General features: G+C 63.0%; 96 protein-coding genes, 1 tRNA gene and 2 rRNA genes (2 of these 99 cut by a window edge). 53 read left to right on the top strand and 46 right to left on the bottom strand.

Going from position 1 to position 115,343, the window contains the following annotated elements; genetic code table 11:
* Positions 1-465 carry the 5' end (the start) of a M20/M25/M40 family metallo-hydrolase gene (locus NKI46_RS16615; RefSeq protein ID WP_023686593.1) on the bottom strand. The gene continues 921 nt to the left of window position 1, outside the view, so 465 of the gene's 1,386 nt are visible here — the first part of the coding sequence; its start codon is at positions 463-465; its stop codon lies beyond the left edge, outside the window.
* Positions 466-909: 444 nt separating this feature from the next.
* Between NKI46_RS16615 and polA the strand changes: the two genes are divergently transcribed.
* Together polA and NKI46_RS16605 are read left to right on the top strand one after the other, a co-directional pair.
* On the top strand, positions 910-3,837 hold the full coding sequence (polA, locus tag NKI46_RS16610; protein ID WP_352747068.1) for a DNA polymerase I: 2,928 nt from the start codon (positions 910-912) through the stop codon (positions 3,835-3,837).
* A 7-nt stretch (positions 3,838-3,844) separates the two neighbouring features.
* Complete coding sequence (locus NKI46_RS16605) at positions 3,845-4,333, top strand: macro domain-containing protein (protein WP_352747009.1); 489 nt, start codon at positions 3,845-3,847, stop codon at positions 4,331-4,333.
* Positions 4,334-4,341: 8 nt separating this feature from the next.
* Here NKI46_RS16605 and NKI46_RS16600 read toward each other — a convergent pair whose 3' ends face one another.
* The gene (locus tag NKI46_RS16600) at positions 4,342-4,746 is read right to left on the bottom strand and encodes a Fur family transcriptional regulator (RefSeq protein WP_023669789.1); all 405 of its coding nucleotides are present in this window, start codon (positions 4,744-4,746) and stop codon (positions 4,342-4,344) included.
* A 295-nt stretch (positions 4,747-5,041) separates the two neighbouring features.
* On the opposite strand from NKI46_RS16600, the gene NKI46_RS16595 reads away from it, so the two are divergent.
* The 5 genes from NKI46_RS16595 to amrB all read left to right on the top strand — a co-directional run bounded on the left by NKI46_RS16595 (position 5,042) and on the right by amrB (position 13,357).
* Complete coding sequence (locus tag NKI46_RS16595) at positions 5,042-7,261, top strand: caspase family protein (RefSeq protein ID WP_023747030.1); 2,220 nt, start codon at positions 5,042-5,044, stop codon at positions 7,259-7,261.
* A gap of 101 nt (positions 7,262-7,362) precedes the next feature.
* Positions 7,363-7,743, top strand: coding sequence for a hypothetical protein (locus NKI46_RS16590; protein ID WP_352747006.1), 381 nt, complete (start codon positions 7,363-7,365; stop codon positions 7,741-7,743).
* Positions 7,740-8,453 carry a DUF4760 domain-containing protein gene (locus NKI46_RS16585; RefSeq protein WP_023700125.1) on the top strand — a complete coding sequence of 238 codons (714 nt, stop codon included), beginning with the start codon at positions 7,740-7,742 and terminating at the stop codon, positions 8,451-8,453. Before NKI46_RS16590 ends, NKI46_RS16585 begins: the two co-directional genes overlap by 4 nt.
* Before the next feature lie 33 nt (positions 8,454-8,486).
* On the top strand, positions 8,487-11,489 hold the full coding sequence (locus tag NKI46_RS16580) for a caspase family protein (protein ID WP_023704225.1): 3,003 nt from the start codon (positions 8,487-8,489) through the stop codon (positions 11,487-11,489).
* 149 nt (positions 11,490-11,638) lie between these two features.
* A complete protein-coding gene (gene amrB, locus NKI46_RS16575; protein WP_352747003.1) occupies positions 11,639-13,357 on the top strand; it encodes an AmmeMemoRadiSam system protein B in 1,719 nt (572 codons plus the stop codon).
* Between the two features lie 29 nt (positions 13,358-13,386).
* On the opposite strand, the gene NKI46_RS16570 is transcribed toward amrB, so the two are convergent.
* Together NKI46_RS16570 and NKI46_RS16565 are read right to left on the bottom strand one after the other, a co-directional pair.
* Complete coding sequence (locus tag NKI46_RS16570; RefSeq protein ID WP_352747001.1) at positions 13,387-15,225, bottom strand: MORN repeat-containing protein; 1,839 nt, start codon at positions 15,223-15,225, stop codon at positions 13,387-13,389.
* A gap of 151 nt (positions 15,226-15,376) precedes the next feature.
* Positions 15,377-16,456 (bottom strand): trypsin-like serine peptidase, encoded by a 1,080-nt coding sequence (locus NKI46_RS16565; protein WP_023691993.1) that lies wholly within the window; start codon positions 16,454-16,456, stop codon positions 15,377-15,379.
* A 402-nt stretch (positions 16,457-16,858) separates the two neighbouring features.
* Between NKI46_RS16565 and NKI46_RS16560 the strand changes: the two genes are divergently transcribed.
* On the top strand, positions 16,859-17,950 hold the full coding sequence (locus NKI46_RS16560) for a S1 family serine peptidase (RefSeq protein ID WP_352746999.1): 1,092 nt from the start codon (positions 16,859-16,861) through the stop codon (positions 17,948-17,950).
* Positions 17,951-18,034: 84 nt separating this feature from the next.
* On the opposite strand, the gene mgrA is transcribed toward NKI46_RS16560, so the two are convergent.
* The 7 genes from mgrA to NKI46_RS16525 all read right to left on the bottom strand — a co-directional run bounded on the left by mgrA (position 18,035) and on the right by NKI46_RS16525 (position 25,386).
* Positions 18,035-19,081 (bottom strand): L-glyceraldehyde 3-phosphate reductase, encoded by a 1,047-nt coding sequence (mgrA, locus tag NKI46_RS16555; RefSeq protein WP_352746996.1) that lies wholly within the window; start codon positions 19,079-19,081, stop codon positions 18,035-18,037.
* 57 nt (positions 19,082-19,138) lie between these two features.
* Positions 19,139-20,281 (bottom strand): Gfo/Idh/MocA family protein, encoded by a 1,143-nt coding sequence (locus tag NKI46_RS16550; RefSeq protein WP_023669799.1) that lies wholly within the window; start codon positions 20,279-20,281, stop codon positions 19,139-19,141.
* An 11-nt stretch (positions 20,282-20,292) separates the two neighbouring features.
* Positions 20,293-21,039 carry a sugar phosphate isomerase/epimerase family protein gene (locus tag NKI46_RS16545; RefSeq protein WP_023669800.1) on the bottom strand — a complete coding sequence of 249 codons (747 nt, stop codon included), beginning with the start codon at positions 21,037-21,039 and terminating at the stop codon, positions 20,293-20,295.
* A gap of 99 nt (positions 21,040-21,138) precedes the next feature.
* On the bottom strand, positions 21,139-22,239 hold the full coding sequence (locus tag NKI46_RS16540) for an ABC transporter ATP-binding protein (protein WP_023686606.1): 1,101 nt from the start codon (positions 22,237-22,239) through the stop codon (positions 21,139-21,141).
* A 5-nt stretch (positions 22,240-22,244) separates the two neighbouring features.
* Entirely contained in the window at positions 22,245-23,180 is a 936-nt protein-coding gene (locus NKI46_RS16535) for a carbohydrate ABC transporter permease (protein ID WP_023669802.1), read from the bottom strand.
* Complete coding sequence (locus tag NKI46_RS16530) at positions 23,173-24,066, bottom strand: carbohydrate ABC transporter permease (protein WP_023683029.1); 894 nt, start codon at positions 24,064-24,066, stop codon at positions 23,173-23,175. The genes NKI46_RS16535 and NKI46_RS16530 overlap by 8 nt, the downstream gene beginning before the upstream one ends.
* Before the next feature lie 81 nt (positions 24,067-24,147).
* Positions 24,148-25,386 carry an ABC transporter substrate-binding protein gene (locus NKI46_RS16525; RefSeq protein ID WP_023683028.1) on the bottom strand — a complete coding sequence of 413 codons (1,239 nt, stop codon included), beginning with the start codon at positions 25,384-25,386 and terminating at the stop codon, positions 24,148-24,150.
* 392 nt (positions 25,387-25,778) lie between these two features.
* Here NKI46_RS16525 and NKI46_RS16520 point away from each other — a divergent pair, with 392 nt between their 5' ends.
* Positions 25,779-26,822, top strand: a complete 1,044-nt coding sequence (locus tag NKI46_RS16520) for a LacI family transcriptional regulator (protein ID WP_023683027.1) — start codon at positions 25,779-25,781, stop codon at positions 26,820-26,822.
* A 33-nt stretch (positions 26,823-26,855) separates the two neighbouring features.
* On the opposite strand, the gene gnd is transcribed toward NKI46_RS16520, so the two are convergent.
* Positions 26,856-28,283 carry an NADP-dependent phosphogluconate dehydrogenase gene (gene gnd, locus NKI46_RS16515; RefSeq protein WP_031355663.1) on the bottom strand — a complete coding sequence of 476 codons (1,428 nt, stop codon included), beginning with the start codon at positions 28,281-28,283 and terminating at the stop codon, positions 26,856-26,858.
* 206 nt (positions 28,284-28,489) lie between these two features.
* Here gnd and NKI46_RS16510 point away from each other — a divergent pair, with 206 nt between their 5' ends.
* Positions 28,490-28,927, top strand: coding sequence for a VOC family protein (locus NKI46_RS16510; protein ID WP_023692002.1), 438 nt, complete (start codon positions 28,490-28,492; stop codon positions 28,925-28,927).
* A 25-nt stretch (positions 28,928-28,952) separates the two neighbouring features.
* Here the strand turns inward: NKI46_RS16510 and NKI46_RS16505 are convergent, their stop codons facing one another.
* The 5 genes from NKI46_RS16505 to NKI46_RS16485 all read right to left on the bottom strand — a co-directional run bounded on the left by NKI46_RS16505 (position 28,953) and on the right by NKI46_RS16485 (position 33,307).
* The gene (locus NKI46_RS16505; protein WP_050589048.1) at positions 28,953-30,578 is read right to left on the bottom strand and encodes a copper resistance CopC/CopD family protein; all 1,626 of its coding nucleotides are present in this window, start codon (positions 30,576-30,578) and stop codon (positions 28,953-28,955) included.
* Between the two features lie 53 nt (positions 30,579-30,631).
* Positions 30,632-31,150, bottom strand: coding sequence for a YcnI family copper-binding membrane protein (locus NKI46_RS16500; RefSeq protein WP_023683022.1), 519 nt, complete (start codon positions 31,148-31,150; stop codon positions 30,632-30,634).
* Between the two features lie 39 nt (positions 31,151-31,189).
* Positions 31,190-31,729, bottom strand: a complete 540-nt coding sequence (locus NKI46_RS16495; RefSeq protein WP_023698175.1) for a copper chaperone PCu(A)C — start codon at positions 31,727-31,729, stop codon at positions 31,190-31,192.
* Positions 31,730-31,833: 104 nt separating this feature from the next.
* The gene (locus NKI46_RS16490) at positions 31,834-32,190 is read right to left on the bottom strand and encodes a DUF2946 family protein (protein WP_023683020.1); all 357 of its coding nucleotides are present in this window, start codon (positions 32,188-32,190) and stop codon (positions 31,834-31,836) included.
* 214 nt (positions 32,191-32,404) lie between these two features.
* A complete protein-coding gene (locus NKI46_RS16485) occupies positions 32,405-33,307 on the bottom strand; it encodes a GntR family transcriptional regulator (protein ID WP_023686615.1) in 903 nt (300 codons plus the stop codon).
* A gap of 257 nt (positions 33,308-33,564) precedes the next feature.
* Between NKI46_RS16485 and NKI46_RS16480 the strand changes: the two genes are divergently transcribed.
* The 7 genes from NKI46_RS16480 (at position 33,565) to NKI46_RS16450 (ending at position 41,178) form a co-directional block, all read left to right on the top strand.
* The gene (locus NKI46_RS16480; RefSeq protein WP_023728563.1) at positions 33,565-35,070 is read left to right on the top strand and encodes a UxaA family hydrolase; all 1,506 of its coding nucleotides are present in this window, start codon (positions 33,565-33,567) and stop codon (positions 35,068-35,070) included.
* Between the two features lie 53 nt (positions 35,071-35,123).
* Positions 35,124-36,122 carry an aldo/keto reductase gene (locus NKI46_RS16475; RefSeq protein WP_352746990.1) on the top strand — a complete coding sequence of 333 codons (999 nt, stop codon included), beginning with the start codon at positions 35,124-35,126 and terminating at the stop codon, positions 36,120-36,122.
* 73 nt (positions 36,123-36,195) lie between these two features.
* Entirely contained in the window at positions 36,196-36,411 is a 216-nt protein-coding gene (locus NKI46_RS16470) for a hypothetical protein (protein WP_023824647.1), read from the top strand.
* 12 nt (positions 36,412-36,423) lie between these two features.
* Positions 36,424-37,416, top strand: a complete 993-nt coding sequence (locus NKI46_RS16465) for an ABC transporter substrate-binding protein (RefSeq protein ID WP_023728566.1) — start codon at positions 36,424-36,426, stop codon at positions 37,414-37,416.
* A gap of 147 nt (positions 37,417-37,563) precedes the next feature.
* Positions 37,564-39,087 (top strand): sugar ABC transporter ATP-binding protein, encoded by a 1,524-nt coding sequence (locus NKI46_RS16460; RefSeq protein ID WP_023828310.1) that lies wholly within the window; start codon positions 37,564-37,566, stop codon positions 39,085-39,087.
* Positions 39,088-39,122: 35 nt separating this feature from the next.
* Complete coding sequence (locus NKI46_RS16455) at positions 39,123-40,088, top strand: ABC transporter permease (protein WP_023669818.1); 966 nt, start codon at positions 39,123-39,125, stop codon at positions 40,086-40,088.
* A gap of 73 nt (positions 40,089-40,161) precedes the next feature.
* Positions 40,162-41,178 carry a zinc-binding alcohol dehydrogenase family protein gene (locus NKI46_RS16450; protein ID WP_023733621.1) on the top strand — a complete coding sequence of 339 codons (1,017 nt, stop codon included), beginning with the start codon at positions 40,162-40,164 and terminating at the stop codon, positions 41,176-41,178.
* Between the two features lie 288 nt (positions 41,179-41,466).
* On the opposite strand, the gene NKI46_RS16445 is transcribed toward NKI46_RS16450, so the two are convergent.
* The 3 genes from NKI46_RS16445 to NKI46_RS16435 form a co-directional block, all read right to left on the bottom strand.
* Positions 41,467-42,318: a sugar phosphate isomerase/epimerase family protein gene (locus NKI46_RS16445; protein ID WP_023737513.1), complete on the bottom strand. Its 852-nt coding sequence runs from the start codon at positions 42,316-42,318 to the stop codon at positions 41,467-41,469.
* Positions 42,319-42,443: 125 nt separating this feature from the next.
* Positions 42,444-43,631, bottom strand: a complete 1,188-nt coding sequence (locus NKI46_RS16440; RefSeq protein WP_023737512.1) for a Gfo/Idh/MocA family protein — start codon at positions 43,629-43,631, stop codon at positions 42,444-42,446.
* 18 nt (positions 43,632-43,649) lie between these two features.
* Positions 43,650-44,705, bottom strand: a complete 1,056-nt coding sequence (locus NKI46_RS16435; protein WP_023726430.1) for a sugar phosphate isomerase/epimerase family protein — start codon at positions 44,703-44,705, stop codon at positions 43,650-43,652.
* A 399-nt stretch (positions 44,706-45,104) separates the two neighbouring features.
* On the opposite strand from NKI46_RS16435, the gene NKI46_RS16430 reads away from it, so the two are divergent.
* From NKI46_RS16430 to NKI46_RS16410, 5 genes are all read left to right on the top strand, one after another.
* Entirely contained in the window at positions 45,105-45,992 is an 888-nt protein-coding gene (locus tag NKI46_RS16430) for a sugar phosphate isomerase/epimerase family protein (RefSeq protein ID WP_023669836.1), read from the top strand.
* 9 nt (positions 45,993-46,001) lie between these two features.
* Complete coding sequence (locus NKI46_RS16425) at positions 46,002-47,171, top strand: mandelate racemase/muconate lactonizing enzyme family protein (protein WP_023700157.1); 1,170 nt, start codon at positions 46,002-46,004, stop codon at positions 47,169-47,171.
* A 2-nt stretch (positions 47,172-47,173) separates the two neighbouring features.
* The gene (locus tag NKI46_RS16420; protein WP_023683008.1) at positions 47,174-47,890 is read left to right on the top strand and encodes a FadR/GntR family transcriptional regulator; all 717 of its coding nucleotides are present in this window, start codon (positions 47,174-47,176) and stop codon (positions 47,888-47,890) included.
* Between the two features lie 79 nt (positions 47,891-47,969).
* Positions 47,970-48,947 (top strand): NAD(P)-dependent oxidoreductase, encoded by a 978-nt coding sequence (locus tag NKI46_RS16415; RefSeq protein WP_352746986.1) that lies wholly within the window; start codon positions 47,970-47,972, stop codon positions 48,945-48,947.
* Positions 48,948-49,015: 68 nt separating this feature from the next.
* Complete coding sequence (locus NKI46_RS16410) at positions 49,016-49,384, top strand: PQQ-binding-like beta-propeller repeat protein (RefSeq protein ID WP_245263082.1); 369 nt, start codon at positions 49,016-49,018, stop codon at positions 49,382-49,384.
* Between the two features lie 3 nt (positions 49,385-49,387).
* On the opposite strand, the gene NKI46_RS16405 is transcribed toward NKI46_RS16410, so the two are convergent.
* Positions 49,388-50,686, bottom strand: a complete 1,299-nt coding sequence (locus tag NKI46_RS16405; protein WP_352746982.1) for an amidase — start codon at positions 50,684-50,686, stop codon at positions 49,388-49,390.
* Positions 50,687-50,802: 116 nt separating this feature from the next.
* Between NKI46_RS16405 and NKI46_RS16400 the strand changes: the two genes are divergently transcribed.
* On the top strand, positions 50,803-51,150 hold the full coding sequence (locus NKI46_RS16400) for a GFA family protein (RefSeq protein ID WP_023747011.1): 348 nt from the start codon (positions 50,803-50,805) through the stop codon (positions 51,148-51,150).
* A gap of 2 nt (positions 51,151-51,152) precedes the next feature.
* On the opposite strand, the gene NKI46_RS16395 is transcribed toward NKI46_RS16400, so the two are convergent.
* Positions 51,153-52,061 carry an SDR family oxidoreductase gene (locus NKI46_RS16395; RefSeq protein ID WP_352746979.1) on the bottom strand — a complete coding sequence of 303 codons (909 nt, stop codon included), beginning with the start codon at positions 52,059-52,061 and terminating at the stop codon, positions 51,153-51,155.
* 93 nt (positions 52,062-52,154) lie between these two features.
* On the opposite strand from NKI46_RS16395, the gene NKI46_RS16390 reads away from it, so the two are divergent.
* A complete protein-coding gene (locus tag NKI46_RS16390) occupies positions 52,155-52,733 on the top strand; it encodes a TetR/AcrR family transcriptional regulator (protein ID WP_352624931.1) in 579 nt (192 codons plus the stop codon).
* A gap of 38 nt (positions 52,734-52,771) precedes the next feature.
* On the opposite strand, the gene NKI46_RS16385 is transcribed toward NKI46_RS16390, so the two are convergent.
* From NKI46_RS16385 to NKI46_RS16355, 7 genes are all read right to left on the bottom strand, one after another.
* The gene (locus tag NKI46_RS16385; RefSeq protein WP_023740794.1) at positions 52,772-53,857 is read right to left on the bottom strand and encodes an ABC transporter ATP-binding protein; all 1,086 of its coding nucleotides are present in this window, start codon (positions 53,855-53,857) and stop codon (positions 52,772-52,774) included.
* Positions 53,857-54,960, bottom strand: a complete 1,104-nt coding sequence (locus NKI46_RS16380) for an ABC transporter ATP-binding protein (protein WP_023683000.1) — start codon at positions 54,958-54,960, stop codon at positions 53,857-53,859. Before NKI46_RS16380 ends, NKI46_RS16385 begins: the two co-directional genes overlap by 1 nt.
* The gene (locus tag NKI46_RS16375) at positions 54,957-55,178 is read right to left on the bottom strand and encodes a hypothetical protein (RefSeq protein WP_023669846.1); all 222 of its coding nucleotides are present in this window, start codon (positions 55,176-55,178) and stop codon (positions 54,957-54,959) included. The genes NKI46_RS16380 and NKI46_RS16375 overlap by 4 nt, the downstream gene beginning before the upstream one ends.
* Positions 55,175-56,134 (bottom strand): carbohydrate ABC transporter permease, encoded by a 960-nt coding sequence (locus NKI46_RS16370; protein ID WP_023682998.1) that lies wholly within the window; start codon positions 56,132-56,134, stop codon positions 55,175-55,177. Before NKI46_RS16370 ends, NKI46_RS16375 begins: the two co-directional genes overlap by 4 nt.
* A gap of 1 nt (position 56,135) precedes the next feature.
* Positions 56,136-57,041, bottom strand: coding sequence for a carbohydrate ABC transporter permease (locus NKI46_RS16365; protein ID WP_352746977.1), 906 nt, complete (start codon positions 57,039-57,041; stop codon positions 56,136-56,138).
* A 67-nt stretch (positions 57,042-57,108) separates the two neighbouring features.
* Positions 57,109-58,425 (bottom strand): ABC transporter substrate-binding protein, encoded by a 1,317-nt coding sequence (locus NKI46_RS16360; RefSeq protein WP_023669849.1) that lies wholly within the window; start codon positions 58,423-58,425, stop codon positions 57,109-57,111.
* Positions 58,426-58,782: 357 nt separating this feature from the next.
* Entirely contained in the window at positions 58,783-59,466 is a 684-nt protein-coding gene (locus NKI46_RS16355; RefSeq protein ID WP_023754224.1) for a TetR/AcrR family transcriptional regulator, read from the bottom strand.
* Positions 59,467-59,577: 111 nt separating this feature from the next.
* Between NKI46_RS16355 and NKI46_RS16350 the strand changes: the two genes are divergently transcribed.
* The 3 genes from NKI46_RS16350 to NKI46_RS16340 are packed head-to-tail and all read left to right on the top strand — an operon-like array spanning position 59,578 to position 62,060.
* Positions 59,578-60,771 carry a Tm-1-like ATP-binding domain-containing protein gene (locus NKI46_RS16350; protein ID WP_352746973.1) on the top strand — a complete coding sequence of 398 codons (1,194 nt, stop codon included), beginning with the start codon at positions 59,578-59,580 and terminating at the stop codon, positions 60,769-60,771.
* Between the two features lie 13 nt (positions 60,772-60,784).
* The gene (locus NKI46_RS16345; protein WP_023712290.1) at positions 60,785-61,639 is read left to right on the top strand and encodes a phosphoenolpyruvate hydrolase family protein; all 855 of its coding nucleotides are present in this window, start codon (positions 60,785-60,787) and stop codon (positions 61,637-61,639) included.
* A 4-nt stretch (positions 61,640-61,643) separates the two neighbouring features.
* A complete protein-coding gene (locus tag NKI46_RS16340; RefSeq protein ID WP_352746970.1) occupies positions 61,644-62,060 on the top strand; it encodes a cupin domain-containing protein in 417 nt (138 codons plus the stop codon).
* 170 nt (positions 62,061-62,230) lie between these two features.
* Here the strand turns inward: NKI46_RS16340 and NKI46_RS16335 are convergent, their stop codons facing one another.
* A complete protein-coding gene (locus tag NKI46_RS16335) occupies positions 62,231-63,421 on the bottom strand; it encodes a M24 family metallopeptidase (RefSeq protein WP_352746967.1) in 1,191 nt (396 codons plus the stop codon).
* 363 nt (positions 63,422-63,784) lie between these two features.
* Between NKI46_RS16335 and NKI46_RS16330 the strand changes: the two genes are divergently transcribed.
* From NKI46_RS16330 to NKI46_RS16305, 6 genes are all read left to right on the top strand, one after another.
* The gene (locus NKI46_RS16330) at positions 63,785-65,389 is read left to right on the top strand and encodes an ABC transporter substrate-binding protein (RefSeq protein WP_031253183.1); all 1,605 of its coding nucleotides are present in this window, start codon (positions 63,785-63,787) and stop codon (positions 65,387-65,389) included.
* A 270-nt stretch (positions 65,390-65,659) separates the two neighbouring features.
* Entirely contained in the window at positions 65,660-66,646 is a 987-nt protein-coding gene (locus NKI46_RS16325) for an ABC transporter permease (RefSeq protein WP_023804581.1), read from the top strand.
* On the top strand, positions 66,643-67,473 hold the full coding sequence (locus NKI46_RS16320) for an ABC transporter permease (protein ID WP_023735154.1): 831 nt from the start codon (positions 66,643-66,645) through the stop codon (positions 67,471-67,473). The genes NKI46_RS16325 and NKI46_RS16320 overlap by 4 nt, the downstream gene beginning before the upstream one ends.
* Entirely contained in the window at positions 67,470-68,480 is a 1,011-nt protein-coding gene (locus tag NKI46_RS16315; protein ID WP_023749076.1) for an ABC transporter ATP-binding protein, read from the top strand. The genes NKI46_RS16320 and NKI46_RS16315 overlap by 4 nt, the downstream gene beginning before the upstream one ends.
* The gene (locus NKI46_RS16310; protein ID WP_023737499.1) at positions 68,477-69,262 is read left to right on the top strand and encodes an ATP-binding cassette domain-containing protein; all 786 of its coding nucleotides are present in this window, start codon (positions 68,477-68,479) and stop codon (positions 69,260-69,262) included. The genes NKI46_RS16315 and NKI46_RS16310 overlap by 4 nt, the downstream gene beginning before the upstream one ends.
* Positions 69,259-69,768 (top strand): L-2-amino-thiazoline-4-carboxylic acid hydrolase, encoded by a 510-nt coding sequence (locus NKI46_RS16305; RefSeq protein ID WP_023701464.1) that lies wholly within the window; start codon positions 69,259-69,261, stop codon positions 69,766-69,768. Before NKI46_RS16310 ends, NKI46_RS16305 begins: the two co-directional genes overlap by 4 nt.
* 11 nt (positions 69,769-69,779) lie before the next feature.
* Here the strand turns inward: NKI46_RS16305 and NKI46_RS16300 are convergent, their stop codons facing one another.
* Genes NKI46_RS16300 through NKI46_RS16280 form a run of 5 tightly spaced genes read right to left on the bottom strand, consistent with a single transcriptional unit; the run spans position 69,780 to position 74,817 of the window.
* Positions 69,780-70,562 (bottom strand): DeoR/GlpR family DNA-binding transcription regulator, encoded by a 783-nt coding sequence (locus NKI46_RS16300; protein ID WP_023672930.1) that lies wholly within the window; start codon positions 70,560-70,562, stop codon positions 69,780-69,782.
* A gap of 2 nt (positions 70,563-70,564) precedes the next feature.
* Entirely contained in the window at positions 70,565-71,368 is an 804-nt protein-coding gene (locus NKI46_RS16295) for an HAD-IIB family hydrolase (protein WP_023737498.1), read from the bottom strand.
* A gap of 7 nt (positions 71,369-71,375) precedes the next feature.
* Positions 71,376-72,668 (bottom strand): iron-containing alcohol dehydrogenase, encoded by a 1,293-nt coding sequence (locus tag NKI46_RS16290; protein ID WP_352746961.1) that lies wholly within the window; start codon positions 72,666-72,668, stop codon positions 71,376-71,378.
* A 14-nt stretch (positions 72,669-72,682) separates the two neighbouring features.
* Complete coding sequence (locus NKI46_RS16285) at positions 72,683-74,140, bottom strand: xylulokinase (protein WP_352746959.1); 1,458 nt, start codon at positions 74,138-74,140, stop codon at positions 72,683-72,685.
* Positions 74,140-74,817 carry a beta/alpha barrel domain-containing protein gene (locus NKI46_RS16280; protein ID WP_352746956.1) on the bottom strand — a complete coding sequence of 226 codons (678 nt, stop codon included), beginning with the start codon at positions 74,815-74,817 and terminating at the stop codon, positions 74,140-74,142. Before NKI46_RS16280 ends, NKI46_RS16285 begins: the two co-directional genes overlap by 1 nt.
* Positions 74,818-74,979: 162 nt before the next feature.
* On the opposite strand from NKI46_RS16280, the gene NKI46_RS16275 reads away from it, so the two are divergent.
* The 5 genes from NKI46_RS16275 to NKI46_RS16255 all read left to right on the top strand — a co-directional run bounded on the left by NKI46_RS16275 (position 74,980) and on the right by NKI46_RS16255 (position 79,438).
* Complete coding sequence (locus NKI46_RS16275) at positions 74,980-76,368, top strand: ABC transporter substrate-binding protein (protein ID WP_352746953.1); 1,389 nt, start codon at positions 74,980-74,982, stop codon at positions 76,366-76,368.
* Between the two features lie 67 nt (positions 76,369-76,435).
* The gene (locus NKI46_RS16270; protein WP_155921510.1) at positions 76,436-77,365 is read left to right on the top strand and encodes a carbohydrate ABC transporter permease; all 930 of its coding nucleotides are present in this window, start codon (positions 76,436-76,438) and stop codon (positions 77,363-77,365) included.
* Between the two features lie 10 nt (positions 77,366-77,375).
* The gene (locus NKI46_RS16265; RefSeq protein ID WP_352746951.1) at positions 77,376-78,209 is read left to right on the top strand and encodes a carbohydrate ABC transporter permease; all 834 of its coding nucleotides are present in this window, start codon (positions 77,376-77,378) and stop codon (positions 78,207-78,209) included.
* Between the two features lie 12 nt (positions 78,210-78,221).
* Complete coding sequence (locus tag NKI46_RS16260; RefSeq protein WP_352459785.1) at positions 78,222-79,277, top strand: ABC transporter ATP-binding protein; 1,056 nt, start codon at positions 78,222-78,224, stop codon at positions 79,275-79,277.
* Complete coding sequence (locus NKI46_RS16255; RefSeq protein ID WP_023685717.1) at positions 79,274-79,438, top strand: hypothetical protein; 165 nt, start codon at positions 79,274-79,276, stop codon at positions 79,436-79,438. Before NKI46_RS16260 ends, NKI46_RS16255 begins: the two co-directional genes overlap by 4 nt.
* A 22-nt stretch (positions 79,439-79,460) precedes the next feature.
* Here the strand turns inward: NKI46_RS16255 and ggt are convergent, their stop codons facing one another.
* The 5 genes from ggt to NKI46_RS16230 are packed head-to-tail and all read right to left on the bottom strand — an operon-like array spanning position 79,461 to position 86,013.
* A complete protein-coding gene (gene ggt / locus NKI46_RS16250) occupies positions 79,461-81,047 on the bottom strand; it encodes a gamma-glutamyltransferase (RefSeq protein WP_352459784.1) in 1,587 nt (528 codons plus the stop codon).
* A gap of 40 nt (positions 81,048-81,087) precedes the next feature.
* Positions 81,088-82,389: an NAD(P)/FAD-dependent oxidoreductase gene (locus tag NKI46_RS16245; protein WP_352459783.1), complete on the bottom strand. Its 1,302-nt coding sequence runs from the start codon at positions 82,387-82,389 to the stop codon at positions 81,088-81,090.
* A gap of 2 nt (positions 82,390-82,391) precedes the next feature.
* Positions 82,392-83,774 (bottom strand): glutamine synthetase family protein, encoded by a 1,383-nt coding sequence (locus tag NKI46_RS16240; RefSeq protein WP_352746947.1) that lies wholly within the window; start codon positions 83,772-83,774, stop codon positions 82,392-82,394.
* Between the two features lie 6 nt (positions 83,775-83,780).
* Positions 83,781-85,064, bottom strand: coding sequence for a glycosyltransferase (locus NKI46_RS16235; protein ID WP_352459781.1), 1,284 nt, complete (start codon positions 85,062-85,064; stop codon positions 83,781-83,783).
* A gap of 10 nt (positions 85,065-85,074) precedes the next feature.
* Positions 85,075-86,013: a GntR family transcriptional regulator gene (locus NKI46_RS16230; RefSeq protein ID WP_023685712.1), complete on the bottom strand. Its 939-nt coding sequence runs from the start codon at positions 86,011-86,013 to the stop codon at positions 85,075-85,077.
* Between the two features lie 235 nt (positions 86,014-86,248).
* On the opposite strand from NKI46_RS16230, the gene NKI46_RS16225 reads away from it, so the two are divergent.
* The 9 genes from NKI46_RS16225 (at position 86,249) to NKI46_RS16185 (ending at position 94,330) form a co-directional block, all read left to right on the top strand.
* Positions 86,249-87,313, top strand: a complete 1,065-nt coding sequence (locus NKI46_RS16225; RefSeq protein ID WP_352459780.1) for a polyamine ABC transporter substrate-binding protein — start codon at positions 86,249-86,251, stop codon at positions 87,311-87,313.
* Between the two features lie 235 nt (positions 87,314-87,548).
* Entirely contained in the window at positions 87,549-88,391 is an 843-nt protein-coding gene (locus tag NKI46_RS16220) for an ABC transporter permease (protein ID WP_352459794.1), read from the top strand.
* A gap of 186 nt (positions 88,392-88,577) precedes the next feature.
* A complete protein-coding gene (locus NKI46_RS16215) occupies positions 88,578-89,369 on the top strand; it encodes an ABC transporter permease (protein WP_352459779.1) in 792 nt (263 codons plus the stop codon).
* Positions 89,366-90,439, top strand: coding sequence for an ABC transporter ATP-binding protein (locus NKI46_RS16210; RefSeq protein ID WP_352459778.1), 1,074 nt, complete (start codon positions 89,366-89,368; stop codon positions 90,437-90,439). The genes NKI46_RS16215 and NKI46_RS16210 overlap by 4 nt, the downstream gene beginning before the upstream one ends.
* A 9-nt stretch (positions 90,440-90,448) precedes the next feature.
* Positions 90,449-91,723, top strand: a complete 1,275-nt coding sequence (locus tag NKI46_RS16205) for a glycosyltransferase (protein WP_352746943.1) — start codon at positions 90,449-90,451, stop codon at positions 91,721-91,723.
* Complete coding sequence (locus NKI46_RS16200) at positions 91,720-92,070, top strand: cupin domain-containing protein (RefSeq protein ID WP_352746940.1); 351 nt, start codon at positions 91,720-91,722, stop codon at positions 92,068-92,070. Before NKI46_RS16205 ends, NKI46_RS16200 begins: the two co-directional genes overlap by 4 nt.
* 21 nt (positions 92,071-92,091) lie before the next feature.
* Entirely contained in the window at positions 92,092-92,433 is a 342-nt protein-coding gene (locus NKI46_RS16195; RefSeq protein ID WP_352459775.1) for a cupin domain-containing protein, read from the top strand.
* Positions 92,434-92,456: 23 nt separating this feature from the next.
* Entirely contained in the window at positions 92,457-92,801 is a 345-nt protein-coding gene (locus NKI46_RS16190; protein ID WP_027059488.1) for a cupin domain-containing protein, read from the top strand.
* Positions 92,802-92,821: 20 nt separating this feature from the next.
* Positions 92,822-94,330, top strand: a complete 1,509-nt coding sequence (locus NKI46_RS16185; RefSeq protein WP_352746936.1) for an aldehyde dehydrogenase family protein — start codon at positions 92,822-92,824, stop codon at positions 94,328-94,330.
* Between the two features lie 55 nt (positions 94,331-94,385).
* Here the strand turns inward: NKI46_RS16185 and NKI46_RS16180 are convergent, their stop codons facing one another.
* Entirely contained in the window at positions 94,386-94,934 is a 549-nt protein-coding gene (locus NKI46_RS16180; RefSeq protein WP_352746933.1) for an invasion associated locus B family protein, read from the bottom strand.
* 261 nt (positions 94,935-95,195) lie between these two features.
* Between NKI46_RS16180 and NKI46_RS16175 the strand changes: the two genes are divergently transcribed.
* The 5 genes from NKI46_RS16175 to NKI46_RS16155 all read left to right on the top strand — a co-directional run bounded on the left by NKI46_RS16175 (position 95,196) and on the right by NKI46_RS16155 (position 109,765).
* Positions 95,196-107,531 carry a beta strand repeat-containing protein gene (locus NKI46_RS16175; protein WP_352746930.1) on the top strand — a complete coding sequence of 4,112 codons (12,336 nt, stop codon included), beginning with the start codon at positions 95,196-95,198 and terminating at the stop codon, positions 107,529-107,531.
* A gap of 118 nt (positions 107,532-107,649) precedes the next feature.
* Positions 107,650-108,156 carry a phage tail protein gene (locus NKI46_RS16170; RefSeq protein WP_023672955.1) on the top strand — a complete coding sequence of 169 codons (507 nt, stop codon included), beginning with the start codon at positions 107,650-107,652 and terminating at the stop codon, positions 108,154-108,156.
* 12 nt (positions 108,157-108,168) lie between these two features.
* Positions 108,169-108,690 carry a phage tail protein gene (locus NKI46_RS16165; RefSeq protein WP_023672956.1) on the top strand — a complete coding sequence of 174 codons (522 nt, stop codon included), beginning with the start codon at positions 108,169-108,171 and terminating at the stop codon, positions 108,688-108,690.
* A 9-nt stretch (positions 108,691-108,699) separates the two neighbouring features.
* A complete protein-coding gene (locus NKI46_RS16160; protein WP_023672957.1) occupies positions 108,700-109,227 on the top strand; it encodes a phage tail protein in 528 nt (175 codons plus the stop codon).
* A gap of 10 nt (positions 109,228-109,237) precedes the next feature.
* Positions 109,238-109,765 carry a GNAT family N-acetyltransferase gene (locus tag NKI46_RS16155; protein WP_031203583.1) on the top strand — a complete coding sequence of 176 codons (528 nt, stop codon included), beginning with the start codon at positions 109,238-109,240 and terminating at the stop codon, positions 109,763-109,765.
* A 15-nt stretch (positions 109,766-109,780) separates the two neighbouring features.
* Here the strand turns inward: NKI46_RS16155 and NKI46_RS16150 are convergent, their stop codons facing one another.
* Both NKI46_RS16150 and NKI46_RS16145 read right to left on the bottom strand, forming a co-directional pair.
* Positions 109,781-110,359 (bottom strand): 2OG-Fe(II) oxygenase, encoded by a 579-nt coding sequence (locus NKI46_RS16150; RefSeq protein WP_023672959.1) that lies wholly within the window; start codon positions 110,357-110,359, stop codon positions 109,781-109,783.
* A 72-nt stretch (positions 110,360-110,431) separates the two neighbouring features.
* Positions 110,432-110,701 (bottom strand): DUF6916 family protein, encoded by a 270-nt coding sequence (locus tag NKI46_RS16145; protein WP_023672960.1) that lies wholly within the window; start codon positions 110,699-110,701, stop codon positions 110,432-110,434.
* Positions 110,702-110,939: 238 nt separating this feature from the next.
* Between NKI46_RS16145 and NKI46_RS16140 the strand changes: the two genes are divergently transcribed.
* Positions 110,940-111,734 carry a SapC family protein gene (locus NKI46_RS16140; RefSeq protein WP_023737477.1) on the top strand — a complete coding sequence of 265 codons (795 nt, stop codon included), beginning with the start codon at positions 110,940-110,942 and terminating at the stop codon, positions 111,732-111,734.
* Positions 111,735-112,056: 322 nt separating this feature from the next.
* Here NKI46_RS16140 and NKI46_RS16135 read toward each other — a convergent pair.
* From NKI46_RS16135 to NKI46_RS16125, 3 genes are all read right to left on the bottom strand, one after another.
* Positions 112,057-112,133, bottom strand: a tRNA-Met gene (locus NKI46_RS16135).
* Between the two features lie 252 nt (positions 112,134-112,385).
* A 5S ribosomal RNA gene (rrf, locus tag NKI46_RS16130) occupies positions 112,386-112,500 on the bottom strand.
* A gap of 200 nt (positions 112,501-112,700) precedes the next feature.
* Positions 112,701-115,343 (bottom strand): 23S ribosomal RNA (locus NKI46_RS16125) (it continues 159 nt past the right edge of the window).

Raw genomic sequence — 115,343 nt, 5'->3', positions numbered from 1 at the left:
CAGGATGGTGATGCGGCAGGGCAGATTGCCATGCACCTGCTTCCAGGCGCGGCAGGCCTCGACGAAGGTCATCAGCTGCCCCTTGTCGTCGGCCGAGCCACGGCCGGTGATTACCTTGTGACCGGGCTCGATCTCCTTGACCGCCGGCGCAAACGGGTCGTTCTCCCAAAGCTCGATCGGATCGACCGGCTGCACGTCGTAATGGCCATAAAACAGCACATGCGGCGAACCGGCGGGGCCTTCATGGTGCGCAACCACCATCGGGTGTCCCGGCGTGTCGCGCACCGAAGCGTCGAAGCCGATCAGCTTGAGGTCCGCCACCAGCCATTCGGCGGCCTTGCGGCAGTCGGCGGCATAGTCTGAATCGGTGGAGATCGACTTGATGCGGAGCAGGCCGAACAGGCGCTCCAGGCTCTGGTCGAGATTTTTGTCGAGACGGTCGAGGACGGAGGAAATGGTGGACATTACTGCGGGCCTTTCTTTTCGGTGCCGGGACCGTAAAGGCAGCGCATCAAAACGAAAAGCCCGCGATCGTTGGACCACGGACCGTAAACACTTGTCAGAAGGCAAAAAAGAACCGCCGTGGTGGAGGGGAACCACGGCGGTCTTTTACTCGAAACGATGCGGCAGCCCGGAGAGGGGGGATAGGCTGCCGCAATTGTCCGGGATAGGCGGGGGACGGGCCTTGCTCCGGACTCGGCGAAAACTGCCGATGACCTTTATTTGTGTCTCGGATCGTGGCGTTTCAAGGGCACAAAAATTACACTTTTGTAACATAGCCGTGAGCGCCGAGGCAAACAGCAGCAGGACCTATCGGCAGGCAGGCTCTGTCAGCATGTCGCCGCAACACCTGTTGGAAGCCCGCCTTTGCCATGGACCGCGCCGTCCTGCCGCGCTATCCCTGCCGGCATGAAAAAAGGCGACCATCTCTTCCTTATCGACGGCTCCGGCTACATCTTTCGCGCCTATCATGCGCTGCCGCCGCTGACCCGCAAATCCGATGGGCTGCCGGTCGGCGCGGTCTCCGGCTTCTGCAACATGTTGTGGAAGCTGATGCAGGACGCCCGCAACACCGATGTAGGCATCGTGCCGACGCATTTAGCGGTCATTTTCGATTATTCGTCGAAAACCTTCCGCAATGATCTTTACCCGGAATACAAGGCCAACCGCAACGCACCGCCCGAAGACCTGATCCCGCAATTCGGTCTGATCCGCCAGGCAACCGTGGCCTTCAACCTGCCTTGCATCGAGATCGAAGGCTACGAGGCCGACGACCTCATCGCCACTTATGCCAGGCTGGCGTGCGAGGCCGGCGGCGACACCACTATCATCTCCTCTGACAAGGATCTGATGCAGCTGGTCGGACCCACGGTCGGCATGTACGACCCGATGAAGGACCGCCAGATCGGCATCCCCGAAGTCATCGAGAAATGGGGCGTGCCGCCGGAAAAGATGATAGACCTGCAGGCGCTGACCGGCGACTCCGTCGACAATGTGCCGGGCGTACCCGGCATCGGGCCGAAAACGGCGGCGCAGCTTCTGGAACAGTTCGGCGACCTTGACGGGCTGCTCGTCCGGGCCAGCGAGATCAAGCAGGACAAGAGGCGCGAATCCATCATCGCCAATGCCGACAAGGCGCGCATATCGCGCCAGCTGGTGACGCTGAAGAACGACGTGCCGGTGACCGACGGGCTCGACGATTTCGTGCTGCATGCGCCGGATGGGCCGAAGCTGATCGGCTTTCTCAAAACCATGGAATTCACCTCGCTGACCCGGCGCGTTGCTGAAGCGACCAGCACCGAAGCCGGCGATGTGCAGGCTGTCGCCGTCACCGTCGAGCGCGCCGACACCGCGCACGGCCCCGATGTCGGTTCCGGCATAGCGGCGCCTGCGGCAACACAGGATGAAGCCAAAACCGAAACCGCCAGGGCCGGCGACGCCCCTTCGCTGCTTGCCGCACTTCGCCTGGAAACGGCCGCTGCGGCCAAAATCGATCCCGCCGCCTATGTCGCCATCCGCGACACGGCGACGCTCAAGACCTGGCTGGCCCAAGCCAAGGAGACCGGGATCGTCGCCTTCGACACCGAAACCACGTCTTCCGATCCGATGCTGGCCGACCTCATCGGTTTCTCCCTGGCGATCGGCCCCGGCCGCGCCGCCTATGTGCCGCTCGCCCACAAGAGCGGCGCCGGCGACCTGCTCGGCGGCGGCACGCTGGAGAACCAGATTCCGGTCCGCGAGGCGCTGGCGCTGCTGAAGCCGCTGCTGGAAGACAAATCGGTGCTCAAGATCGCCCAGGACGCCAAATACGACATCGTCGTCATGAGCCGCCACGGCATCGATATCGCACCCTTCGACGACACGATGTTGATTTCCTATGTGCTCGACGCCGGCACCGGCCACCACACTTTGTCCTCGCTTGCCGACAAATGGCTCGGCCATGCCACGACGCCGCTCAAGGATCTCGCCGGTTCCGGCAGAAGCTCGGTCGGGTTCGAGCAGGTCGACATCGACCGGGCGACCGCCTACGCCGCCGGCCATGCCGACGTAGCGCTGCGGCTATGGCAGGTGCTGAAGCCGCGGCTGGCCGCCAAGGGCCTGGTCTCGGTCTATGAGCGGCTGGAGCGTCCGCTGGTGCCGGTTCTGGCGCGTATGGAGCAGCGCGGCATCTCCGTCGACCGCCAGATTCTGTCGCGGCTCTCCGGCGAGCTGGCGCAAGGCGCGGCACGGCTGGAAGAGGAAATCTACGGCCTTGTCGGCGAGCGCATCAACATCGGGTCGCCAAAGCAACTCGGCGACATCCTGTTCGGCCGCATGGGCCTGCCCGGCGGCTCCAAGACCAAGACCGGGCAATGGTCGACCTCCGCGCAGCTTCTGGAAGACCTCGCCGCCGAAGGCCACGAACTGCCGCGCAAGATCGTCGACTGGCGTCAGCTGACCAAGCTGAAATCGACCTACACCGACGCGCTGCCCGGTTTCATCCATCCCGACACCAGGCGCGTGCACACATCTTATGCGCTGGCCGCAACGACGACGGGCCGGCTGTCCTCCTCCGATCCCAATCTGCAGAACATCCCGGTGCGCACCGCGGAGGGACGCAAGATCAGGACGGCCTTCATCGCCGACAAGGGCCAGAAACTGGTCTCGGCCGACTACAGCCAGATCGAACTGCGCGTGCTTGCCCACGTCGCCGAGATCCCGCAGTTGAAGCAGGCCTTCGCCGATGGCGCCGACATCCACGCCATCACCGCCTCGGAAATGTTCAACGTGCCGGTCGAAGGCATGCCGTCCGAAGTGCGCCGCCGCGCCAAGGCGATCAATTTCGGCATCATCTACGGCATCTCGGCCTTTGGGCTCGCCAACCAGCTGTCGATCCCGCGCGAGGAGGCCGGCGCCTACATCAAGAAGTATTTCGAGCGTTTCCCCGGCATCCGCGACTATATCGAGGCAACAAAGGCCTATGCGCGCGAACATGGCTTCGTCGAAACCATCTTCGGCCGCCGCATCCACTATCCTGAGATCCGGTCGTCAAACCCGTCGATCCGTGCCTTCAACGAGCGCGCCTCGATCAACGCCAGGCTGCAAGGCACCGCTGCCGATATCATCCGCCGCGCCATGGTGCATATGGACGAGGCGCTGGAAAAGGCCGGCCTGTCCGCCCGCATGCTCTTGCAGGTGCATGACGAATTGATCTTCGAGACGGTTGAAGCGGAAGTCGAGGCGACGATCCCCGTGGTGCGCAGGGTGATGGAGAACGCGCCGATGCCGGCCATCTCGATGTCGGTGCCGCTGCATGTCGATGCGCGGGCGGCGAACAACTGGGACGAGGCGCATTGAAGGTGCGATGATTGTCTTTGTCACGGGAGACCTGCTGGCCGCCAAGGAAAGCTATATCGCTCAAGGCGTGGCAGAGGGCAATCAAGAGGGCCTTGGCACCGGACTTGCGCTGAAGATTTCGAAAAAGTGGCCGAATGTGCAGGCTGCGTTCAAGAAATATGCTCGGACCGGCAGGTTTATTGGCGGTCATATCTGGACATTGGAGCCAGACGGCAATCGGCCGGGCTTCATTTATCTGGCAACCCAGCCAGATATGTATCACGCCACGCTTCCCTATTTACGGAAAGCAGTTCGCGGGCTTGTGAAATGGGCCGACAAAAACCGGGTAGAATCCATCGCCTTGCCAAAAATCGGGTCTGGCCTTGGCAAATTATCTTGGCTCGACGAGGTGAAACCCCTGCTTATGGAGCAGCTAACACCTGGGCCTACGCGGTGCGTCGTCTATGAGACATTCTTGAACGAATTCGAGAATAGCGCACCGCCTCGGCTCAAGTAGGAAGCAAGCTAAGCCGCCTCAGCCAGGCACTTGGCACACGTCCCTCGAAACTCGATCACCGCCTTCTTCGCAGCAAACCCGGTCGAGCGCACCCATTCGTCCAGCCGATGGTCGACGTCATGGTCGGACATCTCCATCACCTGCCCGCATGTGTCGCAGATAGCGAAGGCTGTCATCGAATGCGTATGGTCGTGCGGTTCGGCGCAGGCGACGAAGGAGTTGAGGCTTTCCAACCGGTGCACGAAGCCTGACTTCACCAGGCTGTCGAGCGCCCGGTAAACCTGTAGCGGCGCGCGGAAACCGCGCTCGCGCAGCTGGTCGAGAAGCGTATAGGCGCTGAGCGGTCCGCTGGCGGCCTCGAGCTTTTCGAGCACGCTCAGCTGATTCTTCGTCAGCACATCCCTTGCCGCCATGATCCCGTTTTCCGATCGTTTAGAGCATGATGCCGAAAAGTGTGGAGCGGTTCTCGGACGACATCACGTTCCATCTGTTTGATCCAGCGCCGCTCGCAAATCATTTCTGCCATGCGACGGTCTCAATTCTCTTGAGATAGCGATGAAGCAGGCTTTTTGCCACTGTTTCCGTTATCGCCATCGACACCATGACCACCACCGCCGATTGACGGCACCGACCACATTCAAAATACTGACAAAATTCGCGACGAAAGGTGCCGCACTTGCAAATTCGATCGGGCTTGGGGAAGCAATTATGATCAAACTGACACGACGGACGCTGCTCGTCGGCACGTCGGCGCTTGTGGCTGCCGGTACGGTTTCGTTCCGCGCTCTCGCCGCCTCGCGCACCTATCACGCGCTGCTGGTTGCCTGCACCGACTATCCGAACCTGCCGCAGAAGAACTGGCTGATCGGGCCGAAGAACGATGCCGGCCTGGTGCGCGACTATCTCCTGAAGAACACGCCCGATCCGGTGAAGTTCTCGGCCGAGAATGTGATCCTGCTCGCCAAGGACGTCGAAGGCGCCAACGGCCCGCCGACGCATGCGGCGATCAAGGCCGCCCTTGCCGACCTCGCCGGCAAGGTGCAACGCGACGATTTCGTCTATCTGCATCTGTCGGGCCACGGCGCCCAGCAGCCGCAAGCCAAGGCCGGTGACGAGACCGACGGCCTCGACGAGATTTTCCTGCCGTCCGATATCGACAAATGGATCAACCGCGAAGAGGGCGTGCCGAACGCGCTGGTCGACAACGAGGTCGGCGCCGCACTCGACGCCATCCGCGACAAGGGCGCCTTTGTCTGGGTGGTGTTCGACTGCTGCCATTCGGGCACCGCGACGCGCGCCGCGGAAGTCGATGACGAACTGGAGCGCAAGGTCGAGTTCGCCGACCTCGTCGGCGGCGACAACGCGGCGAGAGCAGCGGCGGTGAAGGCCTATGACGACATCTCGGCAAGCGCATCGCGCGGTTTCGACGAGAATGGCGGCCGCAAGCCGGCCTTCAACCTGACGCCGACCGGCGCAGAGCCGATCGCCAGGGGCAAGCTGGTCGCCTTCTATGCCGCGCAGACGGTCGAGACGACGCCGGAAATGCCGCTGCCCAAGGGCACGCCCGACGCGCCGCGCTTCGGCCTGTTCACCTTCACCATCCTGTCGAAATTGGCCGAGAACCCCAACGTCACCTATCGCCAGCTCGGCCAGGCCGTGCTGCAGCAATATTCGGCCGACGGCCGCACAAGGCCGACGCCCCTGTTCGAGGGCGAACTGGACGCCCGCGTGTTCGGCACCGACAAGACCGACGCCGTCATGCAATGGCCGATTGCCGTCAAGGACGGCGATGTCGCGATCGGCGCCGGGCTGCTGCAGGGTCTGACCCCCGGCAGCAAGCTCGCCATTTTGCCTTCGGCGCTGTCGAAGCTCTCCGACGCCGTCGGCTATCTCGAAGTGAAATTGGCAAAAAACCTCGAAAGCCAGCTCGCACCGGTCGAATTCGACGGCAAGCCGGCGCTTGCGCCGACGGCGGTGCCCGCCGGCGCCTATGCGCGCGTTGCCGAACTCGCAGTCGACTACAAGCTGCTGGTGGCAAAGCCGGCGCCGACCGCAGGGCTCGATAAAGAAACCGAGCTGGTCAATTCGGTTCTGGACGAATTGGTGGCGAAGCCGAAGTCCGGCTTCCACATCGCGCTGGTCGAGCCCGGCAAGAGCGCCGATCTGCGGCTTGCGGTGCTGCGCGAAAAATCCATGGACGGCGCTGCCGCCAACGCCAGCGACGAACCGGCGCTGTGGTTCCTGCCGGCGTCCGGCGACATCAGCTTGAAGGACGGCAGCAAGCCGCCGCGCATCGTCATCCACCAGAATGGCCGCGACAAGCTTGCGGAAAACACAGCCAAGAACCTGACCACGATCTTCCGCGCCACCGGCCTGTCGCGGCTCGCCGCGGCGTCCGACTACCGGCCGGACGAGGTCAGCGTCCAGTTCCTGATCAAGCGCCAGGACAGCGATGTGCTGGAGCCGATCGAATCCTCGACGGTGCCGCGCGTTTCGCCGGGCGATCAGGTACACATTGCGGCCAAGAACGGGTCCGACGAGTTCGTCGACATCAACGTGCTCTACATCGGCAGCGACTATTCGATCACCCATATCGTCGCCGAGCGGCTGGCGCCGATCAACCAGCAGGCCGATCAGGGCCTGAAGGAAGGGCTGCTCGCCTTCACCGACACCAGCTTCGGCATGGAGCGCATGATTGCCGTGCTGACCGAGGCGCCGCCGCAGAGCGAGAAAGAGGATCTGAGCTTTCTTGCCCAGGAAGGCGTGCGCGCCGTGACGCGTGCCGCATCGGGAACGCCTGGTTTTTCCGACATGCTGGCCGACATCGGCATGGCGCCGGTGACGCGCTCGGTGATGCGGCTTGCCGACAAGAGCGGTCCCAAAGGCGCGGTGATGATCTTCCCGATGGAGACGGTGCCCCGCGCCTGACCTGACATCGCTTCGCCGGCTCTTGCCGGCGTGATATATGAACATTCCCGGCTCGCGACACTTCTATGCGCCGCGGCTGAATGCAACAGATGAGGACATCAGTGACTATCCCCGTGCTCTCCTGGCGTGCAGCGACGGCCGGCCTTGCCGGAAGCCTGTTGCTGGTTGCCAGCGCCTCGGCGGACGGGAATTGCGGCCTGTGCGCCAAGCAGATCGTCACCAACTCCGAGCTCGCCACCTGCTTTCTCGACCAGTACGACCAGATCGCCAAGACCGGCAACACGGCCGTTGTCGTCGATCTCTCCAGCTGCGCCTCGCGCGGCGTGGTCGAGCCCTTGCCGTCACCCAGCAAGGCGGCTGCCGAACCGGACGTGCAGTTCATGATTTCGCGCACGCAGCTCGATTGCCTGAAAAAGAAGCTGGAGACACCCGGCATCGTGCTCGATCCCACCGCCATTATCCAACTGGACAGCTGCGGATGAAAAAGCCGGGGGGCACTGCAACGCAAAAATCGCCAGCCACATCGGCGCCGGCACCGGCCAAGAAGCCGGCGACCTTGCCCGAAACCACCGAAGGCTTTCCGTGGCCGAGCAGTCACGAGATCAAGAAGGAAGCCAACCCGTTCACCGACCGCGACTGGCGCATGCTGATCTATGCCTGGTCGGGTCTCGCCGTGCGCCTGGCGATCGTCTTCACCTTGGGCTTCTCGGTCTTCCAGTTTCTGGCAAACCAGGAACAGAAGCGCGTCGAGCAGACGATGTCGCTGGTCGAGCTTTGGGAAAGCAAGGATTTTCAGCAGGCGCAGCGCGCGCTCAAGGAGCGCCTCTCGTCGCTCAACGCCAAATACGACAATCTGCTCAGCGCCACGCCGTCGCCGACCGAGGAACGGGTCTTCCGGCAACGCATTGGCATTGAGGCGATGACTGCCGGCGGCGGCACCATGCCGATCGCCGATTTCAACGACAATTTTGATCGCATCGTCTATTTCCTCAATCGTCTCTCCATCTGCGTTGAGGGCAAGCTCTGTTCGCGCGATGTCGCCGATGCCTATTTCCGCGACTATGCGGTGTCGTTCTGGAGCTATTTTGCCGGCTACATCGAAAAAGAGCGCAAGGCCGGTTCCGCCAGTTATGCCCAGGCGATCGAGAATTATGTGCGTCACGGGTCGGCGCCGCCCGCCGACTCCAAATAGCGGCGCAACAAGGTGCCGGGCAGCTCCCATCCCTTGCGTGCTATCCGGTGGCTAATCCTGGTCGGTCTTCTGGCGTTAACGTCAACCGCCGGTGCCGAGGACCTCGATTTCCACCTCGATCTCAACACCGGCGGCCACAGCGCCAGGGTCACCGACCTTGCCTTCACGCCGGACGGCGAGGAACTGGTCTCCGCATCTGACGACAAGACCATCCGCATCTGGGACTGGCAGAGCGGGGTGACGCTGCGCACCATTCGCGGCTATCTTGGCAATGGCAATGACGGCAAGGTCTTTGCGATTGCCGTGTCGCCGGATGGCAAGACGATCGCCGCCGGCGGTTATTTCGGCGCCGGCATCGGCGACAAGGCCCCTTATGGCGATATCAGGCTGTTCGATTTCGCCACCGGCAAGATCAAAACCGTGCTCAAGGCCGCCGACTATGCCATCTATGATGTCGCCTTTTCACCCGACGGAAACACGCTCGCCGCCGGCGGTGGCGATGGTTTCGTCTACCTCTGGCGGGCGGACGACAAATCCGCGTCGGGCTGGACGCTGGCGGAAAAACTCGATGCCGATTCCTGGCGTGTGGAAAAGCTCGCCTTCGCCGCTGCGGGAACCCGGCTGGTGGCGACGACCACCGACAACGGCATAAGGCTCTGGGATGTGGCCAAGGCTGAGGAAATCGCCTTGCCGACCGAGGCCGAACCGCTGCGGGATGTCGGCGTCGCCGCACTCGCCGTGTCATTGGATGGCAGCCTGTTTGCCACTGGCAGCAAGGACGGTGACGTCCAGCTCTGGCGGGCCAGCGACGGCAAATTCGTCCGCGCCATGCCGAAGCAGGATTTCCAGATCGGCGCTCTGAGCTTCGCCACGGGTTCGCGGCTTGTTGCGTCATGCAGCTATCGCTGCGCCGACAAGCATCGCTCGGCGGTCTGGAATATCGACAGCGGCGAGCAACTGCTCGACTATAACGGCCATGACGGCACGGTCTTTGCTGGCGCCGGCAATGCCGACGGCTCGCTGGTGGCGACAGCCGGCGGCACCCGCAACGCCATCCAGGTCTGGAACCCCATGACCGGCGAGCGCAAGGCGCTGCTGCAAGGGGTCGGCGAACCGGTGACGGCGATCGGGATCGATGCGGCGAGCAGCTCCATCGCTTGGGGCAACACCAACCCCTGCCCTGAACGCGTGTCCTGTCCCGAGCTGCAGGGCACGCTGGACAAGGTGCTGGCGCTACCGACGGCCGAGCGGTTCTTCGAGGACCCGGTGGCGTTTGCGGAACAGGGCGCCTATGCCCGCGCGGCACTCGCAGAGGGTGAGTGGTCGCTCCGTGCTGCCCCCGGCGGCAAGGACGGCCTGGAGAATGCCGTGCTCGAAATCGCGAGCGGCGGAAAGGTGATGCACAGCATCGAGAATTCCGCCACCAATGGCTTCGTCCATTCGGCTTACACGCTGATCGGCAATGGGCTTGGCCTGATCACCGGCGGCAGCGACGGCACGCTGTTGGAATACAAAACCGCGACCGCCGATGTATCGGGTGAATTCACCGGCCACACCGGCGAGATCAACGCCATGGTTGCCGCCGAGAAGGAAGGGCTGTTGGTCACCGGCAGCGCCGACCAGACCGTGCGGTTGTGGAATTTGAAGAGCCACAAACTGATAGTGTCGATGTTCTTCGCCGGCTCCGAATGGATCGCCTGGATGCCGCAGGGCTACTATTATTCCTCCGCCGATGGCGACAAGTTGATCGGCTGGCACGTCAATCAGGGCCGCGACCACGAAGGGCGTTTCATCAGCGCCGGCCAGCTGAAGAAATATCTCTGGAGCCCGGAAATGGTGCGCCGGGCCATCATCCTGCGCAGCGCCGAACAGGCGGTCCAGGAAATGCGCCCCGGCGTCGACCGCGAGCTGGAAAAGCTGCTCGAGCGCAAACCGCCGGAATTCGGCATCAAGCTTGCCGCCGACCAGAGCAACGTCCGCGAGGGCTATGTCGCCGTCGAGATTTCGGGCGCGCAGGAAGCCGGCGCCGATGTCGCCGGATTTTCGATCCTGTCGGACAGCCGCAATGTCGGCGATGTCACCGCTCGGTCAATCGATGGCGGCAAGAGCACCATCGTCGAAGTGCCGGTCGAGAATGGCGAAAACACCATTCGCATCACCGGCACCAACGAGTTCGGCTATCTGACCGAGCGCAGTGTCACAGCACTTGCCAGGAAAACCGAAAGTCCAGCCAACAAGGGCAAGCTCTACGTCGCCGTGATCGGCGTCGACAAATATCCTTTCCTCACCGATGCATGCGCTGGCCACGCCTGCGATCTGCGCTATCCCGTCGATGACGCCACTGAATTCCTCAAGGTGATTTCGCAGAAATCCGCGCCCTTGTTTTCGGCGATGGAGACGCTGGTTCTGGTCAACCGCGAAGCGCTGGATGAGGCGCCCGATGCCGGCAAGGACGTTTTCAAGGTCGCCAACGCCGACAGCATCCTGGAGCCGGATTCCGACACGATCGACGACCAGCTCGCCGATTTCCTCGACAAACCCGGCGAGAACGACACCACCATCATTTTCGTCGCCGGTCACGGCATCAACATCGACGAAGACTATTATTTCATCCCCACGGACGGCCGCAAACAGGATCCCGACCGCTGGAAGCGCTCCTCGCTGGTCGACTGGGGCGACATCCAGAAATCGGTTGAGCGGGCCAAGGGCCTGCGCTTCATGCTGCTCGACACCTGCCACGCCGCCAACGCCTTCAACCCGCGCCTGGAAAAAGACGCGCAGGACGCACGCATCGTCGTCTTCTCGGCCACCGCTGCCAACAACACCGCCGCCGAACTGCCCGAGCTCGGCCATGGCGTCTTCACCTATTCGATCCTCGAAGGCCTGCGCGGCCGGGCCAAGACCTCCGACGGCGGCGTGACGCTGTTCGGCCTCGCCGACTACATTTCGCGCGAAGTGCTGCGGCTGACCGCGTCCAAGCAGAAGCCGTTCTACTATGTCGGCGGCGTGGAGAACATTGTGCTGGCTGAGCCGTGAGAGGTCGGCGCCCAGGCACCCCCCTCTGGCCTGCCGGCCATCTCCCCCGCAAGGGGGGAGATCAGTCTCTTCATTGCTGGAGATCTATTTTCAAGGTTGATGATTGGCGAAAGCCGAGGCGACATCCAATCTCCCCCCTTGCGGGGGAGATGTCCGGCAGGACAGCGGGGGGTGCCTGGGCACGGACCAGCATTCTGGTCTTTGCCACCGCCTTGCTTATCCTCTCAGTGCTTCAAGCGTCTGCCGCCCCCATCACCTGCCCGCCCGGCGACACAAACTTCCCGTCCTTCTACTCCGACCCCACACTCTTCACCGACGCCATCGCCGCCGTCGCCAGAATCGAGCCGTCCAACCAACGCCTCACCGGCATCACAGTCCCCCACCACCTGCTCGTCGCAGATCTCGTCGCACTCGGTTTGCACGCCGCGTCCGGCTTCCGCTACAAGCGCATCGTCATCCTGTCGCCGGACCATTTCCACGAGACGCAGAAACTCTTCGCCACGACGCCGCGCGGTTTTGAAACAGTGCTCGGTCCAGTCCAGGCCGACACGGAAGCCGTGCACCTTCTGGAAGCGAACAGCGACATGGTCGAAGACTCCTGCCTGTTCGCCAGGGAGCATGGCGTGCAGGCGATGCTGCCTTTCCTGCATCACTATTTCCCCGAAGCTGAAATCGTGCCGGTGGCGATGTCGGTCAAAGCCAAGCGAGCCGACTGGGACCGGCTGGCGCAGGCGCTGAAAGCGATCGTCGACAAGGACACGCTGATCGTCGAATCCACCGATTTCTCGCATTATCTGCCGCAGCACGAAGCCAGGCGTTTCGACCAGCAGACGCTGAACATGCTCGCCGCCGGTTCGCTCGACGGCATCGCGGCGCTGCGCCAGCCGGATCACGCCGATTCGGTCGGTGCGCTCTATATCCAGACCAGGCTGCAGCGCGAACTGTTCGGTGCTGCGCCGCTGGTCGTCGCCAACGAGAACTCGCAGGCGCATTCAAGCGACTATGTCGAGCGCACCACCAGCTATGTCGTGGCGCTGTTCGGCGCCTTCGGCCCCGGCTTCAACAATCCTGCCCGTCCCGACGACAAGCTCTACTATTTCGCGGGCGACGTGAATTTCGGCCGCGCCATGAAGAAGATCCTTGTCCGCGACGGTGTTGCCGAGAAGATCGTCGACAGCGTGCAGGCCCTGACCCGCTCGCGGCCGCTGATCGTCAATCTCGAAGGCGTCATCCTGCCCAACGTCCCTGAAGCAATCGACGACATGACGCTGGCCATGGCCGCAGATCTTGCCATCGGCATGCTGAAGAAATTGCATGTCGCCGCTGTCAGCCTTGCCAACAATCACGCCTATGACCTCGGCCCGTCAGGCTATGCCGAGACGCTGGCCGCTCTGGACGCCGCCGGCATCGCCCATTTCGGGCAGGGCGAGACGCTGGCGCTTGCCGATCTCGACCTGGTCGGGCTGGCCGACATCGATACCAACGGCTCCAGGAACACCGACCTTCTGACGCCTGCTTTACTCGACCGGCTGCTGCACGACAATGCCGAGCGGCCGGTGATTGCCTTCGTCCATTGGGGCCGCGAGTACAAGACGGAGCCGTCGCCGCGCGAGGAGATGCTTGCCGACCAGATGCGGCTGCGCGGTGTCACGGCAATCGTCGGCGGTCATCCACATGTATCGAGCGAGGCGATCCTGCCGCTCGGCGGCGGCGATGTTGCGGAGATCTATTCGCTCGGCAATTTCCTGTTCGACCAGAAGGCCGAACGATCGTCCGGGTCGATGCTGGAACTCAGGGTGTTCAGCCAGGGCACGATCTTTGCCCGGCTGATCCCGCTGCCCAATTTTTTCGAGATGGGCTCGAAATAACGCCATTCCCGAAAGGACGTGACAGGACCTCAACAGCCTTGCAGATCTTCCGGCAGATAGCAGACCGCCGGCTTGGTGCTGGTTTCAAACAGCGACTGCTTCGGCCTGAAATAGAAGAACGTGGCCGGCTTGCTCTCGCGTGTGCTGCCATCGGCGAAATGGGCGGCGATGCTGAAGCGATGGATCGACGACATTGACGACCACATTTTCAGCCGTGCCGTGTAGGCGCTGAGATTCTTGTTGCCGCGCACCGGCATGGGGATGCTGTAATCGGTCTTGCCGATCGGAAATTCGATGTTCTGGTAGCGCAGCGCTTCGGGCGACGCGCCGCCGCCATCGCCGCATTCGGCGAGCGATTCTGGGACCTCGATGCTGACCAGCGAGACGATGACGCGAAACGGCTCGCTCTGCTGGTAGACAGCGCCCTGATCGTCCGCCCAGGAATAATCGAGCTTGCCAATCCCGGTCACGCTCATTTTCTCGACGCTGCCGCTGATGTAATCGGCAACGTCGCCGAACTTGACCTTGTTGGCCACCTGGGCGCGGCAGACATCCAGGCTGTCCCTTGACGGGCAGGTGAAGCGCTCGGTCTCGAGCGTGGTTGTGTCGACGCCGGCTTCAGTCAGCACGTTCTTGATCGAGACGTCGACCCCATCGCCGAAAGTGCCGATGTCTTTCGTGAACGTGCCGCTCGGCTCGCCGGTCGCGTTGTCCTCCTCGTCGGTCCTGGTGAACTGGATCGACATCTTCATGTCTTTCACGTCGCCCCAGCCATTGTTGACGATCGAGAAGTCGGGGCGGAAGCCGACGCAGCCATAATGCTCGCTGATCGACAGCATCGGCTTGCGGTAGGCCTCGCTCGCGGCCACCTTCATTTCCAGGCTGTCGATCTTGACCCTCGACCGGTCGGTGGTCTTGAGGTCGACTTCGGCGAAGGCCGGCGCCGTCTCCCAGTCCATGCCTTCATAGACATTGCCGGTACGAATCTCTCCGGTGCCGTTCCAGGCATCGTTGTACTGGTCCGACACCGGATAGATCGCGATGTCTTCGTCGCGCACGAGATGCTGGTACTGCATGTCGGCCTGCTGCGTCATGCGCTGGTCGACGGCAATGCCGATCTCGACCTTGTCGGCGGAACCGCCGCCGGTCTGCGCCTTGAGCAACCCGCCCACTCTGGCATCGGCCAGCACGTCGGGGCGCGCACCGCCGATCTCCTTGCCCATCGCCCATTGCGACCAGTAGACGGTGCTGCCGGGCAGCCGGGTGCGGCCCTTGCCGTCCTTCAGCCCATCGGCAAAAGAGCCGACGAATATCTCGCCTGTCTTCGTCTCCAGCCTGCCCTCGCCATTCGGCACACCGGCCCTGAATTGCCCTTCATAGCGATTGCCGTCGGCATCGACATGGATCGCATGGCCGTCGAGCTGGCCGGCGACCCAACGGCCGTCGAGAATCTCGCCTGAACGCAGCTCCAGCCGGCCTTGTCCATCGGGGCGGCCATTCCTGATCTCGCCGAAATAGCTGGAATAGATCGTCTTGGGGTCGTAGCTCGCCGAGCCGCGTACGCGCCAGACCAGCCTGCCCTTGCCGTTGACGGTGCCGTCGGCTGCGACGGTGCGGTCCGGCGACACGCCGGACGCCGGCTCCCAGGTGAAATCAAGACCCAATTCCGGGTGGGAATCCCAGACCCGTACATTCTTGCGCAGCACCGAACGTGTTTCGCTTTTATAGAGGATTTGCACCCGCTCGGCCCAGGCGCCATCGGGTGCGGCACCGCCTTGATCGGCCATAGCGGAAAAGCATGTCAGTGCGGCCAGCGTGGATGCAGCCGCGATCGCTTTGACCCCGAAGATCATTCTTGCCCGCGCCATCTTACCCAACCCCTTGGATCGCCTAGCGTAAGCACCGCTGTAACACAGTGCAAGAGAGGTGTTTCGATACAAAAAACCGGCGGCAGGAACGTCCCGCCGCCGGTTTGGTATTGCTGGTTTTCGCCGCTGTTTGCCGGCGAAAGATCGGGCCTTATTTGTACAGGCTGTTGATCCACGCCACGTTGGCAGCGTTCAGGCGCACCGCAGTGTTGGCGTTGGGGCTTTCGGCCACGTTCACGCCGGTGACGACGCGCTGCTTAGCGCCATTGTCGTAGGCGTAGACCGAGCTGCCGCTCGACCCCGGATAGGTGTCGCAGTCGTACTGGAAATACTCCGCGCCGACGTTTTCGGCTTTCACTTCGCAGGTCGCCTTCCACATCGTTCCCATCGGCTTGTCGCCGGGATAGCCAACGATGTTTGCGGTGAAATCGCCGAGGTTCTCATAGTTGGCATAACCCAGCCAGCCGAGATTGGTGCCGACATCCTGCTTCAGCGTAATGATGCCGAGGTCCCACGGAATGACCGAGCCGTAGTAACCCTGATAATTGTCGATGAAGCCCTGCAGGATATAGACGCTCTCGTAGCTGAAAGCGCCAAACGGTGCATCGTCGGCGGTGTTGCCGTTGAGCGACGGCACGAAGATGACGTCGTCGAGCCAAGCCTTGTCTTCATTGCTGTAGAGGCAATGCGCGGCGGTGAGCACCGTGCGCGGACCGATCAGGGTTCCCGAGCAGCTGCCATAACCGCTCTTGGCTTTGCCTTCGATATACCCGATCGCGGTGAACGGGTAGGTCTTGGTGTTCTTGATCTGCTCGCGATCGTCGGCCCCGAACACCTGGCGGCCGGCTTCGTCGCCGCCCGTCAATCCGGTCTTGTCGGCGTTCGGTGTGTTGGCGGGCGCGTTCAATTCCTTGATGACAAGGTCCTTCAGCGTCTCGCCTGCATCGATCTTGATGTCCTTGCCATCGGCGGAACGTCCGACGATGCCATAGGATTTGACCGCCGTGCCCTCGTCGGTCAGCGGCGCTGCCCGGCTGGCTTCATCTTCGGTCAGTTTCGGCGGCGCGATCGGCTTTGCACGGCCGGGCTGGTAGTCGCCCGTTCCGAGATCGCGCATGCTTTCGCCATTGCCGGCATTCGCTGAGCCGGGATCGGCGGCGAAGGCAGGCATCGTCCACAGTGCGGTGGATAGCAGTGCGGACGCAATGATAGTGCTTGTCAGTTTCGTCATGGTGAGACTCTCCCAAAAGTCAGCAAGGAGTGGAGCAAAATACAGAAATATTGTCGAGATCGTGGTGGAGTTAAAAAATTAGTTTGGTTACCCGCCCGTATCGGATCATCGGTCCGGGCGGCCTCGTTAAAGCCCTTCGCCAAACGCACCCGCGTCGATATACTGCCTAAAATAATCCAACATTGGCAATGACAAATCGCTTCCACGTAGCCCGTGGGGGGCTATAGGGTTTGGGTGGGCTCTGCCCGATGGGGCACGATTAGCAAAAGTGGTATTTCGGTTTTATGGCCGCGCGGATGTCGTTCGTTCTGGCGGAAGGCGATCGAGGTACCGGTACCGCTTCTGTTGGTTATGCGTCATGGCGGCATGGCTCGGCAATTTTCATCTCAGGAGGGTTTCAAGGTGAACATTATCCATCGGTTCAGGCCGCTTGCCGCTGCATCGCTGCTGGGCATCGCGGCCGCTTTCCCCGCCGTCAACGCGCTCTATGCAGCCGACGACGCCGTCAGGCCGGAAGCGGCGGTCTCGCCGATGCAGCGCGTTGCCGAAGCCCGGGACAAGGCCAAGGCCGAGAACCCCGACGGCGCCGACCGCGTCTATGGCGGCAAGGAAGCCGACAAAGGGGCCTATCCGTTCCAGGTGGCGCTGCTGACCAGCGCCCGGCTGGACCCCAGCCCGGCCTCGCAGCCAAACGCGCAATTCTGCGGCGGCAGCCTGATCGCGCCGCAATGGGTGCTGACGGCGGCGCACTGCCTCAACGACAAGGGCCGGCCGATTTCGCCCGACACGGTGACCGTGCTGACCGGCGCCACCGATCTTACCGAAGGCAAGCGCTACAAGGTGATCGAGGTCATCGTCAACGAGGGCTACAGCGAACAGACGCTGGACAATGATCTCGGCCTGCTCCGGCTGGCGGAGCCCGCCGATGCGCCGGTCATCAAGATCACCAATGAGCCGACGCCAGACAGCGGCAAGACCACGGTCATCGGCTGGGGCAAGATGCAGGACGGCACCTTCCCGACCGCGCTGATGGTGGCCGATCTCGATCTCGAGCCGAGCGCAGCCTGCAACAGCGGCATCAAGTCGATCTATGCGCATGACCTGAAGGCCGCGCTTGGCGATCTCTCGCACCGGATGCGATATTCCGAAAAGGGCATCGACGCCGCTGCCAATGCAATTGCCGCCGATATGTCGGATCCGCTGACCAAGAACATGATCTGCGCCGGCACCGACAGCGGCGAACGCGACGCCTGCAACGGCGACAGCGGCGGGCCGCTGTTCATGACCGGCGCCAACGGTCCGGTCCAGGTCGGCGTCGTCTCCTGGGGCGAAGGTCCGTCCGACGGCACCGCTGCTTGCGGCCACAAGAACGCCTACGGCATCTACACGCGGCTGGCTAACTACACCGGGTGGATCGAAGCCAAGATGAAGACCCCGGCTCCGGCAGCCGCGGCGGCGCCCAAGGCCGGTCTCGGCACGGCCAAGAAGCCCTGAACGGGCCCGAAGCCTGATAAACGCAAAACGGCGGGATCTTTCCCGCCGTTTCGATTCGTACCGTTTGCCGGCTGTCTGAGCCTCTTACTTCCGCGGCGGGCCTTTGCGCTCGGCCGACGCCGCCCACAGATTGATGTCGGACTCGCGTGCGTAAGTGTCGATTTCGGCGAGCTCGGCATCGCTGAACTCGAGCACCTTGAGCGCGCCGACGCAGTCCTCGACCTGTTCGGGCCGGCTGGCGCCGATCAGCGCCGAGGTGACCCGGCCCTTGCGCAGCACCCAGGCCAGCGCCATCTGCGCCAGCGTCTGGCCACGCTTGCCGGCGATCGCGTTCAGCGCCTGGATGTTAGCGATGGTCTTTTCGTTGATGAAGGCGGGCCGCAGCGACTTGCCTTGGCTGGCGCGGCTACCCTCGGGGATGCCGCCGAGATATTTGTCGGTCAGCATGCCTTGCGCCAGCGGCGAGAACACGATCGATCCGACACCGAGCCCTTCCAGCGTATCGAGCAGTCCGTCCTCTTCGACCCAGCGGTTGAGCATCGAATAGCTCGGCTGATGGATGATGCAGGGCGTACCGAGCTGCTTCAATATGTCGGCCGCCTCGCGCGTGCGCTGCGAATTGTAGGACGAGATGCCGGCATAGAGCGCCTTGCCAGAACGCACCGCATGGTCGAGCGCGCCCATCGTTTCCTCAAGCGGCGTATCCGGATCGAAGCGGTGCGAATAGAAGATGTCGACATAGTCGAGCCCCATCCGCTTCAGGCTCTGGTCGAGGCTCGCCAGCACATATTTGCGGCTGCCCCATTCGCCGTAAGGCCCTGCCCACATCTCATAGCCGGCCTTGGTCGAGATGATCAGCTCGTCGCGATAGCTGGCGAAGTCGGTGCGCAATATCTCACCGAAGGCGATCTCGGCCGAGCCCGGCGGCGGACCGTAATTGTTGGCGAGATCGAAATGGGTGATGCCGAGATCGAAGGCCTTGCGCGCGATCGCCTGCTTGGTCTTGTGTGGCGTGTCGTTGCCGAAATTGTGCCACAGGCCGAGCGAGATCGCCGGCAGTTTCAGGCCGGATCGCCCGCACCTGTTGTAGAGCATTTTCTCATAGCGGTTTTCAGCCGGCTGCCAGCGCATGGGTACAGATCCTGGATTGTATGGATGTCGGCGCGAGCGCGCCGACACCCTTCTACCTCATTTCTGCTTCGCCAACAGTCCTTTTGCGTCCTTGACGCCGAGTGCAGCCGGCCGCTCGCAGCTGGTCTGCATGGCGACGAACTTGCCGGTCTCGCCCGACCGCAACAGGCCGGTCATGACATCGACGGCATGCAGCGCGAGCTCCATCGAGCAACGATGCGGCCGGCCCTCGGCGATCGCCAGCGCCATGTCGGCAAGGCCTGCGGTGCGGTAGTTGGCCATCATGCCCTGGCCGTGCATTTCGTTGGGCACGCCGAACGGATGCTGCCATTTCGGCAGTTTCTTCACCGGTTTTGCCGCCTTGGTTATGCGCACGTCGCCACCGAAGAAATTCGGATCCGGCACGAACACCGTGCCCGTCTCGCCATAGAGTTCCATCGGCGCGTGACCATGCGCCCAGACGTCCCAGCTGGTGTTGAGCGTGATCACGGCGCCGTTCTCGAACTCCAGCAGGCCGTGGATCGTCGTCGGCGTGTTCACCGGGATTTTTTCGCCCGCGCGCGGTTTCGACGAGATCGTGCGTTCCTTGGCAGGCGTCGTCGCGAAGGCCGCCACCTGCTTCACCGGCCCGATCAGCTGGATCAGGTTGGTGATGTAGTAGGGCCCGATGTCGAGCACCGGCCCGGCGCCCGGCTGGAAGAAGAAATCGGGATTGGGGTGCCAGTGCTCCATGCCGTGGCCCATCACATGACAGGTGCCGCTGGTGATCTTGCCGAGCGCGCCGGTGTCGATGAGGTTGCGCACCAGCTGGTGCGCGCCGCCGAGGAAAGTGTCCGGAGCCGAACCGATGCGCAGCCCTTTCTTCTCGGCCCGGCTCTTGAGGTCGAGGCCTTCCTTGACCGACAGCACGAACGGCTTTTCCGAATAGACGTGCTTGCCGGCATCGAGGATCTGCTTCGACACCCCGTAGTGCACCGCCGGGATGGTGAGGTTGACGACGATGTCGATCTCGTCATCCTTGAGCAGTTCTTCGACGGTCTCGGCGCGCAGCTTGAACTCCTTCGCCCGTGCCTTGGCCGCGTCCATGTTGATGTCGGCGCAGGCGCGCATCTCAATGCCGCGAAACAGCGGCGCCAGCGAGAAATACGCTTTCGAGATGTTGCCGCAGCCGATGACGCCGATACCCAGTTTCTTTGCCATGATGATTGTTCCTAGTAAGCCTTGACGGATGCGAGCGAGCGGCTGGCGAAGCGCTCGATATCGTTGGGGTTGTCCTGTTCCATGACGTAATATTTGGCCGCGCTCTTCGCCCGAAGTGTCTTGATCAGGCCGGCCCAGTCGATGGTGCCGTGGCCGACATCCGCCCAGCCGTCCTCGTCAAGGCCTTCGCCTGACTTGGCCATGTCCTTGACATGGACGGCGCTGATGCGCTTGCCGTGCTTTTCGATCCACGGCAGCGGATCAACGCCACCGCGGACTACCCAGGCGACGTCCATCTCCCAGCCGATGTCGGGCGCAGCCGACAGGATGTGATCCTGCGGCACCGAGCCGTCGGCGAGTGTCTTGAACTCGAAATCATGGTTGTGCCAGGCAAAGCCGTAGCCGGCTTTTTTTGCGGTCTCGCCGACCTTGGCCAGACGCTCGCCAAAGCCGCGCCAGCCGGCAGCGTCGGCCGGCCGCTGCTCGGCCAGCAGATAGGGACAGATGACGAGCGTGATGCCGAGTGCGTCGGCTGTTTTGCGTACCCCGTCGAAATCATTCTCCAGCGCATCGATCGAGAAATGTCCGGTCGGCATCGAAAGCCCGTTCTTGTCGAGTTCGGCGCGGAACGCCGTGGGGTCGTCATAGACGCCGCCGAAACCTTCGACTTCCTTGTAGCCGAGCTTGCCGAGCATTTTCAGGATGCCGTCCCACGGCTGGAAATTGCGGGCGCTGTAGAGTTGGAATGACCAGTTCATCGTCTCTGTCCGTTTCTTGGGTGGTTAAGGCTTGGGGATGTTTTCGGGGGATCGTTTCGGTCGTTCTTGGGAGGATGGTTTGCGGATGATTCTAGAGGGTCACAGGCGATTGCCGGTCGCAGCGTCGAACAGCGAGGCGCGCGCCGGATCGAAACCGAACTGGATCGGATCGCCGCTGCGCAGCGTCCGTTCCGCTTCGACGCGGAAGGAGAAGTTGCGGCCGGCAAGCTTGGTCCACACCAGCGTGTCGGAACCCATCGGCTCAACGATCTCGACCGAACCGCCGGCGGAAAACGGCATCGACTTTGCAGCGTCACCGAAAGCGATGTGTTCAGGCCGGATGCCCAGCACGCAAGCGCCGGCCGGGCGCTCCGTGCCGTCAAAGGTATAGCGGTCGAGCGGCACCGAAACACCGTCGGTCCTGAACGCCGGAGCAGCACCGGCTTCCAGCTCCCCTTCGAGGAAATTCATCGCCGGCGAGCCGAGGAAGCCCGCGACAAAACGGTTGACCGGCCGGTTGTAGATCGTCTGCGGCGCGTCGAGCTGCTGGATGACGCCGCCGCGCATGACCGCGATACGGTCGGCCAGCGTCATCGCCTCGATCTGGTCGTGGGTGACGTAGATCATGGTGTTCTGCAGCTTGCGATGCAGAAGCTTGATTTCGACGCGCAGTTCCGAGCGCAGCTTGGCGTCGAGATTGGATAGTGGCTCGTCGAACAGGAAGACATCGACGTCGCGCACCAGCGCCCGCCCGATCGCCACGCGCTGGCGTTGGCCGCCGGACAAGGCCGCGGGCTTGCGCTGCAAAAGCGGCTCGATCTGCAGGATCTCGGCGGCGCGTGCGATGCGCTTGGCGATCTCATCCCTGGGCACGCCGGCAACGCGCAGGCCGAACGACAGGTTCTTCTCCACCGTCATTTGCGGATAAAGCGCATAGGACTGGAACACCATGCCGATGCCGCGATCCTTGGGCTCCTCCCAGGTGACGTTCTTGCCCTTGATGAAGATGCGGCCTTCGGAAATATCGAGCAGCCCGGCGATGCAGTTGAGCAAGGTCGACTTGCCGCAGCCCGAGGGACCGAGCAGCACGATGAACTCGCCCTCTGCGACCTCGAGATTGAGGGTCTGCAGCACCGATACAGAGCCGAAATTTAGGGACAGGTCCTGGATCGAAACGCTGGTGCCGTTGGCTGCCGTCATCGCCATCACCCTTTCACCGCACCGGCGGCGATGCCGCGCACGAAAAGCTTGCCGGAAATGAAGTATACGATGAGTGGCACAAGGCCGGTCAGGATGGTGGCGGCCATGTTGACGTTGTACTCCTTCACGCCTTGCACCGAATTGACGATGTTGTTGAGCTGCACCGTCATCGGATAGGTGTCGGGGCGGGTGTAGACGACGCCGAACAGGAAGTCGTTCCAGATGCCGGTCACCTGCAGGATGATGGCGACGACGAAGATCGGCAGCGACATCGGCGCCATGATCCGCAGGAAGATGCCCCAGAAGCCGGCGCCGTCGACCCGTGCCGCCCTGAACAGCTCTTCCGGCATCGAGGCAAAATAGTTGCGGAACAAAAGCGTGAGGATCGGCATGCCGAATATGGAATGGACGATCACCAGGCCGCTGAGGCTGCCGTAGAGGCCGATCTCGCGCAGGATGATGACGATCGGATAGATCATCACCTGATAAGGGATGAAGGCGCCGACGATCAGGATGACGAAGAATGTGTCGGCGCCCTTGAAGCGCCAGTTGGCCAGCGCATAGCCGTTCACCGAGGCGATCGCGATCGACAGCAGCACTGACGGCACAGTGATGCGCACCGAATTCCAGAAGCCCCGCGAAAGCCCGTCGCAATTGAGGCCGGTGCAGGCCGTCGCCCACGCCTTCACCCACGGTTCGAACGTGATTTCGAGCGGCGGCGAGAAGATATTGCCCATCCGTATCTCGGGCATGCCCTTAAGCGAGGTGACCACCATCACGTAGAGCGGCAGCAGATAGTAGACCGCCACCACGATCAGCGTGCCATAGAGGAAGATATTGCGGCGCGAGAAGACATGCCGCGGCTTCGGCCCGCGCGGCCCGGAGGCTTCGCGCTCGGCGGCACCCGCGCTGGCGGGCAAAGGGACGGCCGGGTCAGCCACGCTTCCTGCCTCCAAATTCAAGGTAGGCCCACGGCACGACGACGATCACCACCGAGAGCAGCATCATGGTCGAGGCGGCAAAGCCCTGGCCAAGATTCTGTGCGAAGAACATGTAGTCATAGACATATTTGGCCGGCACTTCGGAGGCGATTCCGGGGCCGCCGCTGGTCTGGGCGACAACGAGGTCGTAGACCTTGACGATGCCCGACGCGATGATGACCAGCGTGGTGATGAAAACCGGCCGCATCATCGGGATGACGATGAACAGATAGGTCTTCCACATCGGGATCCCGTCTACCCGCGCCGCCTTCCAGATGTCCTCGTCGATGCCGCGCAGGCCGGCCAGCATCAAGCACATGATGAGCCCGGTGCCTTGCCACAGCGCCGCAATCGAAATGCCGTAGATGACGATGCTGGAATTGTAGAGCGGGTCGAAGTTGAAGCTCGTCCAGCCGAGGTCCCGCACCACATGCTGGATGCCGAAATCCGGATTGAGCAGCCACTGCCAGACCAGGCCGGTGACGATGAAGGAAAGCGCGAACGGATAGAGGAAGATGGTGCGGAACGTGTCCTCGAAACGGATCTTCTGGTCGAGAAGCGCTGCAAGCAGGAAGCCGATGACCAGTGAGAACACGAGCGAGATCGCGCCGTAGATCAAAAGGTTCTCGATCGAGATCAGCCAGCGCGGCGTCGCCCACAGCCGGTAATACTGGTCGAGCCCGGCGAAATTCAGCCGTGGCAGCAGCTTCGAATTGGTAAAGGAATAGAACACCGTCCAGACGGTGCCGCCGACGAAAACCACCGACGCGGTGAGGATCATCGGGATCGAGGCGACCTTCGCATTGATGTTGCGGAACAGCGGGTTGGGGCGTTCGCTCTTGCTCATCTCGTCAGCCGGCTGGGTAAGGGCGGTGCGATCCCGGCCCTGCTTTCGCAAGGCCGGGAGCGAGGTGTATTGCCTCCAACGTCAGTCTGCCGAAGCGATGAGGTCGGCGAAGCGCTTCTGCGCGTCTTCGATGGTCAGGTCCGGCTTGGCGAAGAATTCGGCGAAGAGATCTTCCTTCTGCTTCTGGGTATCCTGCGAAAGCAGTTGGTCAGTCCACGGAATGACGGCGCCCTTGGCGAGGATCGCCAGACCCTTCTTCATGCAGTCATTGGCCGCGTTGAGATCGACGTCGCCGCGCACCGGTAGCGAGCCCTTCTTGAGATTGAAGGCGACCTGAGTCTTGGGGTCGAGCAGCGTCTCTGCCAACACCTCCTGCGCCTTGGACTTGTCGGCGTCCTTGAGCAGCGGGAAATAGAAGGCGTCGCCGCCGGTGGCGATCACTTCGTTCAGACCGAGGCCCGGCAGGCAGGCATAGTCCTTGCCGGCGACCTTGCCGGCAACCTGGAACTCGCCTTGCGCCCAGTCACCCATGATCTGGCCACCGGCCTTGCCGGTGATGACGAGATTGGTTGCCTGGTTCCAGTCCTGCACATTGGTGTTCTTCGCCATCTTGCGGGCATCGTCGGCGGCCTTGAAGACCTTGGCGATCTCGGGCCCGGCGGCGAACTTGGCATCCTTGTCCTTGTAGACCTTAAGGAACGCGTCGGTGCCGCCGACCGCCGCCAGCAGCACGTCGAAGGCGCCGGAAGATTGCCAGGCCTGTCCGCCGACAGCGAGCGGGATGATGCCCGCCTTTTCCAGGGCGGGCGCTGCCGCCACGAATTCATTCCAGTCCTTCGGCAGCGGCACGCCGGCCTTCTCGAAGGCTTCGTTCGACAGCCACAACCACTGCCAGGAGTGGATATTGACCGGCACGCAATAGATCTTGCCGTCGATGGTGCAGCTGTCGAGCAGGCTCTTCGGCCGCACGATTTCCGTCCACTTGCCCTTGGTGGCGACATCGGTGAGGTCGCGCATCAGGCCGGCCTGCACCAGTTCTTCGGCCTGCCGGCCGTGATTGAACTGGGTGGCGCCCATCGGATCGCCGCCGGTGATGCGGCTGATCATGATCGGCCGTGCCGTGCCGCCGGATCCGGCAATGGCGCCGTCGACCCAGTGATTGCCGGTCGCGTCAAAAGCCTTCGCGAATTCCGCAACCGCCGCCGCCTCGCCGCCGGACGTCCACCAATGGGTCACTTCCAGGTCGGTGGCGGCCGCCGGGCCGGCAAGCTGAAGCGCGGCCGTCGCGGCAAGGGCAGCGGTCAAAAGTCTATAGCGCATTTCGGTTCCTCCCAGAATCTGAAACGTTACAGATTTTCGATACGGCAATTATGCGGTGCGTGCAACCCCTGAGATAAACGCGCTCGAATGTTTTTTCGAGGCGCGAACAAATTCGTTGCGTGCAAACCGGCAAACTCCGCGCAAAACCGGGTGCTGCGCTGCAAAATCATGCTGCAGCGCAAGAAAAACGTCTCGAACCTGATTTTCGCGCAACGTTTCTGGCCGCCAAAACCCTGCCAAAACCATGGCTTGAGAGACCCACTCGCTGCGATGTTGGAAATCTGTAACGTTTCAGTATATTGAGGCCTGACGGCGAAGAACCGTGCCACATCGTCATCGAAGCGATTGTCGGCTGGTCCGGCGGCTGCTATGCGCCTGACGGGGCGGGACGAATGGACAGGGACCAGACGGAGAAGGACGACGAGGCGTCGGCGCATGAGCGGCCGACGCTGAAAACGCTTGCCTTCATGACCGGGCTCGGCGTCACCACCGTCTCGCGCGCGCTCAAGGATGCACCCGAGATCGGCGCCGAGACCAGGCGGCGGGTTCAACTCGTCGCCAGGCAGATCGGCTACCGGCCGAACCGCGCCGGCGTGCGCCTGCGGACTGGCAAGACCAATGTTATCAGCCTCGTGCTCAATACCGAGCGCGAGATCATGAGCTTTGTCTCGGACATCATCTACGGCGTCTCGGAGGTCATTGCCGACACACCCTATCACCTGATCGTCACGCCCTACTCGCGCTCGCAGGATCCGCTGGACCCGGTAAAGTATCTGGTCGAGTCCGGCTCGGCCGATGGCGTCATTATCTCACGCACGCAGCCCAACGACCCGCGCGCCCGCTACATGCTGGAGCGTGGCATACCCTTTGCCACGCATGGCCGCACCGATATGGGGCTTGTCCACCCCTATCACGACTTCGACAATTACGCCTTCGCCGCCGAAGCGGTGCGCCATCTGGCCAGCGTCGGCCGGCGCCGGCTGGCGCTGGTAGCGCCGCCGGTCGGGCTCACCTATTACGACCACACGGTCAATGGCTTTGCCGACGCACTGAGCGAGGTCGACGCCAGCGAAGTGCCGTTCAACGCTGTTTCGATCGACCAGTCGATCGATCAGATCAGGACGCGGACCGCGCAGTTGATGCGCCGCGACGTCAGGCCGGACGGTTTCGTCAGCAGCGCCGCCGCAGCAACGCTGGCCATCGTCGCCGGCATCGAGGATGCCGGCCTGAAACTCGGCCGCGACGTCGATGTCGTGTCCAAGCAATCGTCGGAACTGCTGCATCTGTTCCGCCGGGAGTTGCTGATCGTCAACGAAGACTTCCGCCTCGCCGGCACCGAGCTTGCCCGCGCCGTGCTGGGCTGGATAGGCGGCGCGGCACCTGGCTCTTTGCAGACTGTGGTCAAGCCAGGCGACGTCGTCGCGTATCAGGGCTGACTGGCACGACCGGAGAGGCCGCCTCACCTGACCCTAGCCGGCAGCGCCGCTGCCCCATGGGCCATGGAAAGCCCCCTGCTCGCCGATGCGCTCGAAACCATGCGCGCCGAAGAAATCGCGCTGCGCCTGGATCAGGTTCGAGGTGCCGCGGCCCTGGCGGTAGCTGTCGAAATAGGCAAGCGCCGACGCCAGCGCCGGCACGGGCGAACCGGCCTCCGACGCTCTTGCGACGATGCGCCGGAGCGACGGATGCGCCTCCTGCATCATGGTGGTGAAAGCCGGCGCCATCAAAAGGTTGGTGGACGCGCCGCCCGAGCCGAAGGCTTCCGCCATGGTGTCGAGCATCTGCGAGCGGATGATACAGCCGGCACGCCAGATCTTGGCGATGGTCGGCATCGGCAAGTTCCAGTTGAACTCCTTCGAGGCGGCGCTCATCACCGCGAAACCTTGTGCATAGGCGGCGATCTTGCCGGCGAGCAGCGCCAGCTCCAGGTCTTTCAGAAGTGCCGCCTTGTCGCCGGAGATCTTGGTGACGCCGATATTGCCATAGGCTTTTTCGGCCGCCTGCCGCTCATCCTTGATCGAGGACAGCACGCGGGCCGCCACCGCCGCCTCGATGGCCGTCGCCGGAATGCCGAGCTGCTGCGCCTCGATGACAGACCATTTGCCGGTGCCCTTCTGGCCGGCACGGTCGAGGATGATGTCGACCACCGGCTTGCCGGTCTTTGCATCGTCAGCGGCCAGCACCTTGGCGGTGATCTCGATCAGATACGAATCGAGCCGGCCCTTGTTCCAGTCCTCGAAGACCTTGCCGATCTCCTTCGGCCCCATGCCGAGACCGTCACGCAGGATGCCGTAGATCTCGGCGATCATCTGCATGTCGGCATATTCGATGCCGTTGTGGATGGTTTTCACGAAATGCCCGGCGCCGTCTGTGCCGAGCCAGGCAGCGCACGGTTCATCCTTGAACTTGGCCGAGATCGCGGTCACCACGCGTTCGACGCGCTTCCAAGAGTCTTCGGTGCCGCCGACCATGATCGACGGCCCGTGGCGCGCGCCTTCCTCGCCGCCGGATACGCCCATGCCGATGAAGGTGAGACCCGAGCCCGACAGTTCCGAAAAGCGCCGCATCGTATCGCGGAAATTGGCGTTGCCGGCATCGATGACGATATCGTTGTCAGACAACACGCCGCGCAGCGCTTCGATCTGTTCGTCGACCGGCTTGCCGGCCAGCACCATGATGATGACCGGGCGCGGCGGCTTGATCGCAGCTGCCAGTTCCTCCAGGCTGTAGCAGGGCACCACCATGTCCCTGAGCGAACCGGCGCCTTCGAGGAAGGCATCGGTGCGCGCCTTGGTGCGGTTGAAGACGGCGATGCGGTGCCCGTGCTCGGCAATGTTGAGCGCGAGGTTGGAGCCCATTGTGCCAAGGCCGATCAGACCGATTTCGGCTTTTTCCATCGTTTCTTCCCTGCTTTCGGATTTTGTTGAGGCCGCGTTTTTCGGGATGCCCATTTTTCGGCGAGATGATTGACGAGCCTTTCGCGCCACGTCAACCGCCTCGCCGAATTGTGTTGCGTCTGCGTTGTGTCAGACCGAGTCAGGAAGGGTCAGTTGGTGACCGGGCGACGCCTTGCCGATCGAACATATGACGTTAGGTTGAACTTATGGCAGTCAAACGGATGGACAATGTCGGAATCGTCGTCGATGACCTCGACGAGACGATTGCCTTCTTTCGCGAGCTCGGCCTCGAACTGGAAGGGCGGGCGACGATCGAAGGCGAGTGGGCCGGACGTGTCACCGGGCTCGGCGATCAGCACGTCGAGATTGCCATGATGCGCACACCGGATGGCCATAGCCGGCTCGAGCTCTCCCGCTTCCTCACGCCGACGGTCGTCGCCGATCACCGCAACGCCCCGGTCAATGCCCTGGGCTACCTGCGCGTCATGTTTACCGTGGACGACATCGACGACACGCTTGAAAGGCTCCGCAAGCGTGGCGCGCAGCTGGCCGGTGAAGTCGTCCGTTACCAGGACGTGTATCGGCTCTGCTACATCCGCGGGCCGGAAGGGCATCTCATCGGGTTAGCCCAGGAACTCGGCTGAGCGCCCTTCGTAGGCGGGCTGAATATCACTCGGCGCGGATATCGATCGGCGCTTCGATCTTTACCACTTCGAAATCCGAAACCAGAATATCGAGCCGCGCCGTCCAGCGGCCTGGAATCGGAATGACGAGATTATCGACGCGCCAGGTGCCGTCGCCTGGCTTGGTCGTCGGACGCTTGATCGGCTCGATCCCCGAATCGGGCTTGGACAGCACCAGCGTCACTTCCTTGGCGTCGAGCGGGCCGAAATCGCCATCCATGATGACGATGGAGGCGGTGACCTCCCCGGTATGGCCGGGCGTGATGTCGATGTCGGCCATCGCCTTCATAGTGTGGATATGGGCCGACGTCGGTTGTGCCGCGGCGATTGCCAGGGCCCGTGGCGGCGGCGTGAAGCGCCAGCCGGCGGCAACGCCGAAGATCAGGAGCACGATCAGCATTTCGACTGAGATCGAGCGGCTAAGCCGTCGCCGCACTTCCGTCGCTCCGGCCTCGGCCAAGGCGGTGAGCCGCCATCGATTGACCGCCGCCAGCGTGAACAGAAACACCAGCAGCGCCAGCTTGATCAGCAGCAGCCGGCCATAGGCGGTGTTGACCAGTGCCGCCGGTGTCTGCACCTGGATGATGGCGAGCACCACACCGGCGGCGGCAAGCACTACCACCACGGGCATGATCGCGCGCGAAAACCGCCGCAGGAACGCCCCGGCTTCCACCGATTGGCTGCTCAACGCCAGGCCGAGCGGCAGCAATGCTCCAGCCCAGAAAGCGATGCCGGCGCCATGCAGGAACACCATAGGCCGCGTCAGCCATTGCGGTTCGGCTGCACTGGCATGGCCGCTGGCGGCAAGGGCTGCACCCACACCGGCCAGCCCGGCGAGCGCCAACGGCCTGGCGCCAGCACGCGATCCGACCAACGACAGCAGGCCAAGCCCGAGCGCCGCCAGCGAAATCAGCACCGTCCAGCCGAAGCTGGTGCCAAGCGCCGTCCGCCAGACCACCGGTTGCGCCAGCCGGGCGAGTGGCGCGCCCAGCGCGTCCAGCCCCTGGAACCCGAGCGACAGGGGTGCTGCGACCAGCCCGCACAGGATGGCGGCAATGACGAAGCGCTGGCCTGAGCGCTGGCCTTGCGCCAGCCATGTCAGCGCGAAGGCGCCGCCAATGCCGAGGAAAAGCCCGATGTAGAGAAGAACCTTGCCGGTCCAGATCGCTGACCGCAAATCTATATCGACAGCTTCCCCCACCGCCGGCGCCGCACTTGGCGCGCCAACGGAAAACAGCACCGAGCCGCCGACCGGATGGCCATCGGCGGAAATCACCCGCCAGCTCAAGACATGGGTGCCCGGCCCGAGCTTTTGTGGATTGTCGATCTCAACCGTTTGGTCGCTCAACCGAAACGAGGTCAAAGCGACAGGCGTACCGTCGGGCCGCACCAAGGTCAGCACCAGCGGCGACACAGGCTCGCTGAAGGTCAGCGAAAATTGCGTCGGCGCTCGCTCCAGAACCGCGCCGTCGGCAGGCTCGGCCTTGATCAGCGCCGCATGGGCAAAGGCCTGGTTTGGCGTGGCAAGGACGGCAAGCAGCAGGATCGCGGCCAGCAGGCCGAAGCACCTGCCGGCTGTCCGTTCCATCCGCTGGAAACAGGCCACGTTCATGCCATCCACCAAAACAGTGGCGCGCCGCTTCGAAGCAGCGCGCCGCCAATGCATCATTTCTTCGGCAGCAGGTTGAGGCCGGGCGCCGGATCTTCCAGCGCATCCTCATCCTGACCAGCCGCCGGAATCTCTATCCAACGCGTGGTGGCGCCATCGCATTCCTGCACCACCGGAAAATAGAGTTTTTGCCCGGCCGGCAGATCGGCGGCCAACGTGCCGCGGAAGACGAACTCGTCATAAAATTCATCCGGCAGGCTGCCGCCGCTCCAGTCGACTTCCTTGACGCCCGAGGTCACCGCCTCGCCATAGAGCTGGTAGGATTTCTCGTACTTGCCTTTCTTGACCTGCAGCGTCCAGCCGGGCTTGGGCATCGGCTTCACCCCGATCACCCCTTCCGGGATCTGCACGCGCACGGCAATCGTCGCCTTGCCTTCGCAGCCATGCGGCACGCGCAGCACGGCCTTGTAGGTCGAACCGACCGGCGCTTCCTGGGTTTCGAGCGTGATATGGCCGAAGGCAGCGCTCGTCCCCAGGACAAGAAATGCAGCGGCCGGCAAAAGATACTTGTTCATGATGGTCCCTCTCGAAAAATCGGTTGGCAAATTGATTGGTCAGTCGTTGTCTTCGAGGGGTGGCGCGCTGCCTATGGCTTGCACGGCAAACTCGACGGTCACGGTTCCGGCCTTCTCGAAAGTCAGCGTGGCGGCAAACATCTGGCCTTCTTTAGGCGGCTGCTTCAAATCCATGAACATCACGTGGTAGGCGCCGGGACCCAGCGTGATCTTGCCGCCCGCCGGGATATCCAGGCCGCCACTGACCGGGCGCATGGTCATGACGCCGTCTTTGACTCCCATTTCATGCAGTTCGGCCTTGCCCGAAATATCGGAGGCAATCGACAGCAGCCGGTCCGGCGCGCTGCCCTTGTTGACGATGGTGAAATAGCCGCCGGCAACCTTGGCGCCGGCCGGCGTGGCGCGCGACCAGGGATGCTTGATCTCGATGTCACCGGCCTTGAATTCATGCGCAAGGACGGAATGGGAGCCGACGAACAACAGTGCAAAGGCGAACAGGGCGCTGCCGAGACGCTGCTCGATAGTGCTGAATAAACGGGTGCTGCGGTGCAACGCGCCGGCACGAAGAAAACGGAACATGGGTAGGCTCCATGAATATAAGGTCGCGCCGTTGTCGGGCTGCGAACGTGTTTGTCATTGGATGATTATCGCCTGCGCAGGTTACGCAAAGCGAGCGGCGGTTTTCAGCCCGCAAGCGGCGGCGCGCGCGGATTGGCCGGAGAGCGCTCGCGCGTGACGTCGGGATGCCTGACTGCCGGCGGGGCAAAAGCGACTGTTTCCAAGTACTGGCTGACCGGCGCCAGGCCGACGCCTGCCGGCGGCGCATAGGCGACGGAGGCCATGCTGCAGCCGAGCATGCAGCACGCCGGCATATGCTGCTGGTGCGGATCGCCGCCGGGAAGCTGGACCGCCCCCTCATGTGTACAGATGACGTTGCCGAAAACGTCGAGTTGCGAGGCATCCGGCGCAATGCCGAAGGCAAACACGCCGAGCGTCGACTGGAGCAGCAGCACACAGGCCGCGACAAAGGCGGCCGTCATGCTCCATCTCTTACGCCGGAAGTCCAAAGACCTGCCTCTTCACGCAGCAACGCTTGGATATCTAGCACGCGGCATGTCGGCGGAAAATCGCCAAATCATCGCTGCGGCAACGCGGCGCGTTCAATCCATGTCGCCAAAAAGTGCGCTGCGGTTTGGGATAACGACATGCATAGGCAAAGATCTTGTGCGCATAACCTCCCTTCGGACGTCGCGCTCAGGAAGCCGGGCGGCCGCCGATTTCCGGAATCGACGTCAACAGCGTGTGGCGTGCCGACTTCAGATGCTTGCGGCAGGCGGCGTCGACCTTGCCGAGATCGCGCGATTTCAGCGCCGCGATGTAGGCGAGATGCTCGCTCACCGCGACTTCGTTGCGCTCGCGCTCTTGCGCCTTGTTCCACTGGTAGTGGTAGTGAAAGATCATGGCGATGACGTCGTAGAAATCGACGATGAAGCGGTTGTGCGACGCCCGGTGGATCAGCCGGTGGAAGCGCTCGTCTAGCTCCGAGAATTCGTTGAAGCGGATGGCGATTTCGCTGGCCAGAAGCCGGTGCTCGTCTTCCAGCCGGTCGAGATCCGCCCAGACCGGACTATCCCCAGGCAAGGCGGCAAAGGCCGCCGCCGAGCGTATCTCGAACATCTCGCGGATTTCAGTGAGTTCGAGCGCGAAGGCTCGCGTAAACCCCTTCAGCACCCAGTGGCTGTTGCGCCGCTTCTCGATCAGGCCGAAGCGGGAGAAGCGGATGAGGAACTCGCGCACGCTGGTGGTGCCGACGCCGATCTCGCGCGCCAGTTCGAGTTCGTTGATCTGCATGCCGGCCTCGGCGCCGCCAGCCAGCAATCTGCGCATAAACGACCGCTCGATGATCTGGGCCAGTGTGTCTGTCTCCTCCTCGGGGAAGAAATCATCCGGCTTCGGCGTCCTGAGCACTGTCTTGCTGCGTTTGTTCCACGCGATCAGCCCGGTCTCTTCCATGCGCGCCAGAATGGTGCGCACGGTGGTACGGCTGACGCCAAGCAAAGTGCCCAGCTCCGGCTCCGACGGCAGGCTCTGCGTCTCATCGAGCAGCCGCAGACCCCTGTTGTAAGCGTCCTTGTAGACGTTGTTGCTCTTCGACATCCCTGCCCCGTTGCGCGCCGGCGCTTGCTGTGGCTGGCTTGAAGCGCGATATCACATATGTCCTGGCGCTCACCCGGCAAAGCAAAACGCTCTGCGTGTCAGACGCCGCTCCCCACAAGCCAAGCGTCCATCGGACGCATGGTCTCCTCCTGAAAAAACAATTGACGCACAAATGTTTTTTCACGATAAAAGACATTATATGTAAACAGACGCGTGTCAATCCGCGCATCCCCAGGAACAGACCCAGGAAACTGCCCGTGAACGCTTCGAACAGCATTCTTCTGTCCCCCGCCGACAATGTCGCGGTCGCCAATGGCCGCATCGAGATCGGCACCCCTCTGCCCGGCGGCGCCGTCGCCACGGCCTTGATCGAGCCCGGCCACAAGGTGGCGATCAAGCCTATCGCCGCCGGCGAGGCGGTGGTCAAGTATGCCCAGGCCATCGGCCGCGCCACCCAGGACATCGCGCCCGGCGACCACGTCCATTCGCACAATCTGGTCTTCGAGTCCGGCCGTCTGCCGGTCGTGCCGCCGAGCGAAGCGGAGCATGCCACCGAAGCTGACCGCGCCCGGACATTCATGGGCTATCGTCGCGCCGATGGCCGTGCCGGCACGCGCAACTTCATCGGCATCATCGCCAGCGTCAATTGCTCGGCCACCGTCTGCCACGCCATTGCCGACGAGGCCAACCGCGTGCTGTTGCCGAAATATCCGGGGATCGACGGCTTCGTCCCGATCGTCCATGGCCAGGGCTGCGGCATGAGCGGCACCGGCGACGGCATGATGGTGCTGCACCGCACGCTCGCCGGTTACACCCGCCATCCGAATTTCGGCGGCGCGTTGATGGTCGGCCTCGGCTGCGAGGTCAACCAGCTCACCCTTTACGGCCAGAAGGGTGCGGCGGCGGGAAAACGCCATTTCAACATCCAGGACGCCGGCGGTTCGCGCAAATCGGTCGCAAAGGCGATGGGCGTGCTCGCCGAAATCGCCGAGGAAGTCGGCCAGTATCAGCGCGAGCCGATCCCGGTCTCGGAGATCGTCGTCGGCCTGCAATGCGGCGGTTCCGACGGCATGTCGGGCATCACCGCCAATCCCGCGCTGGGAGCGGCGGTCGACATCCTGGCCGGCGTCGGCGGCATCGGCATCCTGTCGGAGACGACGGAGATCTATGGCGCCGAACATCTGCTCGCCTATCGCGCGGCAACGCCGGAGATCGCCAAGAAGCTCGACGGTTTCGTCAAATGGTGGGAGGACCATGTCGCCAAGCACGGCGCCTCGATCGACAACAACCCCTCGCCCGGCAACAAGCGCGGTGGCCTGACCACCATCCTGGAAAAGTCGCTGGGCGCCGTGGCCAAAGGCGGCCAGACTCCGCTCAACGGCGTCTTCGGTTATGCCGAAAAGGTCACCGGCAGTGGCCTGGTGTTCATGGACACGCCCGGTTACGACCCGGTCTCGGCGACCGGTCAGGTGGCGGGCGGCGCCAACATCATCGTCTTCACCACCGGCCGCGGCTCCTGCTTCGGCTGCCGGCCCACGCCGTCGATCAAGGTCGCCACCAACTCGACCATGTACCACCAGATGGAAGAGGACATGGACGTCAATTGCGGCGTCATCGCTTCGGGTGAGAAGACCATCGCCGGCATGGGCCGGGAACTCTTCGAACTCATCGTCGAGACGGCATCGGGCCGCAAGACCAAGAGCGAGGCGTTCGGCTACGGCGACAACGAGTTCGTGCCGTGGCACCTCGGCGCGACGCTCTAACCACCGACGAAAAAAAACGGGCTGCAACGACGGCTCACAAGGGGAGGCTTTGGATGGACAAACGCCGCATCGGCACGACTGCGCTCGAGGTAACCGAGATAAGCTTCGGCGGGGCGGCGATCGGCGGGCTCTACCGTGCCTGTCCACGCGAAGCGGCGATGGAGACGCTGCAGACAGCCTGGGATGCCGGCCTGCGCTATTTCGACACCGCGCCCTTCTATGGCTTCGGCCTGTCGGAGCGGCGGACCGGCGATTTCCTGCGCTACAAGCCGCGGGATTCCTATGTGCTGTCGACCAAGGTCGGACGGCTGTTCCGCCCGGTGCCGGAAGACCAGGTTCCCGATCATTCCTATGTCGACCCGCTGCCCTTCGCGCTCGACTACGACTACTCCTATGACGGCATCATGCGCTCGGTCGAGTTCTCCTATGCCCGGCTCGGGCTGAACCGGATAGACATCCTGTTTGTGCACGACATCGGCACCTACACACATGGCGTCGAGAAGACGAAGCTGCACTTTCGCCAGCTGATGGACGGCGGCTTGAAGGCGCTGGAAGAGCTTAAAACGTCCGGTGTGATTTCCGCCTATGGGCTCGGCGTCAACGAGGTGCAGATCTGCCTCGACGTATTGCGCGAAGCACCGCTCGACTGCATCCTGCTGGCCAGCCGCTATTCGCTGCTCGACCGCTCTGCTGAAGCCGAGTTGCTGCCGTTATGCCGTGAGCGACAGACTTCCCTGATCATCGGCGGCGTCTTCAACTCCGGCATCCTGGCGACCGGACCGGTGCACGGTGCGCATTTCGACTATCTGCCGGCGACGCAGGACATACTTGAGCGTGTCGGCGCGATGGAGAAAATCGCTGGTGAGGGCGGATATCCGCTGGCGGCGGCTGCATTGCAGTTTCCGCTGCAGGAGCCTGTCGTGGCCAGCGTGCTGACCGGAACGGCCAAGCCTGCCAACCTGACGCGCAACCTCGACCTGTTCGACGTCCAGGTGCCGCAAGCGGAATTCGCCCGCTACACTCCCTACACCATCGTGCAGGAGCTCGGCTGACGAAACGCCACAATCACGGTTCTCAAGAAGGAATGAATATTCCATATTGACTCGACGGTGGAATTAATATTCCATGATGATCAAGGAGGATCGGGAGCGTCTGGACGTGGCACTGAGGATCGGCAGGGAGGTTTCCCCGCCAAGCCATGCGCAGGCCGATATGAAACACCGCTTGCGTCGGCCGGACCGATGCACTATCAAAAAGCGGCAACTGTTTTTTATTGATAAAGGTCTGTTTGGGCCGCGCCTATCCAAATGGAGCTTCCGCAACCTTCACCGGGCGATCTAGGGAGGATTCCTAATGAAATTCGTGACCAGCATTCTCAACCGCCGTTCACTGGTGGCACTTGCTGCCGCCTCGATGCTTGCAGGCACGCTGCACACGGCGCCCGCTTCGGCGGCGGACGTGACCATTCCGATCATCGTCAAGGACACCACATCCTTCTACTGGCAGATCGTCCTGGCCGGTGCCCGCAAGGCCGGCAAGGATCTCGGCGTCAACGTACCCGAACTCGGCGCCCAGGCTGAAACCGACGTCAACGGCCAGGTTTCGATCCTCGAGAATGCCGTCGCCGGCAACCCGGCCGCGATCGTCATCGCGCCGACCGAATTCAAGGCGCTCGGCAAGCCGATCGATGAAGCAGCCAGCAAGGTCAAGGTCATCGGCATCGACTCCGGCGCCGATTCCAAGGCCTTCACCTCGTTCCTGACCACCGACAATGTGCAGGGCGGACGCGTCGCCGCTGACGGTCTTGCAGCAGCCATCGGCGAAGCCAATGGCGGCAAGATCGAGGGCGACGTCGCCCTGATCACCAACGCGCCGGGCGCCGGTTCGCTGGAGCAGCGCAAGCAGGGCTTCACCGAGCAGCTGGCCGCGAAATATCCGGGGCTCAAGCTCGTCGCCGACAAATATGCCGACGGCCAGGCAACGACCGGTCTCAACATCGCCACCGACCTGATCACCGCCAACCCGAACCTCAAGGGCATCTTCGCGTCCAACCTGATCATGGCGCAGGGCGTCGGTCAGGCAGTCGCCGAGAACAACCTTGGCGGCAAGCTGGCGCTGGTCGGCTTCGACAGCGACGAGAAGCTGATCAAGTTCCTCAATGACGGCGTCATTTCCGCGCTCGTCGTCCAGGATCCGTACCGGATGGGCTATGACGGCATCAAGACCGCGCTCGCCGCCTCGAAGGGCGAGAAGGTCGAGGCCAATGTCGACACAGGCGCCAACCTGGTGACCAAGGCAAACATGAAAGACCCCAAGATCGACGCCCTGCTCAACCCGAAGCTCTGAGCCCGTCGACCAAAAATCCTTTCCGGGGCCTCGCGCCCCGGAAACACCGGATACAAGCTTGAATATCCACCGGCTTGAATCACCTCGACGATGCGGCTTGACTGCATCGCGACGTGCCAATCGTAAGGCCAATCTGGGAGGATTGTCATGACGCCCATGGCGCAGGAACTGCACCCGGCCCCAACGCTAGCGCCCGGCAGGACGATCCTCGAACTGCACGGGCTGGAAAAGCGCTATCCCGGCACGCATGCGCTGAAGCCCGTTCACCTTGCCTTCAAGGCAGGTGAGATCCACGCCATCGTCGGCGAGAACGGCGCCGGCAAATCCACCTTGATCAAGCTTCTGACCGGCGTCATGCCGCGCACCTCCGGCGATGTCATCTGGGAGGGCAAGCCGGCAGCGCTGGCAACCCCGCACGAGGCAATGGCGCTGGGCATCAACGCCGTGCATCAGGAGGTCGTGCTCTGTCGCCATCTCACCGTCGCCGCCAACATGTTCCTCGGCGAGGAGAATTCGCGCTTCGGCATCCTGCAGCAGCGCGCCATGGTCAAGGAAGCGCAGAAGATCATCGACGGTCTCGGCTTCGACCTGCCGGCGCATGTCATGCTGGGTGACCTCACCATCGGCCAGCAGCAGCTGATCGCCGCCGCCCGCGCCACCGTGCGCGGCACCAAATTCCTGATCTTCGACGAGCCGACCGCCTATCTCACCCGCAAGGAAGCCGACCAGCTGTTCACGCTGATCCGCAGGCTCAAGGGCGAAGGCGTCACCATCATCTACATCAGCCATCGCATGGAAGAGGTGTTCGAACTCGCCGATCGCGTCTCGGTGCTGCGCGACGGCACGCTGGTCGGCACCCGCAACATTGCCGAGACCAATGACGCCGAGCTGGTCAAGATGATGATCAACCGCTCGATCGAGCAAGTCTACCATAAGGAGCATTTCACCCCCGGTGCCGTGATCGTTGAAGCGAAAAACCTGTCGGGCAAGGGTTTCGAAGACGTCTCGATGACGGTGCGCGCCGGCGAGATCGTCGGGCTCTATGGCCTGATCGGCGCCGGGCGGAGCGAGTTCGTCACCACGCTCTATGGCCGCCACAAGAAGTCGGCCGGACAGGTCCTTTGGCAAGGCAAGCCGGTCCACATCAATTCCGAGCACGACGCGATCAAGCTCGGCATGGCGCTGGCGCCGGAAAGCCGCCGCGACCAGGGCCTGTGCCTGAACCTGCCGGTCGGCCTCAACCTCAACCTGCCGATCTACAAGCGCATCTCCAGCAACATGCTGATCTCCGGTGCGAAGGAAAAGGCCGAGGCCGATCGCCAGATCGCCGGCCTCCGCATCAAGACGCCGACGCGCGGCGCCCTGGCCTCCAGCCTGTCCGGCGGCAACCAGCAGAAGATCGTCATCGGCAAATGGCTGGCGCATGGCGCCAAGCTGTTCATCTTCGACGAGCCGACCGTCGGCGTCGATGTCGGCACCAAGGCCGAGATCTACCGCCTGTTCGGGGAACTGTTGTCCAAGGGCGCCGGCATCATCCTGATCTCGTCCTATCTGCCCGAGGTTTACGAGCTCGCCGATACGCTGCACGTGTTCCGGCGCGGCAAACTGGTCGCCAGCCACGGTTTTCGCGCCGCCAGCCATGAAGACGTGCTGACGCAGGCGATCGGCTGAAAACGCCGTCCAGACAAGAAGAAACGGGAGGAACCATGAGCATCGAAACCGCCGCGATCGAAAAACCGAAACGGAACTACAACGTCCTGTTCGGGCTGACGCTTCTGGCGTTGCTGGTTCTGCTCTGGATCGTGCTGTCGGTGGCGACGCCGAGCTTCGCGTCCTCCAACAACATCGCCAATCTTTTGCGGCAGGGCTCGATGATCGCCATCATGGCGGTCGGCCAGACCTTCGTCATCATCACCGGCGGCATCGACCTCTCGGTCGGCGCCGTGGTCGGCTTCGCCACCGTCATTGTCGCCATGATGATCAATGCCGGCTTCCCGATCTGGGTCGCCATTCTGGTGACGCTGCTGGTCGGCGTTGCCATCGGCCTGTTCCATGGCTTCGGCATCGTCAAGATGGGCCTGCCGCCCTTCATCATCACGCTGGCGACGCTGACCTCGTTGCGCGGCATCGGCCTGTTGATGACCAACGGCAATTCGATCAACATCAACAGCGACAGCTTCACCGCGTTCTCGCGCAGTTCCTTTGTCGGCATCCCCAATCTGTTCTGGATGGTGATCCTGGTCGGTATCCCGGCCTACATCTTCCTGCACCACAGCCGCTGGGGCCGCTATCTCTTCTCTGTGGGATCCAATGCCGAGGCCTCGCGCCTCTCGGGCGTCAATGTCCAGCGCACCATCTACATGGCCTACACGCTGTCGGGCCTATGCGCGGCCTTCGTCGGCGTGCTGCTGGCGGCGCGCATCGGCATCGGCAACCCGACCCAGGCGGAAGGTTGGGAGTTGCAGGCGATCGCCTCATCGGTGATCGGCGGCACCTCGCTGTTCGGCGCCGTCGGCTCGGTGCATGGCCCACTGCTCGGCGCCTTCATCCTGGCCACCATCAACAACGGCGCCAATCTGCTCAACGTCAACTCGTTCTGGCAGCGCATCATCACCGGCGCGCTGATCATAATCATCGTCTATTTCGACGGGCTGCGCCGTCGCGGCAAGTAATTCTCCCTGACCTTCTGCGCCGGCCTGCTTAACAACGGACCGGCGCCTTTTTGAGAAACACTGGAATTGCCGAATGAAAGCTGTTGTCTGCCGCTCGCCCGGCGAGCTTGTCCTGGAAGACCGGCCGGCGCCAGGAGCGCCGCCTGCCGGCTGGGCGCTGGTCGCCGTCAGCCATGTCGGCATCTGCGGCACCGACTACCACATCTTCGAAGGCAAGCACCCGTTCCTTGCCTATCCCCGCATCATGGGCCATGAAGTGTCGGGCACCGTCGTCGAGACCGGCGAAGATGTCGACCTTGCCGTGGGCGAGCCCGTCATCATCAATCCCTATCTCGCTTGCGGAAAATGCATCGCCTGCCGGCACGGCAAGCCGAATTGCTGCGTCAGGATCGAAGTGCTTGGCGTCCATCGCGACGGCGCCATGGCCGAGCAGATCCTGGTGCCGGCACGGAATCTTTATCCGGCAAACGGCTTATCGCTGGCCGATGCGGCGGCGGTGGAATTCCTCGCCATCGGCGCGCATGCCGTGCGGCGCGCTCGCGCCGAACCAGGCGCCCGCACGCTGGTCATCGGCGCCGGGCCGATCGGCCTTGGCGCAGCGCTGTTTGCGCGCATCGCCGGGCTCGATGTCAGCCTGCTCGACATGAGCACGGAGCGGCTGGATTTTGCAAAAGGCGAACTCGGCTTCGCCACGCTCGACGGTTCACAAAAAGCGGCAGCCGAACTGGTGCGCGAGGCAACCGGCGGCGAAGGGTTCGACGTCGTCTTCGACGCCACCGGCAACACCGCCTCGGTGCAGTCGGCCTTCGCCCATGTCGCGCATGGCGGCACGCTCGTGCTGGTCAGCGTCGTCAAGGATGACATCGTCTTTTCCGATCCGGAATTCCACAAGCGCGAAATGACATTGATCGGCAGCCGCAACGCGCTGAAAGTCGATTTCGACCACGTCGCCGCCTCGATACGCAACGGCGCCGTGCCTCTGGCAAAACTCGTCACCCACCGCACCACGCTGGCCGGCACGCCGGACGATCTCGCCCGCTGGGCGCATGAGAAATCGGGGTTGATCAAGGCTGTGATCGAGGTGGGGTAAGACATCCGAAAAAATCTGGTGGAGCGAAAGTGCCGAGTTAAGGCAGATCGCATACCGCGGCGATTTGCGAAAAGGACAGTCGCTTCCTCATCCATGGGCGGAGCAAGGAGCGAAGCGACGCGGCGCAGACTCGAGGATTCATTCGGTGACGTCTGCGCTAGAATCCAGCGGTGCAAAAAGAGGCGTCCATTCGCATCTCCTACCTGCACCGCTGCGGCGCGCGACAGTCGCGGCATGGGTCCTCGAGTCTCCGCGTCCGCTGCGCCCGTGGATGAGGGAAGTGAGCGGCTAAGCCGCCCGCTTCCACCCATCCCTGATATGCCTGTATCCCTCGCGATAAACTGCCTCCGGCGTCTCGGAAAAATCCCGCCACACCTTGGTCGCCGCCGCCAGATCCTTCAGCGACCTGCCAAACGCCTCGATCGTCAGCCAGTCGTCATAGCCGCTCTTGCGGATGGCCGCGAAAGTCTCTTTCCACGGAATGTTCCCGCGTCCCGGCACGCCGCGATCGTTCTCCGAAATGTGGATGTGCACGACATTCCTGCGGTGCTTCGTATAGGCGCCGATCGGGTCGGCTTCCTCGATATTGGCGTGGAAGGTGTCGTACATCGCCTTGATGTGCGGCCGGTCGATGGCATCGACGTGCTCGGACAGATCGGCCATCGTGTTCAGCAGATAGCACTCGAAACGGTTGAGCGCCTCCAACCCGATGGTAACGTTCCGCTTGCCGGCATGATCGCCAATGGCGCGCTGCGAGGCGATCGAGCGCTTCTTCTCGGCAGCGGTCGGCCCGCTGCCGGAGAAGGCGCCGAGCGTCGAATGCAGCGGCCCGCTCAGCGTACTCGCGCCGAGCGCCTGGGCGCAATCGATCGCCCATTTCATGTAGCCGATGCCGGCCTTGCGGGTCGCGGCATCCGGCGAAATCAGATTCATCGCCGGGTCGCCCATCGCCGTAACAGCCGTGCGCTCCAACCCGATGCGGTCGAGCAAATCGCCAAGCTTCTTGTAGTCCTCTGGCGTGCCTGAGAAGATCGGTATCTCGACGCCGTCGAAGCCGGTCGCCTTGATGTCGCGCAGCAACGGCTCGTGTTTCTTAGACACGGAAGTCGTCCACAAAAACATGCACATGCCGATTTTCATCGACAGCCCCTCCCCATTTGACGGCGCGCGCTGGTTTCTTTCGCACCTCGCACCATGCGCCCTCATTCGGCCGCTTCGCGGCCACCTTCTCCCCGAAGGGAGAAGAGACTTGGCGCCGGCGTTCCCTAAAGTTTCGTCCACGCCCCGTTCTTCTTCGATGACTTCACGCAGGCCTCGATGAACGCCATACCTTCGACGCCGTCCTGGATGGTCGGGAACACCACGTCCTTGCCCGGTCTGCCGCCCTTCTTGCGTGCCGCGCGGATCGCCCGCGCCGCCTCCTGGTAGATGTTGGCGAAGCCTTCGAGATAGCCTTCCGGATGGCCAGACGGAACGCGGCTGACGCGTCCCGCAACTGGCAGCGCGCCGGCGCCGTTGCGGGTGAGCAGCTGCTTGGGCTGGCCGAACGGCGTGTACCAGAGATAGTTCGGATCGGCCTGAACCCATTCCAGCCCGCCTTTCGAGCCATAGATGCGCAGCTTCAGCCCGTTCTCGTGGCCGGGCGCCACCTGGCTTGCCCAGATCATGCCCTTGGCCGGATGCACCTTGCCGACCGGCTTGAAGCGCAGCATGACATTGACATTGTCGTCGAGCAGTCGCCCCGGCACGAAAGCGTCGAGATCGGCCGACAGGGAATCGAGCTCCAGACCCGAGACGAAGCGCGCCAGATTGTAGGCATGCGTGCCGATGTCGCCGAGCGCGCCGCCCGCGCCCGCCTGCTTGGGGTCGGAGCGCCACGCCGCCTGCTTCTGGCCGGTGGCGGCAAGATCCTCGGTCAGCCAGTCCTGCGGGTACTCGGACTGAACGATGCGGATGTCGCCAAGCTGCCCCTTGGCCACCATCTCGCGCGCCTGCCGGATCATCGGATAGGCAGTGTAATTGTGCGTCAGCACGAACACCTTGCCGGTCTTTTCAACCACGGCCGCGAGCTTCTTGGCCTCGGCCAAAGTCGTCGCCAGCGGCTTGTCGCAGATGACGTGGATGCCCGCCTCGAGGAAGACCTTGGCCGCCGGCACGTGCACATTGTTGGGGGTGACGATCGCCACCGCCTCGATGCCGTCCGGGCGCTTGGCCTCGGCCTTGGCCATCTCGGCATAGGAGGCGTAGCTGCGCGCCGGGTCGAGACCGAGTTCGGCGGCGGAAGCCTTGGCGCGCTCGGGATTGGCCGACAGGGCGCCGGCCACCAGCACGAAGTCATTGTCCATGCGCGCCGCGATCCGGTGCACCGCGCCGATGAAGGCGCCTTGGCCGCCGCCGACCATACCATAGCGGATCGGGCCGCGCCCCGCTTCCGACTTCGATGCGCCGACCATGTCTTTCTCCTGCTTGTGTCAAATACCCATCATGGCGCGCAGCATCTTCTTGTCGGTGGTGCCGCCGGCGAAATCATCAAAGGCCTTTTCCGTCACCCGGATAATGTGGTGCTGGATGAAGGGCGCGCCTTCGGCCGCGCCGTCCTCCGGATGCTTGAGGCAACACTCCCACTCCAGCACCGCCCAGGAATCGTAGCCATACTGGGTAAGCTTGGAGAAGATGCCGCCGAAATCGACCTGCCCGTCGCCAAGCGAGCGGAATCGCCCCGCGCGATTGGTCCAGCTCTGATAGCCGGAATAGACGCCTTGCCGCCCCGTCGGATTGAACTCGGCATCCTTGGCATGGAAGGCCTTGATCCGCTCGTGATAGATGTCGATGAATTCGAGATAGTCGAGCTGCTGCAAAAGGAAATGCGACGGGTCGTAGTTGATGTTGCAGCGCTTGTGACCGCCAACCGCATCTAGGAACATCTCGAAGGTTGCGCCGTCGAAGATGTCCTCGCCAGGATGGATCTCGTAGCCGACATCGACGCCGTTTTCGTCATAGACGTCCAGGATCGGCTTCCAGCGTGTGCCGAGCTCGGCGAAGGCCTCCTCGATCAGCCCGGCCGGCCGCTGTGGCCAGGGATAGAGGTACGGGAAAGCTAGGGCGCCGGAAAACGTCACCGAGGCTTTCAGGCCAAGATTCTTCGAGGCCTTGGCGCCGAACTCCATCTGTTCGACCGCCCATTTCTGCCTGGCCTTGGGGTTGTTGTGCACCGCAGGCGGTGCAAAGCCGTCGAACTGGGCATCATAGGCCGGGTGCACCGCCACCAGCTGCCCTTGAAGATGCGTCGACAGTTCGGTGATCTCGACGCCGGCATCCGCGCAGATGCCTTTCACCTCGTCGCAATAGGTCTTGGAAGATGCCGCCTTCTTGAGGTCGAACAGGCGTGCATCCCAGGTCGGGATCTGCACGCCCTTGTAACCGAGACCGGCCGCCCATTTGGTGATCGAGGCCAGCGAATTGAACGGCGCGGTATCCCCCGCGAACTGCGCCAGAAACAGCCCCGGACCCTTCATTGTCGACGGCATCGGCATCCTCCCAATTCATTTTTCCAAGGACCAAGCATAGCGTCTGATGAAAGCAGGGCCAGCCTCTTTGGTCTCTCGTGATGTGCATTCTCGTATCGGCATTCTGGTATTACCAAATACCGAAAATGGGTCAAGCCATTTGACTCACGCGCAAAGCTGCCAGGGCATTCCATTTTTGGCGATATATACCAGCATAATCAATACGGTACACAGATGTCGATATCGCATGGCGGCGGTTCTTGCCGCGCGACAAAAATTGCTGTAGACCTCCATTAGGGCCCAATTGGTCGAACCAGTTGCGCAAAAACGCTGGAGCGCCTTGGGGAGGAAACACGCGACGCGCCTTGTGGGGCGCGTCGCAGGCGAACTGGCACAGACGAATTCTGGGAAGGATAGACCATGCATCTTTCGACGCACAACTGGATGCGCGCGGAACCGTTGGAGGTGACGCTGAAGCGCATCAAGAAATTCGGCTACGAGTCGATCGAGATTTCCGGCGAGCCCGAGCAATACAAGACCAAGGAGACCCGCGCGCTGCTGAAAGAATACGGCATCCGCTGCTGGGGGTCGGTGACGCTGATGCTGGGCGAACGCAACCTTGCCGCCAGGGACCAGGGCCAGCGCGAACGCTCGGTGCAGTACGTCAAGGACGTGCTGACCATGGTCAGCGAACTTGATGGCGAGATCATAACGCTGGTGCCCGCGACCGTCGGCAAAGTGGTGCCGGACGGCACCGAGGAAGAGGAATGGAAGTGGGTGGTCGACGCCACCCGCGAATGCTTCACCCATGCCAAGAAGGTCGGCGTCAAGATCGCGGTCGAGCCGCTCAACCGCTTCGAGACCTATCTGTTCAACCGCGGCGCGCAGGCGTTGGCCCTGGCCGATGCGGTCAGCCCCGAATGCGGCGTCTGCCTCGACGCCTATCACATCCATATGGAAGAATTTAACGTCCATGACGCGATCCGTCAGGTCGGCAAACGGCTGTTCGACTTCCACGTCGCCGACAACAACCGCTTTGCCGCCGGCCTTGGCCAGATCGATTGGCCACGGATCGTGCAGACGCTGAAGGAAGTCGGCTATGACGGCGCGCTGACCAACGAATTCGTCGCGCCCGTCGACCGCACACCCGCCGCGCCCTATCCCGACATGGTCGACCGGAATCCGGTGGACATTTCTCCCGAACAGCTGAAGTTCATCCAGGATCACGGCTCCAGCGTGCTGACGGAGAAATTCTACACCGACCAGATGCGCATCACGGCCGAAACGCTGCTGCCGCTGATCAAGTAGCCGATCGGGATGCGCATCAAAACGGTCCAGGCGTGGTGGGTCCGCGTGCCGATTGAGGCCGCGAAGCAGCATCGCAGCGACTTTGGCCAGGTGACGACGTTCGACGCCGCCATCCTGCGCATTGAGACTGACGACGGGCTGATCGGCTGGGGCGAGGGCAAGAACGCCGCCGGCAGCGCCGGCAGCTATGGTGCGCTGGTCTACATGCTGAATCACGAGGTCGGGCCGCAGCTGATCGGCCGCGACCCCGCCGACATCGGCATGATCTGGGAGATGCTCTACAACGGCGTGCGCCATGACAGTGCCGCGCGCGCCGGCCATGCCATGCCGCAGCTGGCGCGGCGCGGCATGAGCATTGCGGCAATCAGCGCCGTCGATATCGCGCTCTGGGATATTCTGGGGAAGTCGTTGGGACAGCCGGTGTGGCGGCTCATCGGCGGCCGCAAGCTCGACCGCATGCCGGCCTACGCCTCCGGCGGCTGGGCTGCCGCCGAGGCTATCGGCGAGCAGCTCAAATCCTACATCGCCAAAGGCGGCTTCAGGGCGCTGAAGATGCGCGTCGGCGCCATGGACGGCGCCCCGCACATTTCCGCCGCCCGCGTCCGCGCCGCACGGCAGGCGCTCGGTCCTGACGTCGAGTTGATGGTCGACGCGCACGGCACCTATACGGTGGCCGAGGCCAAGCGCTTCATCAGCCTGGCCAGCGATCTCGACCTCGCCTGGTTCGAGGAGCCTGTTATCGCCGACGACAAGGCTGGTATGGCCGAGGTGCGCGCCTCGGGCTCGATCCCGATCGCCACCGGCGAAAGCGAAGCGACGCGCTACGCTTTCCGCGATCTCGCGGTGCTGAAATCCGCCGACATCTTCCAGCCGGATCCGGCCTTTTGCGGCGGTATCAGCGAGGCGATGAAGATCGGCACCATCGCCAGTGCCTTCAATCTGCGCTTTGCCCCGCATCTGTGGGCCGGCGCGCCATGCTTTTTCGCCGGCCTGCATGTTTGTGCGGCCTCGCCTGCCAGTTTTACCGTCGAATATTCGCTCGGCGCCAACCCCATGATCCACGATCTTATCGAAGAGACTGTCGAAGCAAGGGACGGTATGATAGCGATCCCTGAAAAGCCGGGTCTGGGATTCACCATTTCGGAGCGGTTCCTGGAGGCGCACGCGCAACGCGGTTGACGATGAAAGAAAAGAACCTTCTCGCCGAACTCGCCGCCTATCTGTTCGCCCATTCGGACAAGGAGAGCGGCCGCACGCCCTCGGAGCGCGAGCTGGCGGAGCATTTCGGTGTCAGCCGCGGCCAGATCCGCGAGGCGCTGGCCATTCTGGAGGCCATGCGCATCGTCGAGCGCCGCGCCAAATCCGGCATCTATGTCGACACCAGGCAGGCCAGTGTAGAAGCCTTGGCTCTTTTCGCCCGCGCGGGCCTGCCGCTCGATCCGGTGCAGATCTACGAGACCGTCGAACTGCGCAAGATCCACGAGATCAAGGCCGCCGAACTTGCCTGTTCGCGTGCCACCGAAGAGAATTTCGAACGCCTGCGGGAGATCCTGAAAGCCTCGGAGGAGTGCATCGCCGCCGGCGAAGGCCTCGCCAAGGAAGACCGCGAATTCCACCTCGAAATCGTGCGGGCGACCAAGAACGGCGTCTTCCACAATATCTGCAGCGTCTATTACCTGATGGGCGAGCAGCGGCTGCCGATCTACTTCAACGATCCCGAGCGCTCAGTGCGCTCGCATGCCGAGCATATCCAGATCTACGAGGCGCTGCTGCGTCGCGACGGCAATCTCGCCCAGGCGCTGATGAGCGCCCACCTGCAAGGCGCGGAAAGCTACTGGAAGGGGATCATCGAGGGCCGCGAGGCGCAAGCGCAAAGCCTGGCATTTGAGAAAGCCTAGAGCAATTCCAGGAAAAGTGTGAAACGGTTTTCCCGGGAAAGCGCGCAGCGCTTTCCCTTGCGACAAACACGAGAGCCCCATGCCCAGAATCCTGTCGACGCACACGCTGCATCCGCGTGCCTCCGCAATGCTGGCGGGCGCCGGTGAACTCGTCGTCGCCTTAGCGCTCGATGCGGCAACGCTGACCGCCGAGGCGAAGCATGCCGACGTCATCATCGTTCGCGCACCGCTGCCGCCGTCGCTGTTCGAAAACGCCACGAAACTCAGAGCCGCGGTCCGCCACGGCGCCGGGCTCGACATGGTGCCGATGGAGGCCGCGGCCGCGGCCGGCGTGCTGGTCGCCAACGTGCCGGCGGTCAATGCGCGTTCGGTCGCTGAATATGTGATGTTCGCGGCCCTTGCCCTGCTTCGGCGCTTCCGTTCGGTCGACCGCGACTTGCGCGCCAAGGGCTGGAATGCCGGCCGCGACCACGCCAGCCATGCCAGCGAGCTTGCCGGCAAGACCATCGGCATCATCGGCTTCGGCGCCATCGGTCAGGCAGTCGCCCATATCGCCGCGCACGGCTTTGGCCTCGACGTCGTGGCGACGACCCGCAGCATGCAGCCGGCACCCGACAGGATCGGCTTCCTGTCGATCGATGCGCTGATCGAACAGAGCGACATCATCGTGCTCTGCTGCCCGCTGACGCCGGAAACGCGCGGCCTGATCAGCCGCGAACGCATCGCCCGCATGAAGCCGGACGCGCTTTTGATCAACATTTCGCGCGGGCCGGTGATCGATGACGAGGCGCTGATCGAGGCCTTGCGCCAAGACCGGATCGGCGGCGCCGCACTCGACGTCTTTGCCACGCAGCCGCTGCCGGCAAACCATCCCTATTTCGGTTTCGACAATGTCATCGTCACCCCGCATATGGCGGGGATCACCGAGCAATCGATGATGCGCATGGGGGTGGGTGCTGCCGGCGAGACCTTGCTGGTGCTGGCCAACCGGCTGCCTGTCAATCTGCGCAATCCCGACGTGGTCGAGCATTACCGCCGGCGGTTTCCTGCCGACTGACGTTTCTGCGAGCCGCCTCAATTTTCGCGGATTTGCCGTCGACCTTCGCCGACATGGTCAAGAGCGTCGTGAGAGTTCTTCTTCTGATTGCCGGTACAAGCGTGCCGCCAGCCGAGGCTCAGGCCGAAAGCAGCTACGTGCCTTGCGACAACGGCCTGCGCTGCGTGATGGCGCCCTGCCCTTCTACCAGCGCGCTCGACCTCGCCACCGGAAAGGTCGTCAAGGGTGTGTGGGTCGACATCGACGGTTTGCCGCAGCAGGACAAGGCGCTTGACCTTTCCGACAAGCTCTATGCCGGCAAGCTCGTTGTCACAGGAACAATCGAGAACCGGCCACACAGCTTCAACGGCAAGCAGCACGACGTGCCGACATTGTTCGCGACGGGCATCCTGCGCACCGCCAAGGACAGCGAACGCAAGCACTGCTCGTCGGGTTGACTATTACCGACCAAGCAGCCGCTCGATTTCAGCCGCGATGCGCAGCAGATGGTGGTCATGGCCATTGCGCGCCACCAGCATCAGCCCGGCCGGCAGCGTCATGCCGGGCATCGGCAGCGAGATCGCGCAGAGGTCGAACTGGTTGGCGACCTGCGTGTTGCGCAGCAGCAGACCTTCGGTGCGTTCACGCAGAGCCGTATCCTCGGCCATCGAAACGATAGTCGGCGCTGTCACCGGCGTGGTCGGCAGAGCCAGCACATCGACCGAACCCAACCGCTCGTCCATGGCTATGCACAGTGCCGCGCGACGACGCATTGCCCTGATATAAACCGGCGTCGGTATGGCCGCCGCCCGCGACAGCGGCCCGCTGACATGGGGATCGACCGGCACCGATGCGCCCGTCGCCAGCCAGTCGGCATGGATTTCAGCACCTTCCATGGCCGCGATCGAGCCGCGTTTGGTGGCCAGGCGCAGATCGGCAATGAGGTCGTCGATCGAAATGTCCGTGAGCCACGCGCCTGCCTGCTCGATCCCGGCAAGGCTGCGATCGAACGCGGCGGCAATCTCCGTTTCCGTGTCTTCGAAAAGCAGGCCGCGCGGAATGCCGACACGAAGCCCGGCAAGCGCTAACGGCAGGTGCAGTTGCGGCATCTGCTCGCCCGTCATCGCGGCGTCAGCCAGGGCACACGCAGCAACACTCAGCGCCAGCGGCCCGATCGTATCCAGCGTCGCAGAAAGGGGATAGGCACCAGTCAGCGGCACGCGCCGCGCCGTCGGCTTGAAACCGACGACGCCGTTCAGCGATGCCGGGATGCGCACCGAACCGCCGGTGTCGGAGCCGATGGAAATGTCGCTCGTCCCCTCGCCAACGGACACGGCGGCGCCCGACGACGAACCGCCCGGAATGCGGCTGGTGTCGGCGGCATTGCCCGGTGTGCCGTAGTGCATGTTGTCGCCGATGGCGGTGAAGGCGAATTCGGTCATGTTGGTCTTGCCGATGATGACGGCGCCGGCCTGGCGCAGACGGTTGACGACCGCAGCGTCGTGCCGACGGGGCGCGGTGTCCCTCAACATCAGCGAACCGGCCGTGGTCGATTCACCGGCGACATCGAACAGATCCTTGATCGAGATGATGGCGCCGTCGAGCGGCCCGAGCGATACGCCGGCCTTCTTGCGCGCATCGGTGGCCTCGGCCGCTGCGCGCGCCGCCTCGGCATAGAGTTTGGTGAACACCTTCTCGCCTGCCGCGCAATTGGCAAGACGTGACAGGATGATCTCGAGACGATCGCGGATTGATTGCATGTCGATGTCGGATTCCGTCAAGGTGGAGCGTCTTTAAGGCATATGGGCCGCTAGGTCAGCGGAAGGAATAACCCGGACAGCGTGCCTTTGCACCTGCAAGCGATAGGAAGAGACTGATGCTGTACAAAGGCAGCTGCCACTGCGGCAAGGTAGCGTTCGAATTCAAAGCCGAACTGACCGGCGCCGTGCGGTGCAATTGTTCGATGTGCAGGCGCAAGGGCGTGCTGTTATGCGCCATCCCGCATGACAGCCTGAAGGTGCTCGCATGGGGCGATGATCTCGGCACCTATACGTTCAACAATCACGTATTGGCGCATCGCTTCTGCCGGACCTGCGGCATCCATCCCTTCGCCGAGGATGTCAGTCAGGGCAACGAACGCAGCGCCTACGTCAACCTTAACTGCGTTGCGGATATTGATGCTGCCGGTCTGTCGATTTTCGACTTCGATGGCCGCTCGGTCTAAGCTTACCGGTAACCCGCGGCATCGGCAGGTTTGCCGGCGTCCAGTACCTCCGGAACATAGCGCCAGGCGTCCGGGCGTGAGCCGTCGAGATCGGTAAAACCATAAATCTGCGCCAACCCACCGCTGGACAGCGACTGGCCGTTCCAGCGCGCACGATCCGGATCCGCCGCAAGCGACGCGACCGCGCGGCCGACAAAGCGCGGCGTTTCGGAAATGACGAAATGCGGCACGTTGGCGGTGGCGTCGCGCCAATTGTCTTCAGTGACGCCAAACGCCTCCAGCATCATTTCGGAACGAAGCCAGCCGGGCGTCAGCGACACCGAGGTGGCGCCATGCGCAGCAAGATCTTTGGCGTGTGCCCATGCCATGCGGTTCACCGCGACCTTGGCGAGATCGTAGAACGGCGACAGCCGATAGTGATCGGCATTGTACTCGGCGGTGCCGTCAGTGACCTCGACCAGCAGCCCGCCCGGCCGCTCGATCATCAGCGGCAGCGCATGATGCGCGGTGATCAGATGCGTGTCGATGCCGAGCCGCAACAGGCGCAGGCCGTTTTCCAGATTGTGGTCCCAGACCGGCTTATTCCATTCGAACAGCTTTTCGCCGCCCCAGACATCGTTGACCAGAATGTCGAGCCGACCCTGTTCGGCCCGGATGCGCTCGACCAGACTGCGCACATCATCAGTCACCATATGATCGACTTGCACGGCAATGCCCTTGCCGCCATGCGAAGAAACCAGCTCCGCCGTCTCCTCGATGGTTTCGGGCCGGGCATAGTCGGATTGCTGGCTGCGTGTGGTGCGCCCCGTGACATAGACGGTGGCGCCGGCGGCACCGAGCTCAACCGCGATTCCCCGCCCTGCGCCACGCGTGGCGCCGGCGACCAAAGCGACTTTTCCCTGCAATGTCATGGTACGCTCCCAAACGAAACAATGATTAATCCAGCTGGCCTTCGCCGCTCACATCAGATATAAATGATCATTCGGTTATATCTGGATGTCAAGATGACTCGACCAAAAACGCAATCCGACGAGCAGGTGCTGGAAGCCGCGCTGCGATTGATTCACGATCAAGGCCCCGAGGCGCTCACCTTTGAGCGGCTGGCAAAGGCCTGCGGCCTCTCCGGCGCGACACTGGTGCAGCGCTTTGGAAACAAGGCGCAGCTGAAGCAGCGCACCTTGCTCTGTGCCTGGGGCGGTCTCGACGACAAGACCAGGATGCTGACGGCCACGGTTGCCAAAACCCCGGCAGGCGCCATCGAGCTTCTGGTGGGACTATCGCAGGGCTATGGCGGCATCGAAGCCTATGCCGAAGGCCTGCTCGTGCTGCGCGAGGATCTGCGCGACCCCGTGCTCAGGGCGCGGGGCGCCGCCTGGAAAGCGTTCCTGAGCGAGGCCCTTGCGGCTTGCTTCGCCGGAACGCCCGACACCCCGCGCGACATCGGCCTGCTGATGGCATCGCATTGGCAGGGCTCACTGCTGTGGTGGAGTTTTGACCCGACGATCGAGGTGGCCACCTATGTCGAGGAAAGCCTCAAGTGCTTCGTTGCAGCCATCACCAAGACAGCGGCCCGAAAACCGTGATGGGCCGCTGCGCAAGCTGGGAGTGGATGTAGTCTAAATTAGCTGGCGTGCCGCAAGCTCACGCCGCTGCCCTTGTCGAACAGCACCACCTTGTCCTGATTCCAGGCAAAGCGCACCGGCTGCTCGATCTGGACATCGGTTCTGGCCGGCACCGTGGCGCGCAGCGTCGTGTCGCCGACCCGCAGAGTCAGGATCTTTTCCACGCCATGGTTCTCGACATCGTGGACGCGTGCCTCGACCGGCGCACCGCTTTCAAGATACACATCCTCAGGTCGAATACCGAAGACGAGCGGGCGACCGTCGGTCGCACCGCCCGCCTTGGCACCCCCAGAGAAAGGCAGTTCGAAATTCAGCGGCGCCATCACCGCGCGGCCGTTGACCAGCTTGCCATCGATCAGGTTCATCGGCGGCGAGCCGACGAAGCTCGCCACATAGGTATCGCGCGGATTGTTATAGATCTCGTACGGCGTGCCGGTCTGGATGATGCGGCCATGGTTGAGCACGCCCACCTTGTCGCCCATCGACATCGCCTCGATCTGGTCGTGGGTGACGAACAGGAAGGTGGCGCCAAGCTGGATCTGCAGGTTCTTCAGTTCCGTGCGCAGCGCCTCGCGCAGTTTGGCGTCGAGCGCCGACAGCGGTTCGTCCATCAGGAACACGCGCGGCTTGCGCACGATGGCGCGCCCGATAGAGACGCGCTGCATTTCGCCGCCTGAAAGGCGGTCAGTCTTGCGGTCGAGCAGATGCTCGATCCGCAGTGTCTTGGCCGCCCGCGCAACACGGTCCTTGATCTCGGCATCCGGCAGCCGACGTATCTTCGGCTTCAGCGGAAATTCGAGATTTTCGCGGACCGTATAGCGCGGATAGAGCGAATATTGCTGCAGCACGAGCGCCACGTCGCGCTCGGCCGCACCCCAGTCGGCGACGTCGACGCCGTCGATCAACACCTGACCCTCGGTCGGCTTTTCGAGACCCGCGATCATGCGCAGCGTCGTCGTCTTGCCGGCGCCGGTCTCGCCGAGCAGCACGAAGAACTCGCCATCGGCGATCTCGAGATCGAGCCCGGCCAGTGCGGTGTGGTTGCCGAAGCTCTTGGAAATATTCTTGAGCTGGATATGAGCCATCAGAGCCTCACCTCAAGCGACTTGCCGCTTGCCGTGTCGAAGAAATGTGCTTGCGTCGGATCGATCCTGGCGAAGACCTTTTCGCCCGGGCCGCCGACGAAGCCGCTCTTGGTGCGCGCGCGCAGCATCTTGGAGCCGACCTTGAGATCGACAATGTCGAACGAGCCGAGCGGCTCGACGATCTGTGTCTCGACCGGCAAGAAACCCTCCGCCGCTTCATGGCGCACCAGCACGCCTTCGGGCCGGATGCCGAGCGCCAGCTGGCCGCCGGCATGGCCGTTGAGCTTGGACAAAAGCGTGCGCGGAAATTCGAAGCCGGCGGCAGCGCCACCGACGGTGACCGAGGCCGCCGATGCGGTCTCGGCGATCGCCGCATCGGCGACGTTCATCACCGGGCTGCCGACGAACTGCGCCACGAACAGATTGGCCGGATGCGAATAGACCTCGTCGGGCGAACCGACCTGCTGCAGCACGCCCTCATGCATGATCACGATGCGGTCGGCGAGGCTCATCGCCTCGATCTGGTCGTGCGTGACATAGATGGTGGTCGAGCCCTGTTTGATGTGCAGCCGCTTGATCTCGGCCCGCATCTCTTCGCGCAGCTTGGCGTCGAGGGCGCCGATCGGCTCGTCCATCAGCATCGCCTTCGGCCGCCGCACCAGAGCCCGGCCGATGGCCACACGCTGCATGTCGCCGCCCGACAGCGCCGACGGCTTCTTGGCCAGCAGTTCCGTGATCTGCAGCGTCTTGGCGACCGAGCGCACCTCGCTATCGATCTCGGCCTTGCTCTTGCGCGTCGCGCGCAAGGGAAAAGCAATGTTCTCATAGACGCTCATATGCGGGTAGAGCGAGAACGACTGGAACACCATGGCGATGTCGCGGTCGGCGGCCTTGAGGTGTTGCACCGGCTTGCCGTCGATGAGGATGTCACCGCCGTCGATCGTCTCCAGCCCGGCAACCGCCCTCAATGTCGTCGTCTTGCCGCAACCCGACTGACCGAGCAGCACGATGAACTCGTTGTCGTCGATCTTGAGGTTGAGGTCCTTGATGACCTGGACCGCACCGAAGAATTTCTGGACGCCGCGAAGCTCAATCTGGGTCAATGCTCTGCTCCCGGATTGCGCACCTGGCCGGTACCGGCCTTCTCCGCCGGCGCGATCTTCGAGGTGATGTTGAAGCCGATCAGGCCGATCAGGATGATGGTCACGCCATAGCTGTGCAGCAGCAGGTTCCACGGCTGGCAAAGCGCGATGATGCCGAGGACCATCAGCACCTGAGACCCCGGTTCGAGATATTTCTGGTTGATGGCTCGAAAGCTCATTTGCGGATCGCTCCGAAGGACATGCCGCGCAGCAAATGGTTGCGGAGCAGGAAGGTGAAGATTGCGACCGGCAGCAGGAACAGGAAGGTTCCGGCGGCGATCACCGTCCAGTCGGGCAGGCCGGCGCCGACCTGGCTGGGGATGAAGGGCGGCGCCGTCTGGGCGCGGCGGTTGGTCATGATCAGCGCGAAAGCATACTCGTTCCACGCCGTGATGAAGCAGAAAACCGCGGTCGCGGCGATGCCGGTGGCGGCCTCCGGCAGCACGATCTTGAAGAAGGCTTCCATGCGGGTGTAGCCGTCGACCAGCGCTGCCTCTTCATACTCCTTCGGGATCTCGTCCATGAACCCCTTCATCAGCCACACCGAAAAGGACAGGTTGAAGGCGGTATAAAGGATGATCAGCCCGATATGGGAATCGTTGAGGCCGACGGCCCGGTACATCAGGAACATCGGGATCGCGACCACCACCGGCGGCAGCATGCGCGTCGACAGGATGAAGAAGAGCAGATCCGCCTCCCCCTTCACCTTGAAGCGCGAGAAGCCGTAGGCGGTGAAGGTACCCATGCCGACAGCCAGCACCGTCGAGGTGATGGCAATGATCAGCGAGTTCATGAAGCGGCTCGGATAGCCGGACCATTGCACCTGGCCCTTGCCGTCGCGCACGATCTTTTCACCGCCGTCGAACACGACACGTTCCCACCAGGGTGCCGCCGCATACTCTTCCGGCGACGGCGGGTTGCGCATCTGCGAGCGCTTGGTGAACAGCTTGACGAACGGTGATATCTCGGGCTGGAACACCACCGTCGGCGGGATGGTCGTGGCAAGATTGCGCGGCTTGAACGCCGTCGAGGCGATCCAGTAGATCGGCGCCAGGAAGATGATCGTCACCAAAAGGACGGCGACGATGGCGACGCGATTGAAGCCTATTTCGGAAGAAGTGCGGACGGCGGCCATCTCAGCGCTCCTTCACCTTGTTGAGGTACTTGACGTAGATGTTGGTGATGGCCAGCACCATGATCAGCACGATGTAGGCGAGCGCGCAGGAGCGCCCGGTCTGCCATTCCTGGAACGCCATCTTGTACAGCCGGATAGAGATCAGCTCGGCCGTCGGCTGGCTGGTCAGGATATAGGCGAGGTCGAAGGTCTTGAACGCTTCCATGGTGCGGAAGATGACCGCGATCATCAGGATCGGCGCGACCAGCGGCAGCGTGATGCGGAAGAAGGTGTAGAACGGTCCGGCGCGGTCGATCGCCGCTGCTTCGTAGAGATGCTTCGGCACCGCCGAAAGGCCGGCCAGCGACAAAAGCATGACGAAGGGCGACCACATCCAGATGTCGGTCAGCGCAACCGCATAGAGCGCCATCTTGGGATCCGCCAGCCACTCGAAATTACCGAGGCCAAGCGCATAGTTGATGACCCCCCATGACGGATCATAGAGCAGTTTCCAGAACAGACCGACGACGGCCATCGACAGCATCATCGGCAGCAGCAGCAGCGTTGTGATGAGACCCTTGAGGGGAATATCCCGGTTGAGCAGCATGGCCACGCCGAAGCCGACGAGCAGCTGACCCGCGACCGAGATGATGACGTACTTCGCGGTGATGGCGAAGTTGGACCAGACATAGGGATCGTTGAGCAGGTCGCGATAATTCTGCAGCCCGACGAAATTTGCCGTCGCGTTGGTCGACGCGCGGAAATCGGTGAAGGAATAGCCCAGCGAATAGATCAGCGGGAAAATGTTGAAGACGATCAGGAACAGGATCGTCGGGATTATGAAGAGGTTGCGGATCGACATGTCGCTCAAGCCGCGTGCAGCGGCCCGCGAGGAAGTGTCCAGCGTGGTGATCATCGTGGTCGCCAAGACCCTGCTCCCGTTTCGGAAAAAAGAACGGAGGAGGCGCGGATGCCTCCTCCGCGAGAAAAGCTGCTTATTGGCCGCGGCCGTATTTCTTGAACGTCGCGTTCCAGTCGCCTGCGAGCGCGTCCAGCGTTTCCTTGGCGGTGCCTTCGCCGCCGATCATGTAGGGATAGACGCGCTGGTTGAGCTGCTGCAGCAGCTCGGCATATTCCGGCACCGCCCAGAAGTCCTTCACCTTGAACATGGTCTCGTAGAAGGCCTTGTTGTACGGCGTGGCGTTCTGGAACTCCTCCGACTTGAGCACGGCGGCACTGCAGGTGTAGCCGCCGAGCGCCGCCCACTTCTTCTGGGTCTCGTCCTTGATGAACCATTCAAGGAACTTCGTCGCCTCTTCCTGCTTCTTGGAGTAGGAAACGATGGAGATGCCCTGACCGCCGAGTGCGGCGAACTGATCGCCGTTCGGGCCTGGAGGATTGGCGAAGAAGCCGGTGTTCTTGGCGTTCGGGTTCGACGCCTCGTTGATCAGCGAGGGGAAGAACGCGAAGTAGTTCATGCTCATCGCGGCCAGGTTTTCGGTGATCGCCTGATTGTCCTCCACGAAGAACGACTTGGCCCAGCCCGGAGGCGTGAACGTGTAGAGTTCCTTGTAGGCGTCGAGTGCGGCGATTGCCTTGTCGGAGTTGATGAAGCCGTCGACCTTGTAGGTCTTGTAGTCACCCAGTTCGCCGCCGAAGGAGAACAGCGCGTTTTCGAAGCCCATCGCCATCGCGTCATAGGAATTGTCGGTGTAGATGGCGATGCCGTATCGCTTCTGATCCGGCCGGTAGAAGAACTCCGCGATGTCGCGCAGCGCCTTGAAATCCTTCGGCACGTCGAGATCGTAGCCGTACTTGGCCTTGAAGGCTTCCTTTTCCTTCGGGTCCTCGAACCAGTCCTTGCGATAGGACCAGCCGACAGCGTCGCCTTCGAGCGGGATCGCCCAGTACTTGCTGCTGCCGCCCGGATACTCGGCGTAATATTTCACCGTTGCCGGCGCCATCACTTCGCCAAGCTTGTGCTTGTTGAAGAAGTCGGTCAGGTCGACATAGTGGCCGCCGGTCGAGCCGGCGCCGAGCCATTGCGAGTCGCCGACGACCATATCATAGGCGTCGCCATGGGCGTTGAACTCGGTGAAAGCCTTGGTCTGGAAGTCGGACCAGGGCGTGGTTTCCACCGTGATCTTGACGCCGGTTTCCTTCTCGTACTCGTTGCCGAGTTCCTGCAGATAATTGGCCGGATCCCATTCCGCCCAAAAGATGGTGAGCTCCTTGTCCTGCGCGTAGACGGACGTTCCGCAGGCAAGTACTAAGCCGATACCAGCAAGCAGGCTGGTCATTGTCTTGCGCATAATGATTTCCTCCCTTGTGCGCATTCTACCTTGTCATGCTAGCCGGCGGTGAAGCCGGCCTGGTAGTTCCTCCCGAGATCGCACCTTCCGGTTCCAAGCCTCCTCGCTTTGCCGGAAACTGGATCGCAGCTCTCACTTTCGATCCGCTTTTCTGTCCTGATCTGGTATTACCAATTTTAGATAGCCGTCAAGCTCTTTCTTGGACCACCACCGGAGCTTGTATAACCGGATTCTTCATGTATCCGACTGTTTTTCCTGAATTTTCCTACTCGTTGATATAGGAGAGCCTTGTTTCGGCACTGCCATCCCGGTTAACATCAATAGTGGGCATCCAAATCTGGTCGAACCAGATTGGCGCTATTTCGCCAATGCCGCTGTCGGGGCCGCATCGATTTCAGCCGTTGATTCCGCCACCGCGGCGCGCACAAGGGCGCCCGCCGCCCATTGCGCGACCGACCGCATGCCGCGGCTATCGAGCCCCCATATATCCTTCAGCACGATCAGCACTTCGACGCCGAACATCATCGACAGCGCCTGCGCCAGGCGCTTGAACTCGCGCGGCGGCAGCCGGCCCTTGAGCGGTGCGATGGCATCCTTCAGCAGCTGGACGCGATGTCCGCGCGTGAATTGCGGCTCGCCGCCCAGCGTGCCCGCCTGCCGCTGCGCCCATTGGTCGAGCGACAGTTTCAGCGCTGCCTTGAAAGTTGCCTCGAAAGCTTCGATGCGCGGCATGGCGGTGTCGAACAATTCGGCAACGCGCCGCCCGGCATCGGTGGACGTCGATTGCCAGGTCAGGATCGGCCCAAGCCCCTCGTCAACCACCGCCTGCACCAGGGCTGCCTGGCTGGGGAAATAGCGATAGGCGGTGGCGCGCGACACTTGCGCCGCCTCCGCGACTTCGCTGACAGACGGGGTGACGCCCGCCTGCATCAGCCGCGTCGCCGTCTCCAGCATCAGCCGTTTTGTGCGGGCCCGCGGGCCGCGTTCGGCAGCCTCGTTGGCGTCGTCGTTCCCAGCGGCTTGTTGACGTGAGACTTCCATGTCAATACGATACGCGCGTCTCAAAAAATTGCAATGACCTTTGCCCACCGAAAGGCCGGCAAAGGGCGACAGGCGGCCCGGCGCCGGTCGGCCGGTGACGGGAGAAACGCGATGAAGCGCATCTACGTGGTGGGCACAGCCGACACCAAGGGCGAGGAACTTGCCTTCCTGGCGGATGCTATTGCCGCCACCGGCAGTTCGGTTGCCCGCGTCGACATCGGAACGCGCGGCGCCACCGTGCCGGTCGATATCCCGGCCAGCGAGGTCGCGGCGCATCATCCGGATGGAGCCAGTGGCGTGCTCGGCATCGATGATCGCGGCACGGCAGTGGCCGGCATGGGCGCCGCCTTCACCAGTTTCATTCAGTCGCGCGACGACATATCAGGCGTGATCGGCATTGGCGGCGGCGGCGGCACGTCGATCATCACTGCCGGCATGCGCGCGCTGCCGCTTGGGCTGCCCAAGATCATGGTCTCGACGCTCGCCTCCGGCGACACCGCGCCCTATGTCGACGTCTCCGACATCATCATGATGCCATCGGTCACCGATATGGCGGGACTGAACCGGCTCTCCCGCACGGTGCTGCACAACGCGGCGCAAGCGATCGCCGGCATGGCCGCAAAGCCGGCGCCGACTGCCACCGGCAAGCCGGCACTCGGGCTCACCATGTTCGGCGTAACCACGCCTTGCGTGACCGCCATCGCGGATCAGTTGCGCGCCAACTATGACTGCATGGTTTTCCACGCCACCGGCACCGGCGGCCGCTCGATGGAGAAGCTCGCGGACTCGGGCCTGCTCGCAGGCGTCATAGACATCACCACGACGGAAGTCTGCGACCTGCTGCTCGGCGGCGTGCTGCCTGCGACGGAGGACCGCTTCGGCGCCATCGCCCGCACCAAGCTGCCCTATGTAGGCTCGGTCGGCGCGCTGGACATGGTCAATTTCTGGGCGCCGCCGACCATTCCCGAGAAGTTTAGGGGCCGGCTGTTCTACGAGCACAATCCCAACGTCACACTGATGCGCACCACGGTGGATGAATGCCGCGGTATAGGCGAGTGGATCGGCACCAGGCTCGCTCGCTGCGAGGGCCCTGTGCATTTCCTGATCCCCGAAAAAGGCGTCTCGGCACTCGACATCGAGGGCGGCGCCTTCTTCGACCCCGAAGCCGACGCCGTGCTGTTCGATGCCGTCGAGCGCACCATCAAGCCGAACGCCGCGCGCCGGGTCTCACGCCTGCCGTTGCACATCAACGATCCGGAATTTGCCAAAGCCGCAACCGCGGCCTTCCTCGACATCGCCAGATAGTGAGAGCCAACAAATGCCCGCAATACCGCGCAAGGACATATTGAAGAAGTTCAAGGCGATGATCGCCGACGGCGTGCCCATCGTTGGGGGCGGCGCCGGCACTGGCCTGTCGGCCAAGGCCGAGGAAGCCGGCGGCATCGACCTCATCATCATCTACAATTCCGGCCGCTATCGCATGGCCGGGCGCGGCTCGGCTGCGGGCCTGCTCGCCTATGGCAACGCCAACGAGATCGTCAAGGAAATGGCCTATGAGGTGCTGCCGGTGGTCAAAAAGACGCCGGTGCTGGCCGGTGTCAACGGCACCGATCCCTTCGTCATCATGCCGCTGCTGCTTGCCGAGCTGAAGACGATGGGCTTTTCCGGCGTGCAGAATTTCCCGACCATCGGCCTGTTCGATGGCAGCATGCGCCAGAGTTTTGAGGAAACCGGCATGGGCTTCGGGCTGGAGGTCGACATGATCGCCGAGGCGCACAAGCTCGATCTTCTGACCACGCCCTATGTCTTCAACCCCGACGAGGCGCGCGCCATGACAAAAGCCGGCGCCGACATCGTCGTTGCCCATATGGGGGTGACGACCGGCGGCTCGATCGGAGCCACGTCGGCCAAGTCGCTCGACGACTGCGTGGTCGAGATCGACGCCATCGCCAACGCGGCGCGCTCGGTGCGCAAGGATGTCATCCTGCTTTGCCATGGCGGGCCGATCTCGATGCCGGACGACGCGAGATACATTCTCGACCGCTGCAAGGGCCTGCATGGCTTTTATGGCGCGAGTTCGATGGAACGGCTGCCGGCTGAAGCCGCGATCGCCAGGCAGACGGCGGATTTCAAGGCCGTCACGCTGCACGACCAGAAGAAAAAGAAGGGATGAATTCATGACCGACAAAAGCAAGGTATTCGTATACCCGAACGACGTGAGCGCCTTCGGCTTTGACTGGGGCAAGCTGTCGCTGACGGTCGCGCCTGAAGTGAATGGCGCTGAGCGCTTTTCCGGCGGCGTCGTCGACCTGCCCTCAGGCAAGGGCCACACCCGCCACAACCACCCCGGCGCGGAAGAAATCATCTTCGTCATCTCAGGCAATGGCGAACAAATGGTCGAGGACGAGAACGGCAATCCGGTCGTCGCCAAGGTCGGCCCCGGCTGCACCATCTATGTGCCGGAAAGCCGTTTCCATTCGACACTGAACACGGGCGATGGGCCGATGCAGCTCTTCGTCGTCTATTCGCCGGCCGGACCCGAACTGGTGCTGCGGGAGTTGCCGGATTTCAGGCTGATCCCGGCGGGGAAGTAATCGCGAAAGGCCCCCTTCATCCGGCCGCTTCGCGGCCACCTTCTCCCCGAGGGGAGAAGAGGCAGAAGCCAGCGCCGGCGCAAACTCCTCTCCCCTCGGGGAGAGGTCGGATAGCCCCGAATTGCCCTTCGCAATTCGGATGGCAATCCGGGTGAGGGGGTAGCGCCGAGCTAGGCTATCCCACCTCTATTCCAGCCCCGCGCCCGATCCCCAAACATCACATATCCCGTATCCGTCACCGCCAACGTGTCCTCCAACTTGATGAACCCCCGCGTCGGGTGAAGCATGGTCGTCTCCACCGACAGCACCATGTTTGTCTCCAGCGGCTTGGCGGCATAGGTGCCTTCATAGGTCACCGGATGGTTGGTCATCAGGAACGGAGCCTCATGCGTGATCAGCCCCATGCCGTGGGCGAAGAAATCCGTGTAGGGCGCGACCTTGGAGGCCTTCAGCACGCCCTCGGCATGCGAAATCATATCGCCGCCGACGGTGCCTGCGCTCACCTTCGAGAACGCCGCCTGCTGCACTGTCTCGACCTCGGCCAACAGATCTTCCAGTTCGGCATCCGGTTCGCCCAGAATGCCCATGCGGCAGAGGTCGCCAATATAGCCGTGATAATTGCCGCCGGAATCGATCGACAGCACGTCGCCCTTTTTCCAAGCCTGCGGTGACGCCGCGCGGTTGTGGCTGGCGCCCAACGTCAGCAGGCAATATTCGAAATGCGCGCCGCGATTGGTTTCTTCGCGCCGCAGATGCTCGATGATCTCCGCCTTGGTCGTGCCTTCATGCGCCCACTGGATGGTCGCCAGCATGGAATCCGTGATTAGCTCGGAGGCAATACGCAGCTTTTCCAGCTCGGCGTCCGTCTTGATGGCGCGCATGCTCTCCAGCATGCCGGTCGCGTCGATCAGCCTGGCATCCGGTAACGCCCTGCGGATCAGCGCATAGGCGTCCGACGGCAGGAAGGCCGGCTCGATGCCGATGCGGGCGCCTGCCTTGCCGATCTTGCTGATGTGCTCAACCGCAAGATTGGCAGCATCGAGCGTGCCCCAGCAGGCGGCATGCAGCGTCGGCGTCCAGAATGGGTTGTTCTGGTGCTCGGCGCCTTCCATGCGGTTGCCGATATAGGCGGCATGATCGGGCCCACCCTTTTCATAGACGACGACAGGCAGGTAACGGCTATGGCCGATCGCATCCATGGCGGCAAAGAAGATGAACTTGTAGCCGCCGAGCAGATACTGCGTGTTGTGCTTGGACGTCGCGAGCAGAACATCGATGCCGGCCTCTTCCATCAGCCGGTCGACCCTCGCCTGGTCGAACGGCATATTGCTGACGGCGCTCTTGCCCGGGGCAATGTTCATCTTTCTCTTCCTTATATCAGTGGGATCGCCGGCCGTACTGCGTCCAATCCCTTGGCTTCGATCAAATCTGCACCATTTCGTCAACTCTGGTCCAGCCAGAAACAGGTTTAGATTGCTTCGGCAGGCTGTCACCACTCGTCATTGCTGCACACTAAGGCAATCTGGTCCTACCAGAATACCAGAATGAAAGGGCCACCTCTAAACTGGTCCAGCGGACGAAAATTTCAAAGCCAAGCAAAGATGCGCCAATTCCGTCTCTGGCGAAACCCTTGGCAAGGGCCATAATCGCCGCGAGGATGCTGGCGGGTGCCGCCAGCTTCGAGGGGTGCGCCCATCTGGTCGCGGAGAGGACGGAGGTTGATCATGTCGGATATTTCCAGACGCACGCTGCTTGGCGGCTCAGTTTTACTGCTGGCCTCCACCGCCATGCCCACATTCAGCTGGGCGCAGACGCCGAAGAAGGGCGGCCGCCTCGTGCTTGCCGCCGATTCCGAGCCGCGCAACCTCAATCCGGCCATCGTCGCCTCCAACGGCGTCTTCTTCATCTCCAGCAAGATCGTCGAAACGCTGGCCGAAGCCTCGTTCGAAGGCAAGGACGGGCTCCAGCCGCGGCTGGCACTCAGCTGGGAGGGCGCGGCCGACGGCCTGTCGGTGACGTTCAAACTACGCGAGGGCGTCAAATGGCATGACGGCGAGCCGTTCACCTCGGCCGACGTCGCCTTCTCAGCGCTGCAGATCTGGAAACCGCTGCAAAATCTCGGCCGCACCGTGTTCAAGGATCTGGCCAGCGTCGACACCCCTGACGATCTGACCGCCGTCTTCAAATTCGCCAAGCCAACGCCGTTCCAGCTGATCCGCAACGCGCTGCCGGCGCTGTCAAGCGTGGTTCCGAAGCACATCTACGAGGTCGGCAAGATCGAGGAAAACCCGGCCAACAATGCACCCATCGGCACCGGGCCGTTCAAGTTCGGCGAATACAAGGCCGGCCGGTATTACAAGCTGACCAGGAATGCGGATTACTGGGCCAAGGACGAGCCGTATCTCGACGAGATCATCTACCAGGTGCTACCCGACCGCACGTCGGCTGCAGCGGCGCTCGAGGCGGAAGAGATCCAGCTCGCCGCCTTCTCCGCCGTGCCGCTGGCCGACCTCGACCGCATCTCCAAGGTGCCGGGCCTGAAGGTGATCTCCAAGGGCTATGAGGGGCTGACCTATCAGCTCGTCGTCGAGATCAACCATCGCCGCAAGGAACTGGCCGACGTGAAGGTCCGCCAGGCGATCGCGCATGCCATCGACAAGGACTTCGTCGTCAAGACGGTGTTCCTCGGCTATGCCGCCACCGCCACCGGCCCGGTGCCGAAGAACGATCCGCAATTCTACACTGCCGACGTGCCGATCTATCCATTCGACGTCGCCAAGGCCAACGCCTTGCTCGACGACGCGGGGTACAAGCGCGCCGATGACGGCAAGCGTTTTGCGCTGAAACTCCTGCCGGCACCCTATTTCAACGAGACGAAGCAGTTCGGCGACTATCTGCGCCAGGCGCTGGCGGCAATCGGCATCGACGCCGTGATCGTCAACAACGACTCGGCCGCGCACATCAAGGCCGTCTACACCGACCACACCTTCGACCTCGCCGTCGGCCCGCCGGTGTTCCGCGGCGACCCGGCGATCTCGACCACCATCCTGGTGCAGAGCGGCATTCCCGACGGCGTGCCGTTCTCCAACCAGGGCGGCTACAAGAACGCCGCGCTCGACGCGCTGATCGCCAAGGCTTCGGAGACGCTGGATACGTCAGCGCGCACCGACCTCTACAAGGAATTCCAGAAACAGGTCGCGGCGGACCTGCCGCTGATCAACGTCGCCGAATGGAGCTTCATCAGCGTCGCGCGCGATACCGTGGGCAACATCGCCAACAACCCGCGATGGGCGGCGTCGAACTGGGCGGACACCTATCTGGAATCGTGACACATTTGCGCGGATGAAAGTTCGCAAAGAAATTGGTGTGAAGGCATGGCGTAGGGCCGCGTTTCATCACACCCCCCTCTGTCCTGCCGGACATCTCCCCCGCAAGGGGGGAGATCAGCAGCTTCGCTGTCGCGTACATTCGGCATCGAAGATTGGCGAAGGCAGAGGCGACATCCAATCTCCCCCCTTGCGGGGGAGATGTCCGGCAGGACAGAGGGGGGTGCCTAGACACCGCACCTCTCCCGACTGGCGCAGCGCTATGCCTTTCCCATGACCCGCGCCCTCACCCTCATGCGCCGTCGCCTCGTCGGCAGCATCTTCGTGCTGCTGATCGTCATCATCGGCACATTCCTCCTCCTGGAAGCCGCCCCCGGTGACGCGGTCGACGCCTACATCGTCTCGACCGGCGGCGACGCCGGCATGATCGAATTGCTGCGTCATCGCTGGGGCCTCGACCAGTCCGAGCTGACACGGCTCGCGAACTATCTCTGGGCGCTGCTGCATTTCGACCTCGGCCAGTCCGTTACCTTCTCGCGGCCAATTCGCGATGTCATCCTGGAACGCCTGCCGACGACACTGCTCTTGATGGTGACCGCCACCGCGCTCTCCTTCGGTTTGGGCTCGGCGCTCGGCATCTACGCCGGCGCCAGACCCGGCAGCTTTCGCGACTGCTTCCTGTCGATCGGCTCGCTGGCGCTTTATGCCGTGCCGGGTTTCTGGCTTGGCCTGGTGCTGATCGTCGTCTTTGCCGTCGACCTGCGCTGGCTGCCGATCGGCGGCATCGAGAGCCTGGCCTCGGACAAGACCGGTTTTGACCGCGCCACCGACATCGCCGTCCACCTCGTCCTGCCGGTTTCCGCGCTCGGCTTCATCTATCTCGCGCTCTATCTGCGCATGATGCGCGCCGGCATGGCCGAGGCGTGGCGGCAGGATTTTGTGCTCGCCGCCCGCGCCAGGGGGCTGTCACGCCGCCGCATCGTGCTCGCCCATGTCGCCCGCAACGCGCTCTTGCCGCTGGTCACCATGCTCGGCCTGCAATCGGCGCAGATGCTGGGCGGCAGCGTCGTCATCGAAAGCGTCTTTGCCGTGCCCGGGCTCGGCCGGCTGGCGCAGGAAGCGGTCGCTTCGCGCGACACGCCGCTGCTGCTCGGCATCATCCTCACCAGCGCCGTCCTCGTCATTGCCGTCAACCTTGCCGTCGACATCGCCTACGCCTTCCTCGACCCGCGCGTCGGCGCCGGCGAGGCCAGCGCGTGAGCGCGCTGCCGCGGTTCCTGCGCCGGCCGGAAGCGGTCGCCGGCGCGATCATCCTGGCGCTTCTGTTCGCCATGGCGCTGTTTGCGTCGCTGCTCTTCCCCGGCGACCCGCAGGCCATTGCCGGACCAGCACTGCTGCCGCCCTTCCAGGACTGGTCGCTGCCGCTCGGCACCGACCGGCTCGGCCGTGACGTGCTGGCCGAACTGTTCCACGGCGCCCGCACCTCGCTGGCGGTCGGCCTGGCGGCGGCAGCGGCGGCACTCTTCATCGGCGCGGTCGTCGGCACGCTGGCCGGCTTTGCCGGCGGCCTTGTGGACGAGGGGCTGATGCGCATCACCGATGCCTTCCAGACCGTGCCGAGTTTTCTCCTGGCGCTGGCCTTCGTCAGCGTCGTCGGGCCGTCGCTCGGCGTCGTCGTCACGGCAATAGCGCTTGGCGCCTGGACCGGACCGGCGCGTGTAGCGCGCGCCGAAGTGCTGTCGATCCGCGAGCGCGATTACGTCGCCGGCGCTCGCGTCATCGGCATGCATCCGCTTGAGATCGCTTTTCGCGAGGTGTTGCCCAACGCGTTGCCGCCGGTGCTGGCCTTGTCCTCGGTGATCGTGGCCGCCGCGATCCTCACCGAGGCAGCGCTGTCCTTCCTCGGTCTCGGCGACCCCAATCGCGTCACTTGGGGCGGCATGATCGCCGAGGGCCGCACTGTGCTGCGCACCGCGCCCTTTCTGTCGATCGTTCCGGGCATCGCCTTGGTGCTGACCGTGCTTGGCGTCTATCTCACCGGCGAAGGCGTGGTCGAAACGACGGCGGTGCGGAGGAGCCTGTCGTGACCGCACTGGCTGAGATACGCGATCTGTCAGTGCGCTATCGGCGAGATGGCAGCGAGGTGACGGCGCTGAAGGGGGTCAGCCTGGATGTTATTGCCGGCGAGCGGCTGGCGATCATTGGCGAAAGCGGTTCGGGCAAGAGCACGCTGGCGCTGGCGGTGGCTGGACTGCTGCCGGGGTCAGCCAAGGTTAAGGGAGGGATCGATTGGTTCCTGAGATCGACAGGAGAGGCAGGCGTCAAGGCACCCCCCTCTGTCCTGCCGGACATCTCCCCCTCAAGGGGGGAGATTAAGCTCTCATCTGCGCTTTCGCCAATCACTGGCATTGCAGGAAGAGCGCTGGCCGCAAAGCTGCCAATCTCCCCCCTTGAGGGGGAGATGTCCGGCAGGACAGAGGGGGGTGTGACGGAACGCCGACCTCTCAAATTAACCGAACCCAGTACGCTCCCCCTTCCCGGTCGCGACATTGGTTTCGTCTTCCAGGACCCCTCCGCCAGCCTCGACCCCGTCATGACCGTCGGCAAACAGATCGCCGAAGTCGCCCGCACCCACCTCGGCCTCGACTGGCCACAAGCTTACGCCAAAGCCAAAACCCTGCTCCAACGTGTCCGGCTGCCCGACCCACAAACCGCCATGCGTGCTTTCCCGCACCAGCTCTCCGGCGGCCAGAAGCAGCGCGTTGCTGTTGCCGCGGCCATTGCAGCCGGTCCGAAACTGCTGATCGCCGACGAGGCGACCAGCGCGCTGGACACCATTGTGCAAGCGGAAATCGTCAGCCTCATTCGGCAACTGGTGGCGGAGGACGGCATGACGCTGCTGTTCATCAGCCACGACATCGCGCTGGCCGCCGAACTCGCAGAGCGTATCGCTGTATTCCGGAACGCCGAACTGATCGAACTCGGCCCGACGGAGCAAATCATAAACGCCCCGCGCCATGCCTATACGCGAACGCTGCTCGACGCCCATGTCGGCCTCGACGCCGATCCGCTGCTACGACGGGCGCCGGCATGAACTTGCTCACCGTCTCCGGTCTTACCAAGCGATACCGTCGTGGCGGCAAGGCCATCGCGGCCGTCGACGGTGTCTCCTTCGCCATCGAACCCGGCGAGACGCTGGCGCTGGCCGGGCCCTCCGGCAGCGGCAAGTCGACGATCGCGCGGCTGGTGCTTAGGTTGATCGAGCCCGACGCCGGCACCGTCCAGTTCGAAGGCGACGACTTTCTGCTCTTGAAGGGTGCGGCCCTGCGCACCAAGCGCGCGCGCCTGCAAATGGTGTTCCAGGATCCGCTCGCCGCGTTCAACCCGCGCGCCACGGTGGCTCGCGTGCTTGACGATCCCTTGCGCATCCATGCCATCGCTTCCCGCGCCGAGAGGCCGGCCCGCATTGCTGCCTTGCTGGATCGCGTCGGGCTGGCAGCCGATCTCGCCCCGCGCGCTATTCACGAAATCTCCGGCGGCCAGCGCCAGCGCGTCGCCATCGCCCGCGCCATCGCAACCAAACCGTCGCTGATCGTGCTCGACGAGGCGGTGTCGGCGCTCGACGTTTCGGTCCGCGGACAGATCCTTGCGTTGCTGCTCGACCTGCAAGCCAGGGAACGGATCGCCTATCTCTTCATTTCGCATGATCTCGGCGTCGTACGGGCCATCGCCCACCGCGTCGTTCTTCTCGACGCCGGGCGGATCGCCGAGAGCGGCGACGCCCGCAACGTAGTCGACGCGCCGCAATCGGCAATCGGCAAGGCGCTGGTTGCGGCGGCGCCAAGATTGGACAGAAGCAGCAGGCAAGTGCCATGACCGAACCAGAAGCCAGAGCCGAAAAACTCTCGCGCGAACTCGATTCCGCCTTCCGTAACCGCGCCGATCTCTACCGTCTGTTTCTCGACGAGCTGACCGGCGAACTCGGCGCGGAAAAGGCCGAGGCGATCATGATCCGCACCATCGAGCAGCGCGGCAAGGAGGTGGCGGCGGCCGCCTTCGTCCGTTTCGGACCTAACGACGCGCCGGCCATCGGCGAGGCATTTTTGGCCGTCAGCCCGGATGGCGGCCTGATGTATCCGACCGATGTCGAGCGCGGGCCGGACCACATCGCCTTCAAGGTGAAGCGTTGTCCGCTGAAGGACGCCTGGGTCGAGGCCGGTGTCGGTGATGAAAAACTCGCCACGCTCTGCCGCATCGCCGGCGCTTTCGACCGTGGTCTGTTCGAGGCAACGGGCGTGCGCTTCGACAATGTCACCTGGACGCCGGGCCACGGCTCCGGCTGCTGCCACATCGCGCTGACCAACCGGGATGCCGCCGAATAAGCAGTTGCTGATCAGCCGGCGGCAAACACATGCAGCTCCGTGCCCGCCTGTTCGGCAGCAGTGCGCAGGTCGGCCTTCGGTTCGCTGTCGGTGACGATATCGGCAATGTCATCGAGCCCGCAGATGCGTTCGAGACTGCTGCGGCCAAACTTGTCGTGGGTCACCACCAGCACCGTCGACAATGAACGCGATATCATCGCGCGTTTAACGGCTGCGGCGCCCGAGATCATGTCGCTCGGACCATCGGCGCTTATCCCCGATGCCCCGATAATGGCGACGTCGGCATTGTAGCGGCGCAGGAACTCGACGGTGTCTTCGCCCAACACGCTGCCTTCCCGGCTATCATAGGTCCCGGGGCAGAGCAGCACCCGAAAGGTCGGATTGGCGCCGGCCACAGAGGCCACTCCGGTGGAATTGGTGATGATGGTCAGGTCGCGCTTCAGCTGCGAAAGGTTGCGCGCCACCTCATAGGTGGTCGAACCGCCATCGATCATCACGATCTGGCCCTTCTCGACAAGGCTTGCCGCGCCGCGGCCGATGCGGGCGCGCTCCTCGATCAGGGTCAGGCCACGCTCGGAAATCACCGGTTCTGATGTCACCAGCGAGATCGTCGCACCGCCATAGGTGCGGTTGATCAGTCCGGCATCGCCGAGTTCGATGAGATCGCGGCGGATGGTCTCGCCGGCGACGCCGATGCGCCGTGCGAGCTTGGAGATGCGTATCGACGCCGACCGGCGCACTTCCGAAAGGATAAGCGCGTGCCGCTCCTTCTTCGTCAGTCGGCCTTGGTCCATGACTATTCCATTCCCTTTGCAGCAATCAGCGCATCGCCAAGCTCGGCAAATCCCTCCGCGCCGCGCCCGCTTGTGACGAAGGCGGGAGACGCAGGAAGCTCGCCGGCGAAGTCCAGCACATTAGCGACGCCGACGCTGTTGGGGAAGAAGCCGAACATTGGTGCATCGTTTGGACTATCGCCGACGAAGACAATGCTGTCCTTGTCGTGGTCGATATCTATACCGAAACAGTCCCGCAAGAATAGCCGGCTTGTCGACAGTTTGTCGTATTTGCCGAACCAGCCATTGACGTGGATGGACGAGATTTTCGCCGTCGCGCCATAGCGCTGGAAGATGCCGACGATCTTCAGAACCTCGGTTTTGGGCAGCGGCGCCACGTCCTCGCAAAAATCGATCGCCAGATCGGCCTCGCGATAGGCCTGGTCGGCCGCGACCGCCGCACCCGGAACTTCGCTCAGAACGGTTTGCTCGATCTCCTTGAGGCGTGCGGCATCGGCCTGCCGTTCGGCAGCGCTCTTGGCGTAGTGGCGAACAATCCGCTTTTTGGCGTCGTCGTAGCGGAAATAGAAGGCGCCGTTCTCGCCGATCACGCCGTCCACCGGCCATTGCCGGGCGATCAGGTCGCACCAGCCGGCAGGGCGGCCGGTAACCGGCGCGACAATGAAGCCGGCCTGCTTCAGCCGCTCGAGCGCCGCATAGGCTTTTGCCGGCAACCGCCCCTTGTCGGTCAAGGTGTCGTCTATGTCGGTCAGCACGACAGCGATGTTGCGCCGGTCCGGCGCGGTGAAGTCGGTGAGCGGACGCAGCACCCGCTCAGGCTCCCGCCGCAACCGTTTCGAGCGAGGCAGCAGCGACGTCGAGCATGGTGAACCTGTCGCGGATCAGCCGCGCATTGGCGACCGCCTCGTCGTAGAAGCCAGCCGGTATGGCGACCTCTTGCGGCGTGGTCGGGGCGCCGGCGGCACGCAGTGCTGCCGCGATCTCGCGCGCCGGGCGTGCCACCCGCAGCAGCCTTTCGCGATGCGAGCGCCACTGCCTGGCCAGCATGGTGTTGACAGCGTCCGCCCGTTCGCGGTCCAGCAGCTTGGGCTTGAATGCCGCCCAGCAGGAACGTCCGAGCGTTTCGCCGAAGATTTCGATGAAGCGGTCTGGCGTATCGGCGGACGGCGCGAGCTGCAGCTCCCGCAGCGCCAGCACGCGTTCCTGTAGCCGCGCCATCGTCAACGTCGTCACCGCTATGTGCTCGCCGTGATGCGCCTCGGGCAATCCCTGGCCCCGCATGTCGATATAGTGGGCGATGAGATGTTCGCCCTGACTGGCCGGATAGGAGCCGCCGCACAAAGTCATGCCAAGGCCCGACATGACCAGCGTGCGCACCAGCACTTCCGTCGCCTCAAGGTCGCCGGTCCCGAGTTCGCCGGCTTTGGCGATAAGCGCCTCCTCGTCCTCGGCCAGAAGCATGAACGGCGCCTCCCTGTAGGGCGTGCCGAGCAACAGATGCGCCATCAGCCAATCGGTCTGCGCGGTCGGCCGCGCCATCGAATCGCCGAAGCCGGCAGCGATCAGCCGGTGCGGCGCCCGCGCCATGACATCGAGATCGAGGAAGACGCCGACCGGCAGGCTGGCCGTCAGCGATTTCTTGAGGCCGTCCTCGGTGATTGCCGCCGACACCGAGGTGTAGCCGTTCATCGATGGCGCGGTGCCGAACACCGCATAAGGTTTTTGGGTGAGATGGGCAGCATATTTGGTGATGTCATTGATCGAGCCAGATCCGACCGCGACCAGGCCGCTGGCGTCTTTCGTGCGTGCGATCACCGATCGCACCGCGTCCATGTCCGGATGCGGATGGCGCGGCAGGATGATCTTGCCGACATCGCTGCTGCCACGCAGTGCGATCGACACCCTCTCACCCAGCGCCAGCCTTGTGTCGGGATCCATGACCACGGCGAGCTTGCGGCCGAGCGGCAGCGGCTTGACCAGCGCATCGGCCTCGTCGCCGAGACCGCGCCCTATGACGATGGTCTTCAGCGGCACCGACAGCATTCCCTGGCTGTCCGGGTCAGGCAGCGTGCCGGCAATAAGGCGATCGAGCATTTGTCTGGACATAGGATGCAGTCCGGTCAGTCAGCATGAAGCGGGGTCAGGGCATCGAACAAGGTGCGATACCGGCGGTAACTTCTGTCGTAGGCGGCCTTGGCGGAAGGATCAGGGTCGATCGTCTCGATGTGGCCGGCCAGCCTTTCAGCCGCCTGCTGCACTGAGGAGGTAAGGCCGACGGCCGCGGCGGCAAGGATTGCCGCACCGATCAGCGAGGCATCGGCCGCACCCGCGATCTCGACCGGCCTGCCGCTGACATCGGCCCGGATTTGCCCCCACACCCGGCTGCGCGCGCCACCGCCTGAGAGCCGGATGCGCCCGGTTGTTATGCCGAGCTCGTCCAGCCGGTCGACAACGTCGCGCATGGCGAAGGAGCAGCCTTCCAGCACTGCGCGAGCGCAGGCCGCTTTGCCGTGGAAGGATGTCAGGCCGTAGAAAGCGGCACGCGCTTCGGCGATCCAGCGCGGCGCCATGGCACCGGACAACGCGGGCAAGAACAGCAAATCGTCGCTGCCGGCAACCACCGTCGCCGCCAGTTCCGACATCGCCGCCGGCGAATCGACGCCGAAGGTTGTTAGAAACCACGTCACCGCGCCGCCCGAGAGCCATCCGGGATTGGAGATGAAATAGCCGTTGCCGAGAAAGCCATGGGTCTCGACCAGGCCGCCGGGGTCGAGGCGAAGCGTGCCGGACACCGCGCCGACCACTTCGGCCGTGCCGAGATTGCAGGCGACGAAACCGGGCACGACAACCCCGGCGCCTATGGCGGCCGAAAAATCATCGCCGGTGCCGACCGCCAGCGGCGTGCCCACAGGCAGACCGGTGAGCTCGGCGCCGGCGTGCGTCAAGGCGCCGGCGATCTCAGATGCATCGTCGATGCCGGGCAATTTATCTGCATCGATGTCGAAGGCCGCCAGCAGATCGCCGGCATAGTTGTGCTCCTTCAGCCCATAGAGCATGGTCGTCGAGGCCAGCGCGTGATCGATGACGGCACGACCGCACAGCGCCGCGACCACGAACGATACCGGTTGATGCCAGAGCGCCACCCGGCGCGCTTCGGGCAGGTTGCGCGCGGCCCAGCGGATTTTCGCCGCCATATGAGTGGCGTCCAGAACGAGACCGGTGCGCTCACGGATGAAGTCCGGATCGATGCCGGCGATCTCTCCTGCCGCCCGCCGGTCCATCCAGATGATGCACGGAGCCAGCGCCTCACCATTGCCATCGACCGCGACGCAGCCGTCGAGCTGGCCGGCAATGGCAATGCCCTTGATGTCGGACGGCGCAAGCCCAGCCTTGTCGAGCGCGCCGGCAATGGCCGGCTTGAGCGCCGCCAGCCACAGCGCCGGGTTCTGTTCGGCCCAGCCGGGCGCCGGGAAGGCCGGCTGGTACAACACAGCGGCCTCGCCACGCAGCCGCAATTCGTCATCGACAACGATCGCCTTCAGGCTTTGTGTGCCGAGATCGATGCCGATGACTGGCATTAGACGCGCTCGCAATCCGCGAGGACATCCCGCAGTTGCGAGAGGATAGAACCTTTCGTCGGCGAATAGGAGCCATCGAAAACCGCTGTGCCAATGGTAAAAGCGTTGGCGCCGGCCAGCTTGATTGCCTTGATCCGATCGGCTGATGCCACAGCGCCGGCGACGATCAGATGCCGCGACGGACCAAGCCCGCGCCGGGCTGCGCGCACCAGTTCGGCCGGGTCGGCCTCGGTGGCGCGATAGGCGAGGATATCGCATCCCGCACAACCTTTCTCGGCGAAGGCTCGGCAATCAGCCTCGACGTCCTCGGCCGAGCCGCCGAGCTTGGTTGGATGGCCGACCGGCCGACCCGGAAAAGGGTAGTATTTGGTGCCGCTCCCCTCCAGCAGCGCCATGATCTCGTCGACCTGGGTGCCACCGAGCAGGCGCTGGATGCCGAGATCCCTAGCGATGCGCGCGGAATTAAGGCAGGCCTCAGCCGTCGTCGAGACAACTTCCATGTAAGTGGTGGCGCCTGTCCGGGCAATGGCGACAGCGAGCTTGCGCAGCACATCCGGCGCGACGCCAATATCCTTGAAACCGACATGCTTCAGGCCGACCGGCTCGATCAACTCGACGAGGTCGAGACAGTCCTCGACCGTGCGATCGTTACGCGTCAGCATAAAGATGAAGTCCATCCGAAAGGTCCCCTCGCCTGGTCGGGAAAGCCGGTTTACCGCCGGTCTGTTAACACCTCCCAACCATTTGTTGCAAGGTGCCACATTTTGATTTGCAGTACCACACATTTTATGACAGAACGGGCGCCGGCCCGACAGGCACGACTTCTAGGGAGAGGAAGAATGCTCAAGCCGCTGAGACGTACCGCGTCCAGACTGCTCATCGCAGCCGTATTCATGTGGCCCCTGACGTGGCAAGTGACACAAGCGGCCGCATGGGATCTGAAAGAGGCGTCGAAGCCCTATAGCGGCCAGACCATCCGCATGGTCGGCGAGGCGCTGCCGCCCCTCGAAGCGCTGAAGAAGATGGCGCCGGAGTTTGAAAAACAGACCGGCATCCATGTCGAAGTCGAGATGTACGAGCACTCGGAAGCCGTCAACAAGGTGCAGCTCGATCTCAACTCGCACCGCGGCCGCTACGACGTCATCATCCAGCCGCATCGCGAACTCGGCAAGTTCGCCACCAACAACCATCTGGTCGAAATCGCCAAGATGATGGCCGACCCGGCTTTGCGCGATCCGAGCTTCGAGCCGGAGAAGCAGCTCTACCAGACCGCCTGGCACGAAATCTCCTGGTATGACGGCAAGGAGTACGGCTTCCCCTTCACAGTGCTCAACATGTTCATGTGGTATCGCTCGGACCTGCTCGCCGATCCCAAGGAGCAGGCAGGCTTCAAGGCCAAGTATGGCTACGACCTCGCTCCCGCCAAGGACTGGAAGCAATACCGCGATATCGCCGAATGGTTCTATCGCCCCGACCAGGGTTTTTACGGCACCGCCCTGCAGGGCAAGCGCCATGAGGCACTGTGGTATGAGTGGCTCAATTTCCTTTATTCCTTCGGCGGCGACGTGCTCGACGTGAAGAGCGGCTCGGCCTGCGGCCCGGTCATCGTCAACAGCCCCAAGGCCGTCGCCTCGCTCGAATATTACAAGAGCCTGCTGCAATTCTCGCCGCCGGACAGCCTCAACTATTTCTGGGACGACGTCATGGCGCTGATGCAGCAAGCCAAGGTCGCCGAGCTGATCATGTGGAACGACGCCACCTATGCCGTGTCGGTCGACACAACCGCCTCCACCGTCGTCGGCAAGGTCGGCTTCGATCTCGTGCCGCAAGGCGAAGGCGGCAAGATCGGCCAGGTCGAAGGCTGGACCTATCTCATCCCTATCTATTCGAAGAACCCACAGGCCGCCTTCCTCTTCGTCCAGTGGATGATGGGCTATGACCGCCAGCTCGAGCAGCATCTCAATGGCGGCGCCTCGGGCCGGCCCGATGTCTATGCCTCGGCGGAGGTGCAGAAACTGCCCTACGCCAAGGCCTCGATGGAGGCCAACGAGCATGCGGTGCCGAAGGCGACGCTGCCGCAATCGGCCGAGATGACCGACATACTGGTGCGCGAACTGTCATCCTACCTCGCCGGCGAAAAGGAGGCGCAGGCCGCCCTCGACACCGCCGCCACCGACATCTCGACATTGCTCGGTTCTTGCGCACCCATGACCTATCCGGCACGATAGGCCTTGAGATGTCGCGCAGAGGCTACCCGCACAAGCGGGTAGCCGTTCTTGTCCGCAGGAAACGCCCGTGACGAACCGCACTCCATCGCCGCGCGGAATGCCGCTTCTCGACCGTGGGGTGGGGCCGCTCTTGATGCTGCCGGCGACGCTGCTCGTCGTCGTCTTCCTGGTCGGCCCGTTCTACTACATGGCCTACACCGCGCTGACCGACCTCAGCTTCGCCGACGCCAGCCATGCCGGCGCCTTCGTCGGTTTCGACAATTTCCGCAAGCTGATGCGCAACGACCCATTCTTCTGGGCATCGTTCCTGCTGACGCTGAAATTCGTCATCATCGCCGTCGGCCTCGAATTCCTGCTCGGCTTTGCGCTGGCCTTCCTGATCTTCCGCTTCGTCGCTAGCCAGCGGCTTCTCACCACACTGCTGCTCATCCCGATGATGATCGCGCCGGTCGCCGTCGGGCTGATCTGGCGGCTGCTGTTGCAGGGCGATTTCGGCATGCTCACCTTCTACATGCGCAAGGTCGGCCTGCTGGCGCAGAATTCGGCGGTGCTTTCGGCACCCGACCTGGTGTTTCCGACCATCGTCGCCATCGATGTCTGGCAGTGGACGCCTTTCGTCACCCTGATCATGCTCGCCGGCATGATGAGCCTGCCGCGCGCGCCATTCGAGGCGGCGATGATGGATGGCGCAAAACCGTTTCAGATCTTTCGCGATGTCATGCTGCCGCTGCTGCGGCCCGTCATCGCGCTGGTGCTATTGCTGCGCGGCATCGATGCCTTCAAGGAGTTCGACAAGGTTTTCCTGATGACCGGCGGCGGTCCCGGAACGCTGACCGAACTGGTGTCGATCTATGCCTACCGCGTCAACTTCCGCAACTGGGACCTCGGCTACGGCGCCGCGGTCGCCTTCATGATCTATCTCGTCGTGCTGATCCTGTGCTCCGTCTTTTACAAGGCCGTCTACTGGTCGAGCCGCAAGCAGGCGGCGGCGTTTTGAGGGCGCGGCGATGATCGATCAGTCCACCAACCGCGCCTGGAAAAGCTTTGCCTGGTCGGTGTTGCTCGTCGCCGTCGTGGTCGCGCTGACGCCTTACGTCTGGATGGTGCTGGCGTCGTTCAAGAACCGCGTCGATCTTCTGTCTTCTGTGCCGAAATGGATTTTTTCACCGACGCTTGCCAACTATCCCGCCGTCTTCATCGACAAGGAATACTGGCCGCTGGCATTCAACTCGGTGCTGATCTCGGTGTCGTCTACGGTGCTCTGCATCGTCATCGGCGCGCCGGCTGCCTATGGCTTTGCCCGCTCCAATTTCCCCGGCAAGGAAGACCTGTTCTTCTTCTTCCTGACCACGCGCATGGCGCCGCCGATCTCGATCGCCGTGCCGCTGTTCCTGTTCTTCACCTCGCTTGGCCTGATCGACACCATCTACGCCGTGGTGATCGCCCACACCTCCTTCAACCTGTCGCTCGTCGTCTGGATGATGCGCGGCTTCTTCGCCGAAATCCCCAGGGAGATCGACGAAGCCGCGATGATGGACGGCCGCTCGCGGCTCGGCGCATTCTTCTTCGTCGTCGCGCCGCTGGCCGCGCCCGGCATCGGCGCAACGGCCGTGCTCTGCTTCATCCTGTCGTGGAACGAGTTCCTCTATGCCTTCATCCTCGTCGCTTTCGACGGGCGGCCGCTGACCGTCGGCATACCGGGGCTGGTGACGCCGCATGGCACGCTCTGGGGACAGGTCGCGGCAGTCGCGATCGTGGCAACGCTGCCGATCGTGCTTTTCACGTTCCTTGTCCAGAAACAGCTCGTCCGCGGCCTCACCTTCGGCGCGGTCAAGGGTTGAAGGGATCCTTGCATGGCAATTGTTTTCGACGGCGTCACCAAGGCCTTCCCGGACGGGACGGTGGCGCTGCAGGCGCTCGATCTTGCTTTCGAGCCCGGCGAATTCCTGGTTCTGCTCGGCCCGTCCGGTTCCGGCAAGACGACAGCCTGCCGGCTGCTCGCCGGGCTGGAGCGGCCGACCGCCGGGCGCATCATGGTCGAGGGCCTCAATGTCACCGACCTGCCGCCGCGCCTGCGCGGCATGGGCATGGTGTTCCAGAACTATGCGCTCTACAGCCATAAGAGCGTCTACGAGAACATCGCCTATCCCTTGCGCATCCGAAAGATGCCGGCCGCCGAGCTTGACCGCTGCGTCCGCGCCATGGCCGAGCTGCTCGAAATCACCCGTTACCTCGACCGCCGCCCTTCGCAATTGTCGGGCGGCCAAGCGCAGCGCGTGGCTGTGGCCCGCGCACTCGTCTGGCAGCCGAGCCTCTGTCTGATGGACGAGCCGCTGTCCAATCTCGACGCCTTGTTGCGGCTCCACATGCGCACCGAGCTGAAGCGTCTGCATCGCGAGCTGAAAAAGACCTTCGTCTTCGTCACCCACGACCAGGAAGAGGCGATGACGCTGGCGACCAGGGTCGCGGTGTTGCGCGAAGGCGCACTGATCCAGTACGACGACCCGCGCGAGATCTATCGGCGGCCTGCCAATCGCTTCATCGCCGAATTCATCGGCCGTCCAGCGATGAACACGTTCGATGGCGATGTCCGCGCCGGCGTCTTCCACGCCAGCGGTTTCACTTGCCCGCTTCCGGGAAAGCCTGATGGTCCCATCGTGCTCGGCATTCGCCCGGAACAGATCCAGCTTGTCGACGCGACTGCCGGCGACGCCATCCTGTTTGCCGTCGACGTCGTCGAACCGGTCGAGCCGGACGTGCTGATCTTCGCCAATAGCGAGGCCAACGCGCTGATCGTCAGGACTGTGAATGACGATCGCGCTTTCGATCCCGGCCAGCCGCTTTATCTACGCTTTCCGCCGGCAGCGCTGCACACATTCGATGCTGTGTCGGGAGCGCGGCTGCCGTGAGCACGCTGCTCGCTTTGGTGCCGCTGGCCGCCGCAGCCTTGGTCTGGTGGCTGTTCTACAGCTTCAACCGGTCGCGGCGCTGGTTCTCGACAGGCGAACTCATCTTCTGGGACGCCATTGCACTGGTAATCCTGCAGCTTGTCTGGCTGATCTGGTTCTGAATGCGCATTCCAGCAACGCAGATCAGTAGCCCAGCGCACAACCGTCCTTGCGCGGATCGGAGGCACCGGTGAGCGTGCCCTTTTCCCAATCGATCAGCACCAACTGGCCGCCGCCATGCGGCTCCTCGGCGATCGAAACCTGATGGCCGCGCTGACGCAGGCCGGCGATCGCCTCAGCCGGAATCCCGCGCTCGGCCAGCACGGCATTGTCCTTGTAGAACACCCGTGGCGCATCCAGTGCCTGCTGCGGGTCCATCCCGAAATCGATCATGTTGGTCAGCAGATGGACATGGCCGAACGGCTGGTAGCCGCCGCCCATCACCCCGAACGGCATCACCACCTTACCCCCTCGCGTCGCCATGCCAGGCATGATGGTGTGCATCGGTCGCTTTCGCGGCGCGATACGATTTGGATGGCCTTCCGTGAGGCGAAAACTGCTGCCGCGATTCTGCAGCACGACGCCTGTCTTGGGACCGACGACGCCGCTGCCGAAGGAACCGAAGGTCGAGTTGATGAAGCTGACTGCATTGCGGTCGCGGTCGACCACGGAGATATAGACGGTGTCGCTGCGCGGCAGCTCAAGCCGCGGCAGATGCGTCATGGCGAGGGCCGGATCGATGGCGGCGCGCAGCCGCTCCGCATAGGCTGCCGACAGCAGTTGTTCGACGGGGACCTGGACGAAATCCTGGTCGCCGATGAAAGTATCGCGATCCTGGTAGGCAAGCCGGCCGGCTTCGATCTCGAGATGCAGCCGCTCGGCGCTGTTCGGCTCCAATGACCCGAGCGCAACGCCGGAAAGCACGTTCAGCATGATCAACGCCGTCACGCCCTGATTGTTTGGCGGCATCTGACGGATGTCGTAGCCGCGATAGGACGTGTTCACCGCCTTGACGTAGTCGCCCTTGGTTGCAGCGAAATCGTCCAGCGCATGCAGCCCGCCCAGCGCGCCGAGACGCGCCACCAGATCGCCGGCGACCTCGCCCTCATAGAAGCCGGCGCGACCTTGCTTCGAGATTATGCGCAAGGTTTCCGCGAGTTCCGGCTGCCGATGCACATCACCGGCCTGTGGTGCCCGGCCGTTCGGCAGGAAGATCCGCGCCGCATGTTCGTCGGCGGCGAGCAGGGCGACCTCGTCAGCCCAATCGAAGGCGACGCGATCATGAACGACATAGCCTTGTTCGGCATAGCGAATGGCCGGAGCCAGCGCGGCGTCGATGCCCTTCCTGCCGTGATCTTCAAGCAGCCGGCACCACGCGTCGATGGCGCCCGGAACGGTGACGGCATGCGGTCCGGTTCCAGGCAGTTCGCCATGGCCCCGCTCCAGAAACCAATCGGCATTTGCAGCAGCAGGCGATCGCCCCGAGCCGTTGAAGGCCAGCACCTCGCCCTCGCCTTTGGGGCTGTAGAGCACAAAACAGTCGCCGCCGATGCCGGTCGATTGCGGCTCGACGACGCCTTGCACCGCCGCAGCGCACACAGCGGCATCCATGGCATTGCCGCCGGCGCGCAGCATGTCGATGGCGGCCAGCGTCGCCAGCGGATGCGATGTCGCCGCCATCGCTTCTGTCGCGCGAACTGGCGAGCGTCCGGGGAACTGAAAATCACGCATGCAATCGCCTCCAATGATTTCGCGCCCGCCGGCCGCAGCCTCAATGCTTGATGCGGTCGCGCATGGCGTACCACAACATCCCCAGCACATAGAGCGGGGCCCGCAGCGCCGTACCGCCCGGGAACGGCATCGGCGTCAGCGTCGAGAACAGGTCCAGCCGCGAGGCGTCGCCCGTAATCGCTTCGGCCAAGAGCTTGCCCGACAGCGTTGACAGGATGACGCCCTTGCCGGAATAGCCATGCGCGAAATAGACCTCGCCATAGTGCCCGACATGCGGCAGCCGCGACGTGGTCACCGACACCAGGCCGCCCCAGGCATGATCGATGCGGCAGCCCTTCAGTTGCGGGAAGGTGGCCTCCATGTGCGGCCGCACGAAGCCGGCGATGTCGGCCGGCGGCGATGGCGTGTAGCGCTCGCCGCCGCCGAACAGCAGCCGACCGTCCGCCGACATGCGGTAGTAGTTGACGACGAAGCGTGTATCGGACACCGCCACATTGGCCGGGATCACATTGCGCTTGCCCTCCAGCGGCTCGGTGGCGACGATATAGTTGCCGACCGGCATGATGCGGCTGTTGACGCGCGGCTCCAGCCCATGCAGCAGCGCGTCGCCGGCCAGCACGACATGTTTGGCCCTTACCGACCCCTTCGCCGTCGAGACCCGGATCGAAGGCTCGCGCTCCAGCTTTACCGCGACGGAAGTTTCATGGATGACGACACCGGCCGCCACGGCGGCACGGGCAAGGCCGAGCGTGTAGTTCAGCGGATGCATATGGCCGCCAAGCGGCTCATACATCGCGCCATGATAGGGCGTGTCCACCTTGCCGCGTGCCCGCGCCGCAGACAGGATCTCGACGTCGCGGAACTTCATCACGCTCTCGAGGCATTTGGCCTCGTCTTCGAGATCCCTGAGGTCGGAGCCATTAACGGCACCGACGAGATGGCCGGTCAGCCGCAGATCGCAGTCGATGGCGTGGCGCTCGATGATGTCGAGCACCAGGCCCCGCGCCTCGAAGGCTAGGTCGAACAGCGCCTTCGCCCGCTCGGGGCCGTAGAGCTTGACCAGCCCCTTGGCGCCTTTGCGTAGGCCGGGGATCATCTGGCCGCCATTGCGGCCCGACGCGCCCCAGCCGATCTTGCCGCCTTCGAGCAGCACCACCTTCAGGCCGCGCTCGGCGGCATGAAGGGCGGCCGACAGGCCGGTGCAGCCGCCACCGACCACCACCAGGTCGGCGTCCACATCGCCCACCAGCGCCGGATGGTCCGGCGCCGGATTGGCGGTGGCGACATAATAGGATTTGCCGATATCGAGACCGGAATTGAAACCCGTTGAACTGGCGGCCATGATCACACCTTCAGCAGCAGGTGATCGCGTTCCCAGCTCGTCACCACGCTCTGGAACAGGTCGAGCTCGACGCTCTTGACGCGCAGATAGGTCTGGAAGAAATCCTCGCCGAGCAATGCCCGCACCGGCTCGCAAGCGGTGAAACGATCAAGCGCCTCCTCCATGGTTTTCGGCAGCGTGCTTTTGATCTTGTAGGCATTGCCTGAGGCCTCGGCCGAGCGCGCGAGTTTCTGCTCGACGCCGAGATAGCCGGCAAGCAGCGAACCGGCGATCGCCAGATAGGGATTGCAATCCGCTCCCGGCAAGCGGTTCTCTACCCGCCGGGCGGCGCGGCCACCTGCCGGCACGCGCAGGCCACAAGAGCGGTTGTCATGCGACCATTCGATGTTGGCCGGTGCGCTGTGGTTCGGCCGGATGCGGCGGAACGAGTTCACGTTGGGTGCGAACAGCGGCATGATCTCGGGCACATATCTCTGCAGGCCGCCGATGAAATGGCCGAACATTTCGGTGTCTGCATCATCTCTGTCGGCAAACAGCGCGGCGCCTGTCGTTTCATCGACGACAGACATGTGCAGATGCATCGAACTGCCGGCCTGCGCGGCGATCGGCTTGGCCATGAAGGTGGCGTGCATGCCGCTCTGCTGCGCCGCTTGGCGAGTCAGCCGCTTGAACAGCAGCACCTGATCGGCGAGTGGCACCGCGTCGCCGTGCAGCAGATTGATCTCCAGCTGCGCGGTGCCCGATTCATGGATCAGCGTGTCGAGCGGCAGGCCGGCGGCTGCGGCATAATCATAGACGCGCCTTATCACCGGCTCGAATTCTTCCAGCGCCACCATGTCGTAGGGATGCTGCGAGCCCTCGGCGCGGCCATTGGCGCCAACCGGTGCCGTCAGCGGCTGGTCGGGATTCGGATTGGGCGCGGTCAGGTAGAATTCGACTTCCGGCGCCACCACCGCGCGCCAACCGCGCTTCCGGTAGAGATCGAGCACGGCGCGCAGCACATGTCGTGGCGAGGCCATCCAGGGCTTGCCTTCCATGTGGAAGGCGTCGGCGAAGACATAGGCTTTGCCAGCGCCACCGCCCGGCGCCAGGCACAGCGTCGACATATCAGGCACCATGCGCATATCCGGGTCTTGATAGGCAAAGCCTTCGTCGATCGAACCGGAGTAGCGACCATCGATGCTGACCAGGAAAGCGCTGCTCGGCAGGTAGAGTGCGCGGTCTTCCAGCGCCTTGAGGAATTTTGCTGTCGGCAGCGCCTTGCCGCGCAGCACGCCATTCATGTCGGGCACCAGGCACTCGACCTCCGTGATGCCATGCTGGGCGAGCCAGACCTTGGGATCGTTGCCGGTGAAGAGAGCGGTGTTGGTATCTTTGTCCTGCATTTTGGTTCACGTACCTATGAGAGAGAGTATGGCTTGCGCGGCCACATCCGTTCCAGGGGTCAGCGCCATCTTGGCAGCATTGTCCCTGAGGCGGGCGCGCATCGCATCGTCGGCCAGCAGGCCGAGAATGGCTCTCTCCAATCCCCCTTCCGTCCAGGCGTCGCGGCCGATATGGTCGCCGACACCCGTCTCTCCCGCGCGTTGCGCATTGTCATGTCCGTCCCAGCAATAGGGCATGATCAGCGACGGCACGCCGAAGCGCAGCGCCTCGCAAAAACTGTTGTTTCCTCCGTGATGAATAAACAGGTCCGACTTCGCCACCACCGAAGGCTGCGGAAACCAGGCGTCGAGATAGACATTGTCCGGCACCGCGCGGTAGGCGTCGCGCAGGCCGCCGGCATTGACGATGAAGCGCGCCGGCAGCCGGTCGAAGACGGCGAACATGCGTTCGATCAGCCCGACATCCATCGCGCCGAGACTGCCGAAGCTGACATAGACCAGCGGGCCGCCATTGCGCGGAAACACCGGCACCTCGAATGGCCCTTCCGAACGCACGCAGCCTTCGAGATAGACAAAGCGTTTGGGGTCGAGCGGCTCGGCCCGCTCACGCCGTACGATCGCTGGCGTCAGCAGCAGATTGAGGTCGGGTGATGTCTCGAGGAACAGGCCCTTGGGCAACGGCGCCAAGCCGGCATCCGCACGAAAACGGTTGAAGCGCTCATGCGCGGGTGCGGAGGCCGCGAGATAGCGCGCTTCGAACGCCGCACGTTGCGGGTCGTCGGCACCCATCCCCGAGAGATAGGGCGGCACCTCGGCATCCGGCAGTTCCGTCTCGGCACAGGAGACGACGCGCACCCACGGGCAGCCGGCGGCGGCGATCGCCGGGAACATGATGACGTTGTCGAGCACCACCGCGTCCGGCTTCAGCCGCGCCAGCAATTGGCGCAGCGGCGCCTCGGCGTTGACGGCGGTGTCGACGATCGCTTGCCAGGTCGGCGCGACATAGGTCTCGAGCTGGTCGATCGGGCTCAGCCGGAAATGCGGCAGGTGCCGGCGCACGAAGGCCTGCCAATAGCTCTGGCGGTCGCTGTCGCTCAGCGGCTCATCTGTCGGCAGATGGTATTCCTGGAAGCCATAGTCGGTAAAGACGCCGGAGAAGCCGGCATGGCAGATGAAGACGGGGCGAGCGCCCCGTGCGCGCAATGCCTGTGCGATACCGACGCAATTCAACGCGGCGCCGAAACTGGCTTCGGGAAACAGCGCGATGGTCGGGCTGGCTTTACGCGTCAATTATTCCTCTTCAATCCGGCCGGCTGATCATGCCGAACAGTGCGGGAGCTCCGCGGCTGGCTGCTTGCGGTCGCTGGCTGCGGGAGAGCCGCAGGTGGATGCGAAGCAGATCGGCAGCCACCTCATACTGCCGGCTTTCAAGATAGTCGAGTATGCCCGAGTGTTCGCGCAACGATTGCCGCAGCCGAAACACGTTGACGCCGGAATAGATGCCCGGCAGCCGGCGCAGGCGGAGATGATCGGCCAATGCATCCGACACAAAACGGTTGGCGCAGCCCTCGGCGATCATGCCATGAAAATCCATGTCCAGCCGCTGGAACTCGCGCGTGTCGAATGTCTCGTCCGGCAGCGCTGCAAGCGCTTCCATGCCTTGCCGCAACATTGCTGCCCGCGCCCCGTCCAGCCGAAAGCCTGGCGTCAGGATGGCCGCCGGCTCCAGCACCAGGCGGAACTCGTAGCTTTCGCCTTGCGCCTCCGGATCGTCCGGCGCGCGGCGAAACAACCAGGATTGCCCAGGCGCACGATCCAGAAGATTCTCGTCGGTCAGTTTGTTAAGTGCTTTTAGTACCGTCTTGCGATCAGCGTCGTAGCGTCGCATCAGCCCCGCGATGGTCACCGTCTGGTCCAACCGTCGCGCCGAGCGGTCGCGCAGGATGGCTTCGGCGAGCTCGTCTTCCTCCGCACTGGGTAGTTCGGCGGCAATGGCGGGCTGGGCGGCGAGGTCGACCGTCAGATGATAACCGCTGTCGGCCTCCCAGCGCACCACGCCCCGTTCCGCGAGCAGGCCGAGTGCCGCGCGTACGGGCGTGCGCGAGACATTGCACAGCGAGGCGATCTGCTGTTCGGGCAGGCGGGCGCCAGGCTCGAAGCCACGCTGCCGCGCCACATCCAGGATGCGTTGCGCCAGATCGAGATGGTTGGTGCGAGGTCGTCTGGCTACGGCTTGCATGACTTTTCTCGAATGCGAATGTGGCGCATTGGTCTGGCTGATCGCCGGAACAGGGACAATCGGCCAAATTCGTCCGTCGGTTGACAGATTATGGATTGACGTACTTTTTTCTGCAATAGTACTGTCGGCACAATCGGCGAGAAAAGACCGAGGGAACAGGATCGAGGCAGGCGCGCGCGTCGCCGGCCCTGGTCCGGCAAATGATTTCGACGATCAAACCGAATGGGAGACTGCCATGACCGCTACCAGCCTGCGGCGCCGTGCGCTCAATACATCCTCAATCGCTCTCGGTCTCGCCCTGACGCTCTCGGTGCCGGCCGCCGCAGCCGACCTCGTTATTTCGAACTGGGATGGGTACATGGCACCCGACGCCATGGCCGCTTTCAAGACCGCCACCGGCGTTGCCGGCGAAGTGGTGGTGCACGCCACCAATGAAGAGATCATGGGCAAGCTGATTGCCGCCGGCGGCAAGGGCTATGACGTGGTCTTCGTCTCCTCGCCCTTCGCCGAAGTATTAAACAAGCTTGGCCTGACCGAGCCGATCGATCATGCCAATATCCCCAACCTCGCCAACCTCTATCCCGAAGCGACCAAGCTGCCGCACGATGTCGGCAACGCTTTCTCCGTGCCTTACACCTGGGGCACGACGGGCCTCTGCTACCGCTCTGACCTGGTCAAGACGGCGCCCACGAGCTGGAGCGACCTGCTCGCCCCTTCCGACGAGATGAAGGGCAAGACCACCATGCTGGCGACCGACCGCTGGCTGCTGGCCGCCGGGCAGCTCGACAAGGGCTATTCGGTCAACGAGACCGATCCGGCCAAGATGGCCGAGGTCAAGGACCTGCTGATCTCGGCCAAGAAGACCCTGCTCGCCTATGACGACACCACCTTCTATTCCAAGCTGGTGTCCGGCGAGGCCCTGATGGTGCAGGCATGGGACGGCTGGTGCAATTACGGCATCGCCGACAAGCCCGAGATCAAATACGTCATCCCAAAAGAGGGCTCGGATCTCTGGGTCGACACGATGGTGGTGATGAAGGCGTCCGAGCACAAGGACGACGCCTTCAAGTTCATCAACTTCATGCTCGACGCCAAGAACCACGCCTGGGCGGCGCAGAACATCGACTACAAGGTGCCGAACAAGCCGGCGATGGAAAGCCTGCCGGCCGACTTCCTGGCCAAATTCCCCAACATGGCGATGCCGGTGGCCGATCTCGTCAAGTTCGAGCAGTTGCGTGACGTCGGCGAAGCCCAGCGCGACTATTCCAAGATCGTCAGCGAGATCAAGGCCGCGCAGTAAGCGGCCTGCCACTTCGATTGCTGGAAGCAAGCTTGCGTTCCTTCACGCCCCCCTCTGGCCTGCCGGTCATCTCCCCCTCAAGGGGGGAGATCGGCTGTGGCGTCGCTTTCGCCGATCTTCGACGTTTGAAAGCAAGCGAGAGGTTGGAACTGCTAATCTCCCCCCTTGAGGGGGAGATGCCCGGCAGGGCAGAGGGGGGTGCGGCGTGACGCGGACCTCCCGTTCCTTTCTGCTGATGGCCCCGGCGCTGGTCTGGCTGACCGCGCTGATGGTGGTGCCATGCGCGCTGGTGCTGGCGCTCGCCTTCTTCCGGCGCGGCGTCTATGGCGGCATCGACTACACCTTCACGCTGGGGAATTTCGGGCTGGTCTTCGACCCACTCTATGCCGGCATCTTCCTCAACTCAGCACGTATCGCCGGTACCGCGACGCTCATCGCAGTCGTGATCGGCTATGCCGCGGCCTATGCAATTGCCGCCGCACCACGCCGGTGGCAGCCGGTGTTCCTGTTTTTCGCCGTGCTGCCGTTCTGGTCCAACTACCTGATCCGCACCTATGCCTGGATCGTGCTGCTGAACCGCGAAGGGCTGATCACCCAGCTCTTGCGCTGGTTCGGCTACACCGGCGAACCGCCCTCGATGCTCTATACCGAAGGCTCGGTCATCGCAGGCCTCGTCTACAACTATCTGCCCTTCGTCATCCTCGCCTGCTACGCGCCGCTGTCGCGCCTCAACCCGGAACTGGCCGAAGCATCGCGCGATCTCGGCGCTTCGGCCGCCACCACCTTCCGACGTGTCATCCTGCCGCTGACCGTGCCCGGCATCGCTGCGGGCGCCGTCTTCGTCTTCGTGCTGTCGATTGGCAATTTCGTCACCCCGGCGCTGCTTGGCGGCGGCCGCTTCCAGATGATCGGCAACCTCGTCTACGACCAGTTCCTGACCGCCAATGACTGGCCGTTTGGCGCGGCATTGGCGATGGCGCTGATCGCCATCATGCTTCTGGTGCTGATGGCGCAGGCGCTCGCCGCCGACCGCGCCGCGGGGCGTGCGGCTGAGGCAAAGGGTGACGCCGATGGCTGAGCGCTGCGCAATTCTTGCCTTCTCCCCGTTCACCGGGAGAAGGTGCCCCGAAGGGGCGGATGAGGGGCGGCGTCAACCTTTGCGACGCTCAGCGCTGCCCCTCATCTGCCTGCCGGTATCTTCTCCCCGTGAACGGGGAGAAGGACTCTGGTCGTTCGCTTGCCTTCCAATTGTCGGAGGCCGGCGATGACCCATTCCTTCACCCGTACGCTCGGCATGCGGACGATTCTCACCCTCGTCTTCGCCTTCCTCTACATCCCGATCGCCGTGCTGGTGGCGCTGTCCTTCAACGAAGGCGGATTGCCGACGGCATGGTCGGGCTTCTCGCTGAAATGGTACATTTCGCTAGCTTCGAACAGCGCCATCCTGTCTGCAGCGCTCAACACGCTGATCGTGGCGCTGGTCTCGACCGCAATCGCCACATTGCTCGGCACGCTGCTGGCGATCGGCGTCGAGATGCGCCGGCAATATGGCAGAGGCCTCGAAGCCCTGATCTTCGCGCCGATGATCATCCCCGACATCGTGCTGGCGATTGCGCTTCTCTCGTTCTTTTCGATGCTCAACCTCACCATGGGCCTGCACACCATCATCCTCGCCCATGTCGTCTTCAACCTCGCTTTCGTCTGCTCGGTGGTGCGCGCAAGGCTGAAGAGTTTCGACTGGTCGATCGTCGAGGCCTCCGCCGACCTCGGCGCCTCGGCTCTGACCACCTTCCGGCGTGTGACATTGCCGGTCATCGCGCCGGCAGTGATTGCCGGCGCTCTGCTTGCCTTCACGCTCTCGGTCGACGAGTTCATCATCGCCTTCTTCACCGCCGGTGCCGGCCGCGCCTCGACGACGCTGCCGATGCAGATCTATGCCATGATCCGCTTCGGCATCACGCCGGAGATCAACGCGCTGGCGACCATCGTCATGGCGGTATCGATCACCGCGCTGACCCTGTCGCAGCGGATCAACCGTGGGATCATCGGCCAATGAGCGAACCGCGCACGCTGCTGGCCATTGATAACGTTTCGAAGAAGTTCGGCCGGGTCACCGCCGTCGACGGCATCTCGCTCGACATCCGCGAAAACGAGTTCTTCGCGCTGCTTGGACCCTCCGGCTGCGGCAAGACCACGCTGCTGCGCATGCTGGCCGGCTTCGAGACGCCAACCGACGGCCGCATACTGCTCGATGGCAAGGACATCGCCCGGACCCCGCCCAACAAGCGGCCGGTCAATCTGATGTTCCAGTCCTACGCGCTGTTCCCGCATATGAGCGTGCGCGCCAATGTCTCCTACGGGCTGGAGATGGAGCGCTTGCCGAAAGCTGAAATCCGTTCCCGCGTCGACGCCATTCTGGCCACCACCGAGCTTGTCCCCTTCGCCGACCGTAAGCCTGAGCAATTGTCGGGTGGCCAGAAGCAGCGCGTCGCGCTCGCCCGCGCGCTGGTCAAACGGCCTCGGTTGCTGCTGCTCGACGAACCGCTCGGGGCGCTCGACAAGAAACTGCGCGGCGCCATGCAGTTGGAGCTGAAGCGCCTGCAGCACGAAGTCGGCATCACCTTCGTCATCGTCACCCACGACCAGGAAGAGTCACTCGTCATGGCCGACCGCATGGCGGTGCTCAAGGACGGCCAGTTGCTGCAATGCGACGCGCCGCATGCGATCTACGAGCATCCCGCCGACCGTTTCGTCGCCGACTTCATCGGCGTGATGAATTTCGTACCGGGCAAGGTGTCTGCGGATGGCGTGATCGCCGCGAACGGCGCGCGCATTGCCGGCAAGGTTCCCGCCGCGCTTTCACCCGGCGCTTCCGCCGTGGCCTCGGTGCGACCCGAACGCATCCGGCTGTTCCCGTCACCCGAGACCGCCAACCGCACCGCCGGCATGGTCGAGGCGCTGGCCTATCACGGGCTGGACCTGCAGTTGCATATCCGCACGCCTCTGTCGCCAAAACCATTTCTGGTGCGCGTCACCGCCGATGCCGCCGACCGCCGGCCGGTCTCGTCGGGCGATCAGGTCGAACTCGGCTGGGACGCCGCCGATGTCAGAATTTTTCAGGAATAGGAGAGCTTGATGGCGCAGAAGACGATCGCGTTTTTTCCCGAAGCGGCCTACGGCCCGGCGCTCAATTCGGTCGGCATCGCGCAAGCCGTCGAGGCGCGCGGCCATAAGGCAGTGTTCCTGTCCGACCCCGGCTTTGTCGATGTCTACAAGGGTTACGGCTTCGAAGCGCATCCGGTGAACCTGTCGGAGCCGATGCCGCCCGAGCAGATGGCGAAATTCTGGGAAGACTTCATCAACGGCCACATCCCGAACTTCCGCAAATCGCCCTACGATCAGGTCGACAATTACGTGAAGGATTGCTGGACCGCGATTGTCGACAGCGCCAAATGGGCGCAGAAGGATTTGCCGCGAGTCCTGGCCGCCATCAAGCCTGATGTCATTTGCGTCGACAATGTCATCCTGTTTCCGGCCATCAAACAGTTCGGCAAGCCTTGGGTGCGCGTCATCTCCTGCTCGGAAAACGAGATCGAGGATGAGGACATCCCGCCGCATCTCTCGGGCTGCGGCGAGAACGACGATGTCGGCCACCAGCGCTACCGCGATCATTTCAACGCGGTGATCAAGCCGATCCACGACGACTTCAACGCCTTCCTCACCGCAAACAATGAAGCGCCCTACCCGGTCGGCCAGTTCTTCGAGGCCTCGCCCTATCTCAATCTGCTGCTCTATCCCGAAGCGGCAAAGTTCAAGCGCCGCCATCCGCTCGACCCGGCAAAGTTCCAGTATCTGGAAGGCTGCGTGCGGCAGGAAAAGCCCTATACCGTGCCGACCTTCGCCGAGAACAATGACGGGCCGCTGCTCTATGTCTCCTTCGGCAGCCTCGGCGCCGGCGATGTCGATTTGTTGAAGCGCATCATCACAACACTGGGCAAGAACCGTTACCGCGCGCTGGTCAATGTCGGCGGCTACAAGGAACTGTACACGGATGTGCCGGACAACGTCATCGTCGAGAGCTGGTTCCCGCAGCCTTCAGTCATCCCGCAGGTCGATGCCGTAATCCACCATGGCGGCAACAACTCGTTCACCGAGTGCCTCTATTTCGGCAAGCCGGCCATCATCATGCCCTATGTCTGGGACGGTCACGACAACGCCACCCGCGTCCAGGAAACCGGCCACGGCTTCGGCATGCCGCGCTACGACTGGAGCGACGCCCAGCTGGTCAGCAGGATCGAGGCTTGCCTGACCGACCCGAAGATGAAGGGCAAGCTGGCGAAGACCTCGTCGCAGATGCGGGCACAGAACGGGCCGGAAAAGGCCGCAGGGTTGCTGGAGAAGTTGCTGTGACCTCCTCCGCCCCGCACCTTTACCAAGCCTCCACCCGCACCGACCTCGTCGACTGGGGCGCCCAGTCCGACGCGCTGGACGGCGCGTCGCACTCGACCGGCAGGCTTGTCCACAAAGGACCCAACAACCAGCCGGAATCCGGCATCTGGGTGTGCACGCCCGGCCGCTGGCGGCTCTCGATTCCGCGCGACGAATTGTGCCATTTCGTCACCGGCCGCGCGACGTACCGGTCGGATGTCGGTGAGGTGATAGAAGTCGCAGCCGGGACCGTGGTCATGTTCCCTGCCGGCTGGACAGGCGAATGCACCGTGCATGAGACCATGCGCAACGTCTACATGCTGGCTTGAACAGCAACGGAGCTTCGCAATATGCCGACACCGCCCTGGCCAAAGGCCTCGACCGTGAAACTGGAGGGCTGGGGCGCCGGCAGCAACACGCTTGCCGGTGCACCGCGTGCCTCGGGCAGGATCCTGTCACAGAACCTGGACGGATCGAGCGAATGCGGCCTGTGGTCGTGCACGCCGGGTAGCCGCAAGGTCACCTTTGCCGCCGACGAGTTCTGCCATTTCCTGTCGGGCCGCGGGACCTATGTCCGCGAGAATGGCGAAGAGATCCCGGTCGAGGCCGGCATGCTGGTGTTCTTCCCCGCCGGCTGGGCCGGCACCTCCACCATCACGCAAACACTGACCAAGGCCTTCATGTGCCGCTGAGCACTTTTTTAAAGGAAATCGCCATGACCACGCCCATCATGCAATCCCCGCTTGCCATCACCGACCTCGTCGACTGGGGCGTCATCCCGACCATGATCGAGGGCGAGTCCCACACCTCGGGCAAGCTGCTCTACAAGGGGCCGGAGGGCCGTTCGGAATGCGGCCTGTGGGTCTGCACTCCCGGCAAATGGCACTGCCATGTCACCCGCGACGAGTTCTGCCACTTCCTCGAGGGCCGCTGCACCTATGTGCACGAATCGGGCGAGGTCATCGAGATCGAGCCGGACACGGCGGCGTTCTTCCCGCAGGACTGGAAAGGCGTCTGCACCGTCCATGAGACCATCAAGAAGGTCTACATGATCCGCTGAGCGGACCTGAAAGGACGACCATGCAATTCTCCGCTGACCGGCCGGCTTTCTTCGTCAATCCGGACTACCGGCCGATGACCGGCACGGCAAAACCGGTGATCGATCCGGCGACGCTGGAGACCGTCGGCTCGATCTCCGCCGCAACGGACGGTGAGATCGATGCGGTGCTGTGTGCCGCAACCACGGCACAAGCCGCCTGGAAGAAGCTCGATGCCAAGAGCAGGGCCAAACACCTGCACGCCGTCGCCAACGCTATCGAGGCGGCAGACTTCACCCGCTGCGCAGAGCTGATGGTGCGCGAGATGGGCAAGCCTTATCCCGAAGCGATCGGCGAGATCGCCAATTGCGCACCGATCTTCCGCTACTACGCCGAGATGGCGCGCGACGATGCCGGCAAGATCGCCGGCACGACCCAGGCCGGTTCGTTCCAGTATGCGCGCTACGAGCCGTATGGCGTCTCCGTCCACATCATGCCCTACAACTTCCCGATCCTGCTGATGTGCTGGACCGTTGCGGCCTCGCTTGCCGCCGGCAATGGCTGCATCATCAAGCCGGCCGAAGCCACGACGCTGCCGACACTCGATTACATGACCGTGTTCCGCTCGCTGCCCGAAGGGCTGGTCTCCTGCCTGCCCGGCACGGCCGCCACCGCGCAGGCGCTGATCGCCTCCGAGCGCACCCACGCTGTCGCCTTCACCGGCTCGTTCGCCGCCGGCAAAGCCGTGGCAGTCGCCTGCGCCGAGCGCATGAAGCCTTGCGTCATCGAAGCCGGCGGCAGCGATCCGCTGATCATCAGCGAGCACGCGCCGCTCGACGTGGCGGCAGCCGGCAGCGTCACCGCCGCCTTCCACCTGACCGGCCAGGTCTGCACCTCGGCCGAGCGCTTCTTTGTCGTCGACTCGGTTCACGATCGCTTCGTCGAGCTGTTCGCCGAGAAGACGCGGGCGCTGCGCATCGGCAATGGCATGGACAAGACCGAGATCGGCCCGCTGGTCAGCGAAGCCGCCCGGGCGAAAGTGATGCGGCTGGTCGATGATGCTATCAGCAACGGCGCTATAGCCGTTGCCGGCGGGCGCATTCCGCCGGCGCACAACACTGGCTGGTTCTACGAGCCAACGATCCTGACCGGGGTTACACCCGATATGGCGATCGTGCGCGAAGAGTGTTTCGGGCCGGTCGCAGCGATCTGCCGCGTAAAGGATTTCGACGAAGCGATCCGGCTTGCAAATGACAGCCCGTTCGGGCTCGGCGCCTCGGTCTTCACCACCGACCTCGCCGAGGCGCATGAGGCGGCCGAGCGGCTCGAGGCCGGCATGGTCTGGGTCAACAACCCGCTGATCGACAATGACGCCCTGCCCTTCGGCGGCTGGAAGGCATCAGGCCTTGGCCGCGAGTTGGGACGCCAGGGACTCGACGCCTTCCGACGCTCCAAGATGGTCATCATCGACCACAGACCGGCGATCCAGGACTGGTGGTACCCCTACCCCGACAGCTGGTTCCGCGAGACAGGTGGCCGCAAGCACGTGTGAGCCCGGCCAGTCCATAACGTAAGCTGACGTTTACGCATCTGCCGAGATAGGCCGGCTATTTCAACGCTTGAAGCTTGTCGATCGCGGCAGTGAATCCGGCAAGCGAGACCGGAATGGTCACCGGCTTGCGCGTCACCGACTCCATGCCGATGTTCAGGTTGGTTCCCGATTTCATCGCCTTGACGAGGTCCGCCGACAAAGGGGTCGCGGCATAGGCGCCGTTCTGGTCGCTGGTCTGGATGGCAATGGTCGTCTTCTGCCCCTGGTCGATCTGGTACGAGGCGCCGGAAGGCAGGAACAGCCCGTGTGGCAAGGCCAGCAGCATCGCGAGGTTGCCATTGCCATTGTCGCGGCGAACCGTGACGGTAAGAACGCGCTGCCCGGTCTTGGCCTCGGTGAGGTTTTGCGAAACCTGGCATTGAAGCTCGGTTCCGGTTGATCCGCTAGAGCAGTTTAGCGCCCACGGATTGCCTTCTGCAGGCTTTGTCTCGGCAGATTTGGTTGACTTCGGCTCTTCGGCAAGCGCCGACCCTGCCGACACGACCAGCCATAGCGCGCCGACCCAGGCGGCCCGCCCACAAACGGTTCTCAGCAATGAAGCCACCCGATCCTCGTCGTGTCAGGGTTTCGCCGAGCGCGTTGATACAACAGCCGAGCCTGGCGGGGAAGCCAATACGGTACATGAGCGCCGGCTAAATTACTGTTGCTGGATTACCACAATAAACAACTTTGAAATCTTGTATGTGTAAAGCAAACAATCATGCTCGCTATACACTGGGATTCGGATAGTATTATCGACGGAACGTGTACTCGTTGAGGTTCGCAAGGGATGGAGACGACCGAGAAAACTCGGCAGATCAATGACATGGCGACGCACGGAAGAAGGTTCCGGGCGAATACCAAGTATCGCCGGTCAGGTTTTTCCAGGCATCTCTGGAAGACGACCGCGCTGTCCACTCTGGCACTTGCCCTTTCCGGCATAGCCGCCCATGCCGGCGACACCGGACTGTGGCAGCCGCAGGTCCGCGCCATCATCGGCGCCAACAACAATGGCGGCAACACGGCGATCGAGGGTTTCCTGCCGCTGAAGCAGAACCTCGAATCCGTTCTCTTTCTCGATGTGCGCTCGAAATACGATTTCGACGACGGCTTCGGCCAGGACGTCGGCCTCGGCGTTCGCCGCATCGTCAATCCGGATCTGATGATCGGCGGCTACGCCTATCTCAACATCCAGAACCAGGACAGTCACCAGTTCGTCGCCTCGACGCTCGGCCTCGAGGCGATCACCTCAAAATACGATGCGCACGTAAACGTCTATCTGCCGATCAGCGGCGACCGCAGCACGGCCGGGCAAGAGTCGAGCCTGTCGCTGGTCGGGCATCAGCTGATCGAGCAGATATCGGCCATCGCCCACCGCGATTACGCGGCCTGGGGCATCGAGGGCGAGGTCGGCGTTCAGGTGCCGCTCAACCTGCCCGAGAACCATTCACTGCGTTTCGATGTCGGCGCCTACCATTTCGGCGATCCCGACGGCGACGACGGCAGCATCACCGGCGCCAAGGCCGGCCTGGAATATTCGATCGGCGACGTCATCGGCAAAGGCACGTCGCTGGCCTTCACCGGCGAGGTGCGCAACGACAACCGCGATGACACCCAGTTCGCCGGCAGCATCCGGCTGACAGTGCCGCTCAACGCTTTCGACAAGGGCTCGTCTTCGGCCGATGACGGCGCCGAGCTGGTCTATCCGGTCAGCCCCGGCCTGCGCAAACGCGTCAACGAGCGCGTACGCGGCGACATCGGCGTTCGCATCGAGAGCCAGGACAAAGTTACCGGCACGTCGACGCGGGTGGCGATCAATGCCGCCACCAACACGGCATTCGGCCAGTTCTTCTTCGCCGATGGTGACAACGACGCGCTCGGCCTCGGCACGATCGGCGACCCGACCACGCTCGACAATGCAGTCGCCGGCGCCGGCGCTAACGGCGTCGTCGTCGCGCTAGGCGGCAAGGGCAACATTACGACAGCCGGCGTGACGCTCGCCAACGGGCAGACCGTTATCGGCGGTGGCGGCGGTGTCCAGGCGCGGCTCGCCGACGGCAGCATCGGCACCTACAATTTCGGCGGCTCCAACGGCACCATCCAGGGCACCAACCCTGCCAACAACGTCCTGACGCTCGCCAATGGCAACACGCTGAGCGGTATCACCATCACCGGCGGCAAGGACGGCATCTTCGGCAACATTACCGGCGCCACGTTGACCAACGTCACGGTCACCGGCGCCGGCGGCCACGGCGCCGACTTCACCGGTACATCGACCGGCGTCAATGGCTCGAACTTCACCGCGACCGGCAACGGCCTCGACGGACTGCACATCGAAGGCGACGGCACCTATAACTTCACCGGCACGACTCTGCTGCAGGGCAATGGCGACGACGGCCTGGATATAACCGGCCACGGCACCTACACTTTCGCCACCCTCAACGCGCTCGACAACAACGATGCCGGCATTACCGTGAAGGGCACCGGGGTCGCCGGCTCGATCACCATCACCGGCGGCCAGGTGTCGGGCAACAAGGCGCTCGGCGACGACGGCGTCGGTGTCTTCATCGATCCGATCACCGCCCATATCGTGCTGGATTCGATCACCCAGACCGGCGGCACATCGGGCGTCGTGCTCGAGAATCTTTCGGGCAGCCTCACCGTCAACGGCGCGACGACGATCTCGAACACGACCGGACCGGCCATCGCGATCACGGATTCGCCGGCCGCGATCCGCTTCGGCGACATCAACATCACCAATCCCGGCACCGACGGCATGGTGTTTGCGGGCGCCAACACATCGATAATTGCCGGCAACATCGTCATTGCTGGCCTCGGCTCCGGCGTCGGCCTCGATTTCTCCGGCAGCCAGACCAATTTCAGGGCGCAGTCGCTCAACATCACTGGCACAGGCGCCGCCGGCTCGATCGGCATCGATCTGTCTTCGCCGAGCGCGGGCGGGGCGACGATCGTCATCACCGATGGCGGCGCGATCGCCAATGTCGATACCGGCGTGCGCTTCGGCATTTCCGGCTCGCTGGCCAATTCGGCCAATGCCCAATTCAGTTTCGGCGGCGGCTCGATTGCCGGCATCACCGCCTCGCTCGACGCGCGGGGGCTCAACCAGACGCTCGGGCTCTATGCTTTCGGCTCGACGACCTTCAGCGGTCCGCAGCTGTTCGACCAGCAGAATGTGATTTTCGTCGGCGGCGTCGGATCATTGGGTGACGGCTCTTCCACGTCTAGTCTGCTTGCGATTAACCAGGCTGACCTTATCACCAACGGCACCGCGATCTTCGTGCTGGTCAATGACGGGACGCCCATCGACGCCTCTGGCGGCTTCTCGCTGAGTGCCGGACAGACAATGGCTTCGTTCGGCAATGGGCGTACTTTCTCGCTCGGCGGCATTCCCGTCAACGTCACCGGTGACAACGTCAAGCATGACCAGGTCGTCTCGGATCCAGGCGGCGCAGCCACGCTGACCAATACCGGCACCGGCGACGCCGTGACGCTGGCCAACAACACGTCGCTGCTCGACTTCAACATCGCCGGTGTGGCGAACGGCAATGGCGTGCATGGCAGCGGAGTCAGCAATGTCACGATGTCGGGGCTGAATGTTTCAGGCGCCAGCCTGAACGGCGTGCTGTTCGATGGCGCCATCAACAATGTTTCCGCCGACAATTTGAACTCAAGCGGCAATACCGGCAGCGGCCTGCTCATCGACAATGGTGGCGGAACTTACAGTTTCACCGGCACGACGACACTCTCGAACAATACCGGCCACGGCCTGTTCATCGTCAGCGGCGGAAACTATGGATTCGAGACGCTCGATGCAAAGGACAATGGCGGCTTAGGCATCTTCGTCAACTCGACGGGCGGCGGAAGCCTGACGACGACCGGCGGCACGGTTTCGGGCAACGGCCTCCAGGCCGTCTATGTCGTCACTTTCGGGCTAATCAACCCGATGGCGCTCAATGTCACGCTGGACACGGTGAGCCAGTCCGGCGGACAGAGTGGAATCGGCCTGGGCAACGTCGGCGGCAATTTCTCCGTTACCGGCACCACGACGACCTCCAACACCCTTTTCGACGGCATTTTCATCACAAACAGCGCCGCCACGGTTGATTTCGGCGGCGCGGCCACCATCACCCAGCCATCGCGCGACGGCATCTCGATCAACAACAGTTCCGGCGCCACCACGTTCGGCACGGTGACGATCAACCAGGCCGGCGTGAACGGGATCCTCCTCAATGGCAATTCCGGCGCGGTAACGTTCGGCGACGCCAGCATCGGCCAGCCGACCCAGAGCGGCATCGACGTCCAGGGCGCCAACGGCACGATCAGCTTCGCCAACATCGACATCACCGGCCTGCCCACAGGCAAGACCGGGCTCGACCTGTCGGGCAGCCAGTCGACCTTCACCGCCACGTCGCTCGACATTGCCGGAGCTGGCACTTCCACGGGCATCGACCTTTCCGGCGCCACCGGCGGCTCGGTGACGATCGGCACCGGTGTGATCTCCGCCGGCACCGGCGTCCAGATGGGCACCAACGGCGCGGCAGGCACCAGCGCAAACACGACCTTCTCGTTCGGCGCCGGTGTCGGCACCAGTTCGATCACCGGGACGACCGCCTCGCTCGACATGCGCGGCCTGCTAGCCGGCAACGGCACCTATGCTTTCAACGCCACCCATTTGGTCGGCCCGCAGCTGTTCGACACCGCCAACGTCATCTTCGTCGGCGCAGCAAACACCGGAACCGGCTCCGGCGCGAGCGTTGGCGACCTTATCAACGCCGACGCCGCCGACGGTCTGACGACCGACGCCAACACCATCTTCGTCCTTGTCAACAGCGGCGCTGGAACCATCAACACCGATGCCGACGGCTTCACGCTTGCCGACGGCCAGCAGATCGTCTCCTTCGCCAACGGCAACACCGTCGCTCTCGGCGGGCCGCCCGCCAACGTCACCGGCGCCGAGGTGGTTACGTCGGGCACCCAGGTCGATCCGTTCGGCAATGGCGCCGCCACTCTCAACAACTCGGCCGGCAGCACCATCGATCTCGCCAACGGCAACCGCGTCGCCGACCTCAGCGTCAGCAATGCGGGTTCGGGCTCGGCGATCAACGGATCGAATGTAAACGCGGCCACCATCACCGGGGTGACGATCAGCAGCGCCGTAACCGGCATCGACCTGACCGGCGCAACGGGTGCGATCAACATCACCAACACGACGATGGGCGGCGTCAGCGGCACTGGCCTGCTGGCCAGCAACTTCGGCGGCACCGGCACCTTCAACAATTTGGACATCACCGGCGCCGGTATCGGCGTCAGCGTCACGGGCGGTTCCACGGGCACGCTGACCTTCGACAATGCGAGTTCGATCGCCGGCACGACGGGCACGGCGCTCAGCATTCTTGGAGCAACGCCTAACCTCACCTACAACGGCACCATCAATCAGACGAGTGCCGCGAGCGCGGTCATGATCAGCGGCATGACCGGCGGGTCGGCCACCTTCGCCGGCCAAATCACCGCCAGCACCGGCGCGGCCAACGCCATCGACCTGACCGGCAATGCCGGCGGCACGATCAATTTCACCGGCGGGCTCGACCTCACCACCGATGGCGGCCTTGCCTTCAGCGCCATCAATGGCGGCACGCTCACCGTCACCGGCACCAACACGACCGCATCTGGGCTCGGCCCTGTCGAAAACGGCATCCATCTCGGTGGCGCCGGCGGTTTGACCATCGGCGCAGGCGGCGTCATTTTCGACAGCATCACCGTCGACGGCTCAGGCGGCGCCGTGCAGACCGGCATCCTCATCGAAAACACCAGCGGCGGCAGCGTCACCTTCGGCGCGGTCGACATCAATCGCGTCAATGGCGACGCCATCCGCCTCACCAACGTGGCCAACGCCGTTACCTTCAATGGCACGACGACGATCGACACGGTTGTTGGCGGTGGCCCCGGCTTCGTGGTGCAAGGCAGCGCCGCGACGGTCAATGTCAACAATCTGGTGACGACGCTGGTTTCGGGCGACGACGTCAGCCTGACCAACAACACCGGCACGATCAACATCGGCGGCACCATCACCAATTCCGGCACCGGCAACGGCGTCGTGGTTTTTGGCGGCAGCGCCGCGATCACGGTCTCGGCCAACATCTCCAGCTCGGCAACAGCACCAGGAACGGCGGTCAAGATCGACGGCACCATCGGCGGCTCGGCCCAGTTCAGCGGCAGCGTCACGTCAACCGGCACCGGAAATCTGTTCGCCATCGGCTCGACATTGCCCCCGGCAGGCGGTGCGTTCAGCTTCACCGGCCCGACCCTGTCGGCGAGCGGTGGCGGCGGCGCGGTGGTCGGTGGCCTGATCGGCACCGCAACGTTGAATGTTACCATCCCGCTATCGATCACCAATGCCTTGGGCACCGGCCTGTCCATCTCCGGTGTCGCGAGCACCGCATCGGCAACCTTCGGGGCGGTGACCGTGACGGGCGCCGGCGGCATCGGCATCAACATTGTCGGCAATGCCGGCACGGTGACCTTCGGCACGACCCAGGTCAAGCTGGGCACCACGAGCGGCACTGCCGGCATCAACTTCGCCGGCACCAACAACGATGTCAGCTTCGGCACGACCACCATCGACGATGTCGGCGCCAACCAGACCGGCATCGACTTCAGCGGCTCCTCGACGACGGCCGATTTCGGCCTGACGACGATCACCGGCCTGGGCGACCTGACCTCGCGCGGCATCGACCTGTCGTCGACCACCGGCAACAAGGTCATCACCTTCCTGCAGGGCTCGAAGATCGACAATGTCGGCATCGGCGTCGAATTGTCGTCCGGCCAGACCACGGCGACCTCCGCCAATGCCAACTTCACCTTCGGCGACGGCGATTCGACCGACGGGCTGGAATCCTTCATCATCGCCGCCGCCGGCGGCTTCACCGTCAACACGGTCGGTCTCGATCCGACGCTCGGCAACTACGATTTCGACGACGTGTTCTTCACCGGCAGCGCCAACCTCGCCACCGCGCCCGGTTCGGTCACGCTGGTCTCGCAGTCGGGCGGCTTCATCGCCGCCGGCACGACCGGCAATCTCAGCATGGGCGTCAACACCATTTCGCTCGCCGCCGCCGATGCGCTGACCGGCACGCAGAACTTCGCCTTTGTCGGCACGATCAATCTCGGTGCCACCGCCTTCACGCTCGATTCCGGCCAGACGATCACCGGCTTCGGCAACAGCAATGTGGTTTCGACCGGCACGATCCAGCCGGCCAACGTCCAAGGTGCTCTTGGCGCCACCGGCGGCAACATCACCGGCGACGAGGCCGTCGTCAGCGGGACGGCCAACCTGATGCAATTGCTCGGCGACAACGCCGTGCGCCACACCGCTTTCGACTTCAGCAGCGCGACCGGTGCCGCATTCCTGATCGACCAGAGCGCGGTCGGCTTCAGCAATGCCAGCGGCATCACCATCGAAGGCGTGACGATCAGCAACGTCGCCGCTGGTCAGACGGCCATCCAGGTCGCCGGCCTCAACGGCAATCTGTCTATCATCAACAACAACATCAACGTTGCCGGCACGCTGCTCGACGTCAACGGCGGCAGCGGCACCATTTCGGTGTCACGCGGCATCCTGCCCAACAGCGCCACTCCGGGAACGCTGACCGGTGGCGGCATCAATATCGCCAACCGCACCAGCGGCGCGGTGACCTTCACCGACCAGGTGACGATCACCGGCGGCAATGGCGTCTCGATTTCGGGCGGCACCGCCGGCGGCGCCGTCAATTTCAATGGCGGCCTCGACATCACGACGTCCCTCGCCACTGGCCTCAGCCTCTCGGGGCTGAATGTCCTGACCGTCGCGAATGCCGGCTCGACGACGATCAACGCTACGGGCCAGACAGCGCTATCGCTGCAAGGCACACTCGGCGCCGGCGGCGTCAATTTCGACAGCATCACCTCGAGCGGCGGCACAAGCGGCATCATCCTCAACGGCGTCACCGGGGCGGTGAATGTCTCCGGCGCGACCAGCATCACCGGCACCAGCAGCTTCGGCATAGACGGCACCGGCGCCAACACCGGCACGTTCACCTTCGGCGCGGTGACGGTCAACAACACCGCCACGGCCGGCGGCGGCATCCATGTGGTATCAGGCACGGTCAACGTCACCGGCCTCGCCAACATCGATACGACGAGCGGCGTCGGCCTGTCGCAGAGCGGCGGCACGACAAGCTTCACCGGCGGTGTGACCATCGACACCACCTCCGGCACGGCCATCGTGGGCACCGGCGGCACGATGGGCATCACCGCCACCGGCGGTGCCGAGACGGTAAACTCGACCCTCGGCCAGGCGATCAGCCTCTCCGGCGTCGCCGCCAGCATTGCGCTCGACTCGACCTCGTCGGGCGGCGGCACCAACAATGTTGGCCTGGCCAATGTCACCGGAACAGTCAGCCTCGGATCCGGCGCATTGAGCGGCGCTTCGGGCGTCGCATTCCTGCTCAATGGCAGTGCTGCGACCGTCAGCTATGGCGGCACGGTCACCAAGACCACCGCCGGCAAGATCGTCGACATCTCCGGCGTCACCGGCGGCACGGTCACACTGTCCGGCGCGCTCAGCGCCACCGGCGGTTTCGACAATGGTATTTATGTCCACGGCAACTCCGGCGGGACCATCACTCTCAGCGGTGGCACGAAGACGCTGACCACTGGCGCCAATACGGCGGTCGACTTGACGACCAACACCAGCGCGACGATCAACTTCGATACGGGTGGCCTGGTGATTACCACCACCTCCGGCACGGGCTTCAACGCCAGCGGCGGTGGCACGGTCAGCGTCGGCGCGCTCCTCAGCGACAACAGCATCACCACGACGGCCGGCGGCACCGCGTTGAACCTCAATGGCGTTACGATTGGCGCTGCGGGCATGAATTTCGACAGTGTTTCGGCCACTGCCGCCGCAACCGGCATCTCGCTGACCAATATCGCCTCGTCGGGCGGCGGGGCCATCATTCTCGGCACGGTCAACCTGCAAGGCATGACCACGCGTGGTGTCGATGTTTCCGGCACGCTTGGCGCGGCGCTGTCCTTCAACGATCTCGACATCGGCCTGAACAGCACCACGGGCGTGGCCTTCGACCTCAACGGTGCCACCATCAATGCGGCGGTGACGGCCAATGACTTCGATGTCACCAATGCCGCCGCCGCCGGCACCTCGATCGCCGTCGACCTGCGCGGCGCCATCGGCGGCCAGACGGTGCGCCTCGGTGATGCCGTGGTCGGCGGCGCCAGTTCGAGCATAGCCGGGGTTAACACCGGCGTGTTCCTCAACAGCGCCACCAACCTCGCTTTCACCTATGGCGACGGCGAATCGGCGACCGACCAGCTCTCGACCATCGGCGCCAATGTAGGCATCGACGCCTCCAGTGCGCCGGTTGCCGGCACCTACAACTTCCAGGACGTGAACTTCCAGTCGACCCCGGGCTTGGGCTTCGGTGTCGGCAAGGTCTATTTCGTCGGCGCTTCCGCGACCGGCGACGGCAGCGGCCGCGACCAGAACAATCTGGCGACGCTGACCACCGCCGAAGCGGCAGCAGTGTCGACGGACATTCTCGTCCTCGTCAACGATGGCGGCGTCATCACCGCGGCAGGCAGCAATGGCAACGATACGCTGGCGCTCGCCATCGGCGAGCAGGTGCGCGGCTTCGGCAACGGCAACATCAACCTGGCGCTGACGGTGCCCTCCACCATCCAGCTGGCCAGCAACAGCATCTCGATCATCGACCAGACGCCCAATGGCGCCGCGACGCTGACGACGAGCGCCGGCAACAATGTCATTACGCTCGGCGCCAGCGGCAACATCATCGACGGCTTCATCCTCGATGGCAGCCCGGCGGGTGCCGCGCGTGGCGTCAAGGACAATGGCGCGGGTGCTGCGAATACCGTCATCAGCAACATGACTATCCGCAATTTTGCCACGCAGGGTATCGAGATCACGCCGTCGAACAGCACGAAGATCAACCACGTTGCTTTCTCCGGCAACGCCAGCGATGTGTGGCTGAACGCGTCCAACAGCACCATCACCAACGTCACCAGCACCGGCGCCACCGGCATTGCTTTCAAACTCGACAACACCGCCGGCACGACGACGCTGACCAACGTCAACATCACCACCGCAGCGACCGGCACCGGCATCGCCTTCGGCGGCGCGTCGGGCGCTGGCGGCACGATTGCCGGTACCAATGTCGATATATCGGGCGGCAGCGGCCTTTCGGTGACCGGCGGCAACGCGGTGATCAGCTTCGACGGCGCCAGCTCCATCATCAGCACGTCGGGCGCGGCGGCCACGATCTCGACCCGCGCTGGCGGCAGCTTCACCTTCGCCGGCTCGGTGATCGCCAACGGCGCTGCGAGCGGCATCAGCATTTCCGGCGCGACGGCGGCCAATACGGTGAGCTTCACCGGTACGGTCGATCTCGGCACCACGACGCCGATGACCGGCACCGCAGTCGCAATCAACAACGGCGCCACGGCCTCGACCGTCAGCTTCGCAAACCTCGACATCGTCACAAACGGCACCACCGGATTCAGCGCCATCAATGGCGGCACGGTCAATGTGACGACCGGCACGGTGAGCTCCACTTCCGCGCAGGCGGTCAACCTCAACGGCATCGCCACCACCGGCATCAATTTCACCTCGACCAATTCGACCGGCGGCACCAACAACGTGTCGCTGACCAATGTCACCGGCGCCGGCACTGTCAGCCTCGGCTCCGGTGCGCTCGGCGGCGCGACCGGCGCGGCCTTCCTGGTCACCGGCGGCTCGGCCAATGTCAGCTATGCCGGCTCGGTCACCAAGACCACGGCCGGAAACGTCGTCAGCATCTCCACCCGCACCGCCGGCACCACGACATTGTCGGGCACTCTCAGCGCCACCGGCGGCGTGGCCAACGGGATCCTCGTCAACGCCAACACCGGCGGCACGATCAACTTCTCCGGCGCCAGCAAGATACTGACCACCGGAGCCAACAATGCCGTCGACCTGACGGCGAACACCAACACCGCGGTCAACTTCACCGGCGGCGGCCTAGCCATCACCACCACCTCCGGCACCGGCTTCAACGCCACGAGCAACGGTACTGGCACCGTGACCGTTATCGGCTCGGGCAACACGATTTCGACCGGCAGCGGCGTCGCGGTCAACCTTGACAGCGTTGCTATCGCGGCGGGCGGCGTGACCTTCGCTTCCACAAACAAAGGCGCCGGCGGCACCAGCGCCGTCATCCTCGATTCCGTCACCGGTTCGGGAGCGATCGACCTCGGCACCGGCGCGCTGGTGGGCGGAACAAGCGCCGTGATCCGTATCGGCGATGGCCTAGGCACCGCCAACAGCGGCGGCACGGCGGCGTTCACCTATGCCGGCGCGATCACCAGCGGCAGCACCGGCCAGGCGGTCAACATCCAGGATCGCGCCCTGACCGCCGGCAACATCACCCTGTCGGGCAACATCACGCATAATGCGGCGGGCCAGATCGGCATCCTGCTGGACGACAATGTCGCCGGCATCATCACCTTCTCCGGCGCGTCGAAATCGATCACCTCGACCACGGCGGCTGGCGTCAGCCTGAGCGACAATGCCGGCGCGACGATCAACTTCACCAATGGCGGGCTGGTCATCGCCACGACCAGCGGCGCCGGTTTCAGCGCCACCGGCCCCGGTCCGGCAGCCACCACCGGCGGCACGATGACGGTGCAGGGCACCGGCAACACCATCGTGTCCGGCACGGGCACGGCCCTTAATGTCGCCAACACGACGATCGGCGCCGGCGACGTGACGTTCAGGAGCATTGCGTCCAATGGTGCAGCCAACGGCATCGTGCTCAACAACACCGGCACCAGCGGCAATCTGGTGGTGACCGGCACCGGCGCGACGGGGGGCAGCGGCGGCACGATCCAGAACTCGACCGGCGATGGCGTCAGCCTGACCGACACTCAGGATGTCAGCCTGAGCAACATGATTATCAGCGACAATGCGGGCAACGGCATAAAGGGCCTGCGCGTCAACGGTGTGGTGCTCAACGGTCTGACCCTGAACAGCAATGCCGATGCCAACACCGAGTCCGGAATCCTGTTCAACGAACTTACCGGCAACGCCTCGCACGTCGCCACGTTCACCAACCTCACGGTCTCCAACTCATTCACCCATAACGTGCAGGTCATCAATTCCGGCGGCACGTTGGCGAACCTGGTGGTGAGCGGCGGCACGTTCTCGAACAACGGCGCCTCAAACAATGCCGGCAGCGACTTCATCTTCGAGGCGGACGGCGCCGGTGTCGCCGGCGCGCCGACGATGACGCTGACCGTCGACGGCGCAACCTTCACCGGCAACAACGCCTATCCCGGACCGGGAGTCATCCCTGGAACCGGTCTGTTCGTCATTGCCAATGACGGCACCGTCAACGCTCACATCGGCGAGACCACGGGAAATCTATTCAACAATCTGAACAACGGCATCAACCTTACCCAGAGCAGCAATTCCGGCGCCGGCACGGGCGGCAATCTGAATTTCACCGTCCGGAACAACACCGTCACCAACAGCGACTCGACGGCCATCAACGTGTTCAGCAGCGGCGACCTCGCACGGACGCTTGACGGCACAATCGCCAACAACGTCATCGGTACGCAAGGCGTAGCAACCTCGGGATCGCGAACCGGCAACGGCATCAGGGTTGGGCATGAAAGCCTCGGCGTCGCCAAGGTGCTGATCGACAACAACATTATCCAGAGCATCGGCGTCAACGGCATAAGCGGTGGCGACAGCGTCTCGATCACGCAGCTCGTGCAGCCGGGCACCGTGCACGCGACGGTCACCAACAACACCATTCGCGACAATGCCGACAGCCGCGGCATCACGGTCACCGCCACATTTGCCGGCGCTATCATCAATGCCGACGTTCATGCCAACACCATCACCAACGTCAACAACGCCAATGCCATCCGCTTCCTCGCGGACGGCCTCGGCGGCGCCGACGGCACGATCAACGTACCGCAGGCGAGCGAGGCCGGTATCGAAACCGTCAATGGCGGGGCAACGGCACTGACGGACACCCGGACGTTCTTCAACCAGCCGCTGCCACTGCTGCCTGCCGCGACACCGTAGTCAGCAACCTTGGATTTCGTCCTAGGAAATATATTTTATGAATTTGATATCGACTTGTTGTCTTACTTAGGCATAATACAAGAATTCAGACAGTAAGCGGCCAACGGAGGGAACGGGGATGAGTGAGCCTTATTTAGGTGAAGTCAAGATCATTTCCTGGAACTATGCACCGCGCGGCTGGGCATTTTGTAACGGCCAGTTGTTGCCGCTTAACCAGAACCAGCCATTGTTCTCACTTCTTGGCACCAGGTACGGCGGCAACGGCCAGACAAATTTTGCCCTTCCGGATATGAGGGGACGTGCGCCGGTTCATACGGGCGGCCCTATTGGTGCAATTGTCGGCGGCCAGGGCGGCGAAGAGTTTCACACGCTCACGCTCGGCGAAATGCCGACACACAACCATTTCGTCAACGCATCGAACACTGCCGGCAACGTCAACAATCCATCCGGCGCGCTGTTGGGGGCGAACGCCAGCCCGATCTATCAGCCGCCTGGCAGCGCGGTGGCTATGGCGAAGGAAAACATCACTTTCGTCGGTGGCGGCCAGCCGCATGAGAACAGATCGCCCTATCTCGTCTTGAATTTCATCATTGCCCTGCAAGGCATATTCCCGTCGCGAAATTAAGAGGACGCTTCGATGAGCCAACCTTTTGTCGGCGAGATCAGGATGTTCGGTGGCAATTTCCCTCCGAATGGCTGGGCGTTCTGCCAAGGCCAGTTGATGCCGATCTCCGAGAACGAAACCTTGTTCAATCTGATCGGTACGACCTATGGCGGCGACGGGGAGGAAACATTCGCCCTGCCCAACCTCGCATCCCGCATCCCCGTCCATGCTGGCAAGGGCCCGCTGGTCAGCCAGACCTATATCATCGGAGAACTGGGCGGGGTCGAATCCGTCACTGTTTCAACCCAACAAATGCCGAACCATTCCCATACCTGGACCGGTTCGTCGAATATCGCCAAGAATCCGGGTCCGTCCGGCGGTGTCCTGGCGACATCGAGCCTGCTGACGCCCTATGTGGGTATCGCACCTGATGGCAACATGGCCGCCGGAGCCATTTCGCCGGCCGGCGGCAGCCAGCCTCACGACAATATGGTGCCGTTCCTCGCCGTCAGTTTCATCATCTCGCTATTTGGCATCTTCCCCCAGCAAAGCTAGAGACTTGCCATGACCAATCCGTTCGTCGCCGAAATTCGAATTTTTGCCGGAGATTTCGCCCCGACGGGGTGGGCGACCTGCGATGGCCAGCTCCTGCCAATCTCGCAGAATACGGCGCTGTTTTCGCTGCTGGGCACAGTTTACGGCGGCGACGGCAAGTCGACCTTCGCGTTGCCGAATATGGCTGGCTCCGCGCCCATGGGGCAAGGACAGGGCAATGGCTTGTCGGAGCGGTTTCTCGGCGAGACGGGTGGCGAAACGTCCATCACCCTTCTGCAAACGGAAATGCCGCAACATAATCATTTTGTCGCGATATCCACCGAGAGTGGCGCCCAGGGAACTCTTACCGATGCGGTTGTTCTGGGGAAATCGGGGGGCGGAACGCTGTATCAGAACAACACTTCGCAAAATCTGGTCCAGATGGACCCCCAGGCACTGAGCATGACGGGCAGTACGTTGCCTCACAACAACCTGCCTCCCTATCTGGCGATGACGTTCATCATTGCTATGCAAGGCGTTTATCCGGCGCGTCCGTAAGCGCCACTCCATGATCCAGCTTCCGATTGTGGACAACGGGCCTGTTATATTTTGCTGGGTGCGCGCGGCGCGGATTGATCTGACGTTCCGCCCGATGGCGGACACCGATCTGCCGTTCCTGTCGGCGCTCTACGCCTCGACCCGCGCCGAAGAACTTGCCGTCACGCCGTGGAGCGACGCGCAGAAAACGGCGTTCCTCGACATGCAGTTTCAAGCGCAGCACGCGCATTACCAGAAATACTATCCCAACGCCGACTGGCTGGTGATCGAGCAGGCAAGGCAAGATATCGGTCGCCTGTATATCGAGCGCTCGGCGAGCGAGCATTGCATCATAGATATCGCCTTCCTGCCGGCGCATCGCGGCAAGGGGTCTGGCGGTGCGTTGCTCGCCGATCTCATCGATGAGGCCGCCGCCGTCGGCAAGTCGGTCTCGATCCATGTCGAGAAGAACAATCCAGCGCGGCGGCTCTACAAGCGCCTCGGCTTCACCGTTGCCGAGGACAAGGGCGTCTACGACCTGATGATCCGTTCGCCGTAAGGGCCGTGCCGGTCGTCACGTGCCGCGATACCAGGAGACGATGGTGAAACGTTCGTTGCACGTGACCGGGGTGACTTCATGCGTCGTTTCCGAGCGAAAGGCGACGAGAGAGCCCGGCAATGCCGGCATGGCAATGCGCAGGTCCGGGCCGCTGTAAGGCCCATGCAGGACCAGCGAGCCGCCTGCATAGCTTTCTGGCGAAGGGTTGTCCGATTGACGGTTGAGAAAGATCACCACCGAGATCTTTCGGAACCGCGACTCGTCGTGAATGAGCGGCGTGTTGCCATCCTGGTGCGGCACAAAGAAATCGCCTTGCCGATAGTGAAGGAACTGAGGTTTCTCGACCTGGCCGAGCAGCAGCCCGAAATGCCGCTCCAGAGCCGCCTTCTGCTGCGCCAACAGGGCACTCACTCGCTCTTCAGTGGCCTGCGAAACATCGGCGCGCACGGTCTTTCGGATCTCCGGCCATGCCATCTTCTGGTCGGCACGCCCCAGCAGGCCGGCCGGACGGCCCAAGGCCGCCCGAATTTCCGCGCACAGTGCGCTACACGCCGCTCCGTCAAATACGTCCGCAATCTCGATATAGTCGATCATATGTCGAGCCGCCGCGCTGCCAAATCGCCCTGATGGCCGGAGCGTCCCCGTGGCCGATCCGGTCGAAAAAAATCAGTTGAATACCGCCTCGTAAAGCCGCCCTGCCTCATCGGCAGCGATCGGCACGATGAAGATCTCATGGGCGCCGCTTTTGCCGTTGAACCGATAGATAGCCTGCGGCAGCGCCGCGTCGCGCGGCCCCCTGAACAGCAGCGTGAAGCCACCGCCGTCGCGCGGGCTGTTGGCAATGGGCTGCACCGCGCTCAGTTCCATCGTGAGCGTCTGACCGCCGGCTTCGACGGAAAAGCTCTGCCCCTGCTCGAAATCCGAAAGCGATGCCATGCGCCTGCCCTGGTTCGTCTGTCTTTCAGACGGCTCTCTTGAGATGTCTATCCCGTCAGCCAATCTCGCCGCTTCATGGCGTGCTGTCTATAGAGCTCGATCTCCAGAAGTACAAAAGAGCACGATCAAACAAACAGATAGATTTATCTTGGCCACGTAGGGTGAAGCAGCCGTCAACGCGTTGCGCACCGGCAGCCACTGGCCTAAACCGGAATGGTATAAGAGGAGAACACTAGGGATGACTGACGCGAAAACAGACACGGCCCCGGCCGGAAGCACCGCGACCAACACGCTGCCGCTGTTCTACAAAAAACCCGAGGCGCTCAATCCGCTGCGGCACGGCTCACTCGGCCTTACGGCGCGGGCCGATTTCTCCTTTGCCCGCACCGCGCACGCCATCCCCGTCGTCGCATCGGAAATGCCGGCGGCGATGCGCTCCTATCCGATCGTTTTCATTGGCGACGCCAAGGCGCCTGTCATCATCACCGGTCTGCGCCAGGACCAGAACCTGTTCGTAGGCGCCGACGGCAAATGGGCGGAGCCGCATTACATTCCCGCCTATGTCCGCCGTTACCCCTTCATCCTCGCCGATGAATCGAAAACGACCGGCCGCCTGACGTTGTGCATCGACCGTGCCAGCGAACGCGTCGTCGAGCAGATGCCTTCGTCCAAGGACAGCGACGAGATCGCGCCCTTCTTCGACGGCAACGAGCCGGCCGAGGCCTCGAAGCAGGCGCTCGCCTTCTGCAGCCAGTTCCAGACCGACTTCAATGCGACTCGCGCCATGATCGACAAGATCGACGCGCACGGCCTGTTCGCGCCGCGGCAGAGCAAGGTGACGCTGGAGGGCGGCGAGACCCTCAACCTCACCGACTTTCAGGTGATCGACGAGCCGGCCTTCAACAAATTGAGCGACGAGGCGTTTCTCGATCTCAGGAAATCCGGCGCGCTTGCGCTGCTCTATTGCCATCTCGCCTCGAGCAACAGCTGGACCTCGCTGGTCTTCCAGGCGTCATTGCGGCGAGCTGGCTGACGCGGCCCGCGACGAAAAGCTTCGGCAAGGCGCGGGTTGTTTAAATCAACGGTTCGCGCCTTCGTACGACGATCTCTCCGCCGCTCGAATCATGCTGTTGTCGTGCAGATCGCTTGCCATGACGGGCTGGCGAACTCCCAATGCTCGACGTGTAGCTCTCGCCGAAATGCGCCGAGGCGGCATCACCCCCCGGTTCGCGGACCTGTCAATAAAGTCGAGCACGCCAGCCTTGCTGCCCTCCTCGATCGTTGAATATCCGGTCGCGGCCATCGATCACGGTCCGAACGCAAAAAGCCCGCGTGAAGCGGGCTGTTTTTGATGTTGGTTGCGGGGACAGGATTTGAACCTGTGACCTTCAGGTTATGAGCCTGACGAGCTACCGGGCTGCTCCACCCCGCGTCACCTCCAGGGCAAGCTCTTGCTTGCTCCGGACTCTCCAGGGCAAGCTCTTGCTTGCTCCGGATCTGAAGCAAGCGTTTGCTTGCTTATCTGGACGTAAGCCTATGAACAGGATGGCTTACAGATAGGTATATGGCTGACCAAATGAAAGGGCCGCTTGCGCGGCCCGTGATCCCTTGGCGGGCCTTTTCGTAGAGAGAAGATTTCAGTTTCATCCGGTTTGCGGATGAGAGTTCAACGTGCGTTTTGCAGACCTGGCAGCGACCTACTCTCCCGCGTCTTGAGACGAAGTACCATCAGCGCTGGAGCGTTTCACGGCCGAGTTCGGAATGGGATCGGGTGCAGCCGCTCCGCCATAACCACCAGGTCGGCAAAACGCACGTTATATCGAGAAGCTGTTTTTTCGTGCCAAGGCGACGTTTGTGTTTTGCTTTCGGGCGCAAGCCCGCAAGCGCGACTGCGCGTCGCCGGTTTTCCGGCGCCCTCGCGGAGCATAGGCCCGTAAGGGCCGCTCATGCGTGAGCGCTGGTCAGATCATCGTGTTCACGATGAGCATAAGGAATGAGAACGATCAAGCCGATCGAACTATTAGTACCGGTAAGCTTCAAGCGTTGCCGCTCTTCCACACCCGGCCTATCAACGTGGTCGTCTTCCACGGTTCTCAGGGAATACTCGTTTTAAGGTGGGTTTCCCGCTTAGATGCCTTCAGCGGTTATCCCGTCCGGATATAGCTACCCTGCTATGCGGCTGGCGCCACAACAGGTCCACCAGAGATCCGTCCATCCCGGTCCTCTCGTACTAGGGACAGATCCTTTCAATATTCCTACACCCACGGCAGATAGGGACCGAACTGTCTCACGACGTTCTGAACCCAACTCACGTACCGCTTTAAATGGCGAACAGCCATACCCTTGGGACCTGCTCCAGCCCCAGGATGCGATGAGTCGACATCGAGGTGCCAAACAACCCCGTCGATATGGACTCTTGGGGGTCATCAGCCTGTTATCCCCGGCGTACCTTTTATCCGTTGAGCGATGGCCCTTCCACGCGGGACCACCGGATCACTATGACCGACTTTCGTCTCTGCTCGACTTGTCAGTCTCGCAGTCAGGCAGGCTTATGCCATTGCACTCAGCGAACGATTTCCGACCGTTCTGAGCCCACCATCGCGCGCCTCCGTTACTCTTTAGGAGGCGACCGCCCCAGTCAAACTACCCACCATACATTGTCCCGGACCCGGATAACGGGCCGCGGTTAGACATCCATAGTAATAAGGGTGGTATTTCAAGGGTGGCTCCACCTGAGCTGGCGCCCAGGTTTCAAAGCCTACCACCTATCCTACACATGCCACTACGAATGCCAATGTAAAGCTATAGTAAAGGTGCACGGGGTCTTTCCGTCTAACCGCAGGAACCCCGCATCTTCACGGGGAATTCAATTTCACTGAGTCTATGCTGGAGACAGCGGGGAAGTCGTTACGCCATTCGTGCAGGTCGGAACTTACCCGACAAGGAATTTCGCTACCTTAGGACCGTTATAGTTACGGCCGCCGTTTACTGGGGCTTCGATTCAGAGCTTGCACCCCTCCTCTTAACCTTCCAGCACCGGGCAGGCGTCAGACCCTATACGTCGTCTTGCGACTTCGCAGAGCCCTGTGTTTTTGATAAACAGTCGCTACCCCCTGGTCTGTGCCACCCTCCTCTACTTGCGTAGAAAAGGGTCACGCTTCTTCCGAAGTTACGCGTGCAATTTGCCGAGTTCCTTCAGCATAGTTCTCTCAAGCGCCTTGGTATACTCTACCTGACCACCAGTGTCGGTTTCGGGTACGGTTTATAAGGAGGAGCTATTTCCTGGAACCGCTCCGCTGCCCGTTCAATCCGATAAGATTGGACAACTTGTGCGATCCGTCACTACCTCCAAGCCCACGAATATTAACGTGGTTCCCATCGACTACGCGTTTCCGCCTCGTCTTAGGGGCCGGCTAACCCTGCTCAGATTAGCTTTAAGCAGGAACCCTTGGTCTTTCGGCGGGGGAGTCTCTCACTCCCCTTACGTTACTCATGTCAGCATTCGCACTTCTGATACCTCCACCACCCCTCACGGGTACGGCTTCGTCAGCTTACAGAACGCTCCGCTACCGCTTGGCCCTTGCGGACCAAACCCTAAGCTTCGGTGTATGGCTTTAGCCCCGTTACATTTTCGGCGCAAAGACCCTTATTTAGACCAGTGAGCTGTTACGCTTTCTTTAAATGATGGCTGCTTCTAAGCCAACATCCTGGTTGTTTTGGGATCCTCACATCCTTTCCCACTTAGCCATAACTTGGGGACCTTAGCTGTAGGTCAGGGTTGTTTCCCTTTTCACGACGGACGTTAGCACCCGCCGTGTGTCTGCCGACTAGTACTCCCAGGTATTCGGAGTTTGGTTAGGTTTGGTAATCCGGTGAGGACCCCTAGCCCATCCAGTGCTCTACCCCCTGGGGTATTCGGTCGACGCTCTACCTAAATAGATTTCGCGGAGAACCAGCTATTTCCGAGTTTGATTGGCCTTTCACCCCTAGCCACAAGTCATCCCGAACTATTGCAACAGTTATGGGTTCGGTCCTCCAGTAAGTGTTACCTTACCTTCAACCTGCTCATGGCTAGATCACTCGGTTTCGGGTCTAATGCGACGAACTGAACGCCCTGTTCAGACTCGCTTTCGCTGCGCCTACACCTAGCGGTTTAAGCTTGCTCGTCACACTAAGTCGCTGACCCATTATACAAAAGGTACGTGGTGACCCTTACGGGCTCCCACTGTTTGTAGGCAATCGGTTTCAGGTACTCTTTCACTCCCCTTGTCGGGGTGCTTTTCACCTTTCCCTCACGGTACTAGTTCGCTATCGGTCATGCACGAGTACTTAGGCTTGGAAGGTGGTCCTCCCAATTTCAGACAGGATTTCACGTGTCCCGCCTTACTCGAGGACGATTGATTGCATTACGCGTACGGGGCTGTCACCCACTATGGCCCTACTTTCCAGAAGGTTCCGCTTGTCTCTCAATCGCCACTGGCCTGGTCCGGGTTCGCTCGCCACTACTTCCGGAGTCTCGGTTGATGTCCTTTCCTACGGGTACTTAGATGTTTCAGTTCCCCGCGTTCGCCACTTTATCCCTATGTATTCAGGATAAGTTACCTATTATCGATACTTGGAAACCACAGCAGCAGATCGCTCT

The organism is Mesorhizobium sp. M0615 (assembly GCF_040320805.1).
In the GTDB taxonomy this organism is placed as follows: domain Bacteria; phylum Pseudomonadota; class Alphaproteobacteria; order Rhizobiales; family Rhizobiaceae; genus Mesorhizobium.
Note: the sequence above shows the minus strand (reverse complement) of the source record. Positions and strands in the feature narration are given on the sequence as shown.

Excerpts from the sequence above, each read along its gene's own strand:
- NKI46_RS16185 (WP_352746936.1), top strand. The coding sequence starts at position 92,822 with ATGCAATTCTCCGCTGACCGGCCGGCTTTCTTCGTCAATCCGGACTAC.
- NKI46_RS16455 (WP_023669818.1), top strand. The coding sequence starts at position 39,123 with ATGAGCATCGAAACCGCCGCGATCGAAAAACCGAAACGGAACTACAAC.
- mgrA (WP_352746996.1), bottom strand. The coding sequence starts at position 19,081 with ATGCGCTGGCAGCCGGCTGAAAACCGCTATGAGAAAATGCTCTACAAC.
- NKI46_RS16425 (WP_023700157.1), top strand. The coding sequence starts at position 46,002 with ATGCGCATCAAAACGGTCCAGGCGTGGTGGGTCCGCGTGCCGATTGAG.
- NKI46_RS16345 (WP_023712290.1), top strand. The coding sequence starts at position 60,785 with ATGCCCGCAATACCGCGCAAGGACATATTGAAGAAGTTCAAGGCGATG.
- NKI46_RS16290 (WP_352746961.1), bottom strand. The coding sequence starts at position 72,668 with ATGTCCAGACAAATGCTCGATCGCCTTATTGCCGGCACGCTGCCTGAC.
- NKI46_RS16190 (WP_027059488.1), top strand. The coding sequence starts at position 92,457 with ATGACCACGCCCATCATGCAATCCCCGCTTGCCATCACCGACCTCGTC.
- NKI46_RS16275 (WP_352746953.1), top strand. The coding sequence starts at position 74,980 with ATGCTCAAGCCGCTGAGACGTACCGCGTCCAGACTGCTCATCGCAGCC.
- NKI46_RS16370 (WP_023682998.1), bottom strand. The coding sequence starts at position 56,134 with ATGGCCGCCGTCCGCACTTCTTCCGAAATAGGCTTCAATCGCGTCGCC.
- NKI46_RS16500 (WP_023683022.1), bottom strand. The coding sequence starts at position 31,150 with ATGAACAAGTATCTTTTGCCGGCCGCTGCATTTCTTGTCCTGGGGACG.
- ggt (WP_352459784.1), bottom strand. The coding sequence starts at position 81,047 with ATGCGTGATTTTCAGTTCCCCGGACGCTCGCCAGTTCGCGCGACAGAA.
- NKI46_RS16355 (WP_023754224.1), bottom strand. The coding sequence starts at position 59,466 with ATGGAAGTCTCACGTCAACAAGCCGCTGGGAACGACGACGCCAACGAG.
- NKI46_RS16390 (WP_352624931.1), top strand. The coding sequence starts at position 52,155 with ATGACTCGACCAAAAACGCAATCCGACGAGCAGGTGCTGGAAGCCGCG.
- NKI46_RS16210 (WP_352459778.1), top strand. The coding sequence starts at position 89,366 with ATGAGCGAACCGCGCACGCTGCTGGCCATTGATAACGTTTCGAAGAAG.
- NKI46_RS16585 (WP_023700125.1), top strand. The coding sequence starts at position 7,740 with ATGAAAAAGCCGGGGGGCACTGCAACGCAAAAATCGCCAGCCACATCG.
- NKI46_RS16415 (WP_352746986.1), top strand. The coding sequence starts at position 47,970 with ATGCCCAGAATCCTGTCGACGCACACGCTGCATCCGCGTGCCTCCGCA.
- NKI46_RS16595 (WP_023747030.1), top strand. The coding sequence starts at position 5,042 with ATGATCAAACTGACACGACGGACGCTGCTCGTCGGCACGTCGGCGCTT.
- NKI46_RS16280 (WP_352746956.1), bottom strand. The coding sequence starts at position 74,817 with ATGGACTTCATCTTTATGCTGACGCGTAACGATCGCACGGTCGAGGAC.
- NKI46_RS16490 (WP_023683020.1), bottom strand. The coding sequence starts at position 32,190 with ATGACGGCCGCCTTTGTCGCGGCCTGTGTGCTGCTGCTCCAGTCGACG.
- NKI46_RS16245 (WP_352459783.1), bottom strand. The coding sequence starts at position 82,389 with ATGGCCGCCAGTTCAACGGGTTTCAATTCCGGTCTCGATATCGGCAAA.
- NKI46_RS16470 (WP_023824647.1), top strand. The coding sequence starts at position 36,196 with ATGATGATCAAGGAGGATCGGGAGCGTCTGGACGTGGCACTGAGGATC.
- NKI46_RS16150 (WP_023672959.1), bottom strand. The coding sequence starts at position 110,359 with ATGATCGACTATATCGAGATTGCGGACGTATTTGACGGAGCGGCGTGT.
- NKI46_RS16550 (WP_023669799.1), bottom strand. The coding sequence starts at position 20,281 with ATGGCAAAGAAACTGGGTATCGGCGTCATCGGCTGCGGCAACATCTCG.
- NKI46_RS16160 (WP_023672957.1), top strand. The coding sequence starts at position 108,700 with ATGACCAATCCGTTCGTCGCCGAAATTCGAATTTTTGCCGGAGATTTC.
- NKI46_RS16605 (WP_352747009.1), top strand. The coding sequence starts at position 3,845 with ATGATTGTCTTTGTCACGGGAGACCTGCTGGCCGCCAAGGAAAGCTAT.
- NKI46_RS16225 (WP_352459780.1), top strand. The coding sequence starts at position 86,249 with ATGACCGCTACCAGCCTGCGGCGCCGTGCGCTCAATACATCCTCAATC.
- NKI46_RS16600 (WP_023669789.1), bottom strand. The coding sequence starts at position 4,746 with ATGGCGGCAAGGGATGTGCTGACGAAGAATCAGCTGAGCGTGCTCGAA.
- NKI46_RS16310 (WP_023737499.1), top strand. The coding sequence starts at position 68,477 with ATGAACTTGCTCACCGTCTCCGGTCTTACCAAGCGATACCGTCGTGGC.
- NKI46_RS16215 (WP_352459779.1), top strand. The coding sequence starts at position 88,578 with ATGACCCATTCCTTCACCCGTACGCTCGGCATGCGGACGATTCTCACC.
- NKI46_RS16445 (WP_023737513.1), bottom strand. The coding sequence starts at position 42,318 with ATGAAAATCGGCATGTGCATGTTTTTGTGGACGACTTCCGTGTCTAAG.
- NKI46_RS16325 (WP_023804581.1), top strand. The coding sequence starts at position 65,660 with ATGACCCGCGCCCTCACCCTCATGCGCCGTCGCCTCGTCGGCAGCATC.
- NKI46_RS16260 (WP_352459785.1), top strand. The coding sequence starts at position 78,222 with ATGGCAATTGTTTTCGACGGCGTCACCAAGGCCTTCCCGGACGGGACG.
- NKI46_RS16220 (WP_352459794.1), top strand. The coding sequence starts at position 87,549 with ATGGCCCCGGCGCTGGTCTGGCTGACCGCGCTGATGGTGGTGCCATGC.
- NKI46_RS16530 (WP_023683029.1), bottom strand. The coding sequence starts at position 24,066 with ATGAGCAAGAGCGAACGCCCCAACCCGCTGTTCCGCAACATCAATGCG.
- NKI46_RS16335 (WP_352746967.1), bottom strand. The coding sequence starts at position 63,421 with ATGAACATTGCCCCGGGCAAGAGCGCCGTCAGCAATATGCCGTTCGAC.
- NKI46_RS16400 (WP_023747011.1), top strand. The coding sequence starts at position 50,803 with ATGCTGTACAAAGGCAGCTGCCACTGCGGCAAGGTAGCGTTCGAATTC.
- NKI46_RS16405 (WP_352746982.1), bottom strand. The coding sequence starts at position 50,686 with ATGCAATCAATCCGCGATCGTCTCGAGATCATCCTGTCACGTCTTGCC.
- gnd (WP_031355663.1), bottom strand. The coding sequence starts at position 28,283 with ATGGAAAAAGCCGAAATCGGTCTGATCGGCCTTGGCACAATGGGCTCC.
- NKI46_RS16430 (WP_023669836.1), top strand. The coding sequence starts at position 45,105 with ATGCATCTTTCGACGCACAACTGGATGCGCGCGGAACCGTTGGAGGTG.
- NKI46_RS16350 (WP_352746973.1), top strand. The coding sequence starts at position 59,578 with ATGAAGCGCATCTACGTGGTGGGCACAGCCGACACCAAGGGCGAGGAA.
- NKI46_RS16330 (WP_031253183.1), top strand. The coding sequence starts at position 63,785 with ATGTCGGATATTTCCAGACGCACGCTGCTTGGCGGCTCAGTTTTACTG.
- NKI46_RS16385 (WP_023740794.1), bottom strand. The coding sequence starts at position 53,857 with ATGGCTCATATCCAGCTCAAGAATATTTCCAAGAGCTTCGGCAACCAC.
- NKI46_RS16420 (WP_023683008.1), top strand. The coding sequence starts at position 47,174 with ATGAAAGAAAAGAACCTTCTCGCCGAACTCGCCGCCTATCTGTTCGCC.
- NKI46_RS16145 (WP_023672960.1), bottom strand. The coding sequence starts at position 110,701 with ATGGCATCGCTTTCGGATTTCGAGCAGGGGCAGAGCTTTTCCGTCGAA.
- NKI46_RS16505 (WP_050589048.1), bottom strand. The coding sequence starts at position 30,578 with ATGAACGTGGCCTGTTTCCAGCGGATGGAACGGACAGCCGGCAGGTGC.
- NKI46_RS16175 (WP_352746930.1), top strand. The coding sequence starts at position 95,196 with ATGGCGACGCACGGAAGAAGGTTCCGGGCGAATACCAAGTATCGCCGG.
- NKI46_RS16395 (WP_352746979.1), bottom strand. The coding sequence starts at position 52,061 with ATGACATTGCAGGGAAAAGTCGCTTTGGTCGCCGGCGCCACGCGTGGC.
- NKI46_RS16155 (WP_031203583.1), top strand. The coding sequence starts at position 109,238 with ATGATCCAGCTTCCGATTGTGGACAACGGGCCTGTTATATTTTGCTGG.
- NKI46_RS16520 (WP_023683027.1), top strand. The coding sequence starts at position 25,779 with ATGGACAGGGACCAGACGGAGAAGGACGACGAGGCGTCGGCGCATGAG.
- NKI46_RS16565 (WP_023691993.1), bottom strand. The coding sequence starts at position 16,456 with ATGACGAAACTGACAAGCACTATCATTGCGTCCGCACTGCTATCCACC.
- NKI46_RS16465 (WP_023728566.1), top strand. The coding sequence starts at position 36,424 with ATGAAATTCGTGACCAGCATTCTCAACCGCCGTTCACTGGTGGCACTT.
- NKI46_RS16525 (WP_023683028.1), bottom strand. The coding sequence starts at position 25,386 with ATGCGCTATAGACTTTTGACCGCTGCCCTTGCCGCGACGGCCGCGCTT.
- polA (WP_352747068.1), top strand. The coding sequence starts at position 910 with ATGAAAAAAGGCGACCATCTCTTCCTTATCGACGGCTCCGGCTACATC.
- amrB (WP_352747003.1), top strand. The coding sequence starts at position 11,639 with ATGTCCGGCAGGACAGCGGGGGGTGCCTGGGCACGGACCAGCATTCTG.
- NKI46_RS16435 (WP_023726430.1), bottom strand. The coding sequence starts at position 44,705 with ATGCCGTCGACAATGAAGGGTCCGGGGCTGTTTCTGGCGCAGTTCGCG.
- NKI46_RS16485 (WP_023686615.1), bottom strand. The coding sequence starts at position 33,307 with ATGTCGAAGAGCAACAACGTCTACAAGGACGCTTACAACAGGGGTCTG.
- NKI46_RS16230 (WP_023685712.1), bottom strand. The coding sequence starts at position 86,013 with ATGCAAGCCGTAGCCAGACGACCTCGCACCAACCATCTCGATCTGGCG.
- NKI46_RS16460 (WP_023828310.1), top strand. The coding sequence starts at position 37,564 with ATGACGCCCATGGCGCAGGAACTGCACCCGGCCCCAACGCTAGCGCCC.
- NKI46_RS16140 (WP_023737477.1), top strand. The coding sequence starts at position 110,940 with ATGACTGACGCGAAAACAGACACGGCCCCGGCCGGAAGCACCGCGACC.
- NKI46_RS16340 (WP_352746970.1), top strand. The coding sequence starts at position 61,644 with ATGACCGACAAAAGCAAGGTATTCGTATACCCGAACGACGTGAGCGCC.
- NKI46_RS16240 (WP_352746947.1), bottom strand. The coding sequence starts at position 83,774 with ATGCAGGACAAAGATACCAACACCGCTCTCTTCACCGGCAACGATCCC.
- NKI46_RS16510 (WP_023692002.1), top strand. The coding sequence starts at position 28,490 with ATGGCAGTCAAACGGATGGACAATGTCGGAATCGTCGTCGATGACCTC.
- NKI46_RS16300 (WP_023672930.1), bottom strand. The coding sequence starts at position 70,562 with ATGGACCAAGGCCGACTGACGAAGAAGGAGCGGCACGCGCTTATCCTT.
- NKI46_RS16540 (WP_023686606.1), bottom strand. The coding sequence starts at position 22,239 with ATGACGGCAGCCAACGGCACCAGCGTTTCGATCCAGGACCTGTCCCTA.
- NKI46_RS16545 (WP_023669800.1), bottom strand. The coding sequence starts at position 21,039 with ATGAACTGGTCATTCCAACTCTACAGCGCCCGCAATTTCCAGCCGTGG.
- NKI46_RS16170 (WP_023672955.1), top strand. The coding sequence starts at position 107,650 with ATGAGTGAGCCTTATTTAGGTGAAGTCAAGATCATTTCCTGGAACTAT.
- NKI46_RS16495 (WP_023698175.1), bottom strand. The coding sequence starts at position 31,729 with ATGTTCCGTTTTCTTCGTGCCGGCGCGTTGCACCGCAGCACCCGTTTA.
- NKI46_RS16265 (WP_352746951.1), top strand. The coding sequence starts at position 77,376 with ATGATCGATCAGTCCACCAACCGCGCCTGGAAAAGCTTTGCCTGGTCG.
- NKI46_RS16360 (WP_023669849.1), bottom strand. The coding sequence starts at position 58,425 with ATGCGCAAGACAATGACCAGCCTGCTTGCTGGTATCGGCTTAGTACTT.
- NKI46_RS16440 (WP_023737512.1), bottom strand. The coding sequence starts at position 43,631 with ATGGTCGGCGCATCGAAGTCGGAAGCGGGGCGCGGCCCGATCCGCTAT.
- NKI46_RS16165 (WP_023672956.1), top strand. The coding sequence starts at position 108,169 with ATGAGCCAACCTTTTGTCGGCGAGATCAGGATGTTCGGTGGCAATTTC.
- NKI46_RS16285 (WP_352746959.1), bottom strand. The coding sequence starts at position 74,140 with ATGCCAGTCATCGGCATCGATCTCGGCACACAAAGCCTGAAGGCGATC.
- NKI46_RS16375 (WP_023669846.1), bottom strand. The coding sequence starts at position 55,178 with ATGAGCTTTCGAGCCATCAACCAGAAATATCTCGAACCGGGGTCTCAG.
- NKI46_RS16570 (WP_352747001.1), bottom strand. The coding sequence starts at position 15,225 with ATGGCGCGGGCAAGAATGATCTTCGGGGTCAAAGCGATCGCGGCTGCA.
- NKI46_RS16195 (WP_352459775.1), top strand. The coding sequence starts at position 92,092 with ATGCCGACACCGCCCTGGCCAAAGGCCTCGACCGTGAAACTGGAGGGC.
- NKI46_RS16205 (WP_352746943.1), top strand. The coding sequence starts at position 90,449 with ATGGCGCAGAAGACGATCGCGTTTTTTCCCGAAGCGGCCTACGGCCCG.
- NKI46_RS16475 (WP_352746990.1), top strand. The coding sequence starts at position 35,124 with ATGGACAAACGCCGCATCGGCACGACTGCGCTCGAGGTAACCGAGATA.
- NKI46_RS16450 (WP_023733621.1), top strand. The coding sequence starts at position 40,162 with ATGAAAGCTGTTGTCTGCCGCTCGCCCGGCGAGCTTGTCCTGGAAGAC.
- NKI46_RS16305 (WP_023701464.1), top strand. The coding sequence starts at position 69,259 with ATGACCGAACCAGAAGCCAGAGCCGAAAAACTCTCGCGCGAACTCGAT.